Source organism: Streptomyces sp. NPDC001822 (genome assembly GCF_042892135.1).
Classification (GTDB): domain Bacteria; phylum Actinomycetota; class Actinomycetes; order Streptomycetales; family Streptomycetaceae; genus Streptomyces.
In genome coordinates this window covers 156,357-271,699 of sequence record NZ_JBIATW010000001.1, presented here as the reverse complement: position 1 = coordinate 271,699, position 115,343 = coordinate 156,357, and the positions used below count along the sequence as shown (strand labels likewise).

The window sequence follows — 115,343 nt, the reverse complement described above, 5'->3', positions numbered from 1 at the left end:
CGGGCTCGCCCTCACTGCGGATCACCGGCTGCGGCGTACGCACGGTCTCGCCGGGGCCTGCGGCGGTGCCGGACGCGCCGTCCTCCTTCATGGCACGGGCCTCACTCTTGAGAATCCGCAGCGACTGCCCCATCGCTCGCGCCGTGTCCGGCAGCCTCTTCGAGGCGAACAGCGCGATGACGACGATCGCCACGATCAGCAGGTGCCAGGGCTCCAGTCCGTTACGCAACACGTCCAGCCCGCCTTTCCGTCTTATCAAATGGGGCAGTGCACGCCGGAGGCATACAAACCAAACATTACTGCATCATGCACGTATGCAGTCGGCCGGTATCGCACGGATGCATAACCTCGCCACCGCCGCTCAGCACGTCCTACGGCACGGCAGCGTCCTTGACGGCGAGCGGGCGGTCCCTGGATCACCAGCGGCTCAGACCTATGTCCGCCCCCTCGTGTCAGTTCGGTACAAGCACGATCCAGACCTGACCGGTCGCGAACGTCATCGGCTCGCCGTCCTTGGTGGTGAAGCCTGTCGCCGACTCTGCGGTGCTCCGTTGCCATGCCGCGGCGTACGACTTGCCGTCACGCAGGACCACAGCCGAGCCGGACCCCACGGTCGAGCTGAACGGCGAAGTGTTCCCTCCTCGGTCCCGGAAGCGGGAAGGCTGCACGTCCACGTCCTGCAGGACCACTGTGGCGGCTCCGAGCCGGTCCCCTGAGGCCGTACGGGCGGGGGTTCCGTCCATGCTCACCAGCCACTTGCCCGGGTCCGTGGCCCAGGTGAAGGTGAACCGTGCCGACGGGTACGACACGGTGCGCTCGCCGACAGGGGTGCCACCCGGAGGCGGCGCGGCGAAGCGGAGCCCGATGTCCTGGGCCGCGTTCACCCCCTTGGAGGCGTACGGGATCTTGCCCGGGCGCAGGTACAGGTTGTGCGGTGCGGCGCGGTCCCCGCTGCGGAAGTAGGCGTCCGGTGCCTTCGACGGCGGTAGCGCGTCGAGGGGAGCAGCTTCGATCAGCGGCCGGAGGGCGGACTGGGCACCTGAGTACGCGAGCGTGGGCTCGTCGAACTGACGGAGCAGTTCCAGATCCGTCTCGCGAGCGCTGCGTACGGGGCCGATGACGGGCGGCAGGCCGGAGGAGTAGACGGCGAGTATGCGGCTGAGGCCTGCCTCCACCTGCTCCACATAGACGATATCGGCCTTCTCGAGTCCGGTCGGGGGCCGGGCTGCGGCTACGTTGTCGATCTTTACGGCGAGAACCTCGACGCGTGGTGGGGCTGTTGCCTTCTCGCCGCCCGAGCTGCCGCAGGCCGCGGTGATGACGAGCGTGAGCACGGCGAGCACGGCGGCGGCCGATCGCTCCGTTCTGGAGGTAGGCATGACTGCCGTCCCCTTTCGAGCCGGCGGTGGGGGGTCGGCTCATGTCTGCTGCGGCGATGACTCTGGTCGCAATCATCACGCAGAAGACCGGCCTGAGCGCTTCAGGCGCGACGCCTGAATGCCTCGGATTGCCCGACTCTCCGCCACAGGTCCCCCACGAGGCCCAGGACAGACACTCGGACGCACCGTCAACCGCCTCAATGACTTCCGGGCCGTCGCCACCCCACCACCCGCCACCTCACCCGCCACGAGAAAGACGTCTGCATCCCACTCGGAACCGTCACGCTCGATCGAGGCGGGCAATGCGGCCCGCTCGCGGTGACAATCTTGAAGACCATTCTGGTCCTTGCGTACGTCCATGCAGATGCCCCTACGAGCGACGGCTCATCCCGGGCGGCGCCTCCACGCGACGCGGCCTGCCCTCGCCCGCCCCGGACGCGGCTGCCGTCTGCCGAGCCGTTCGCCGACGTCAGGGCGTCGGGGCAGCGGGGCAGTGGGGCGGGCGAGAGCATGTGTGGTGGCGGTGTGGCCGGCGGGCCGGCATCACCGGGGAGCTCACGGTTCGGGCTCCTCCTCCACCTCGTACATCCCCGCGCCGTCCAGGAAGCGAAGCGTGTTCAGGTCACGCCGCAGGACGGCCTCCACGGGGTGGCTCAAGGTGAGAGTCGCCGGATATTCGAAATCGTAGGTGGTGGGCACGATGCGATCACCGGGTTCGACCAAGAGGCTCATGTCCCGGAAGCTCTCCAGACGCTCGACCTCGTCAAGAGCGCGATAGCGGACCAGACGTCCCGACACCGGGGAGGCGAGTGCCGCCCAGGCGAAGGCGGTTCGGCGCCGGTAGGGAGTCCCGGCGCGCGCCATGAAGCGTTCCGGCCTGAGGTAGGCGTCGGCGGACCACTCGAACTGGCCTTCTCCGATGGCTTCCTCCACGAAATAGGGCAGCCCGGAGGGCCGGGCTGCCGCTTCGACCAGCCGGGGTCCGTCCGGCGTCAGCTTGATCTCCAGGTGCGCCGCGCCGTAACGAATGCCGAGTGCGTCGAGCACCTGGTGGGCGTAGGGCGCCAGCTCGTCCACCGACGGGTCGTCCGAGCGGAGCAGCACCTGGGCGACGACCAGGTCCCGCACCCCGTTGGCGGTAATGCGGTCGGTGCTCCAGACGTCGGTGATGTGGTGGACGCCCTCACAGCTCACCGTGTTGACGATGTATTCGGCCCCGACCAGGTACTCCTGCGCGACCACATGGGTGTTGCGCTCGTTGTGGAACGTCAGACTGCGAAGGAGCGACGAGAGTGCGGCCGCGGACTCGTCCGGCGTACCGCAGAACGTGACCCCGTACCCGCCGGCGCTGCGGAGCGGCTTGACCACTGCCATGCCGCCGAGTGCCTCGTGCCAGGCGCGCAGTTCCGCCTCGTCGGCGGTTCTGATCTGCCGCATGACAGGGACGCCCTGCGCCCTCAGACGCTCGATCTGGACGTACTTGTTGCGACGAGCACTGCTGAGTGCGGTTCCGTTGGACGCCAGGCCAAGCCTCTCGGAGAGCGCGTCCGCGAGTTCCACCCCTGTCTCGCGTGCAGCCATGACGACCTGCGTACCCAGGGCGGCCAGGGTGTCGGTGAGATGGTCGAGATCGCCGTCGTTCACCAGGTACCGGGTGAACTTCGACGGGTCCACCGGTGTCACGGTCGGAGGAAGCCTGGGGGTGCTCTGGATCTGGATGACCCCGGCGCCCAGGGCGGCGCATGCGTCCCCGTAGGCGTATGTCGTCCTGAAGGCGTCCACGACCGCCACCTGCGGTTGGCTCATCTCGGCTCCTCGGGGGTCAGTTCGCGTCAGCATGGATGGACTCGATCTCCTTGCGTGCGGCCAGTAGCCGGTAGACAGCGTTGGTGAGTACATTCCGCACGCTGAATCCGGATGTCCCCGGATTGTCGCCGGTCAGGATGTTGCGCTCCCCGGACTGTGCGGCGATGGTCCTGCGGGTCATACCCCCGGCCCCCTCGAAGGCCTCCGGGATGAGTTTCCTCGTCACTCCGAGATGGACCATACGGAAGTCGGTGAACTTGTCGAGGACGCCGAGCAGCGCGGTGACGGACTCCTGATCCAGCTTGAGGCGGCCGTCGAGGACCGCATCGGTGATGTTGTCGCCCTTGGCGGAACGCCCGCGCCACTCGGCGATGAGGGGCCGGGACCACACAGGGAAGTAGGGCATCGACTGGTCGAGATAGACCTCGTACTCCTCGGTCGGCGGGACGAGAACCAGCTCGAGGAGTTGCACGCCGGGCATGAAGGCACCGCTGGCCCCGCGCGGTCCGTCCTGGTGGCCCATGTGGTACTGCCGGAAGGAGTTGAACGCCTCCTTGGTCAGTTTGCCGTAGCGGGCCATGTCGAGCCGGAAGGTGTCGAGCTTCCGGCTCGCCTCCTCCAGACCGGGCGCGAGGCTGTCCGGAGCCGGCTCCGACACCATCGAGCTCAGCAGGTCGAAGGCTGTCCGCACCGCCGGCTCCGCGAGGTGGTGACCGAGGTAGAAGTCACGTTCGAGAAGGCCGAGTTCTCCTTCGCTGAATACCCGCATGTGTCCGTGAAGTTGCCACTGCTCGCTGTTGACGTCGATCAGGAGCTCGTAACTCATGTGCGGATCCAGCGAGGGATGGCGCGCGCACTGTACGGATATGGCGTCGAGCAGCGGCTGCGGGTACGCCTCCGGGCCGGCGGGCAGATAGCCGTTCAGCATGAAGAGCAGGTCGAGTTGGAGGACGCGCGCCTCGCCGATGTCACCGAGCGGGAGAGCGTCGGCAGCCGTTTCGAGGATCCGGCACTGTTTGCCGGCGAGGTCCGCATAGGTCATCTCCTGCCGTGCCACGGCAGTCAGGTCTGCCGGCAGCTCGGAGAGGACGTATTCGCGAATTCTGAGGGCTTGTGGGAGAGCGTCCGGTCCCGATGTCGCCGGGGTGTCCTTGATGCCGGAGAAGAGATCGTCCTGCTTCATGCAGTGCCTCGATCGAGTGTGCCGGGCGGCTTGCCGCAACCTATTTATTGACCCGACAAGTACACGTGTGAGACTGATGGCCCGTCAAGTTCGATAGGTGTCATACTCGTCACTCGCTCCCCCCGGTGCGCTTCCTTGACGGCGGACTGGCATCCAGGGCGAACCCTGAGTGCCGCCTCCATGTGCCGGGGACCGTTCACGGGGCTCACGCACCCATGGGGGTGATCGCCCCGCTGAGGACGGGGGCGGCCTACGGCTGCCCGTACCACCCTGGGCTCCAGGAGCACGCGGTCGGCGAGTCTCCCCCCGACCCATGCGGCGGGGCCGTACCTGCGCGCTCGACTACACCACCAACGGCAGCGACTCGACCGGCGCGGCTACGTACGATCAGCTCACTTACGCCCAGGAGAGGAGGCGTGGCAACCTCCTGGGCCAGGGCCTGCTGTACACGCTGTACGGAACGGCGGGCACGGTCGCCACCGTGATCGCCACCCGGTCACGGCCGTAGCCCAGGCAGGTGCTGGGCGGCGAAGGCACCCTCGAAGCCGAGCGCGGTCAGGGCCCGCTCGACGCCGGGGTAGGGCATTGCGTCCGGCACGGCGGTCAGGGTCGAAGTCGATCGGCCGGCCTCGGGTTCGAGCCACAGGCGTCTTCGAGGTGGCCATTGACGGGGGGCGACCCGACTGCCGCACGCACCCATCGGTTCATCCGAATCCGCGAGCACAGGGGCGTTCCGATCGTGGCCCACGGACGTCTTCCAGGAACTCGCACGGGGCCCCGGCCTGCGCAGATCAGCAGGACCGGGGCCGCCTTCGGCTCACAGCAGGTACTCACCCTCGGAATAACCCAGCTTCTCGGTGGCAAGCTCGATCCTGAGGCCGTTGGGGTCAGCGACGAACAGGTTCAGCACGCGGCTTCCCTTGATCTCCATGAACTCGATGTCATGTTCGCGGAGACGGCCCACGATCGCGGCGAAGTTCTCCTCCGTGACGGACAGACCGGTCGACAGGGTAATCACCAGATCGACTATAGCGCCGGACGGTCGAACACCGTCGTGACACCCGCCTCGCACACCACGGGTCTGATGAATAGTCAGTGACCCTCCGGCCAGGATGCGACGCAATGCGGAAGGGCCCCCACTGGCGAGCGAAAATGCCCGCGACAGCGCGAATGATGATCATCATCTTGCAATGTATACTTGCCTCATCAAGCACAAAAACTTCGGCCAGCCCCTGCGTGAACGCTGCGCGCAGGGGCTGACGATGTTCTACGGAGACGAACGTGATCGGGAAGATCAAGAGAGCCAGGCTGGCCATCATCGCCGCCGTGGCCGGAGCCGCCATCATGATCGGCATTTCCGCGCCGGCCGCCCTCGCCACACAGCCGTCGGAAAGCAACAACTGGGCGAAGGAAATCGAAGCGAACGTCCCGGTGCGCTCCGCGGACACCATTTCCGAAGGGCATGACCCCAACGGAAATCTGATGCAGGTGTGGCGAGGTTTCGACAACAACTACATCTACGTCAGCTACAACCACCGGACCGCCGAACGGTTCGAGTCCTCGCAGTCGGGAACGATTCCGCAGACCTTTGTCGCACCGTCCGTGATCTGGACCGACTTCGGATGGCGGATATTCCATACCGGAACGGACGGACACGTCTACTACGCCGGAATGGTCCTCAACGCCTCCGGCTCGATCACCGGCTGGGGCAACTGGATCTCGATCCCGAACGCCAGCACTGCCGCTTACGAGACCGTTTCGCCTGTCGCCCTGCCGAACGGTGCCTGGTATGCGACGTGGGGAGGTGCCACAAACACCAACATCTACGGGATCTACTTCAACGGAACCACGTACGGAGCCATCCAGACCATTCCGCACGCTGCCAGCATCTCGCCCCCCACGCTGGCCTACGACCCGAGTTGGGGTGCAATGGTCGTCGTCTGGCGTGATCTCAGCAATGGGGTCGGATATGCAAGGCAGCCCCTCGGTGGTCAGTGGCTGTTCGTGAATTTGCTGCCGGGCATCAGCACCAACGAGCGTCCGACCATCGGCCTTGCGAACAACGGTGCCGGGCTCATTTCCGCACGGAACACCGAGGACAACAACCGTCTTTACACCATCGCGATCAACCGAAGCGGTTGGCACGGGACCTGGCAGGCGGAGAGCACTGGCTGGACAAGCGATCACGCCGTGCTCATCAGTGCCATCGGCTACATCTGCTACATGGTCCTCACCGGATACGACGGCCAGGTGTGGTGGAAGGAAGTCGCGAATCTGCAGGGCTACGGCAGCACCCGGCACGCAGCCTGAGCTTGCACCTGCCGGGCAGCACCCTGAGCCCTGGCCATGGAGACTTCCCGGCCTCAGGGTCCGGGGCGCGAGCCATGGTTGTACGGATCGCCGCCGTGCCGGATCGCCCCCGGCACCCCACACCCTCCGTGAAGTGCAGATGCCACGGCACGAGCTTCCCGGGGTCGCCGCAGCACCCCGTCCGATCCGCTGAGCGCCGGGTCGGACGGGGTGCTGTCGTATCCGCATATCAAATGCCGACACCCCGCTGCGAGGCGTCTGACCTGCGAGCGAATCCGTTGAAGATGATCTCTTCCGGACGCTTCGACTGCACAGCCCGCCGGGACGGCTGTACGCACGCCGTGCGCCACGGATCGCAACGACCGGACCAGGGGAGATCTGGCGGAGCAGCCGGTGTCCGATGCGTCGGGGAGCCAGGGACGACGGCTGCTCCTGACGGTCACTCGAGACCGAAGGCCCGGGTGATGGTCTGGGTGACGCCCCCGCCGTTGCGCTGCTTGGCGGTGGCCCGGATGGACACGTAGTCCGCCTTGGAGGGCGCGACCACGGTCGTGTGCCAGGTGCCCTTGTGTTCCTTCAGGCTCTGCGGCCGCCAGGTCACCCCGTCGTCGTAGGAGACCTCTAGTTCGAGGGAGGAGACCGCGTCCATCGCGTCGTCGCTTCCCGGGACGACTGGCGTGATGGAGAGGGCTGACTTGTGCTCAGCGCGTCCCGCGGGGTTCAGCTCCGTCCCGTAGTCGAGTTGAGCCAGTGGGATGGCCTGGTCGTCGGCGGCGCCGGAGAGGAAGCTCCACTCGGTGCGCGTGGTGGTGGAGTACGGAATGAAGCCGGTGTTGTTCTTCGTGTCGACGACAAGCCGGTACGGGAGCGTCCGCGACTCCAGGTCACCTACTCCGAAATCGGGCCGCGCCCCGTTCTGCGCTATGAGCTTGTCCGCTTGGTAGAGCGAGAAGCTCCGCGCCATCATGGCGGTGTCACCGCTGTGGGCGGATCCCCCGTCCCCGAATCCGGCGATCATTCCCCCCATGGCGTTGCCGACACGGTGTGGGACCTCGAAGCTCACCATGCGCGGCCGGGTGATGGGGCCGAACCAGTGTTCGCTCTGCACGCTTCCCGGACGGTAGCTCACGACGTCGGTGAAGGTGGACCAGCCGTCGATGGACGCGTACTGCTGCCACTTGACGCCGTTGCCCGCGGAGACCCAGTCGGTACGGTGTCCCGCGGCGACGGGCTCCCTCGGGAAGGGCGGAACGCGCGTCATCCCGTACCCCGCGTAGGGATACGCAGCGGGCCAGTACTCGTACGGCGGGCTGTCCTCCCGGCTCTCCCTGACCTGCTTCCCGGCGGGCGGGGCGAAGTCGTTGTCGATGCGGGCGAGACTGCCGGGATCCGTCGCCGCGGAGGGGTCGTCCGGCACGCCTCCATGGTGGTAGTCGACCAGGTCGTACAAGTATCGCGGGGTGGAATGGGCTTCAACGGTGAGTCCGGCCCAGGACTTTCCGGCAGATCTGATCCGCTTGATCAGGTCCTCGCCCTCGTCAAGGGTCAGCGATGCGACCGGGACAGGTCCGGTCGACGCTCCATCGGCGTCGCCGTACCAGTCGCTGCTGCGGCCGTCGCCGTCATTGACCACCAGGAGCATGGCCGCACCCGCGGCGTGTGCCGCGGCCGCCTGGCCTGTCGGGGACAACGCGCCGCCCCTGCGAACGACCACCACCTTGCCGCGGGCGGACAGGCCCGCATAGTCGGTGGGCTCGCCGACTCCGGCGAAGACGGCGTCGACGTGCGCGGTTCCGTCCCGGAGCTGAGCGGACCCCGGTTGCACCAGCAGGGTGTGGTCGAGGCTGTGTCCGCCGTACGTGATCTTCAGCGGGGTCTGCTTGGCACGGATGCGGGTGGTGAAGACGAAGCTGCCGTTCCTCACCTTGTTCTTGGACGGAAGCGCCCAGAGGCTGTCGTACTCGGCGGACGGCAGGAGGATCTGGTGCAGGGCCTGCCCGTCGTTGGGAGTGGGCTCACGGGAGGTGAAGGAGCGGAAGAGGTCGATCCTGCTGGTGGTGACCGTCGTCGGCCTGGGAGTCTCCACTTTGACCTGGCGGATGCGCGAGGCGTCGAGATCCACCTGCCGGTCGGACCTCAGATCGATTTCGGGAACGGTCAGTACCGCGTATCCGAGGGAGTGGGCACCGTGGCGGCCTTCCACGTCCAGCGTGGAGACCACGGTGTAGGAGCCGGGCGCCCATCGGCTGGTGAGCCTGCCGTCAGGGACCCACATGATGGTGGTCTTCCCGTCCGCACCCGTGATCTCGACCTCGCCACTGACGGGCTTGCCGGACCGGTCCTTGAGGCGGACGGTCAGGTCGTACTTCTCGGACTCTACGGAGAGACCCACGGCTGTACGCACGGCACCGGCCGCGGAGCGTGCGGTCACCTGGGCCGCGTACTGGCCCGGCGCAAGGCCTCCGGGGTCCGCCACCAGGTCGACCGTCGAGGCTCCTCGCGCGGGCACCGTGACGCGATCCGATGCCGAGGTGAACACCCCCGCGGGCGAGTGGCCGCGGTCCACCGAGAGCTGCAACGTAACGGGACGGTCCGTGGTGTTGGTGTAGGTGATCTTCCGTTTGACGGGCTTCCGCTTCTGATCGGCCGACCATCGCACGAGTCCCGCGTCCACCGAACCGCTCGCGATGACCTGGCCTCCCGAGTAGGCGGCGGCGACGTCCAGTCGACCGGTGCCGGCCTCGTAGGGGGTATAGGAGGGCGTCGCCGCGCTGGTGCTCATCAGCGTGTCCTTGATCTGCTGCCCGCTCCACTTCGGATGCTTCTGAGCCAGCAGGGCCGCCGCCCCGGCGACATGGGGAGCAGCCATGGAGGTGCCGCTCTCCGGGCGGTAGTACCCCTCACCCCCTCCGTACATGTACTGCGAACGCGCCGCCAGCACGTCCACACCGGGGGCTGTCAGATCCGGCTTGAGGCCGTCGTCCATCATGCGGGGCCCGGTACTGGAGAAGCCTGCGAGCTGGTCGGAAGAGTCGACCGCGCCGACGGTGAGTGCGGCGTCCGCGGTTCCCGGCGCACTCACACTGTGAGGGCTGTTGCCGGAGTTGCCCGCGGCGATGACGAAGAGCGCACCCGTCTCGGCGCTCAGCTGGTTGACCGCCTGGCTCAGGGGATCGTCCTGTGTGTGCCACGCCGGAGTGCCCAGACTCATGTTGATCACTTTGGCGTGCTCGGTCCGCACCGCCCACTCCATGCCGGCGATGATGCCGGAGACGGGGCCCGATCCGTTGTCGCCGAGGACCTTGCCCACCAGCAGATCCGCGTCGGGAGCCACCCCCCGCTCCGTACCGTGGGAGGCAGCGCCGGTGCCGGCGACGGTGGAGGCGGTGTGCGTTCCATGGCCGTTCCGGTCGATGACGTCCTCGCCGTCGACGAAACTGCGGGTTGCCACGATGCGCTCGGCAAGGTCCGGGTGGGTGGTGTCCGCGCCTGAGTCCAGCACTGCGACCCGCACCCCGGCGCCCGTGCCCCCGGCCTTCCATGCCTGCGGGGCACCGACCTGCGCCGTGGTTTCCGCCAGTGCGGCCTCCGCCTTGCCGTCGAGCCACACTTCGTCTACACCGCCGGTGAAGGACGGGGCGGCCGCGTCGCCGTCCGGGCTGAGACCGGAACTCACCGTTGCACGCGAGGCGTTCCGTCCGCTGAGGGCTGACCAGAAGGCAGCGGCCTTCGACCGTTTGGCCTCGACTGCCGCTCCGCGGACGGACGGAAGGCCCAGGGTGGTCTTCATTCCCGGCAGTGCGGCGGTGGAGAGCGAGTCCTCGTCGGACGCGCCCGTCCTGCGAGCGGACGCACCCTCGGAGCGGGTGATGATCAGAGGGAGCACTCCGGTGTGGGCGTCATCGTAGCCCTGGGCCACCAGCTGTGTGATGTTGAAGAGTTGCCTGTCGAGTCGGCCTGAGGCGATGTAGGGCATGGCCTCATCGGGGTACACGAAGGTGTCACCCCCTTCGGTGGCGACGCGCACCGCTCCCCTGGCTCCCGGTGCGCGCTCCACGTCCACCGAGGAACTGTTCCCGTCGGCCCGGGACAACGTCACCTTGTCACCGGTAATCAGGGTCACCGTGATCGGCGCACTCCTGGGGCCGCCGTCTCCCTCAGAAACCGCGACGGCACGGGGGGCAGGGGCTGCGTAGGCGGTCGCAGGGGGGATCAGGGCGGCGACAAGCACAGCGGCAACAGAAGCTGCGTATCTCTGAGTTGTAGGACGTCGCACCTTGCCTCCAGAGTTGACGATTGGACGAATCCGACCACCTCCGAAGGAGAAAAGTAAGATCTTGAACCAGCAGCCACTCTGGGCGTAACGTACGACCCACGTCGCTGAACGGGCCGCCCCAAGGGAGAGGCCATCACCTCGACGGCAGTGTCTGCCGGAGGGGACAACTCACCGCCACAGGTGTCAATCCGGCCGAGTTGCCCGTCGTCGCCCTCTGCCTGCGCGATACCCACGAGATACGTCAGGCGCGTCACGACGGAGAGAAGCCGGGGCGTACCTCGAACGTCGTGCCGGGTTGACGGGCATCCCCGCAGGCCGCTGACCACCGGGTCTTGTCGATCGCTCCGTAGTGAGGTCTTGGATCATCCCAAGCGAGCGTATCTGTCGGAGAGTTGGCGCGGCACAAGGGAGGAGTCGGCACACATCTCGCTGCGGATGCGGAGTCGTTCGAACCGGTGGAGGCCGATCGCGGCGACGCCCCTCTCCCGCAGCCCGTCTCCACGAAGGCTGCCCGACAAGGCTTCGTCCAGGCGGGGCCATGCTCCGACCTCGGTCCAGCCACGCAGACGACGCCGGTCCTCCACCCCACTGCACCCGACGAGTTGCGGGTACGCGCCGCCAGTTCGCGTTCATGCGGAGCATGTGAACGATGCCCGGCGGAGCAGCACGACCATCGGTCGGCAACCGCCCCGGGAGTGTGCGCACGCGGCGTCCGGGCCGACCACAGCGGAGCGTCACGTTCCGGCAAGCCATCGGACACAAGGCGGTCGGACAACCGAACACCCAACAGATCCCGCCGAGACATCGCCCAACTGCCTGCCCGGGTTCAGAGCAACCTTCATTCGATCCCACGAGTGCCCGGCATTGCGTCGGACGGGCGGTGGATGTATCTCGCATCAGCGTCCATGACGGCACCTCCAGGGACAGGCGGCACCCCCAGCTCATCGAATGCACCAGGGGTCACCGCCATGCCGGGACCCGAGGTCGGCATTCCCGTTACAGGGCCAGGAGCAGGCCAAAGAGGAGGGAGGAGGAATTGCGGAGCCGCAGGTTGACATCCAGACCAAAACACATATTCTTGCGTCCGCAACAACATATACTTGTGCAGTCAATGGATAGAATGGAAGTCTGGTGCAGGTTCTGACTGGTCGTAAGTCCGGGAAGCGTCGTGGGCGCCTTGTCGGAACGGGAGCAGCCATCGCTCTCTCGCTCGGCGCTCTGACCACGGCCGTGGCCTCTCCTGCAAGCGCCGCGTCTCAGGGTGCCGCGATCTGTGGTGGCAAGTACTACTTCAACAACAACACCGCCGCCGTACAGGTCGACAACTGCCCGGGCAGCGGGGCCAGCTGGGGCTGGGTCTGGGCCAACGACGACTGGAGCTGGGCCGACCTCAACGTGAGGCTGACGGACGGCACTCAGACCACCGTGTCGACTGATGGCGGTACCGCCAAGTCCAAGACCTTCAACGCCGACATTGCCTCATGGCAGATCTGCGGGCACTACTGGTCGTGGGTCGGGTGGCCGCACTACACGGACACCTGCTCGGCGTGGTTCAGCTAGAAGGCTGATGAAGATGTCGAGGTCTGGCCCCGCCATGTAAGTGGCGGGGCCAGACCTGTCTGATATCGATGCGGATTGAACCCGGTCCGGATATCGCTCAACAGTGGTCGTTCGACCGGGAACGCACGCCCGAGGTGATCGGGAAGCTGGGTCATGGCTGATGGCCTGTCACCAATCTGTGAAGTGGCGCTCGCACTCCTCCACTTCTGGCCCAGCCGGCACGGCGCGGCAGCCGCCCGACACCGAGTGGTATCGGGCGCGGACCCGTGCTCACCGAGTCCGGCTCTTTCTCAAATGCCTTGTCACACCGCCCGTTCGGGTATCGTCGGCAGGACCGTCTCAGCGATGTCGAGTAGCGCGCTGTCATCCGGGAAGGCTCCGGACTCGCTCCACACGGTGATCTCGTAGTAGCCGCCGCTGTCCTTGCCGTCGAAGGCCACGGACAGCGTTCTGGCCGAGGGGCCCTGCTCGACGGGCCCGCCGGATCCACTGCTCCCGAGGTTGATCTCGATCTTCATGGTGTGATCCGAGAAGAGGACCGCGGGCCGGCCGACGACCGAGAGCGTCTTGACGTCCGTCTCCTCCCCGAACTTCATCAGCTTCACGTACTGGGCGATCGACAGCTTGTTGTACGTGGCCGAGACGTTCACGGTGAAGGTGTCGAACTGGACCTCGGCCTCCGGTTGGGCGACCTTCCCCCCGGTCAGGAGAGCGGTGTTGCTGGTGCCCGACGCAACGGTCGCGATCTCTGCGGGCGTTCCCAGGAGCCGGGCCAGGTCGGGCCTGTTGAGCGCCTTGCACAGCTCGTCGCCGGTGACGGCCCGGGGTGTCTTCGTGTAGGCACTCGGCAACTTCTCGCTTTCCCCGCTCGCGCACGAGGCGGCCTGCTGCGTGCTGCCGTCGTCGGTGGGCACCAGGCTCGGGCCCAGCCACAGCACGACTCCGAGGACCGCGAACAGGGCCACGGCCGCGACGGCCTGGCCCCATGCGTTGGGTTCCTTCGCCGGAGCAGTCGGAACAACCGGGGCAGGAAGCTGGCCGGCCTGAGTCTGCGGCTGGGCAGCGGTGTCGGGCACCGGCCCGTGTGCGAAGGCCGCCGGACTCGGGCTCCGGCGAGCGCGCAGGGCCCGGACCACCGTGTGTACGCGCACCGCGGTGGCCACCAGGAACGCCGTGCCGATTGCGGCCGGGATCCATTCACCGTCGTGGAGGGCGAGGTACATGATGCGTACGCCGAAGACGGAGCCGACGAGGATGAAAAGGGGCTCACGGATCCAGAAGGGAAGGAGCCTGACGAGGAAACCGAGCATCCGGTGATCTCACCAGGACAAGATCGCATCGGCCGTGATGGAAGCCACAGTTCCGGCACACGACTCAACCGTGATGCATCGGGAGCCGGCTGCGCCCTCGGACCTCGCGGGCCAGGCCTCGATCAGGAGTGCACTCCGGCGAAGGCCAGGTCCAGGACCTCCCCGAAGCCGCCCGAGCCGTTCTCGGCGACCCAGCCCGCGAAAGCGACGTCGAGACACGTGAACGCGGCGGCGACGACGGCCTGCGCGAGCACGTCGCCTCGGGGCGGATCACCGAGGCGGGCCACCATGAGGGGGGTGATCATGTCCGCCCACACGATGTGCTTCTCGAGGTTGCGGGCGCGCAGCGACGCGGTGCTGACGATCACCCGCATCGCACGGAGGGTACGAAGCGGGTCCTCGTCCGCCAGTTCCACGATCGGCTGCAGGGCCGCCCGCATGGCGGGCCACGGAGCTTCGTCCGCAGGGCGGTCGGCGAGGGCGTCACGCACGAGCAGGCCCGGAGCGGCCGGGTCCGGGATGACGGCGTCTTCCTTCGTGGCGAAATAGCGGAAGAAGCTACGGCTGGAGATACCGGCCGCGACGGCGATGTCCTCGACGGTCGTCGCGTCGAAGCCCTTCTCGTCGAAGAGCACCAGCGCGTGCTCAGCGATGGCACCGCGCACGGCGCTGCGCGTCTGCTCCCTCAGCCCCATATATGCAGCATACATTGCCGACCTTGGCAGCCTCTGACAGCTTTGACGTACAGTGACAGTATTCGTCGATGAGCACGAGTCGATGAGTACGAAAAGCGCCACGAGAGCCAAGAGCGCGCCATGAGCGCGAAAAGCAGTCGATCAGCAGGAGGAACACCATGCGCGAGCGCACCCTCGGCCGGCAGGGCCTGACCGTCTCCGCGATGGGATACGGATCCATGGGCATCAACCTGGCCTACGGTCCGGCCGACGAGGAGGAAGGCGTCGCCGCCATCCGGCACGCCCACGAGCTGGGGGTGACCTTCTTCGACACCGCCGAGCTCTACGGCTGGGGCGCGAACGAGAGGGTCGTCGGCCGCGCGGTCAGGCCGTTCCGTGACGACGTCGTCATCGCGACGAAGTTCGGCTTCACCCGCGACTACGGGTACGACAGCCGCCCCGACCACATCCGTGAGGTCGTGGACAACAGCCTCCGTCACCTGGGTGTAGACCACATCGACGTCCTCTACCAGCACCGGGTCGACCCGGCGGTCCCGATCGAGGACGTCGTGGGCACCATGAGCGAGTTCGTCGACGCGGGCAAGGTCAAGTACCTCGGCCTCAGCGAGGCGGGACCCGAGACGCTGCGCCTGGCTCACACCGTCCACCCCATCTCCGTACTGCAGACCGAGTACTCCCTTTTCGCGCGGGAGGTGGAGCAGTTGTTCCCGACGCTGGACGAGCTCGGCATCGGGCTGGTCGCCTACTCGCCGCTCGCCCGGGGGTTCCTGACGGGCGCGGTCAAGCCGGCCGGCCAGTACGACGTCACCGATGCCCGTCATTCCGGATCGGGCGCCTTCCCCTGGTGGGAGGAGGGCAACTTCGAGAAGAACGTGGAGGCGGTCGCCCGGCTGACCGAATTCGCCGTCTCCAAGGGCGTCACCATGTCCGAGCTGGCTCTGGCGTGGGTCCTGGCACAGGGACAGCACGTCGTCCCCATCCCGGGCAGCCGCAACCCCGGCCGAGTGGCGCAGAACATTGCCGCCGTCGGCATCGAACTGACCCAGGACGATCTCGCCCGCATCAAGGAGATCCTTCCGCACGGTGGTCACGGCGCCCGTGCCGCCGACACACCTGCCTGGATCTGAAGTCGGCCCGGGCAGGGCCGGGCGCGCCCTGACGCCCATGCGTCTGGCGCACCCCTTCCGGGCCCGGGCGGCGTACCTCGCAGAGTGCCGCCGACGGTCGACCGTGGCACCGCCCCGGCACAGGGCGGCCAGTTCGCCCTCGGACCTCGGACGCTCCCCTCTGCTCCGTGTGGGAGATGTGCGCCAGAGCGTGCGATACCTTGCCCGGCATGACTGCACCGGGATCCGTCGCCTGGCCGCCCGCCGCGAGGCGCACCGAGCGGCTCGTGCTGCGCGCGTCCGAAGCCCGGGACCGTGCGGCGTTCATCGAACTGTTCGCCTCGCCCGAGGTGGGCACGTACATCGGTGGCCCACGACGGCGTGACGACCTCGACGGTGCGGTGCCCGCGGTACCCGGCCGGCGCCCCGGTTTCTTCGTGGTCGATCTGGACGGAGTGATGATCGGCATGATCACGTTCGATCGGCGCGACGCGCAACGTCGGGGCCACGTCCGTCCGGAGGCCCAGGAGGCCGAGCTCGGCTTCCTGTTCCTCCCGGAGGCGTGGGGACGCGGCTACGCCTCCGAGGCGTGCGCTTCCGCACTCGAATGGTTCGCCGCATCCCTTCCGGGCGAACCGTTGGTGCTCTCCACACGAACAGCCAACGACCGCGCGATGCGCCTCGCGGCGAAGCTGGGGTTCACCGAGGTGGAGCGGTTCGAGGAGTACGGCGCCGAGCAGTGGTTCGGTGTGTGGTCACGGGACAGCCCTTCAGCGCTTTGAGGCGGGCCGCAGCACCACCGGACGCAGCCTGCTGTACCCACGCACCGACACGGGGCGGAGGCCCTTGAGCGCGTACGCCGTCATTCCGGCGAGTTCACCGGCGAACGCGGTGTCCACCAGGACGGTGCCGGGTCGGGCCACGGCGGTGAGGCGCGCCGCGATGTTCACCGCCGCCCCGTACACGTCGCCGTAGCGGCCGAGGACGGCACCGTGCGCCAGTCCGGTCCGCATCTGCGGCAGGCCGTTCTCGGCTTCGGCGCGCGCGGTGAGTTCCAGGGCGATGTCCGCGGCGGCGGAGGCGGACTCGCAGACGAACAGCACTTCGTCGCCGATGGTCTTCACCACCCGCCCGTGCCCTTCGGCGACGACATCACCCGTCAGGCTCTCGAAGCGGTCGAGCACCCGGACGAGTGCGCCGCTGTCCAGTCCACGGGTCATGCGCGTGTAGCCGACCATGTCCGTGAAGCCCACCGCCCGGTCGCGCACGTCGGCGTCCTCCCTGGACGGCGCGACCCCGGCCTCCCCCGGGTCTCCCGGCCCGGCCCCCCGGCCGGCCGGCTCGTCCTCCTCCGCCGCCGCGAGCACCTGTCCGGCGTACGCCGCGAGGTGCCGGCGCCATACATGCCGTTGGAGCAGTTCGAGCTCCGGAAGCAACTCTCCCGCGCGGGCCGGCCACGCGTTCGCGTCGGCGGGGTCGCCTGCCTCGCGGTTCACCCAGGACCGGAGGGCGAGTACCTGCCATTCGGCGAGCCGGGACAGATGGTGTCCCAGGGCCCGGGCCATCATCGTCTCGCTCTCCTCGGTCATGAGTCCGGCCTCGATCAGCCGCTCCCCAGCACGCAGGGCGTCGACGTCGGCGTCGGTGAACACCTTCGCGTCGTCGTCGACCACCGGGAAGCCGAGCGCACGCCAGATCTGCACGGTGCGTCCGGGCCCGACCCCGGACCGCTCGACGACGTCCCGCCTCGTCCAGACGCGCGCACCGCCGAGCAGGACCTTCTCTACGGTCAGGTGCGGTTCGCCGGGCGAGGCGGGTACGTCCTCCGGCGCACTCACGTGGTGTGCACGATCAGCACGTCGAGGCCCGCTTTCCTGGCGATGCCGGCGGGTACGGAGCCGAGGATGCGCCCCGCGAGCGAGCGCAGTCCGCGGTTGCCGACGACCAGGAGATCGGCCGAGGTCTCCCGGGCGATCCGTGTGAGGGCGGCGACCGGTTCGTCCTGCACGGCGACCGATCGCACGGTCACCGCGCCCTGGCCGCGAGCCCGGTCCCTGGCGACGCGCAGGGTGTCCTCAGCGGGCGCCGAGCCCACCACCTGGTACGCCTCGGCGCCCAGTTGGTCCTGCGCCAGCGCTAGTTCGGGCCCACGCATGGGCATGTACGCGCAGGCGATGACGAGTTCGGCCTCGCACACGGCGGCCAGCCGGGCAGCGCCCTCGACCGCCGCCAACGACGACTCCGATCCGTCCGTGCCGACCATGACAGTCCGATAGGCCACCGGAACAACCCCCTTACCCTGAAGTAAACTTACTTCGGAGTAAGGTAGAGCGCCGCCGGCCCGCCGGGCAAGAGGGGCCGGATCTGCGGCGAGCACGCGGAACGGGACGCCACCGAACCGGCGACGGGCGCCGCACCAGCGCCCATGGGGCGGGAGCGGCGCCGGGCGGCCGGGCATGGGAACGGCGCGTCGTGCGCGACGGCCGGTGGCGTCAGATCGAGCCCACCACCTTGCGCGGGGTGATGCGGACGACGACCCGCTCGGCGTCCTCGCTCGAATTCGGGTTGAAGTCGGCGTAGGCCTTGCCCGTGTACTTCCGCGAGAGCACGTCGATCAGCTCCTGTCCGCCCTCCGTGCTCAGGACGGCAGAGCCCCGCACCTCGGCATAGGTGTAGGGCGCGTTCGGCGGGTTGATCATCACGCTGACACGGGCATCCGCGCGCAGGTTCCTCTCCTTCCGGCGGCCGGCCGTCGTGGAGACCAGGAGGTCGTCCCCGTCCCGGCCGAGCCAGGTGACCGACAGCTGGGGACTGCCGTCCGGCTGGATCGTGGCCAGGGTGGCGAAGACGGGGGTGTCGTCGATGAGCTTCTTGAGGTCGTCTGAGAGTCCGGTGGACACGGGGCGGGTTCCTTCCCTCGGCTGACTGCTGCTGTCCCCCTACCGACTGCCCGTCAGGAGGGATCAGGAACGGACAGCCTGCGAGGTGGCGGCCCTCCACGGCAAATCTCCGCCCGCGCCGCCACGACGCCGGGCCATGGGTCCGAACGCCTCGGCACCGGGGCGGGGCCCCGGTCCCTCGCGCCACCGCCGCCGGACCGGGGCAGCGGGCCCGTTGGAGCCGGCCTCCTACTCGAAGAACTTGAGGCTCCATCCGGTGTCCGTGTTCGGACCCGGGACATTGGATCGGCTGTAGGTGGTGTTGCCCCACCAGGCGAAGGTGCCCGTGTACCAGTAGCGGTTCTCCCAGGCGTACGGGGTCCCCTTCGGCACCGCGTGGAACATCGACGGGAACTTCGGGCCGGCGGGCGGGCTCGTGTTGACGTCACCGTTGAGCAGGACGAAGGTGTGGTGACCCGGGCCGTTGACGTGCAGGGTGGGGTCCCAGCCCGCCATCATCGTCGCGCGGTTGGAGCCGAACAGGCATCCGTTGGACTTGTACCAGTCCCAGACGTACGCCGGGTCCCCTCCCGCCCGCAGCCGCAGATCGGCCAGACAGTACTGGTCGCTCCAGCTGCCGTTGGCGGAGTAGACGATGTGCAGTTGGCCGTTGGGGTCCTTGATGGGCTCGGGCCCCTCGTTGATGAACGGGTTGCCGACGACCCGCTCCCAGCCCTCCCGCGGCTGCGAGATGACGGAGCGGCCACCCGTCGGCGTGGTCGGGCTGCTCATCCGCGCGACGTAGAGGTTCTGCTCGACGTTCGTGTCGCCGGCCCATCCGGACCAGACGAACCAGCGCTGACCGTTGAAGGTGAACAGACTGCCGTCGATGGCCCACTTGTCGTCCGGCAGAGCGGGCTTCGACTCGGTGCCGTAGCCGCTGTCCGGGGCGCCGGAGCTGATCACGTACATCCGGTGGGCGGAGCCCCGGCCGGCCGAGAAGTAGATGTAGTACCGGCCGCCGTCCACCACGATCTCCGGGGCCCAGACCTCGCCGAGGTTGCGCGCGTCCGACCACACCTGCCGCGGGGACGCCGAAGCGAGCCCTCCGGTGGAGGACGCCTGCCGTACCGCGATCCCGCCGCCGGTCGACTGCACCGATAGGTAGGTGCCGCCCACTCTGAGCGCACTCGGATCCGCGGCCCGCAGACCGGTCTGCTCGGCCCGGGCCGGGCCGGCGGACGATACGGACATCACTGTGGCGGCGACGGCGGACAGCGCGAGTGCCGCGACGCCGGAAAGACAGCGAGAGAGTTTCATGGCCTCGTTCCCTGGTTGACCGCCGCCTCCTGGGCGCCGGGCGGACTCCTGCCCCCGGGATCCGGGAGTGGTATCCGGGCAGGACGCGCCGGAGTCGGGACAGGGCCGCCGTCAGGCGTGGCTCTGTCCCGACCCCGACGTTTACATCGATGGAAGGGCACGCGGTAACAGCATCGAGACTAGCCCTGAGCATGTCAACATCTGCGGCGCACTCGCTGCCCCCACCTGCTCGCAGGGCCCTCCGGTTCCACGGCTCCGGTGGTATGACATAACGTCAGGTCAGCCTCAGAGAAGCCCAGTCGAGCTCCGCGTAACCCTGCCCTCCTGTCAGTCGGACGTGGTTCGTACCCTCGCGCAGCGTGACCCGCACCGAGGCGACCCTTTCCACCGCGTCCTGCTTGTCGGTGCCGAGCCACGCCCCGGTGGACGGGTAGCTGATGCGGCCGGCCTCGGTGCCGTCCACGGTGACGACGTGGTCGGCCACGCCCGCCAGGCCGTTGGCATAACCGACGTCCAGCAGATACGCCCCGGCTCTGGGCGCGTCCACCGCGAACTCCACGGCGCTGGTGGGGCGGTCGATCCCTCCGACGTAGTCGGGGAACTCGTTCCACTGGAAGTGCCGCAGGGCGGCGTCCGTGACCGCGGCGTTCTCGGCTTCGTAGCGGTGGGTGTCGGGGCGTACCTCGATGAAGTCCAGTTCCGCGTAACCGGCGCCCTTGGCGAGGGTGACGGTGTTGGCGCCCGCCTTCAGCACGACGTGTGCGGTCGTGGTGCGCATCGTGCTGTTCGCCCAGCCCCCGGTGGGCGCGTACTCCACGTCGCCCTGGCGCTCACCACCGACGGTGACGCTGTGACTCGCCTGCCCGGTGGTCCCGTTGGCGTAGCGCACGGTCATCACGTGGATGCCCGTCTCGGCCACGTCGACGGTGAAGCTGACGGCGCTGTCCGCACGGTCGATGCCCCCGACGTAGCCCCGCCCCGAGGCCGGCGCCGTGTCACTTCCCAGGTGCGGCACGATGCTGGTGCCCCTCGCGTCCTCGGCCTCGTACTTGCCGGGATGGACGGACGGCGCGGAGACCGGCTGGACCGTGATCCGGTAGCCGTTGAGGCGTTCCATCCGGCGGACGGGGACGGTCAGATGACCGCCTCCGTCCAGGGTGAGCACCTTGTCGTAGACGTTGTACGGGGCGCTCTGCGGATCGCCCGCGCGGTCCGGCCTCCGGTCGGCGGCGAGCGGGTCGGTGGTCCACAAGGCGTAGTCGACGCGCACCCTGACCTGCGGTCCGAGACCCCGGGCCGCCAGTCCGAGCAGCCTCACGTCGACGTCCCCGTCGTCGCCGCCCGCCAGGACCGTCACGGTGCGCGAGGCCGGGTCCCACGAGGCGACCCCGTCGGACGCCTGGTAGTGGCGGGTGTCCCAGCGGCTGACGGCGAGCTGAGTCCCCCGCATCTCGCGGAACCAGTTCATCGTGAACCAGCCGCCGTTGGGCCGCAGTCCGTCCGAGGTCCGCCGCAGAGTGTTTTCGAGCAGCCCGGGATTGGTGTAGATGCCCATGGCCGCCGAGTCGACCCCGTAGCGGGCGAACTCGGCCCAGTGCTTGATCATCGTGCCCGGCACACCCTCGAACTCGCCGTTACCCGGGCCGTACTCCTCGATCATCACCGGGCGCGGCGAGATGCCGAGCTCCTTCTCCAGCGGCCTGTAGTAGCGGGTCAGTGACTCCGGTACGTCCCCGGGGCTGGGGCCGAGGCTGTGCCAGCCGATGATGTCCGGCAGTGTCCCCGTGTTCTTCGCGTTGACGAGGAAGTCACGCATCCGGGGCTGCCGGTCCGCGGCCTCCCAGGGGTTGTAGTGCTCGTAGTTGGGGCCCATGACCTTCACCGAGGAGTCGAGGGCACGGATCCGGCGGACGGTCTCGGTCCACAGCCAGTTGACCTTGGCGTCGTACGTTCCGCCGGGTACCCGGGGGTCGGTCATGAACGGACTGCCGGCCTGCGGACCGAGCTTGTTGTCGGGTTCGTTGAGCGGCGCCACGGAGTGCAGTACGTCCTTGTACTTCTGGATGGAACGGGTGGCGCTGTCGACCTTGCCCATCCAGTCGTCGAGGCCCTTCCAGACGTACGGCCATCCGCCCATGAGGTCGTTGTAGCGGGCGACCATCTTCACGCCCGTGCCACGCAGCTTCGCGGCGACGGCCTCGGTCGAGCTCGGATAGGAGGTGTCACCGTCACGGCTCTGGTGCTGGGAGAGCAGCACCTGCGACCCGTCGGCGAGCGCGGCGGGGGTGTCGGGGGTCGTCGCGACTCCGAAGAGCGTGCCCAGCCCCGCCTTCTTCAGCGGGCCCGACTGCTGCCCGGTGTCGACCGTGATCACCTCGGTCTCCGCCGCCGCGTTGCGGGCGTCGAGGTGCCGGCCGCCCGCGGGGCCGGAAAGGGTCACTGCGAGCACGGCGGCGGCTGTCAGCGCGGTGAGCCGCATTCCGCTGCGCGGGGTCACCTGACGTCCCACTTCATGTTCTCGCCGCCCCAGCAGTCCCAGATCTGGATCCGGGTGCCGTTTCCGGTGCCCTGCCCCGCGGCCTCCAGACACCGGCCGGAGTTGGGGTTGCGCAGCGTGCCGTCGCCACCCATGGTCCACTTCTGGTTGGCACCGCCCCAGCAGTCCCACAGGCCGACGCCGCTGCCGTTGGCCGTGGCGCCCGCTCCGCCCGCCACCTCCAGGCACTTGCCGAAGGCTGGAACGCCTCCAGTGACGACGCAGGCGGAAGCGGAGTCGCCGGCTACACCGTGCTGCGCAACGGCGTGGCCGTCGGGACCACGACCGGAACGGCGTACACGGACACCGGACTTGCGGCCGCGACGGCGTACAGCTACACCGTCAGGGCACGGGACGTCGCCGGGAACGCGTCGGCGGCCTCGGCGGCCCTCGCTGTGAGCACCACGGCCGGCAGCGGTGACGGCACGCTGCTGTCCCAGGGCCGGAGCGCGTGGGCCTCCTCGTCCGAGAACGGCGCCAACTCGCCCGGCCAGGCGGTGGACGGCGACCGCTCGACCCGCTGGAGCAGCGCCTTCCAGGACAACCAGTGGATCAACGTCGATCTGGGGGCCCGGAGGACACTCACCCGGGTCGTGCTCGACTGGGAGGCCGCGTACGCCCGGGGCTACCGCGTCCAGGTGTCGGACGACCCGGCCTTCGGAACGTGGACGGACCTGTACTCCACGACGACCGGCGACGGAGGCACGGACACTCTCGACGTGTCCGGCAGCGGCCGCTACGTGCGGGTGCTGGGGCAGACCCGCGCGACACCGTACGGCGTCTCGCTGTACGAGTTCCAGGTGTACGGGCGGTGATTCAGGCCGCGTGAGACGTGGGGCCGGCCGGTCCCGGCCCCACGTCCCGGGCCCTCATACGGACGGCGCGGCGCTCCCCGGCGGGGGTGCCGTGCTGCCGCGTACCACCAGCTGTGTGGCGAGTTCCAGCCGGAACTGGTCCGCCGGTTCGCCGTCGATCACCCGGAGCAGCGTGTTCGCGGCCACCGAGGCCATCTCGAAGAGGGGCTGCCGGACGGTCGTGAGGGGCGGGTGTGTCCAGCGGGCGACCGGGAGGTCGTCGAAGCCGACGATGCTGATGTCCGACGGGATGGCACGGCCGCGGTCCCGCAGTACCTCGAACGCGCCGAGCGCCTGGAGGTCGCTGGCAGCGAACACGGCGGTGGGCGGCGCCTCGCCCGATGCCTCCAGGCCGTCGAGCAGCCGGGCCGTCTCGGCGCGGCCCGAGGCGTCGTTGAACTCCCCGTGCGGCACCCAGCCCGCGGGCATGGGCAGTCCCGCCTGCTCCATCGTGGCCCGGAAGCCGTCCGCGCGGGCCCGGCTGCACAGCACCTGGCGCGGTCCCGCGAGGTGCGCGATGCGGGTGTGGCCGAGCCCGATGAGATGCTCGGTGGCGCTGACGGCCCCGGCCCAGTTCGTCGCCCCGACCGTCGGGACGAGCGCGTCGACGCTGCCCACGGGATCGAGCAGGACGAAGGGCACGTCCAGCGCGGTGAGCCGCTTGCGCTGCTGCTGGGTGAGGTCGGAGACGACCAGGATCGCCCCGTTGCTGCGGCGGGCGGCCAGTTGGTCGATCCATTCGCGGGTGTCGGAGCTCCGCCCGTGGACGGCGGAGAGCACCATGCTCGCGCCCGCCTCGTGGAGCACCTCGTCGACTCCGCGGATGATCTCCACGGACCAGAGGCTGTCGAGTTCGTTGAGGACGAGGTCGATGACGGCCCCGCGTCTGCGGGCGGGACGGCGCTGGTACCCGAGGTGGTCCATGACCGACTCGACGCGCTCCTTGGTGTCCGCGGACACGTCGGAACGGCCGTTGAGCACTTTGGAGACGGTGGAGACGGAGACCCCGGCCTCGGACGCGATCATGTTCAGGGTGACCCTGCCCGGGCTGTGGGCCGTGTCCGAGGTCATCCGAGGTGTCCGTTCCGCTGAGAAGTCCGCACTGAACCCTTCCGGGGCAGTGACCGCCGAGTCTGCCACGATCCCTGCACCGCTCTCACCCCTCCACCTGGTGGCCGGAGTCCGTCTCCCGGTATTCAGCCCAGGCGAAGTCGGCGGGCAGCGCGGCACCGGTGAGGTCCTGGACGCACAGTCCGGCGAAGGCGCCGGTGAAGCCCCACGAGGTGAAGTGCCCGGTGACCGGGTCGCCCTGGGTGGCGCTCTCGTCGGAGAGGCGGGTGACGTCGAGGTCGGGTCCGATGCCGCGCCAGGCGGACGCGTCGGCGGCCCGCCACGCGAAGTGCGCCTGCGCCGTGCGGACCGCGAGGCGCAGATCGACCGGGCCGTCGGGCACGACGACAGCCGGCACGGGCTCGGTGTACCTGCCGTGGTCGCACAGTCCCACGCGGAGCACCCGGCCCAGCCGCTCGTCCCGGGTGAGGTGCAGGTAGTGCCAGAGAGTCGAGTTGTAGTAGTGGACGATGCCCGCCATCTGGAGCGGCGACCGGGGCTCGGCGTCCAGTCGCGCGGTGAAGTCGAAGGACATCGCCTGCTGCCTGCGTGCCACCAGGCTCTGGCCGTGGGTGGAACCGAGGGACTGGCCGCCGCGCAGCCGCAGGTGTCCCGGGCGTTCCGCGAGGCTCAGCCAGGTCGGGTCGGGGTGGCGGCGCAGCGTGGACCAGGGGGTGGCCAGGTCCGGGCCGTCGAAGTGGTCGAGTGCGGGCGTGGGGTCGACGGGTGCCGGTGGCAGGCCGGGCCCGGGCACGACGGTTCGGGGCAGGCTCCCGGCGTCGGCCGCGGTGCCGGAGGCGGCGAGCCGGGGCCAGCCGTCGGGGTTCCACTCGATGCGCTGGAGTGCGGTCTCACGGCCGAGCACGCAGGGGCCCATGGGCGTGAGCGGGCGGGCCGTGAGATGCGCGAGGTACCACTGGCCGTCGGGCGTCTCGACGAGGCTGCCGTGGCCGGCCTTCTGCAGGGGCCATGTCTCGTGGCCCGCGGAGGTGAGCAGCGGTCCGTCGGGGTCGGCCTCGTAGGGCCCTGTGGGTGTCCGTGAACGCGCGACGGTGACGGCGTGGTCCCAGGACGTGCCCCCCTCGGCGGTTATCAGGTAGTACCAGCCGCCTCTGCGGTAGAGGTGCGGGCCTTCCGTGTGTGCCAGGGATGTGCCGTCGAAGATGCGGTGGAGTGGGCCGGTGACCTGCCGTTCCACTCGGTCCCACTCCTGGAGGAGGATGCCGGCGAAGGGGTGGTGTCCGGTGCGGTGGTCCCATTCCATCCACAGCGCCCAGCTGCGGCCGTCTCCCTCCGGCCCGTCGTCGTGGAAGAGGGAGGGGTCGAAGCCGTGCGAGGGGAAGGGCGCGGGGTCCGACCACGGCCCGTCGATCGTGGGGGCGGTGATGACGCGGTTGCGTACGTCCTTGAAGGCTCCGGAGAGGTTCGTGACGTCGCTGTGCACGAGGTGGAACAGGCCGTCGGCGTAGGAGAGGCACGGGGCCCAGACTCCTCCGGAGTCCGGCCGGCCCGTGAGGTCGAGTGTGCGTTCCTCACGCAGGATGCCTCCGAGCGGCCGCCAGTTCACGAGGTCGCGGGAGTGGTGCACGGCCACTCCCGGCAGCCACTCGAAGGTGGAGGTGGCGATGTAGTAGTCGTCTCCGACGCGCAGGATCGAGGGGTCCGGGTGGAAGCCGGGGAGCACCGGGTTCGCGATGGTCGCGGGTAGCTCGTCCGCGGGCTTTCGGCGGCGGGGCCGGTCCTGGTCGGAGGCGGTGGGCACGGCGGTCATCGGTTTCTCCAGGGAGTAGAAGGCTCGCTCAGCCCTTGACGGCACCGGCCATGACGCCGGAGACGATCCGGCGTGCGAGGACGGTGAAGACGACGAGAACGGGCAGCACGGAGACGACGACGCCGGCCAGCATGAGCGTGTAGTCCGTGTAGTAGCCCGCGGCCAGCTGGTTGAGGGCGATCTGTACGGTGCCGTTCTCGGGAGGCAGCGCGATGAGGGGCCAGAAGTAGTCGTTCCAGGCGAACATGAAGGTGAACATGCCGAGCACGGTGGCCGTGGTGCGGACACCGGGCACCACGACGTACCAGTAGGTCCGCAGCAGTCCGGCACCGTCCATGCGGGCCGCCTCGATGAGTTCGTCCGGGATGTTCTCCTCCACCGCCTGGCGCATCCAGAACACGCCGACGGCGGAGACGAGAGCGGGCACGATCAGGGCCGAGAGCTTGCCGTAGAGACCCATGTCGGTGACGAGCATGTAGAGCGGGATGATGCCGAGCTGCGTGGGCACCATGACGGTGACGACCACACAGACGAGCAGGACGTTGCGTCCGGGGAAGCTGAGTTTGGCGAAGGCGAAGCCGGCCAGGGAGCCGAGCAGGACGTTGCTGACGGCCGTCGTCCCGGCGACGACGAGGGAGTTGCCGAGCGCCTGCCAGAAGGCGGACAGCTCGAAGACCCGCTGGATGTTCTCGATGAGATGGCCGCCGGGGACGAGTGGCGGGGTGGTGCCCGCGAGTACGGAGTTGTCGTCGTGGGAGGCGACGACGAAGCTCCAGTAGAGCGGGAACACGGACGCGGCGGTGACGGCGGCCAGGATCGCGTAGGCGAACGGCCCCGCTCTGTCCAGCCGCCCCGGACCGTGGGCCGGGGCGGGACGGCCTTCGCGACGGGTACGGGTCCGGGGGCGCGGGGCGGGCGCCCGGGTGGGGGTGGTGACGGCCATGTGATTCTCCTGGTTGCCCGGGTCAGCCGCGGTCGGAGCGACGTGCGAGCAGGAAGTTGACCGCGGCGATGACCGCGATGACGAGGAAGAGCACCCATGAGACGGCCGAGGCGTAGCCGGCGTCGTTGTTGATGAATCCGTATTTGTAGAGCATCAGCGTCAGCGTCTGGAACTGGTGCTCGGCGCCTCCCTCCGCGTTGCCCTGCTGGTCGAACAGGAAGGGTTCCGCGAAGAGCTGCAGTCCACCGATGGTGGAGATCACCACGGTGAAAACGATGGTGGGGCGGATGGAGGGCAGGGTGACCTTACGGAGGGTCAGGAGGCGTCCGGCGCCGTCGATCTGGGCGGATTCGTAGAGGTCCCTGGGCACCGCCTGCATGGCGGCGAGGAAGATCAGCGCGTTGTAGCCGGTCCAGCGCCACATGACCATGAAGCTGATCGCGAGGTGCGAACTCCACGTGTCGGCGGTCCAGTCGACCGGATCGCTGATGATTCCCAGGCCCTCCAGGGCCCAGTTGACGATGCCGAAGTCCCGTCCGAAGAGCTGGGAGAAGACGAGGGCGACGGCCACCACGGACACGTACTGCGGCACGAGCACCAGCGCACGCCACACGCTGGTGGCCCGCAGATGCCGGTCGAGCAGCCACGCCAGTCCGAGGGCGGCGACGAGCTGCGGTGCCGTGGAGAGCAGGAAGATGCTGAGTGTGTTGTACGTGGCCGTGTAGAAGTCCGAGTCCGACAGCAGCCGGCTGAAGTTGTCGAACCCGACCCACTCCCCCGGGCCGGCGAGCCGGTCCCAGTCGTGGAGCGACACCCAGAAGGTCTGGAGCAGCGGGTAGAGCCCGAAGACCCCGAAGACGACGAAGAACGGGGCGATGAAGAGGTAGGGCAGCAGGTGCCGCTCCATGCGCAGCCTGGGCGGGCGGCCGGGTGTCGCGAGGGTGCGTGAGGTGCTGGGGTCGGTGGCCTGGAGCGCCATGCCGGTTCTCCGAGTGGTGTGGAAGGTCGGTGCGCGGGCCCGGCCGGGAGGGCGGCCGGGCCGTGCGCGGGACGGTGTCCGGGGTGGGACTGGGGGCTCTCAGCGGAGGTTCTTGGCCGCTTCCTCGATCGCCTTGTCCCAGGCCTTGCCGGGGTCGGCCTTGCCCTGTTCGACCAGCTGCAGCGCGTTGCCGAACGGGATGCGGGCCTGCTGGTCCTTCGTTCCGCGGTAGTTGGGCTTCAGGCTCTTGGCGGACGCGGCGAAGAGCTCACCGGTCGGCGCGCCGTTGAAGTACTCCTGCGTGGCGCCCTTCACCTCGGCGTCGTCCAGGACGGTCACGAGCGAGGGCAGCGCGCCCACGGGGCCGGTGAAGATCTTCTTCTGCGAGTCGGCCGACGTCAGGAAGTCGGCCAGCTCGGCGGCCTCCTCGACGTGCTTGCTCTGCTTGGGCACGGTCAGGAAGGACCCGCCCCAGTTGCCGCCGCCGCCCGGGACTGGGGCGATGTCCCACTTGCCGGCGTTCGCCTCTCCCGCAGCCGTCTTGATCTGTCCGGTCATCCAGGCGGGACAGGTCATGGTCGCCATGCGGCCGAGCTTGATGCCCGCGTTCCACTGCTGACTGAAGGGCTGGAGGTTCGCCGACTGCTTGTCCGCCGTGGCCCTGGCCGTGGCCGTGAAGAACTCCCGCACCTTCGGGTTGCTGTTCCCGATGTACTCGTCCTGCGCGTCGAAGAAGCCGAACTCGGTCTGGTTCATCATCGCCGTGAAGATGTTGCCCGAACTGTCGAACCATGCCTTGTCCTTCACCTTCGCCTGGAACCGCTCGCCGGTGGCGAAGTAGTCGTCCCAGGTGGGCCAGAGCTTCGCGACCTCGGTCCGGTCGGTCGGCAGGCCGGCTTCGGCGAACAGGTCCTTGCGGTAGCAGATGGCGAGGCTTCCGACGTCCGTTCCGTAGCCCATGACGAAGTCGGATGTGCCGAGCGTCCCCTGCTCCCACTTCCAGCCCAGGTACTCGTCCTTGCGGTCCATCGCACCGTGGTCGGCGAGATTGGTGAACTTGTCCTTCACCGAACGGAACTTGGGGAGGTAGCCCTCCTCGATGGCGACCACGTCGGCCGCGCCGCTGCCGGAGGAGATCTGGGTCGACAGCTGGTTGTGGTGCTGGTCGAACTGGGAGATGCGCTCCTTGACCACGATGTCGGGGTGGGTGCGCTCGTATTCCTTGATGAGCGGCTTGTAGCCGAAGTCGCTGAAGGTCGCGACGGTGAGGGTGGTCTTCCCGCCCGCCTCGTCGGAGTCGGAGCCGCAGGCGGACAGGGAGACGAGAGCGGTGGCGGCGGCGAGCGCGGCGACGGTTCTGCGGGCACGCGTACGGCCCATGGTGGTCCTCCGGACAGGGGAGCTGGATGAGTGCGACCACGGTGCGGTCCACCCGAAACCCCTGTCAATAGTTTCGCGAAACTTATCGTTGGATCACGATCCGATTTCCGGGAATCTTCCGATGTGGCTCTCCTGTCGGACACGGACACCACTGACCTGCACCGATGAACTCTTAACGACTGAAGCCACTTTGATGTTTCGTAACGTCGACGCGCTGAGCTGCGACGGACTACGAAACTTTCGCGCGGTGTTGACCGCGCCCCTCACACGCCCCCACCATGCGAACGCCCCGCGGCGACCGCCGGTGGGCCCCTCCCCGTAGAGACCGGAGACACCCATGAGGTACACGGGACACCGCCACGTCCGAAGAACGGCGGGGGCGGCCGTCGCCGCCACCGCTCTGATCGCCCTCGCCGGACTGAGCTCGTCGGCGGAGGCGGGTACCACGGCAGCCTCCGTCACCGGACGGGGTGTCCCCGCCGACGGCAAGGTCATGCTCGTCATGGGCCAGGACAGCGACACCCTCTCCGACTACCGCACCGACGTGCTGGCCAAGTCCTCCCTGGGCGCACCGGCTCCGGGCGGCGTGACCCTGTACACCAACCTGGTCCTCGGGGGTACGCCGGAGCCGCTGGCGGGCATGAACGGTCCGGCCGACTGGGGCGCGGGAACCGTCGACTTCGCGCGGACGATGCGGGAGTACCCCGGAGCGGCCGTCGCCGTCGGGCTCTACCTCTCCGACGCCACCTCGGGCTGCAACAACCAGCCGCTGCGCGCCATCATCGGACGCGACGACGCCGACGTGACCGCGGGGAACCCCAGCCTGATCACGCGCTACCGCGCCAAGGTCGACGAAATGATCACGCGGTTCAAGAGCTACGACCGCGACATCCTGCTCCGTATCGGCTACGAGTTCGACGGCCCCTGGAACTGTTACAGCTCAGAGTTCTACAAGGACGCATTCCGCTACATCAAGGGCCGCATCGACGCACTCGGGGCCACCAGGGTCGCCACCGTCTGGCAGAGCGCCGCATGGCCGGTCAACACCAGCACCGACCACCCCGAGTGGAACTACATCGTCACCGATCCCGGCCACCTGAACGCCTGGTACCCCGGTGACCAGTACGTCGACTGGGTCGGCCTCTCGTCCTTCTACAACTCCCGCTCCGTACAGACCCAGTGGGGCTGCGGCTCGCACGACACCGACCCGGTCGGGCTGCAGAACAGGGTCCTGGACTTCGCCCGCGGTCACGGCAAGCCGGCCATGGTCTCCGAGGCCGCACCCCAGGGCGCGAGGACGGGGGCCAAGACGTCGAGCTGCATCTTCCGCAACAGCCCTGCGCCGTCCAGCGGCCAGGCCATCTGGGACGGCTGGCACGCGGGCTACTTCGACTGGGTCGACCGCAACAAGGACGTCATCCGCTCCGCCGCCTACATCAACACCAACTGGGACGCCCAGACGCAGTGGCAGTGCGCGGCCGGAGCCCAGGCGGGCGGGCCCGGGTGCGCCAACGGCAACTGGGGTGACTCGCGCGTCCAGGCGGACCCCACCGTGCTGGCCGCTTTCGTGAGCGAGATCAAGAAGCCGATCTGGACCAACGGCGCCTCGGGCCCCGGCCCCACCCCGACCCCGACTGCTACCCCGACGCCGACCCCCACTCCGACGCCCACCCCCACCGACCCCGGAGAGAACGGCTTCACCCAGGGGGTGTCCGGCACATCCGTCTGGTTCGCCCCCAGGGGTTTCAAGGCCACCTTCGTCACCGTGCAGTACCGCATCGATCAAGGCGCCCAGCAGAACTACTTCCTGACTTTTGATCAGGCGGACAACCGATGGGAACTGCCTGTGTCGGTGCCCTCCGGGAAGACGCTGTCGTACTCCTTCAACTACCAGCCCACCACGCAGACCAGCCAGCTGACCACACCCACCTACCGCTGGACGGCCCCCTGAGCCGACGGTGCTCACCGCCGGGTGCCGTACGCCTCCCCGCGTACGGCACCCGGGATCACATGACCCCCACCACGGAGAGCTGTCACATGCTGATCGGACGACCACTCCGGGCCGCGCTGCGGTCCGCCGCCACCGCCGCCCTCGCCGGGCTGCTCGTCTGGCCGGGCGCCACAGCCGCCCACGCCACCCCCCACGCCTCCCCCTCGACGGCGGCCGCCGCCGCAGCCCCCGAGCTCCTGCTCGGGCAGTCGACCCGGGGCGCCCTGGACGACTTCAACAGCTTCGGGCAGAACGCCGACGGCGGTTCCGTCTACTACGAACTCCGCAGCGGCGACTGGGTCAACAACGCCCATCGCGACTTCGCGACGCTGCTCGCCAACCAGGGGAAGACCGTCCAGGTCGGCATCAGCTGGAAGGACAACCCGCCCGGCTTCAACGGCGGGGACGAGAACGCCAAGGCGGCACGGTCGCGCGCGGTCACCGCGGAGATCGCCGCCGGTGGGCACACCGCTTCTCTCGACAGGCTCCTCGCTTTCACCAACAGTCACCCGGCCGCTCGGTTCAAGCTGCGGCTCGACTACGAGGTGAGCAGTTTCTACCACTGCACGGATGCGAGCTGCTCGTCCTACAAAGGCGCCTTCAACCGCCTGGCGTCATATCTGGACGGTCGCTCCACGGCGCACAACCTGGACTACGTGTTCCACCCCGTCCGCGGGGAGTTCGAGGCCATGTACCCCGGTGACTCGACGGTCGACTGGATGGGCGTCTCCGTCTTCGCCCACGAGCTCTGCCTGCCGGTGTACGACCGGGGCTACCTCTACAACGGCACACCGCCGCAGAACTACGACGTCGGAGCGAGCCAGTGCCGTAACGCCTACGTGGGGACCGACCAGCACGGCAACCCGGCCGCCGTGTGGCGGAACTTCGACCACGACGCCAACGTGCTGAAGCTCGTCAAGTTCGCCAAGGACCACGGCAAGCCGGTCGTGCTCTCCGAGGCAGGAATGATGAACTTCACGGCCGACGGCGGCGCCACCGACGGCCTCGAACAGCAGCGCGGCGACCTGTGGGTGAAGCGCCTGTTCTCGCTCATGAACTACCAGGGACCGATCCCCAACCTCTCCGGGCAGTACGACCTCAGAGGCGTGATCCGCTCCGTGGTCTACATCAACCTGGACTTCCGCTACGGATGGGACGGCATCGACGACGGCAGCTTCGACTTCGCCCCGGACACCACCTGGTTCGTCGACGGACGGCTCTCCCGATACACGGCGGCCAAGGCGTCCTTCTGCCAGGGTCTCGCGGCGAACGGCTTCACCGCACGCTGCCGCTGAGTCCCACCGGCCGGGTTCCCGCACCGGGTCCTGGTTCCGCACCGGTGTCGAGGGGTCCGTGACCGGACGGACGCGGACCCCTCGACGCGTTGCCGGCCTGCCGTCGGCCGGTCAGGCCTTCACATAGGCCGACAGGTGCTCGCCGGTCAGGGTGGAGCGGTCGGCGACCAGGTCGGCCGGGGTTCCCTCGAAGACGATCCGCCCACCGTCGTGTCCTGCCCCGGGGCCGAGGTCGATGATCCAGTCGGCGTGGGCCATCACCGCCTGGTGGTGCTCGACCACGATGACCGACTTCCCCGAGTCCACGAGCCGGTCGAGGAGGCCGAGCAACTGCTCGACATCGGCGAGGTGCAGGCCGGTGGTCGGCTCGTCGAGGACGTACACGCCGCCCTTGTCGCCCATGTGCGTCGCCAGCTTGAGCCGCTGCCGCTCGCCGCCGGACAGCGTGGTGAGCGGCTGGCCGAGGCGGAGGTATCCGAGCCCGACGTCTGCGAGCCTGCCGAGGATGCGGTGCGCGGCCGGCGTGTGGGCCTCCCCCGCACCGAAGAAGTCGGCCGCCTCCGCGACCGACATCGCGAGCACCTCGCTGATGTCGCGTCCGCCGAGGTGGTAGTCGAGCACCGACGCCTGGAACCGCTTGCCCTCGCACTCCTCGCACACGGTCGCCACGCCGGCCATCATCCCGAGGTCGGTGTAGGTGACGCCGGCCCCGTTGCAGGTGGGACAGGCACCCTCCGAGTTGGCGCTGAACAGCGCCGGCTTGACACTGTTGACCTTGGCGAACGCCTTGCGGATCGGGTCGAGGAGTCCGGTGTACGTCGCCGGGTTGCTCCGTCTCGATCCCTTGATCGGGCTCTGGTCGACGGACACGACGTCCTCGCCGGCCGGGATCGACCCGTGCACGAGGGAGCTCTTGCCGGAACCCGCGACACCGGTGACGACGACGAGCACCCCCAGCGGGATGTCGACGTCGACGTCCTGGAGGTTGTGGGCCGTCGCGCCGCGGATCTCCAGCGCGCCGTTGGGCTTGCGCACCGTCTCCTTGAGGGCCGACCGGTCGTCGAAGTGACGGCCGGTGACGGTGTCCCCGGCGCGCAGCTCCTCGACGGTGCCCTCGAAACAGATGGTGCCACCGTCCGACCCGGCGCCGGGCCCGAGGTCGACGACGTGGTCGGCGATCGAGATCGTCTCCGGCTTGTGCTCCACGACCAGGACCGTGTTGCCCTTGTCCCTCAGCCGCAGGAGCAGGCCGTTCATCTGCTGGATGTCATGGGGGTGAAGTCCGATGGTGGGTTCGTCGAAGACGTAGGTGACGTCGGTGAGGGAGGATCCGAGGTGGCGGATCATCTTGACTCGCTGTGCCTCACCGCCGGACAGCGTGCCTGCCGGCCGGTCGAGCGAGAGGTAACCGAGTCCGATCTCCACGAAGGAGTCGAGGCTCCGGCTCAGCGCGGTGAGCAGGGGCGCCACCGACGGGTCGTCCAGCCCGCGCACCCACTCCGCCAGGTCGCTGATCTGCATCGCGCATGCGTCGGCGATGCTGATCCGCCCGATCCTGGACGACCGGGCTCCCTCACTGAGCCGTGTCCCGTCGCACTCCGGACAGGTGGTGAAGGTGACCGCCCTCTCCACGAACGCCCGGATGTGCGGCTGCATCGCTTCCTTGTCCTTGGACAGGAACGACTTCTGGATCTTGGGAATGAGACCTTCGTAGGTGAGGTTGACCCCCTCGACCTTCACCTTGACGGGCTCGTGGTGGAGGAAGTCGTGCATCTCCTTCTTCGTGAACTTGCGGATCGGCTTGTCGGGGTCGAGGAGACCGGACTCGGCGTAGACCCGGACGGTCCAGAAGCTGTCCGACTTCCAGCCGGGAATGGTGAAAGCGCCGTCGGAGAGGGACTTCGAGTCGTCGTAGAGCTGACTGAGGTCGATGTCGGAGACCGAGCCGCGGCCCTCGCAGCGCGTGCACATGCCGCCGGTTCGGTTGAAGGTGGCCTTCACGGCCTTCTTCGCACCGCGTTCGACGGTGATCGCACCGCTCGCCCGGACGGAGGGGACGTTGAAGGCGTAGGCGCTGGGCGGTCCGATGTGCGGCTTGCCGAGACGGCTGAAGAGAATGCGCAGCATCGCGTTGGCGTCCGTCGCGGTGCCGACCGTGGAGCGGGGGTCGGCGCCCATCCGCTGCTGGTCGACGGTGATCGCGGTCGTCAGGCCGTCCAGCACATCGACCTCGGGACGTCCGAGCGTCGGCATGAAACCCTGCACGAAGGCGCTGTAGGTCTCGTTGATCAGCCGCTGCGACTCGGCGGCGATGGTGCCGAACACCAGGGAGCTCTTGCCCGATCCGGAAACCCCGGTGAACACGGTCAGCCGTCGTTTCGGGATGTCGACGCTGACGTCCTGGAGGTTGTTCACCCGCGCGCCGTGCACACGGATCAGATCGTGACTGTCGGCGGCGTCCAGCTCGGGCGTGGGCTTGCCCGTCCTCGTGGCCATGCTCTTCCTGTCTCCATCCGTCGCGCGGGGCCGTGGAAACGGTCCCCGCCGGTGTTTCCCCGCCCCACGGGTGCGGGACCCGCGCCGGGGACGGTACTTCGGTTCCGTCCGCCCTTCCCGGGACGGAGGGAGTGTGCGCGGGGCGCCGCCCGGGGCGTTCAGGCCCGGCAGCGTAGCGCCCGCCCCGCCGCGGGGCCAGGGATCACCGCTCGCGGGGCTGGTTGAAGCGCAGCATGTTGCCCGCGGGGTCGCGGAAGGCGCAGTCGCGGACGCCGTAGGGCTGGTCGATCGGCTCCTGGAGTACGTCGGCGCCGGCGGCGCGGATCCGCTCGAAGGTGGCGTCGCAGTCGTCGGTGGTGAAGATGACGCCGCGCAGCAGGCCCTTGGCCAGCAGTTCCGCCATGACCTCCTTGTCGGCGGCCGACGCGTTGGGGTCCGCGAGCGGCGGCTCGAGGACGATCTCGACGCCGGGCTGCGTCGGCGGGCCGACGGTCACCCAGCGCATTCCCTCGAATGCGACGTCATTGCGCACCTCCAGGCCGAGAACGTCCCGGTAGAAGGCGAGTGCCTTGTCGTGGTCGTCGACGGCGATGAAACACTGCGAGAGCTTGATGTCCATGCCCGTCACGCTACGGGCGGGGGTCGGGTTTTGCTTCTCCATTCCTGACCGGTCGCGTGTGGATCTTGGCGACGCAGGCGGGGATGGCGGCACCGTCGACGTGGTCGCGGGCCCGGTAGGCGCTGGGGCTCTCGCCGACGAGCTCGGTGAACCGGGAGCTGAACGATCCCAGCGACGTACATCCGACCGCGAAGCAGACGTCCGTCACCGACAGGTCGCCCCTCCGCAGCAGCGCCTTGGCCCGCTCGATCCTGCGCGTCATCAGGTAGCTGTACGGCGTCTCTCCGTAAGCGGCGCGGAAGCTGCGGGAGAAGTGACCGGGCGACATCAGGGCCGTGCGCGCGAGGGCGGGCACGTCCAGCGGTTCCGCGTAGTCACGGTCCATCCGGTCACGTGCCCGGCGGAGCCGGACGAGGTCCTCCAGGTTCACACGCCCAGCATCCCACAGGGCCGGTGCCCGCCCGGTGCTGTGGCAGCGGGCCACCGCCAGGTGCGCCTCGGCTCCGGCCACTGAGCACCCGGCAGCGGGCAGCGGGCAGCGGGCAGCGGGCAGCGGGCAGCGGGCAGCGGGCAGCGGGGCGTACTCGACGCGAACCTTTCACCGACACGCATTTCCGGCCATTAACAACCCCGCCTGCGGCCGATATTCGACACCCAATTCAGTATCCGGCCTCCCGGCCACCGGCTCCCCATTCCGTTTCCGCCATTTCACGCCAGCCGCCCACCACGCGCCGCCGAACCGATGTACGAATATCGCGCATTTCGCACACTTCTACGGATTCAGCGACCACGCACATCGCCGCGGGCCTCACGCTCATCACGGACCGACGGCGCGACGGTGGTGCTTACGCAGGCCATGGGCACCCCGGCGCACATGCCAACTCGTTCGCGCGTCGACTTCCGGACTCTTCACAAAGGGTTAACTCCATAAGCGCTTCCGCCTGTTAGCGTCACGAAGAAGGCATGGAGTGCGCGGAGTACGGAGGGAGGAGAAAGGTGCGATCAGCGGCAGTCCGTTTCGTACTCGCTCTCGTTATGAGCCTCCTCCTCGCACCGCACCTCCCGCTCTCCGGTTCATCCGGACCGCATACCCACGCCTCCACTCCCGGAATTACCGCGGACCGGCCCCCGGAAACGGCGTCCGAGAAGCCGAACCGGGAATACGGCACGTGCGGCGCACCCGATCGACGGGGCGAGCCGAACGGCCTTCTGCGCCACCGGGACCGCCATCGGTCCACCACCGCCCCCGCCGTCGACACCCCGGCGCGGTCCGCCGTCGCGGACGACTCGGCCGGCCTGCTCGCCCCCGCCGCCGTCGCGGCGATGGGCAACGCGCAGCACACCTCCAGATCCTCGACCGCGCACTCCTCGCACGTACTCCAAGTGTTCCGCTGCTGAGCTGACCCGAGGCGCTCGAAGACCCGCTCCTGTCGGCGTCCCCATGTGACGCGTCGGCGCGGAGCCGTGTCCTCCGGCCCTCCCGAGCCCCAGTTCGTACGTATACCGACGTGCCGTCCTCCGGCACGCCAGGAGGAACCACTGCTATGCAACGTCTTGTCGATCCCGCGACGTCAGAGGTCCTACGCTTCAGCGACACCGCGGCCTGGGCGCTCCCGCCCGGCGGCATCCGTCCCACGCCCCTCCGGACGGGGTGAGGGCCGCCATGGACCGTGGAACGAAATTCCCCTATCTGCGGCAGGACTTCGCCGCGTCCGTCGTCGTCTTCCTCGTCGCGCTGCCCCTGTGCGTGGGCGTGGCCGTGGCATCCGGGGTTCCCGCGGAGCTGGGGCTGATCACCGGCATCGTGGGCGGACTCGTCACCGGGGCCATGCGCGGCAGCAGCCTGCAGGTCTCAGGTCCCGCCGCCGGTCTGACCGTGCTCGTCTTCGAGGCGGTGCAGTCGTTCGGGGCGGCCGCACTCGGTGTCATCGTGCTGGCGACGGGGCTGCTCCAGCTCGCCTTGGGCGCGATGCGGCTCGGCCGCTGGTTTCGGGCCATCTCGGTCTCCGTCGTGGAGGGCATGCTGGCGGGCATCGGTCTCGTCCTCATCGCCGGCCAGCTCTACGCCGCCGCCGGTATCGCGGCACCGCGCACCGGGACCGGCAAGATCGCCGGACTTCCGCACATGCTCGCAGAGGCGGCGTCCAGCACGACCGCGCTCACGTCCTTGGCGATGGGTGCCGGGACGATCGTCCTGGTCGTGGCGTGGAACAGGACGCCGAAGCGGGTACGCGCCGTTCCGGGCGCCCTCGCCGCCGTCGCCCTGGCCACGGTGATCACCCTGGTGTTCGGCCTGCCCGTCGCCACCGTGCGGGTGCAGGGCGTGCTCGACGCCGTCCGTCTCCCCGACTTCGACGAGCTCGGCGGAGCGGCGGTGTTCGGGCTCCTGGGAACCATCGTCGCCTTCACCCTGATCGCCTCGGCCGAGAGCCTCTTCAGCGCGGCCGCGGTGGACCGACTGCACGACGGACCCCGCACCCGGTACGACCAGGAGCTGATGGCCCAGGGTGCCGGAAACACGGTGTGCGGGCTGCTCGGCGCCCTCCCGATGACCGCCGTGATCGTCCGTAGCTCCGCCAACGTGCGGGCAGGCGCCCGGACCAAGGCATCACGCGTGCTGCACGGTGTCTGGCTGCTCCTTTTCGCGGCCCTGCTCCCCTCCGCGCTGGAGCTCATCCCCCTGCCGGCCCTCGCCGGTGTGCTCATCCACGCCGGATGGAAGCTGATCCCGCTGCGCGCGATCGTGACGCTGTGGCGCGAGCACCGGGGTGAAGCGCTGATCCTCGTCGTCACCGCCGTGGCGATCGTGACGGTCAACATGTTCGAGGGGGTTCTGACCGGGCTGGCGCTCTCGGTGGCCAAGGCCGCCTGGGACGCCTCGCACATCAAGCTGGATGTGGTCGACCGCAGCGACGGCTGCATCCGGGCACGGCTGTCCGGCAACGCCACATTCCTTCGGCTGCCGAAAATACTGGACAGCTTGGAGGCCCTCCCCGACGACCGGCCCATCTCGCTGGACCTCTCCGGCCTGAACCACCTGGACCACGCCTGCCGTACCGCTCTGGAGAACTGGGCCGAACGTCACAGCTCGTCCGGAACCGACCCGGTACGCCTGACCCGAGCCGACGCGGTGACCACAGCCCCCTGAGCCGACGGGCGGAATGACAGCAGTCCCCTCACCGTACGGCCCGGTGACAGCAGCCCGCCTGGCCGTACGGACGGGGTGGCAGCAACCCACCTGTGCGTACGGGCCGGGTCGCAGCAACCCAACTGTGCGTACGGGCCGGGTGACAGCGGTCCGCTGTGCCTACAGGCGACGGACGGCCCGCCGGGAGGCCCTGAAGGGAAGCCCGGCGGGTATCCGGTCCGAGGATGGGAGCGTGCCGTCGGGACGGGGCCGGCGGTGCCGTCGGTCCCCCATGAGCCGGGTGGCCGTGAGCAGGCGCCCGACGGGCCGTCGCGTCCGCGATCAGCCGTTGGGCAGGATCACCGCGCGACCGTTGATCTTGCCCGCGTGCAGCCGCTCGTATGCGAGCGGGGCCTCGTCGATGGAGTACGTCTCGACGTGTACGTCGACGGAGCCGGCGTGGGCGAGCTCGATGACCTCGGCGAGCTCCCTGCGCGACCCCCAGTACGGCGCGGTGACCGATGTGGAGAAGGGCAGGACGCCGAATCCGACGGGCAGCAGCCCGCCACCGATCCCGACGATGGTGACGTCGCTGTCGACGGAGGCGACCGCACCGGCGGTCTTCACCGTCGGCTCGGCCCCCACGAAATCGAGGACCACTTCCGCACCGGTGCCGCCCGTGAGCTCACGGACCGCGGCGGCGGCGTTCTCGTCGGAGAGCACGGTCTCGTGGGCGCCGACGGCGCGCGCGAGAGCAAGCTTCTCCTCGGTGACGTCGAGGGCGATGACCCGTACAGCCGTCATGGCCCGCAGCAGCTGGATGGCGACGTGGCCGAGGCCGCCGGTGCCGATGACCACCGCGCTGGCACCCGGCCGCAGCTTCGGCAGCGAGCGCTTGATGGCGTGGTAGGGCGTGAGTCCCGCGTCGGTCAGGGAGACCGTCCTGGCCGGGTCGAGACCACCGATCGGCGCCAGATGACGGACGTCGTCGACGATCATGTACTCGGCCATGGCGCCCGGACTGCCCAGCCCGGGCGGATGAATGCCGAGGTCCGCGGCGCGCAGGCAGTAGTTCTCGCGGCCCTCCGCGCAGTTCACGCAGGTGCCGCAGCCCCACGGGCCGTAGACGGCGACGGCGTCGCCGACCGACACTCCGACGGCACCCTCACCGAGCGCGGCGACCGTGCCGACGCCTTCGTGACCGAGCGTGAGCGGCAGCTCGTAGGGAAAACCCTCGGCGGGCCAGCTCATCACGGCGATGTCGGAGTGACAGACACCCGCGGCGCTGACCTTGAGCAGTATCTGCCCGGGGCCCGCTACGGGTTCCGGTATGTCGACGACCTCGGGGGCTGCGCCGACAGTGCGGTACTGGACGGCCTTCATGACTCTCCTTCGTTCTCCGTTGTTCCTTTGTGACTCCCATGGCGGTGGCGTGCCACTCGGGGCTCAAGAGGCGGAGTAGCCGCCGTCGGCGAGGTGGTAACTGCCGTGGATGAAGGACGCCCGGTCGGAGAGCAGGAACGCGGCGAGCTCGGCGACCTCCTCCGAGGTGCCGAGGCGGCCCGCGGGATGCAGGGATATCAGGTGCTCGCGGGCCGGGCCGTCGGTGTCACGCAGCAGGGGCGTGTCGATGAAGCCGGGCCCCACCGCGTTGATACGGATGTTCTGCGCGGCGTACTCGAGTGCGGCGGTCTTGGTGAGGCCGACGACACCGTGCTTGGCGGCGACGTACGCCGGGGAGTTCGCGAAGCCGTTGGTGCCGAGGATCGAGGACATGTTGACGACGGCGCCACCGCCGGCGGCCAGGATGGCGGGGATCTCGTAACGCATGGAGTAGAAGACGCCGCTGAGATTGGTGGCGACGACCCTGTTCCAGTCCTCGATCCCGTACACGCCGGTGGGCCGGGCGGGACCGCCGATGCCCGCGTTGTTCACGGCGAGGTGCAGGGCACCGAAGGTGTCGACGGCGAACCGCACACCGGCCTCAACGGATGCGGGGTCGGTGACGTCGAGGACGACGGCGGCTGCGCGGGCACCCGTGGCCCGCAGTTCGTCGGCCGCCTCGCGGGCGCTCTCCTCTTGGTGATCGGCGACGACGACGGTCGCGCCGCTCGCGGCGAGCCGCCTGGAGAGTGCCAGACCTATTCCGGAGGCGCCGCCTGTGACGAGGGCGATCCTGCCGTCGAACTCTGCTTCGTAGGCGGTGGGGAGGTTGGTGGTCATCAGGTACTTCCTTGCTTGGTGCTGTGTGGCTCCGGCCCGGCCTGCGGCAGTTCCCGCAGGTTCGTGGAGAGGGCGTCGAAGGCTTGTACGACGAATTCGGGAAGTGCGGCAGGACGGCCGCCCCGAATCCACGCCGTCTGCGCGGCGAGCAGTGCTCCCGCCCCCGCCGCGACGGCTACCGCGGGGCGGAGATCCACCCGGGGGTCGACATCGAGGCGGTGCGCGAGAATCGCGACCGATTCCTCCTGGGCGTCCACACGGATGTGGTGGTACGCGGCGTAGAGGGTGGGCTCCTCCTCGGCCATCGCCAGCAGGTCGAAGACGCGGGGGCGCAGATGCCAGGGTTCCGCCGCGGGGTCGTCCAGCCAGTCGAGGACGGCCAGGCGGTAGGCGGTGAGGGGCGGCTCGGCCGGCGGACGGGCACGCAGCGCCCGGTTGATGCGATCGCCGTCGCCCCTTACGACGTCGAGGACCGCGGCCTCCTTGCTGGAGAAGTACCGGCTGAACGTGCGCCGGTCGACATCTGCCGCCTGCGCGATCTCTTCGACCGTGACGCCCCGCAGGCCGCGCTCGATCACCAGATCGAGCGCGCACCGCGCGAGCGCCTCCCGGGTCCTGCGCGCCTTGCGGCCACGCCGTTCCGGACCGTTCCCTGTCGCATTCATAGTTGCACCGTACACCTTAAAATGTCCCAGTGGGACTATTGTCCCGGCGCGACAAAACGAGGGATGAGACCACAAGTCGGGGCTGTGCGCGTCACGTCCCGCCACCCGGGCCTGCGAGGTCAGGGCCCGCCTCCTACGCGAAGGGGTTCCTCCATGCGCCTGCCGCCTGCCGCCCGCCTTCCCGGTCGTCGCCTTCCTGACGTTCCTGCTCCCCGGGACGTCCGGCGGGAATGCTGGGACCATCAGGAACATGGATCCCGTCAGCACACCCGAGATTCTCGCGAGGACCGCAGGCGAGCTCAGCGACTGGCGCAAGCTCGCCCAACCCATCGCCGCCCGCTTCCGCGCCGAGGACGACGTGGCCGGTGCCGCCTTCGTGGCGGCGATCGCACAGGCCGCAGCGGCAGCCGGCCACGCCGTTCCGGAAATCCGGCTGGGGCGCGGACTCGTCGACGTGGCACTGTTCAGCGTGGACGGGTCCGGCGGCCGGTGGGTCACCGCCAAGGACCTCGAACTCGCCGCAGTCATCAGCGGGATCGCCCAGTCGTTCGAACTCGCTCCGGTCCCCGGTGAGGTCGCGTGCGTGGAACTCGCTCTCGATACCGTCCACCTGGCGGAGACAGAGCCGTTCTGGGCAGCGTTGCTGACCGGCGGAACGGGCCGTCTGGCCGGCGACACGATCTTCGACCCGTCGGACCGTATCCCGGCCGTGTGGTTCCAGCCCAGCGACGCACACCCGGTGCCGCACCAGCGCTGGCACCTGGACCTCTGGCTCGCTCCCGAAGTGGCCGACTCCCGCGTAGCGGCGGCCGTCGCTGCAGGGGGCACCCTGATCGACGACTCGCAGGCCCCGGCGTTCACGGTGCTCGCCGACCCCGAGGGCAACAAGGTCTGCGTCTGCACCGCGGTAGGACGCGAATAGGCCGCGGTTGGTGCGCGACAGAGGCGCCCAAGGACAGGAACTCTGGGACGTCTTCCTCCGGCGACCGCTCGCGGATCGCGAGGCATGACGGAGGTCAGCACGAAACCCTGCCGAACCGAGCCAATTACCATTGCAGGTCACAGCCTTTCGTTGTTCGCGACACAAAAACGGTGGTCTCGAAGCGGATCGCGTGAGAACAAAGCGGCAGGCAGGCAACCACGAAGTTCCGCTCGGCAGTTGACTCGGTGGGCTGCGCACTGGACACACTGGAACTTCTTCGGTTTGCCGGCGGACCGCGGGCGCCCGTGGCTGTCGGGACAACGCTCCGGCTGCCTCACGGCGCTTGGAGCAACCGTCCAACCGTCCGAGGGCACACATAGAAGTACCGGCACGAGCACCTGCATCCGCAGCGAATCTCGTGGTCAATGCTCCCGGCTACCCGCCGCCGGGACATCCCCCGCCGGAGGGAGACGCCTTCCACGCGCGGGGGAGGTATGTCGCACACGCCGCTGCCACGGTTGACTCATGAGCGACGACGAACGTGACCGCAGGTTCCTGCCGAGCTCCGCACCTCATCCGGGCCGCGCCCCGGCCACGCCCTTCCTCGGCGCCCCAGATCCCTTGCGCGCGGAAGTACGGTCAGGCCCCGTATCTCCCTCGCCGGAGCCTCATGCGGGTGCGGTCGTCGCACAACGCCCCGGCAATGCCGGCCGCACAGGCGTCCTCGGCGGTCACTCCCAACCGCGCCGCCAGTTCGTACTCACGGCCGAGATCGGTGCCGAACATGGCAGGGTCGTCCGTGTTGACCGAGCAGTGCACTCCGGCCGCGCGCAGCAAAGGCAGCGGATGCCCGGAGAGGTCGGCGACCACACCCGTGCGGAGGTTGGACGTCGGACAGACGTCGAGGACGACACCGCGCTCGGCTATCTCGGCAAGCAGATGCGGATCCTCGGCCGCCCGGAATCCGTGCCGCACCCTGGCGGCGCCCAGTGCGAGGGCCTCCCGCACGGATGCCGGGCCGTCCGTCTCCCCCGCGTGCGGGACGAACGGGAGGCCGCCGTCCCGCGCGATGCGGACAGCGGTGGCGTAAGGGGCCAGCGCGCTTCGCCGTTCGTCGCCGCCGATGCCGAACCCGACGACTCCCCGGTCCCGGTAGCGCGCGGACACCACGGCGCATTCCTCTGCCAGTTCCACCGGGCAGCCTCGGTAGAGATCCGGGGTGAACGTCACGGTCACCCCGAACCTCTCCCGCGCCTCGACCGCGCCCTCGGCGTAGCCCGTGTACATCTCGTCCCACGCGATGCCGTGGGACTCCACCCGCTCGGCCGGCGAGAAGATGGCCTCGATGTACACGGCGCCGTGGCCGCTCGCCTCCCGTGCGTAATCCACCACCACCTGACGGAAGTCGTCCGCCGTGCGCAGGCAGTTGGTGGTCATCCTCCACACGTCGAGAAAGTGCCGGAAATCGGTGAACGTGTACAGCGCGGCAAGGCCCTCGGCCGAGTCGGCCGGCAGGGTTTCGCCGTTGCGCCGGGCGATCTCCAGCAACGTGGCCGGACGTATCGAACCCTCGAGATGGACGTGGAGTTCGATCTTCCCGGTCTGCATCGCTACAGGCTATGCCAGAGGTTTCACACCGTCAGGTGCCTGCGTCCCCCTGTCGGTCCGGCTGAGCGCGCCGGGCCACCATGCGGTGGGCCCGATGTCCCTGACCAGAGCGGGCACCAGAAGGGACCGTACGACGAGGGTGTCCAGGAGGACACCGAAGGCGACGATGAACGCGATCTGGACCAGGAAGGCGAGCGGAATGACGCCCAGGGCGGCGAAGGTCGCGGCCAGGACGACACCGGCGGACGTGATGACTCCGCCGGTGGTGGTGAGTCCCCTCAGCACACCTTGCCTGGTGCCGTGGAGCAGGGACTCCTCTCGCACCCTGGACATCAGGAAGATGTTGTAGTCGACGCCGAGTGCGACCAGGAAGACGAATCCGTACAGCGGTACCGACGAGTCGGTGCCGCTGAACCCGAAGACGTGACGGAACACCAGCGACGAGATGCCAAGGGTGGCGAGGAAGTTGAGAGCCACGGTCGCCACCAGGAGCACCGGCATCAGCAACGACCGCAGCAGACCGATCAGGATGACGAGGATGATGACGAGCACGACAGGCACGATGATGTTGCGGTCGTGTTCGGCGGTCTTCTGCGTGTCGTACTGCTGCGCCGTGTAGCCACCGACGAGCGCCTCGGCCCCGGACACGGCGTGTACCGCATCGCGCAGGCGTGTGACCGTCGCCTTGGCCGCGTCGCTGTCCGCCGCGGCGGACAGCGTGGCATCGATGCGCACCCGGCCGTCCACGACGAGCGGTTCCCCGCCACCGGGACGGCCCGAGGTCGTCAGCACGGAAGCACTCGCGACACCGGTCACCTTCTCGGCAGCCTGCACGACCTGCTCCGACCGGTCCGCGTCGGCGATGACGACGGCAGGGTTGCCCGAACCGCCGGGGAAGTGCCGGCTCAAGGTCTCCTGCGCGGCGACGGACGGTGCGTCGTTGACGAAGATCTCCTCCAGGGGCACACCCTTGGAGTTCAGGGTCGGCATGAACGCCGCACAGGCCAGCAGGCCGACCAGCGTGACGGCCCACACCTTGCGCGGTGCGCGGTCGACCAGCGCCGCGATCCGCGACCAGATGCCCGTCGAACCGGAATCGGGTTCGCTCTCCCCCTTCTTCGGGCCGGAGGGCCAGTACGCCGCCCGGCCGAGCAGGACCAGCACGGCAGGAAGGAAGGTGAGGGCGGTCAGGACGGAGCACACGATGCCGATCGCACCCACAGGCCCCAGGGCACGGTTGTTCGTCAGGTCGCTGAGCAGGAGGGCGAGCAGTCCCAGTGCCACGGTCGCGGCGCTGGCCACGATCGGGCCGGCGGACTCGCGGAGCGCGGCGCGCATCGCGGTCCACCGGTCAGGCATGCGTCCGAGCTCCTCACGGAACCGGGCGGTGAGCAGCAGGGCGTAGTCGGTCGCCGCACCGATGACGAGGATCGACAGGATGCCCTGGACCTGCCCGTCGACCCGGACGACATCGTGATCCGCCAGCACATAGACGATCGCGCAAGCGACGCCGAGCGCGAAGACCGCACCGATGATGATGATCAGGGGGAGCAGGACGCTTCGGTAGACCAGGAGCAGGATGACGAGCACGGTCACCAGGGCGACTCCGAGCAGCAGTCCGTCGATGCCCGCGAAGGCGTCGGACAGGTCGGCCTGCGAGGCGGCGGGACCTGCCAGTTGGACCACCGTCCCCGGGACGCGGTCGGCCGCGGCCCGGATGTCCTCGAGTGCGTCGGGAAGTTCGTCACCGAGGTCGGGACGCAGTTGGACGACGCCCTCCAGCGCCTTGCCGTCCTTGGAAGGCAGCGCTGGGCTGACCTTTCCGGCCACTCCCGGCCCGCCCTCGACCGAGGCGAGCGCGGCCGTCGCCGCCTGCCGCTGCGCCGCGCCCAGCGGCTCGCCTTCTCCCTCCGATGTCCAGACGACGATCGCGGGTACGGTCTCCTGCTTACTGAACGCCTTCTGGGCTTCGATGACACGGGTGGATTCGGCACTCTGCGGCAGGAAGGCGGCCTGGTCGTTGGTGGCGACCTCGCCGAGCTTCCCGGCGTACGAGCCGAACGCTCCCCCGACGACCAGCCATGCGAGGACGAAGAAGACAGGCAGAAGAATCAGCCGGCGGACCGGCTTCGATGCGGTGGACATGGCACTCCAGGGTCGGCCGCGATCTCTCAATCATGATGTATCTCAATGATTGAGATTACATGCAGAACAGTGTGGCGTTGCACCGCCTACCCGAATGGCACGGCCTCAGCGCCGCGGAACCTGCATCCCGGAGAGTTCCTCGTTCATGCGCCCGAGAAAGCGCAGCGCCGCCGCGAGCTCCTGAGGCTCGGATGCGGAGCGCGCACCCGCCGCCGCTTGGGCTAGGGGCATGAAGAAGGAGCGCGCGGCCGCCTTGGCCCCGGACTCGTAGTGGAGATGCACGACCCGCCGGTCCGCGCTCTCGCGCGCGCGCCGGATGTGACCGGCGCGTTCGAGCCGGTCCAGGCACGCCGTGACCGCACCGGAGGTCAGACCGAGGTGTTCGCGCAGCCGGCCCGGGGTCAGGGGCTCCTCGGAGTCGAGGATCGCGCCCAGCGCCTGCACGTCGGTGGCATGGAGGCCCTGGGCGTGCGCGAAGGCGTGGACCAGACGATTGATCTCGCTGTTCATCCGCCGCAACTCCACGGCGAGGGCCTGGAGGTCCGACACCCCCGTCACTTCCGGGCGCGATCCGTCGCGGGGGTCGTCTGCACTGTCCACCGCCCCATCCTAGGCCGGGCGACGACTTCCGGACTTCCTCGGCCGACGCACGCGGAGACCGCTTGCGCAGCTCATCCGGCCTTTACACTTCTACAGTTGCGTAGAAGCGCGACCGAACGCGTTCCCGTGTACGGAAGAAGGAGTGAACGCCACGATGGTGTTCAAGAAGCTGCTCGGCTCGCTCGGCGTGGGCGGCCCGACCGTGGACACGGTCCTGCACCCCGGCGCTTCCACCCCCGGCGGCAGCCTCGGCGGCGAGGTCCGCCTGAAGGGAGGCGACGCCGACTTCGCGATCGAGCACATCACGCTGGAGCTCGTCGCACGCGTCGAGGTGGAGCACGACGACGGCGAGCCGGAGGGCGGGCTCACCTTCGACCGCTTCACCGTCGCGGGGAGCTTCACCCTGTCCCGGGGCGAGGAGCGTGTCATCCCCTTCGACGTGGCGCTGCCCTGGGAGACGCCCGTCACCGAGCTCTACGGCCAGGACCTCGGCATCGTGCTCGGCGTACGCACGGAGCTTTCCGTATCCGGCGCCCGGGACAAGGGGGACCTCGACCGGCTCACGGTGGGCCCCTTGCCCGCCCAGGAAGCCGTGCTCGAGGCACTCGGGCAGCTCGGCTTCGGTTTCAGGTCGGCGGACCTGGAGCTCGGGCGCATCCAGGGCACGGGCCAGCAGTTGCCCTTCTACCAGGAGATCGAGCTCTCACCGGCACCTCGGTACGCCGACCGGGTCAACGAGATCGAGGTGACCTTCCTCGCCGGACCCGGCGGGCTCGAAGTCGTGCTGGAGGCTGACAAGCGAGGAGGCTTCCTCTCCGAGGGCGGCGACACCCTCTGCCGGTTCGTCATCGGCCATCACGAGGTTCACGGTCGCGACTGGGCCGCGGAGATGGACAGCCGGATCGAAGCCCTGATCGTCTCCCGCACGCCCCACGGCCATTCGGCGTACGGCCATGCCGCCGGACAGGAGCACCACCGTACGGGCCCGGGTATGGGAACCGTGGTCGCGGCCGGGGCGGCAGGCGTCGCGGTCGGCGTGGTGGGCGGCCTGGTGGCGGCCGAAGTCATCGACGAGGTCGGTGACTTCTTCGAGGGCGACGAGGGCGACGGGGACGACGGGGAGCAGGAGGAAGGCGAGGAGGGATGAGATTCCGGACGGGGTGCGCGGTGCCCCTCCGGCTTCGCTCTCCCTCTCCAGTGCAGTAGCTTCATCCGCGCGCCGAGCGGTTCCGACAGGCCGGAACCGCTCGGCCGCCCCTCGGAACCGCTCGGCCACCCCTCAGAACCGCTCGCGGGTCCCTCAGAACCGCTCGCCAGTCACTCAGAACCGCTCGACAGGTCCCTGAGAACTGCCCGGCACACCCTTGAACGCCCGCCCTTCCCCGACCTTCCCAGACATTCCCCTGCCTTCCCCGACCTTCCCCGGAACTTCCCGGAGCCCTGCTGCACCCCTCCGCAGCCGGCCGTCCTGGAACCCGGCCACCGACCGGTGCGCAACCCCACTTCGATCTGGGAGTAGACAGTCGTCATGTTCGGAATAAGCGAGATCGCGATCTTCCTCGTCATCGTCGTCCTGATCTTCGGCGCCAGGAAACTGCCTGAACTCGCCCGCTCCCTGGGCAAGTCGGCACGGATCCTCAAGAGCGAGGCGCGCGCCCTGAAGTCCGACGGCACCTCGTCCGTCACACCGGTGGACGGGCAGGCCGGCGACGCCGGGAATCCGCGCGTCATCCGGGGCACCGCGACCGAGAAGCCCGGCCCGAACTGACGGCCGCGGCCCCGGGCCCCCGCGTCCGCACCGGAAGTTCCGCGCAGCCACACCCACCCCCGCTCACACGCGCCCGCACTCACACTCGCACCCCGCCCCACCCGCACTGATGTCCACTCCGCCATCCCTGGGGTGGGCTTCGGCGTGTTGAAGCGCCGCCGACAAGCGGAATACTCCGTACCGGGACACGGTGGACGTAGGACACACGAGCCGGAGCGAGGGGTCATGGAGAGCAACGACGACAGCGGCGGACTGCGGTGTCTGGTGACGGGCGCGTCAGGATACATCGGGGGCCGGCTCGTGCCCGAGCTCCTGGAGGCCGGCCACCGGGTGCGCTGCCTGGCCCGCAGCCCGGAGAAGTTGCGCGACTACCCGTGGACCGGCGACGTGGAGGTCACCAAGGGGGATGTCACCGACGCGGACTCGGTCGCCGCGGCGATGCGCGACATCGACGTCGCCTACTACCTGGTGCACGCGCTGGCCGGTGGGCCGGGCTTCGAGAAGACCGACCGCGAGGCCGCCCGCGTCTTCGGTGAGCAGGCGCGCGCCGCCGGCGTCGGACGCATCGTGTACCTCGGCGGGCTCACCCCCGACGACGTACCCGCACGGGAGCTGTCACCCCATCTGCGTTCGCGCGCGGAGGTCGGGCGCATCCTGCTCGACTCGGGCGTGCCGACGACCGTACTGCGCGCGGCGGTCATCATCGGGTCGGGCTCGGCGTCCTTCGAGATGCTGCGCTACCTCACCGAACGGCTCCCGGTGATGGTGACCCCCAGCTGGGTCTCCACCCGGATCCAGCCGATCTCGGTACGGGACGTCCTGCGGTACCTCGTGGGCAGCGCCCACATGCCGGCCGACGTGAACCGCGCCTTCGACATCGGCGGGCCCGATGTCCTCACGTACCGCCACATGATGGAGCAGTACGCACGGGTGGCGGGCCTCCGCCGGGTGATCCTCCCCGTACCGATGCTGAGTCCGGGCTTGTCCAGCATCTGGATCGGCGCGGTCACCCCCGTCCCCCGCCAGCTCGCCCGTCCGCTCGCCGAGTCGCTGAGGTACGAGGTGGTGTGCGGCGAACACGACATCACCCAGTACGTCCCGGACGGCCCCGGGCAGCCGTTCTCCTTCGACAAAGCCCTGACCCTGGCTCTGAAGCGGGTGCGTGAGGCCAACGTGACGACGCGGTGGTCCTCCGCCTCGACCCCGGGCATTCCCAGCGATCCGCTGCCCACCGACCCGGACTGGGCCGGCGGCAGTCTCTACACGGACGTCCGCGAACTCGACGTGGACGCTTCGCCCGAGGCCCTTTGGCGGGTCGTCGAGGGCATCGGCGGGGTCAACGGCTGGTATTCGTTCCCCCTGGCCTGGGCCCTCAGGGGATGGCTGGACCGGCTGGTGGGCGGGGTGGGCCTGCGCCGGGGAAGGCGCGACGCGCAGCGGCTGCGGGTCGGGGACTCGCTGGACTTCTGGCGCGTCGAGGAGATCGAGCCCGGCCGCCTGCTCCGGCTGCGCGCCGAGATGCGGCTGCCCGGGCTGGCCTGGCTGGAGATGTACGCGGAGAGGGGCGAGAACGGCCGGTCGCACTACCGGCAGCGCGCCATCTTCCATCCCCTCGGGCTCCTCGGTCACGCCTACTGGTGGAGCGTGTCGCCGTTCCATGCGGTGGTCTTCGGCGGGATGGCCCGAAACATCGCCCGGGCGGCGAATCAGGGAAGGACGGGTGGTCCGGCATGACCACCGCCGTCGTCCTGTTCACCTCCGATCTTCGACTCCACGATCATCCGCCGCTGCACGCCGCACTGACGGCCGCCGACGAGGTGGTGCCGCTGTTCGTCCTCGACGAGGCCGTGGAAGCCGCGGGATTCGACGCGCCCAACCGGCGTGCGTTCCTCGCCGACTGTCTCAGGGACCTGGACGCGGGGCTCCGCGAGCGCGGTGGCCGGCTGATCGTCCGGCAGGGCGACGTGGCCGAGGAGGTGGGCCGCGTCGTCACCGAGACCGGCGCGGCGTCGGTCCACATGGCGGCAGGGGTGAGCGCCTACGCCCACCGCCGCGAGGAGCGGCTCCGCGAGGCGCTGGGTTCCACGAGATGCGAGCTGCGGGTTCACGATGCCGTGGTCACTGCGGTCGCGCCCGGAGCCCTGGTTCCGTCCGGCTCCGGGAAGGACCACTTCGGTGTGTTCACGCCCTACTTCCGCAAGTGGTCCGCGGAAGGTCTGCGCGAGCCCTTCCGGGCCCCTCGCACCGTGCGCGTTCCGGAGGGCCCCGGGTCCGCCGCGCTGCCGTCGCGGACGGGAGTCAAGGGGCTCTCCCCCGGCCTCGCCGAGGGCGGCGAGGCGGCGGGCCGCAAGCGCGTCGCGGCATGGCGCCGCAGCGGAATCGCCTCGTACGAGGATCTGCACGACGACCTCGCGGGGGACGCGACCTCACGGCTCTCCCCCCACCTGCACTTCGGCACCCTGTCGTCCGTCGAGCTGGTGCACCGCGCACGCTCCGCGGGGGGTCCCGGCGCGGAGGCCTTCGTCCGGCAACTGTGCTGGCGGGACTTCCACCACCAGGTCCTCTCCGCCCGCCCCGCCGCGTCGCACACGGACTACCGGCCGCGGCAGGACCGTTGGCGCACCGGCAAGGCGGTGGCGGACGACACGGACGCCTGGAAGGAGGGCCGCACGGGCTATCCGCTGGTGGACGCGGCGATGCGGCAGCTGCGCCATGAGGGGTGGATGCACAACCGTGGACGCCTGCTCGCGGCAAGTTTTCTCGCCAAGACGCTGTACGTGGACTGGCGGACCGGGGCGCGGCACTTCCTGGACCTGCTGGTCGACGGGGACGTCGCCAACAACCAGCTCAACTGGCAGTGGGTGGCGGGCACCGGGACGGACAGCCGGCCCAACCGGGTGCTGAATCCCGTGACGCAGGCCAGGCGGTACGACCCGGACGGCACCTATGTACGGCGCTGGGTGCCCGAGTTGGCCGGGGTCTCCGGCTCCGCGGTGTTCGAGCCCTGGAAACTGCCGGCGGGCGAGCGGTCCGGCTCCGGCTATCCGGAGCCGGTCGTCGGGCTGTCGGAGGGGCTGGCTCGCTTCAAGAAGGCCAGGGGCCTCGACTGACGGGCCGGCGCCGCCGTCCGCTCAAATCTTGCGCCAGCGGGCGTTGGCCCAGGAGAACAGGCCGAAGGCGGCCAGCCCGAGCGCGATGAGGACGAGCAGCCAGGGGCCGGCGGGCGTTTCGGTGAAGGAACGCAGGGTGTCGTCCATGCCCTTGGCCCGGCCCGGTTCGTGCTGGATCGCCGCGGCGATGGCGAATCCGCCCGCCGTGGCGAAGACGGCACCCCGGACGGTGCCGCCGAAGACGCCCACGACATCGACCGCCTGACGGGTCCTCTTCGACATCTCGGCCATCTTCAGATGCTTGTGGTACTTGCGTGCGAGAGCGCGGAAGGCGATCCAGAGGCCCGCGCCCGTCACCACGGCGCCGGCGATCCCCACGATCCACTGACCGCCTGTCCATTCGAGGGCACGTGCGGTGACGTCGTCGGTCTGGCGGTCGCTCGACCCGCTGCCGCTCGACGTGTCGCCGGCCGCGTAGGAGAGGACGGAGTAGGAGACGAAGGCGTAGAAGACGAAACGTGCTGCCGCCATGGCGCGCTTGCCGGGCTTGTCGCCGTCGGCGCCGGCCTGGCCGAACAGCGCTTCGGAGAGGCGCCACAGCGCCATCCCCGCCAACGCCAGCCCGAGCGCCCAGAGGAGCACGCTCCCGAAGGGTTTCTCGGCTATCTCCGCGATGGCGCCGCCCCGGTCGGCCTGCTTGCCGCCCCCGTCGGAGAAGGCGATGCGCAGGGCCAGGATCCCCACCAGGAGGTAGATCACGCCGCGCGCGACGAAGCCCGCGCGGGCCCCGATGTCCATGGCCCGGCTCCGCGCGGCTCTTCTCGCCTGACCGCTTGCGTTCGTCGACAGTGCGTTCGCATTCATGCACTGCCTGGTGCCCCTGAAACGGCGATCAATGCAGGGGAGCCACCGCGCGGCAACGCCGTGCGCCCGCTTCGGGGTCAGGCGTCTTCGTCGGCGGCCTGGCCCTGCGCGGCCTGCCCCTTGGCACGGCGGCCGACCACGGCGGCAGCGGCGAGAGCGCTGCTCGCGAAGGCGAGGGCCACGAACCACGACTGGTCGAACACGTGCCGGGTGGCATGGTCCAGCGAGTAGCGTCCGGCGCCCGTCAGCCCGATGGCGGCGGCCGTGAAGCCGAGGAAGGCCGGGTACTCGTATCCGCCGCCGGTCGAGAAGAAGCCCGCGGGCGCGTGTACGGCGACGGCACCCGCCATCGTGCCGGCCGCCGCGGCACCGGCCGCGGGAGTGGCGAGGCCGAGGGCCAGCAGGACTCCTCCGCCCGCCTCGCCCAGCCCGGCCGCCAGGGCGCTGTGCTTCGGCGGGTGGAAGCCCATGGCCTCCATGGCCGCGGTGGTCCCTTCGAGCCCTCCACCACCGAACAGATGGCTCAGCTTCTGGGCGCCGTGGATGGCCAGGACGGCGCCCGTACCGGCCCTGAGCACGAGCAGTCCGAGGTCACGCCGGTTGATGCAGCTGCAACTCATGAGTTTCTCCTGTCGACGAGGAGGAGGTACGGCGCGGAGCCGTACGCGATCCACTGTCCTCGGCCCGGGCGCGGGAGTCCGAAGGTGTTACGCCATTCGTGGACCGCCCTTGCGAGGACTGGGACGTAGCCCTACGCGGATGGGGACGCGGTCCCGCGGGGACTGGAGACGCGACCCCCGCGGCGCCTCGGCACGGGGCATGGGGAACTGCGACGCACGTCATTGTGCAACTTGTTGCATAACCCCGTTCGGGTGGTCTACAACTGGCTCGACGACACGTGCGAGGAGACCCGGATGAGCCCGTACCCCACCCTGCTGAGCCCGCTCGACCTCGGATTCACCACACTCCCCAACCGGGTGCTGATGGGGTCGATGCACATCGGCCTCGAGGAGGCCGAGCGCGGTTTCGAGCGCATGGCCGCCTTCTACGCGGCCCGCGCAGCGGGTGGGGTGGGCCTCATCGTCACCGGGGGGATCGCGCCCAGCGACCGGGGGTGCTCCTTCCCCGGCGGGGCCAGGATGACCACGGAGGCGGAAGCGGAACAGCACTCCCGGGTCACCGCGGCCGTCCACGCGGCGGGCGGCCGGATCGCGATGCAGATCCTGCACTTCGGACGCTACGCCCACCACCCGGATCTGGTGGCGCCGAGCGCACTCAAGGCTCCGATCAGCGGCTTCACCCCGCACGCGCTGACGGACGACGAGGTCGAGGAGACCATCGAGGACTTCGTCCGCGCCGCGGAACTCGCGCGGCACGCGGGTTACGACGGTGTCGAGATCATGGGCTCCGAGGGCTACCTGATCAACGAGTTCATCGTCGCCGCGACCAACCACCGCGAGGACCGCTGGGGCGGCGCGTACGAGAACCGCATCCGTTTCCCCGTCGAGATCGTGCGGCGGGTCCGTGAGCGCGTCGGCCCGGACTTCATCCTGATCTACCGGCTGTCCATGCTCGATCTGGTGCCCGGCGGTTCCACGCTGGACGAGGTCGTCCACCTCGCCCGCGAGATCGAGGCAGCCGGCGCGACCATCATCAACACCGGCATCGGCTGGCACGAGGCCCGCATCCCCACCATCGCCACCTCCGTCCCCCGCGGTGCCTTCACCTGGGTGACCGAGAAGGTACGCGGCGCGGTCTCCGTGCCACTGGTGACCAGCAACCGCATCAACACCCCCGAACTCGCGGAGGAGATCCTGGCCTCCGGCCGCGCGGACATGGTGTCGATGGCGCGGCCCTTCCTCGCCGACCCGGACTTCGTGAGCAAGGCGTCCGAGGGCCGGGCCGACGCCATCAACACCTGCATCGGCTGCAACCAGGCATGCCTGGACCACATCTTCAGTTTGCAGATCACCTCGTGCCTGGTGAACCCGCGTGCCTGCCACGAGACGGAACTCGTCCTCTCGCCCACCCGGGTCCGCAAGCGCGTCGCAGTGGTGGGGGCCGGCCCCGCGGGGCTGGCCTGCGCGGTCACCGCGGCGGAGCGCGGGCACACGGTGACGCTGTTCGACGCGGCCGACGAGATCGGCGGCCAGCTCAACGTCGCGCGGCGGGTCCCCGGCAAGGAGGAGTTCGACGAGACCCTGCGCTACTTCCGCACCCGGCTCGCCGAGGAGGACGTCGAACTCCGGCTCGGCACCCGCGCCACGTCCGCCGCGCTCGATGACTTCGACGAGATCGTCCTCGCCACCGGTGTCGAGCCGCGCTCCCCCGCGATCCCGGGCGTCGCTCACCCCAGTGTCGTCAGCTACCTCGACGTCCTGCGCGACGGAGCCCGCGTCGGTGACCGGGTGGCGATCATCGGTGCGGGCGGCATCGGGTTCGACGTCGCGGAGTTCCTCACCGACGGGGGCGACGAGGCGAGCCTGGACCCGGAGGTCTTCTTCCGGCGGTGGGGCGTGGACACCGACTACGCGGACCGGGGCGGGCTGCGGGCCCCGGAGCGTCCGAAGCCGGGACGCACGGTGCACCTGGTCCAGCGCAAGGCCACCAAGGTAGGGGCGGGACTCGGCAAGACCACCGGGTGGATCCACCGCACCGAGCTGCGTCACCGCGGGGTGACCATGATCGCGGGCGCGTCGTACGACCTGATCGACGACGAGGGGCTGCATCTCACCGTGGACGGCGAGCAGCACCTCCTGCCGGTGGACACCGTGGTGCTCTGCGCCGGGCAGGAACCGCGCCGCGACCTGTACGAGGAACTGCGCGCCGCCGGGCGGCCGGTTCATCTGATCGGGGGCGCGGACGTGGCCGCCGAGCTGGACGCCAAGCGTGCGATCCGCCAGGGCACGGAGGTCGCCGCGGAGCTGTGACGCCACCCCCGGCCGCGTCTCTAGGATGCAGCCATGTCACTCCCGCACGCGATCCTCACCGCTCTGCTCGAGAAGCCCTCCTCCGGGCTGGAGCTGACGCGGAGGTTCGACAGGTCGATCGGCTACTTCTGGCCGTCCACGCACCAGCAGATCTACCGCGAGCTGGGAAGGCTGGAGCAGGCCGGGCACATCCGGGAGCTTCCGGCGGCGCAGCCGGCCCGCGGCCGGAAGAAGGAGTACGAGGTGCTGCCCGCGGGTCGCGACGAGCTGTCGTCCTGGGTCCGGCTCGCCGAGGACCCGCGGCCGGTCCGCGATCCGCTGCTGCTGCGGATGCGGGCGGCGGCCGTGGTCGGTGCCCAGGGGCTGGCCGGGGAACTGCGCAGGCACCTCGCGCTGCACCGGGCGCAGCTGGCGGAGTACCAGGGGATCGAGGAGAGGGACTTCCCTCCCGGACGGACCTCGGACGAGGACCGGCTGCGCCACCTGGTGCTGCGGGCCGGGATCGATCTGGAGACCTTCTGGACGGGCTGGCTGGGCCGGGCGATCGAGGACCTGGACGGTTCAGGCCCGCCGGTCGCGGCCGGCCCCTCGCCCGGCGGTCTCTAGCGTGCGCCTCCTGAGCACCCTGGCCGGCCTCGGCCTCGCGGCGAACGATCCCGCCGTTCGTACGGGAACCTGCTCCGCGGCTCGCGGAGCGACGGGGGTGGGGTTCGAGATGACGATCCTCGACGGGGTGGGCGGAACGGGCAGTGCAGAGGCCTGCTCGGCCGGGCTCGCCGCCTGTGCCCGGCTGAGGAGGACCACACCCCGCACGGCGGCGAGGCCGCCGATGAGCGCGGGGGCCAGTCCGGCGACCCCGCCCTGGAGCCGTTCGCCCAGGAGGACGAGCCCGATCGCGGCGGCCGCCACCGGGTTGGCCAGCGTGACCACCGCGAGCGGCGCTCCGAGACCGCCGCGGTAGGCGGTCTGGGCGAGCAGCAGGCCACCCACGGCGAAGAGGGAGACGAGGAGGGCCACGCTCACCAGCCGCCAGCTGAGCAGCGGACCGGAGTGGTCGGTGGCCGCGACGGTGAGGGTCTGGGTGAGGGCGGATGCCACTCCCGAGGTGATGCCCGACGCCGCCGCGTGCCGGAGGCCGGGCCGGGCGCCCGGGCGGCTGAGGGTGGCCACGAGCGCCATGGTCACCGCACCGACGCCCAGAGCCTCGGGGAGGCTGAGGGTCTCGTGGGGCGCCGCGCCGCCCGCGGCCAGCAGCAGCACGCCGAGGCCGAGGAGGGTGAGGAGTGTGCCGCGCCATTCCGTGCGGCTGACCCGGCGGCCGGCGGAGTGCGCGCCGAGCGGCACCGCGGCGACGAGGGTGAGCGCGCCGAGCGGCTGGACGAGCGTGAGCGGACCGTACTTCAGGGCGGCGACGTGCAGCAGTGCCCCGCCCGCGTTCAGGCCGACCGAGGACCACCAGGCGCCCCGGCCCAGCAGGCGCAGCGTCCCCGTGGAGGAGTCGGTCCTCGCGGCGAGACGAGCCTGGGCCACCGCGGCGGTGGCGTAGGCGGCGGCGGACACCAGGGAGAGCGCGACGGCGATCAGGGTGGCGTTCACCGGCGCACCCCCGGGCGGGCGAAGGCCGGCGAGGCGTAGGCCTGGGCAGGCACGGCGCCGGGCCACGACAGGTGGGCGGGGCCTCCGGTGCGCGGCAGGTGGAGTGCGGCGTAGGCCAGGGAGAGCAGGGCCGAGACCACGAGTGAGTCGAGCCAGTAGTGGTTCGCCGTGCCCACTATGACGACCAGGGTGATCAGGGGGTGGAGCAGCCAGAGCAGGCGCCACCGGGAGCGGGTGGCGACGATCAGGCCGACGGCGACGACGAGCGCCCAGCCGAAGTGCAGGGACGGCATCGCGGCGTACTGGTTGGCCAGGGAGTCGCCCGCGGGGCCGTCCCCGTACACCGAGGGGCCGTAGACGCGACCGGTGTCGACGAGGCCGGCGGCGTGCAGCATGCGCGGCGGTGCGAGCGGGAAGATCAGGTGCAGCACGAGTCCCGCGCCGGTGAGCGCGGTGAGGACGCGGCGCGACCAGATGTAGTGGCGCGGTCGGCGCAGGTAGAGCCAGACCAGGAAGGCCAGGGTCGCGGGGAAGTGCACCGTCGCGTAGTAGGTGTTCGCCGCTTCGACGAGGTGGCGGCCGTGCATGAGCACGCCCTGCACGGTTCCCTCGTCGGGCAGGCCGGCCGCCCGCTCGAAGTTCCACACGTGTCCGGCGTTGCGGAAGGCCTCCTCGACGTGTCCGTTCGCGGCCTGGCGGCCGAGTTTGTAGACGAGGAAGAGTCCTGCGACCAGAAGGAGCTCGCGGACGAGGGGCGGTCGGGCTGAGGTGTCCGGCTCCCGTTCCGCAGGCTCGCTGCGGGTGTACATCACCCGTGCCCCTTTGCTGACGGTGCGCTGCCATCGCGTCGTGGCGGCATGGCCACTCCGTGCCGCATCGATACGCCAGTGTACCGATACGTCGGCGTATCGGTACACATGCGTTTCGGTACACTGGCGTACCGAGGGGTCCCGCCGCAGCCGCAGAGAGGGAATCAGATGCCGTCGCCCGGTTCCGCACAGGAGACATCGCTCACGTCACGCCGGTCGAAGATCACACCGGAACGTGCACAGGAGCTGTACGCCGCGGTGCTGGACCTGCTCCGGGAGAGCGGGTACGACTCACTCACGATGGAGGCCGTGGCGTCGCGCACACGGTGCGGGAAGTCCACGCTCTACCGGCAGTGGGGATCCAAGCCGGAGCTGGTCGTCGCCGCCCTGCGCTGCGCCAGGAGGACACTGCTGTCGGACATCGACACGGGCAGCCTGAGCGGAGATCTGCACGAGGCAGCCCGGGCGGTGGACGCGGCGTCCGGCCAGGACACCGCCCTGATGCACGCGCTCGGCCACGCCGCGCTCCAGAATCCCGACCTGCTGATCGCGCTCCGCTCCACGCTGATCGCGCCGTCGATCGCCGCGATCGACACGATGGTCGAGCGCGCCGTGCGGCGCGGGGAGATCGCGGCCGACAACCCCGCCGCGGACTTCGTGGCCGCTCAGGTGATCGGGGCGATGCGCAGCAGGCCGCTGCTGGAGGGGCGCTATCCGGACGCGGCGTTCCTCACCCGCTTCATCGAGTGCGCCGTACTCCCCTCCCTCGGGCTCCCCAACTGCCCGACCGACCCCCCGGAGGGCGGGGCACGATGAACGTGGGCCGTCGCTCCAGCGGATGACGACGGTCCACCTGCGCGCCGCACCGTGGGGACGGGGTCGGCGCACGAACGGCAGGCCGGCGGTTTCCACGGAGACCGCCGGCCTGCCGCGTTTTCACACCTCCCTTTTCGTCCTCTTGACGATATTGCGCACCACCCCTTATCGTCTTCATGACGAGAAAAGAGGGGGTACCGAGATGGCCGACATCACCCGGCGCTTCGGCTGGCGGCATGTCCGCTCCGCGCCCACCGCCCACATCCGCCACCACAAGCGCGGCCGGCTCGCCCACGACGGTCCCGGTGCGAGTTTCTGGTTCCGCCCTCTGACCGCGGCGATCTCCGAGGTTCCGGTGGACGACCGCGAACTGGCGATGGCGTTCCACGCCCGCACCGCCGACTTCCAGGACGTCGCCGTGCAGGCCACGGTGACCTACCGGATCAGCGATCCCGCGGAGGCCGCCGCCCGGCTCGACTTCTCCGTGCACCCCGACACCGGAGTCTGGCGCGGCACACCCCTGGAGCAGATCGCGACCCTGCTGACCGAGACCGCGCAGCAGCACACCCTGGACGTCCTGGCCCGGACACCGCTCGCCACGGCGCTCGTGGACGGCGTTGCCGCCGTACGGGAACGGGTCGCCGCCGGCCTGGCGGCGGAGCCACGGCTGCCCGCCACCGGCATCGACCTGGTGGCCGTGCGCGTCGTCGCCATCCGCCCCGAGGCAGAGGTCGAACGGGCCCTGCGCACCCCGGCCAGGGAACAGATCCAGCAGGAGGCGGACCGCTCCGTGTACGAACGGCGGGCCGTCGCGGTCGAACGCGAACGCGCGATCGCCGAGAACGAACTGGCCAGCAGGATCGAGCTCGCGCGGCGCGAGGAACAACTGGTGGACCAGCGCGGCACCAACGCGCGCCGGGAGGCCGAGGAGAAGTCGGCGGCGGACGGGGTGCGTACGGAGGCGGAGGCGTCCCGCACCGTCCGCCTGGCGGCCGCCGAGGCGGAGGCCGCCCGAGGAACCGGCGCGGCCCGCGCCGAGGCGCAGGCCGCATGGCTCCGGGCACACGCGGACGTGGACCCCCGCACCCTGCACGCCCTGGCGGCCACCAGGCTGGCCGAGAACCTGCCCCGCATCGACAGCCTCACCCTCTCCCCCGACGTGCTCACCGGAATGCTCGCCAGGCTCGGAAGGCCGGAGGCCGGGCCGGAGGCGGGAGCGTGAGCCTCGCCCCGCGCGCGGTGCTCGTGCACCGCACGACCGAGTACGAGGAGCTGCTGGCGCGTCATGGGACACACGGTCAGGCCGCCTTCGTGCTGGCCGGGCGCGGCCGGTCCCTCGACGAGGTCGCGGAGCGCCACCGGCGCAACGCCCGGGCGCTCGGCGACGTCGCCGCGGCGCTGCCGCTGCGGTGGCGCCGGACCCGCGTGGAGCGGGCGGACCTGGACCGCTTCCTCTTCGGCCCGGAGGACGTGGTCGTCGTGGTCGGGCAGGACGGTCTGGTCGCCAACGTCGCGAAGTACCTGTCCGGCCAGCCGGTGGTGGGGATCGACACCGACCCGGGACGCAATCCGGGAATCCTGGTGCGCCACCGGGCGAAGGACACGGCGGCGCTCTGCCGGGCCGCCGTCGGTCCGGGCGCCCGGACCGACGCGCTCACGATGACCGAGGCCGTCGCGGACGACACCCAGCGGCTCCTCGCGCTCAACGAGATCTACCTGGGCCCGCCCGGGCACCAGACCGCCCGCTACCGCATCGGACCGGACGCCGGCCCCGAGGCCGGCGAGACCCAGGCCTCGTCGGGGGTCCTGGTCGGCACGGGCACGGGGTCGACCGGCTGGCTGCGCTCCCTCTGGCTCGAACGCGGAAGCCGGATCCGGCTGCCGGCCCCCTGCGAACCCCGGCTGGTCTGGTTCGTTCGCGAGGCGTGGCCCTCACCGGTCACCGGCACCTCGGTGGTCGCGGGTGAGCTGGGCCGGGAGGACGGCCTGCGGCTCACCGTCGAGTCGGACCGGATGGTGGTGTTCGGCGACGGCATGGAGTCCGACGCACTGGAACTGACGTGGGGCCAGTCCGTCCGCCTCGGGGTCTCGGACACCTCGCTCCATCTCGTCGCGTAGCGGCGCGTGTGAGGATGGCGGAGCCCTTCGACCCGCATCCGACCGACCGGGAGCAGTGCAGCGCATGGCCAGTGATGTCACGGACGTCCCGACCCGCAACACCCGTCCGCCGATGGCCCAGGCGGCGTTCGGTGTGGGGGTCGTCGTCGAGGACGAGCAGGGCAGGATCCTCCTCGGCAGGCACCGCGACGGAACGTGGGAGCTGCCGGGCGGAAAGATCGACCCGACGCACGAATCGGTGGCGGCGGCCGCCGTCCGCGAACTGCGCGAGGAGACGGGCCTTCGGGTACCCGAGGAGGCGGTGACCGTCTTCGCGATGCTCCACGACGTGGTGGGCGGCATCAACAGGATCAGCATGGGGGCTCTGGTGCGGGCGGGCTCGGAGACCGCCCGGGTCACGGAACCCCATCTGATCAGCGTGTGGCGGTGGACCGCCGTCGACGAGCTGCCCGGTCCGCTGTTCCACCCCTCGGCCCAGATCCTGGCCGCCTGGCGCCCCGAGCTGGGCATCCGGCACCCGGCCGCCCATCATCTGCCGATCGGGCCCACTCCGCCGCGCGCCGCGGTCCCGGCCACGACCCGCGACCTATAGGCATTAAGCATTTGCCTAGGCCTCATAGGCAGAGTTAGTTTCGCCGCATGAGAGCCGTCAGCGAGCAGGACATCCGTGCGTCGTTCGTCAACTGTTCGAAGGGCGAGGCGAAGCGTCTGCCGATGCCCCGCGACCTGGAGGAGCGCCCCTGGGAGGATCTGGACTTCCTGGGGTGGCGCGACCTCTCCGCACCCGACCGGAGCTACATCGTCACCGAACTGCGCGGCGAACTGACGGGGATCACTCTCCGCTTCCCGTCGCAGCAGAGAGGCTTCCTGCACCGCAGCATGTGCTCGGTCTGCCTGACCACACACCCGGGCAGCGGTGTCTCCCTGATGACCGCCCGCAAGCGCGGCCAGGCGGGCAGGGACGGCAACTCGGTGGGGATCTACGTCTGCACGGACCTCGACTGTTCGCTGTACGTGCGCGGCAGGAAGTCACCCGCGCCAGGAGGACGCTTCGAGGAGTCGCTGACCGTGGAACAGCAGATCGACCGGACACGGACCAAGCTGTCGGCCTTCCTGGACCTGCTCGCAGCCTGACCGGCAGGAAATGCGGGCGAACGTGAGCGGATGTACCAATAAGGGACCATCCGCACGATCGGAGTAGGCCCGTGGACGACTATCCGCTCCTGAACCTCTTCCTGACCATGATGTTCCTGTTCCTGTGGGTGCTGTGGTTCTTCCTGCTGTTCAAGGTCGTCACGGACATCTTCCGCGACCACTCGCTGAACGGCTAGGCCAAGGCGGTATGGGTGATCTTCGTGATCGTGCTGCCCTACCTGGGCGTGCTGATCTACCTGATCGTGCGCGGCAAGGGCATGGGGCGCCGCGAGGCCAAGGAGGCGGAGGCACGCGAGGAGTCCTTCCGCCAGTACGTGAAGCAGGCCGCCGGCTCCGGCGGTGAGCCGTCGGGCGGCGGTGGCCACGTGTCCGAGCTCGCCAAGCTCGCGGAGCTCAAGGACAAGGGCCACCTCAACCAGGATGAGTACGAGAAGGCGAAGCAGAAACTCCTCGCGTGACGGACGTGCCGGTGGGCCGCGTGCGGCTCGCGTGCCCTGTGGCCGCCGCGCCGATGCGTACGCACTCCTCCCGGGTGCCTCCGCCGACGTGCCGCCCGCGGCCCTCCCGGCCGGACCGCCTCAGCGCACTCCGCGCACTCCGCGCGTGCGGTACTGCACACTGATCCGCGGACCCTTGGCGTGCGCGGTCTTGGGAACGGCGTGCTGCCAGGTGCGCTGGCAGGACCCGCCCATGACGATCAGGTCGCCGTGGCCCAGCGGCCGGCGCACGACGTCGCCGCCCCCGACCGGGCGCAGGAGCAGGTCGCGCGGGGCACCGAGGGAGAGGATCGCCACCATCGTGTCCTCGTGCCTGCCTCGCCCGCTCAGGTCGCCGTGCCAGGCGACGCTGTCGCGGCCGTCCCGGTAGTAGCACAGCCCCGCCGTGGTGAAGGGCTCCCCGAGCTCCTCGGCGTAGTGGGAGGACAGCGCCTCCCTGGCGTCGGCGAGTACCGGGCTGGGCAGCGCGTCGCCCTCCCGGTAGTGGGCGAGCAGTCGCGGCACGTCGACCATACGGTCGTACATCTGCCGGCGCTCGGCCTGCCAGGGGACGTCGGTCACGAGCTTGGCGAAGAGGTCGTCGGCACCGCTCAGCCAGCCCGGCAGCAGATCGATCCAGGCCCCGTCGCCCAGGACCGTGCGGTGCATTCCGGCGAGCGGGCCGAGGCCCGGACCGCCGGCCTGGTCGAACAGCGAACCCTGGAGAGGAAGGGGCATGGGAACCAGTCTAGCCGCGAATTAGAACAAGCGTTCCCTTATCGTGGACGGCCCACCGTGAGACCGGACGTGCCCGGCGCCCGCCTACCGTGGGCCTGCCGGATCAGGGCCGGGCGACTCCGGACCGGGTATCCCGGGGTCCCGCGACCCGGGCTCCTGCGACTCGGGGTCGTCGCCGCTCAGCTCCGGCTCCAGTCCCTCGGCGACCTCGGTCCTGCCCATCCCCGCGTCCGCGCGCCACGCCTCGAAGGACCAGCCGGTCAGTGCGACCACCGCCAGCCCGAGCGTCCAGCCGCCGACCACGTCGCTGAACCAGTGGACACCCAGCGCGACACGGGTGAAACCCACCCCGAGCACCGAGACCGCCGCCACGGCCCAGCACAGAGGGCGCAGGCCCTTGCGCACCATGGGCAGCAGCACGAGCAGCAGGATCGCGAAGGAGGTCGTGGCCGTCATCGCGTGGCCGGAGGGGAACGAGAAGCCCGGCGCCTGCGCCACCGGATCCGGGAGGGCCGGCCGCGCCCGTTCGACCACGGTCTTCACCAGCAGCCCCGTCAGTCCTCCGGCGATCGCCGTGACGGCCGACCACGCGGCGAGCCGCCACGCGCGGCGGTACACCAGCCACAGGACGATCACCGCGACCGCCGCGCGCAGGGTCACCGGATCCCAGACCACGTCCGAGAAGAAGCGCAGGGTGCCGGTCCAGGCCGGATGGTCCAGGGCGGTCCGGTTCAGCCACCGGGCAGCTCCCGCGTCGAGGCGCCGCAGCGGGAGCCATCCGCTCTCCACGAGGACCAGCAGGAGGCCGAAGAGGACCGCCGCGACGGCTCCGACGGCGACGGAGCCGAACAGCCGGATGCCGAACCTCCGGTCGGCGTCCTGGCGCGTACGTCGTGGGGCGGCAGGGGCGGCGGGACGGACAGACATTCAGGCTCCTGGATCGGGGTCTGCGGGGCCGGGGCGCCTGGCCCGCACCGCTTCGAGCTGGGCGGCGAAGGAGAGGCCGAGGAAGAGGGCGATGGAGGTGAGGTAGGCCCACAGCAGCAGCGACATGAACGCCGTCAGCGGGCCGTACACGGTGTCGAAGGAACCGCTGACCGAGAGGTAGAGGCTCAGGAGCCACGTCAGCGTGGTCCAAAGGACCAGGTAGACGGCCGCGCCGAAGGCGAGCCAGGTGTAGCCGGGCTGCCGGCGCCTGGGTGAGCGACGGAAGATCGCGCTCGCCGAGAGGATGACGAGCAGCACACCGCCGGGCCAGCGCAGCAGGTCCCAGGCGGACCGCGATCCGTCTCCGAGGTCGTAGACGTCGACGACGGCGGCCACCAGGTCGCCGCCCGCCACCATGGCGACGAAGCCGATGCCGAGGGGGATCCCGGCGGTCAGGGACATCACCAGGCCCCGGAGGTACTTCCGGTGGAAGACCCGGTCCCGCTCGACCCCGTAGATCCGGTTGGCACCGCGCTCGATCTGGCACATCGCGGTCGTCGTGTTGGTGAGGGAGAAGACCAGTCCGAACCAGAGGGCCAGCTGGGCCCCGTCGTCGGCGTGACGCCGGCTGCGGTCGAGCGCGTCGTCCACCACCTGCGCGCTGGGCCCCGCCGTGATCCGCTGGATCGTCAGTTCTGCCACCCTGCCCAGGTCTTCCGTGTGCAGGGCGGTGGACAGCCCGACGAAGGCGATGACGAGCGGGACCACGGCCAGCACGGTCTGCAGGGCGAGCGCCCGGGAGTGGCTGAAGCCGTCCGCGTACCGGAAACGGACGAAGGAGTCGCGGAGCAGCGGCCAGCGGCCGTAGCGCCTGAGGGTGGCCAGCGCCTCGTCACCCGAGAGTTCGCTGCCGATCATGTCGCGGGTCTGCGGGACCCTGGTGGCGGTACCCATGTCACTCCCCCCGGGCGGGCATCAGCACGGTCAGCGCGCCGGGCCGGACGCGGGCGGTGAGGTGCCGGCCGGAACCGATCGGGTCGCCGTCCAGCTCACGGGGCTGTGGAACGTCGAAGCGGATCTCGGCGCGGCGGAAGGTGAAGTACTCGACGGACCGGTGCGGCCCGGGAGCCCGTGTGCCGTCCGTGCGCGAGTTCGGGTCCGGTCGTGATGCCGCGTCCGGGCCCGATGTGACGGCCTTGTCCGACGCCACGGCCGGCCGGGGGTTCACGGCCGGACGGGACTTCGCGTGCGCGCGGGGGCGCAGGAGGGACGCGGCGGCCCCCAGCCATCCCGCCGGTCCACGCGGGTCGAGGATCAGCAGGTCGAGCACGCCGTCGTCGGGCCGGGCGTCCGGCACCAGGGCCGCCCCGCCCTGCACCTTGCCGGTGTTGGCGATGAGCACCATCCGGGCGCTGCGCCGCAGCGGCCTGGCCCCGTCGACGGAGACCGTGAGACGCATCCGGGGCGCGCGCAGTTCGCGCAGACCCGCCATCACATAGGCGGGCCATCCGATGACGGCCTTGGCACGGTCGCTGGTGCCCTCCAGCATCGCCGCGTCGAGGCCCGCCCCGGCCATGACGGTGAAGTGCGTGGGTGCCAGCCCGTCGCCCTCGATCAGACCGAGGTCGATCCGGCGCGGGGCGCCGCCGAGCGCGACGGCCAGTGCCTCCGCCGGTCTGACGGGCAGGCCCAGATTGCGCGCCAGGAGGTTGCCCGTCCCGCACGGCACCACGACGAGCGGTACGTCGGTGCCCGCGAGCGCCTCGGCCGCCGCCCGGATCGTGCCGTCGCCTCCGCAGACAACGACGAGCGTGGCGCCGTCCCGGATCGCGTCCGCCGTCTGCCCCTCACCGGGGTCGTCGGCGGTGGTCGGCACGAACGCGGCCCCGTGGTGGCCGTGGTCCTCGAGAACCTGCCGCAGCGCGCTGCGGGCGTCGTCGTCGGTGACCGTGGGGTTGAACACGACCGTAGTACGGGCGGGCCGCTGCTCCGGCCGGGCCGTGCGGGGGGCCGGCACCGCTTCGACGGCGGGTGCCGGCGCGGGGACGTGCGGGCCGGTCAGCAGGGCGCGGCCGACGATCAGGAGGGACAGACCACCGTTGAGGAGGCCGCCGGCGACGTCGGTGGGGTGGTGCATTCCCCGGTACATCCGGGCGAGGCCGACCAGCAGGGGCACGAGCAGCAGCACGGCTGCGAGGATCTTGCGCCAGGGTCCCTTCACGCGGTGCAGGACGAGCACGGCGAGACCGGCGTAGAGCGCCGTCGCGGCCCCCGTGTGGCCCGAGGTGTAGCTCGACGTCGGGGGTGAGGCGTCGAGGCGTTCGACGTCCGGCCTGTCGCGGTCGACCGCTTCGGTGATGGCCAGGAAGACCAGGGACTGCAGCGAGACTCCCACGGCCAGGAAGATCGCGTCGCGCCACCGGGGCAGCCTGGGCACGAGCAGGAGGACCAGGCAGCTGATGAGGGTGCCGATGACGACCGTGGCCGTGTTCCCGGCCTCGGACACGACGAGGGACACGGTGTCGAGCGTCCCGGTGCGGACGCGTTCCAGCCCGTTGGTCACCCCGTCCTCGGCCGTCATCGGCCAGACGCCGGCGGCCGGACCGGTGATCAGCAGCCCGAGGCCCACCATCAGTGCGGCCTGGCAGACGGCCGTCGAGGCGATGATCCCCACGGCCCGGCCGCTTCCCCCCGCGCTCTCCGGAGCCCGTCGCGCGCTCACGTCACCGGCCCGGCCGCCGGTCCGGGACGGCAGGGGCACGGCGTTGTCAGCGGGATACGAGGACCGGGCGGCGTGGGCGTCCGCGAGCGCTGCGGGTCTCTCCGGTATGTCGGTCGGCATGTCGTTCCCGTCGTTCGGTGCCCCGTGGGCGAGTGGGTGCGGGGCTGGATCCCGGCGTCTCGCCGTCTGCCCGCTCCCGGCCGATTGAGACCTGCCGTGCCGCGACGGTCCGCCCCCGCGCCCGGCGGGACCGGCGATCCGGCCCCCGGTCGCACCGTCCTGGGATCGGCCATAAGCTGCCGGGGCCGAGGGGTAGCGGCCTCGATGGGGCTGACCAGGCCTTCTGTTCCCACGGCTGTCGTGAGGGGCCGCCCGGGAGGGCGGACGGCCGTCCGTGCGAGGACGGATCAATGACCCGCCCTCGCGTGGGCAGGAGAGCGACGCCGCACGACCCGGCTACGGGCTACGGCGGACACGGCATACCTCAACGGAAGGAGCGACCGGATGTCGGACGAAGGACGCGGTGACGACGTCTATCAGCCGGACGGGTCCGATGCGGACAACCGGCCGACGGACGAGCTCGATCCGGAGAACGTGCTCGGCGAGCCCGACCTCGACGACGTGCTGGACTCGGGCTACTCCCCGCCCGAGAAGCCCCTGGGCGTGACGAAGTACGGCACGACCGACGAGGAGCAGCGGGAGGGCGAGTCCCTCGACCTGCGCCTGTCGCAGGAGGAACCGGAGCAGGACCCGCTCTTGGAGGACGGGCCCGAGGACAACGGCCCGGAAGAGGACGACGCGGGGAACGAGCGCGCGGGTCGCGTCGCCGATGCGGACGAGGCGGACCAGTTGCGCAACAACAGGGTGATGGGCCGCGACGTGGGCATCGACGGGGGCGCCGCCTCCGCCGAGGAGGCGGCACTGCACATCCAGGAGGACGACCGCGGCGCCTGAGGCCCGGAGCGGGTGGGAGGCGGTACCGGACCTGTCCGGTACCGCCTCCCTTCCGTGCGGGCGCTCGACCGCACGGCGAACGCTCCACACCGCGGCAGACGCCTCACGCCGTGGCCCGCACTTCAGTGCGTGGTCGGCACGTCACACCACGGCAGACGCCTCACGCCGTGACAGGCGCCTCACGCCGCGACCGGCGCTTCAGGGCGCGGTCGGCGGCCCGGGCGCCCCGCGCAGCCCCCCGGACCTCCTATGCGCCTCGCCCGCCGCCTATGCGTCCTGCCTCCCGGGGCATGGCACGGCCGGCCCGGAGACGGTTCAACTGATCCCCGAGAGCCCGGAACCGGTCGATTGCACATCACCCACACGGGAGGCGTCCGATGACAACACCTCTGGCCGACTACGCGCGGTTCGCCGGGAAGCGGATCGCGATCGTCGAGCACATGCAGAACCACCCCTTCGTCCTGGGGCTGAGGCAGGCCCAGGAACACGGCCTCGAAGTGTGGCTGCTGACGGGCGACCGGTCCTGGTACACCCACGGACACGACTGGGACACCCACCCGCTGGCGATCGTGGACCGGGTGATCGACGTCGACACCACGGACCTCGACGCGGTGCTCGCCGTCGTCACCGGCGAGGACGGGGTGCCCATGGTGGACGGCATCACGTCGTTCTCCGACTACCACACGGAACTCGCGGCCCAGGCCGCCCGCCGCCTCGGGCTGCCCGGCCCCGACCCGGCCGCCGTGCGCACCGCCAACATCAAGGACCACCTGCGGATCGCTCTCGGCGACCAGCCCTTCAACATCCCGCACGTGCTGGTCGGCCACCGGAGCCAGCTCGACGAGGCGGCCCGCCGTCTCGGCTTCCCGATGATCGCCAAACCCCCTGCGGAGGCGATCAGTTACGGGGTCCGCAGGGTCGACGACATGGCGGGCCTGGTCGAGGCGTGGGAGGAGCTCTCCACCGTCCGGCACAGCCTGCGCGGCCAGCCCCGCAGCGGTGACGTGCTGCTGGAGCAGTACGTCGAGGGCGTGGAGGTCAGCGTGGAGACGATGACCGTGGACGGGCACACCCATGTCTTCGGCGTGACGTCCAAGGACCTCTTCGGCGACCCCGCCTACATCGAGTGCGGGCACACCTTCCCCGTGCCGCTGTCCGACGACGAGCGCGACGAGCTGTACCACGTGGTCCGCACGACCCTGGAAATGATCGGCTACCGGCACGGCCCCTGCCACACCGAGGTGCGGCGCACCGAGTCGGGCTGGCGGATCATCGAGGCCAACCCCCGCACCCCGTCGAGCTGCATGACGATGCTGGTCACCGACGTCACCGGCCGCAGCCCCATCCTGGACGCCTGGCTGCTCACCATCGGGGTCACCCCGCCGATCGAGCCGGTCGTCCACAACGGTGGCGCGGCCGTGCGCATGATCTACCCGGCCCGGCGCGGGACGCTGGCCCGCATCGACGGGCTGGAGGCGGCGGAGGCCGTGGAGAACGTGCAGGTGCTGCTGCACGTCGAGAAGGGTGACCACCTGCTCCAGCGCATGGACAACTCCTCCTGCGTGGGCTTCACCTACTGCAACGGCCCCGACCGGGTGGCCGCCCAGGAGTTGGCGGACAAGGCCGCCGCCCTGCTGGACTTCGTCGTCGAGGAAGACCTCCGGTGAGCCCGTACACCGAGGGCCGGGACGGTGTGCGGGCGGTCGCGGGTGCGGCCGGGCTGGAGGCGGCGGGCTGGGACTTGCTGCTGGGGGCGGAGGACTTCTTCCAGACCCCCCGCTGGCTCACCGTGCAGGAGCACAACTCCGGTACGGCGATGGACTTCCTGGTGCGCGAACGGAAGGGCACCCCGGTCGCCGGGCTGGTGACCGCCTGGGCCGACACGTCCGTGGCCTGGCTGCTCGCACGGCCGGACGCGATGCTGAGGCGCGCCCTGGAGCAGGACGTCCCCGAGGCCGCCGACGTGCTGCGCGACGTCGCCGGGGGCGATCCGGACAGCCTGCTGCCCTCCCTGGTCTGCGGTGGGCGGCACCTGGGCCGCACCCGGACGCTCGCGTCCGCCGACGCCACCGGGGAGGACCTCGCCGCGCTGCTGGACAGGGCCGAGGCGATGGCGGCGGACCGCGGAGCGGCCACCGTCTGCTTCCCGCACGTGGACGTGCGGGACACCTCGCTCGTCGCGCTGCTGGAGAGCCGCGGCTACCGCCACCATCCCTCGGACCACTACGCCTGGCTGGACATCCCGGAGGGCGGCTTCGAACAGTTCGTGGAGGAGATGAGCGCCCACCGGCGCCGCCGGGTGCGTCTGGAACGCCGGGCGCTGGCCGAGGCGGGCGTCGAGGTGAACGTCGAACCGCTGACCCAGGAGCTCTGCCCGCGCCTCGGGCAGCTCGACGCCAACCTCCTGCGCAAGTACGGGAATCCGGCGAGCGACGAGGGCTCGGCGCGGATGATCGGCCGGATCGCCGAGATCATGGGCGACGACGTCCTGGTGTCCGTGGCCCGGCAGCACGGCACCGTGATCGGCTTCGGGATGGTGCTCCGGTCGCGGGCCCGCGGGGAGGAGCAGTGGTACGGCCACCGCGCCGGGTTCGACTACGAGGCCCAGGGCAAGCTGCCCCTCTACTACGACGTCCTGTACTACGAGGTGCTGGACGCCGCCGCGAAGGAGGGCGCCACCGTCCTGCACGCCGGGATCGGCAGCGTCAAGGCCAAGCTGGCCCGGGGCTGCCGGGTCAGTGAGCAGCGTTCGTACCTGCTGCCGCTGCCCCGCACCGAGGACACCACCGGCACAGCCGCCGAGGACCGGGAGACGACCACACGATGAGTTCCGCCACCGGCTCCCAGGAGGGCGGCGGCTGGAACGCCGCCGTCGGAGCGCGTGTCAACCCCTCGGACCGGCGCGGGGGCACCCTGCGGCTGGTCTCCTCCGCCGACGTCGACTCCCTCGACCCCGCGCGGACCTACTACGTCTGGGTGTGGCTCCTGCAACGGCTGCTGAACCGCACCCTGATGGCCTATCCCACGGATCCGGGACCGGCCGGCCTGGTGCCCGTCCCCGACCTGGCCGAGGCCCCGGGCGTGGCGAGCGACGGCAACCGGACCTGGACCTACCGGCTCCGCGAGGGCGTCCGCTTCGACGACGGCACCCCGGTGACGTCGGCGGACGTGCGGTACGCGGTACAGCGGATCTTCGCGCAGGACGTGCTCCCCGGCGGGCCGACGTATCTGGTGCCCTTGCTGGACGCCCCGGACCGGCCCTACGCCGGGCCCTACCGGGACGCCGGTGAGGACGGCCTGCCCGCCGTGCTCACCCCCGACGCGCGCACGATCGTGTTCCGGCTGCGCACCCCGTTCTCCGACTTCGACCACCTGATGGCGCAGCCGTGCGTCTCCCCCGTGCCGCGGAAGGCGGACACCGGTGCACGCTACGGCGACGACCCGCGCTGCTCCGGCCCCTACCGGGTCGCCGAGCACGCGCCGGGCAGCAGGCTCCTGCTGGAACGCAACCCGTACTGGGACCGGGCGACCGATCCGGTGCGGCCGGCGCTCCCGGACCTGGTGGACGTCACGATCGGGCTCGGCCTCGACGAGATGGACGAGCGCCTGACGGCCGGGGAGTTCGACATCAACCTGGAGGGGCGCGGCCTCCAGCACGCGGCGCAGGCCCGCCTGGCGGACGATCCGGTGCTGCGCTCGCGCACGGACAACCCGAAGACGAGCTTCCTGCACTTCGTCTCGCTCCAGCCGCACATCCCGCCGTTCGACAACGTGCACGTGCGGCGGGCCGTGCACTACGCGGCCGACAAGATCCTGCTCCAGGAGGCCCGCGGCGGCCCGGTCACCGGCGGCGACCTGACGACCGCGCTGTTCCCGCCGAAGCTCCCCGCCCATCAGGCGCTCGACCGGTATCCGACCGGTCCCGGTCTGCGCGGCGACCTCGACGCGGCCCGCGCGGAGCTGGCCGCCGCCGGCCTGCCCGACGGCTTCGACGCCGTCATCGGCACCCAGCGCGGCAAGTTCAGACTGGTCGCCGACGCGGTCGTCGAGTCCCTCGCCCGGGTCGGCATCCGGCTCACCGTCAAGGAACTCGACGTGGCGACCTACTTCAGCCGGGGTGCGGGCTCGCCGGAGACGATCCGCAAGCACGGGCTCGGCCTGATCGTCACCGACTGGGGCGCCGACTTCCCCACCGAGTACGGCTTCCTGGCCCCTCTGGTGGACGGCCGGCTGATCCGCCCAGGCGGCGGCAACTGGAACATCGCCGAGCTCGACGACCCGAAGGTCAACGAGCTGATCGACACGGGGCTGCACACCGCCGACCCCGCCGCCCGTGCCGAGTTGTGGCGCGAGGTGGAGCGGCGGGTCATGGACCACGCGGTGATCCTGCCGCTGGTCCACGACAAGACCCTTCACTACAGGGGCCCCCGCACCACCAATGTGTTTGTCCACCCCGCCTTCGGCCTGTACGACGTCCAGGCCATAGGCGTGACCGATACCCGCACCGACCGGGAGAACGACACCGTATGAACTACGCAGCAGCGGACCTCCGCTTCGTCCCGCTGGACGCCGGCGACCCGGCCACGTCGGACGCCTGGCTCCGGCTGACCACGGACAGCGCCGAGGACGTCCCGCTGTCCGCCGCCCCGCCCTGCGCGGCGGACCTGACCGGCTCGGTGCGCTTCGCGCCGCCGGACACCGCGCTGGCCGGCGAGGTCGCCTTCCTGGACGGGCAGGCGGTCGGCGCGCTCCGGCTCGTGCTTCCCGACGGGGCGCCGGTCGCCGTCGTCGACCAGTTGCTGACCGCGCCGAAGGAGCGCCGCCAGGGAATCGGGACCGCCCTGTTCCGTCGGGCCCGCGCGCTGGCCGGGCAGCACGGCCGCACCCTGCTCGTGGGCGATGTGGTCGAGGCGCTGCCGGGAGGTCCCGTACGCCACGAGGGTCCCGCCGCGTTCGCCGCCTCTCTGGGCGCCACCCGGTCCGACGGCCCCGAGGGCGTCCACCAGTGGCTCGACCTGGACCGGCACGACCCGTTGTCCGGCGGCGTCCCCGACGTCCCGGCCGGTTACCGGCTCCAGCGGTGGGGGACCGTCACACCGGACGGGTTCGCGATCGCCGTGTCCGAACTCGGCCAGTCGCTGGGCGAGAGCCTCCCGGAGACCTGGGGCGAGGGGCCCGAGGCGGTCCGCACGAGCCATGTGCGGCGATACGAGCGGATGCGGGTGGGCCGTGGACGGCGCGCCTACCACGTGGGCGCCGTCCACGAGGAGACCGGTGAACTCGCCGGTTTCACCAGTGCCTCGAAGACGACCGGCAACCCGGGACACCTGCTCCAGGGCATGACGGTGGTGGCCAGGGGCCACCGCGGCCACGGCCTCGGGCTGCTGCTGAAGCTCGCGAACCTCGCCCACATACGCGAGTACGAGCCCCGGGTACGGCTGGTCGAGACGGCCAACGCCGACGACAACCACCCGATGATCGCCCTGAACCGGGCGATGGGCTTCGTCCCTCAGGAACGCCTGGTCTCCTGGGAGGCGCCGGTCGCACCGGCCGGCTGACCGCCCGGCGGCCGCCCTCCGCCCTCCGACGGGCGGGGGGCTGCCGCCGTGTCGTCGCGTTCGCGCAGGAAGCGCGGCAGCCAGCCCGTGCCGAGCAGGACACCCGCGACCACGGCCGCCCCGCCCGTCACGGCCCATCCCGTGGGCCGCTCGTGCAGCGCGAGCCACGCGCCGGCCATGCCGACCACCGGCACGAGCATCGAGAACGGCGCGACCACACCCGCCGGATAGCGCTTGAGCAGCGCCGTCCAGATCCCGGAGCCCACGACGCTGCCCAGCACAGCGATGTAGACGAGTGCGACCAGCCCCGGCCAGCCCTGCGGGCCGAAGGATGCCCCCAGGGCGCGCCAGCCCGTCGCGGGCCCCTCCATCACCGCGGACAGCGCGAGCAGGGGCAGCGGGGGGATCACCGCCATCCACAGGGCGAACCGCAGGGGGTACTCCGGTTTCGCCTGCCGGCTGGCCAGGTTGCCGACCGCCCAGCCGAGCGCCGCGAGCACGGTCAGCACCAGGGGCAGCAGCGGCGCGGTACGCGCCCGGTCCACCGCGATCACGGCCATGCCGAGCACCGCCAGCCCGATGCCGGCCAACTGCCGTACGGTGACGCGCTCGCGCAGCAGCAGGGCCCCCAGCAGCACGGTGAACGGCGCCGAGGCCTGCACCACGACGGACGCCAGCCCCGAGGGCATGCCCTGCTCGATGGCGAGGAAGAGCAGCCCGAACTGGGCGACGCCGAAGCCGAGTCCGTATCCGAGGAGCCAGCGCAGCCGCACCGCGGGGCGGGGCACGAAGAGGACCACCGGGACCGCGAGGACCAGGTAGCGCAGTGCTGCCAGGAAGAACGGCGGGAAGTGGTCGAGGCCGACCCGCACCGCGAGGAAGTTCAGCCCCCAGAGCACGGCCACCAGGACGGCCAGCGAACGGTCCCGGGCGGTCACCGGGAGGTACCGCCGAGCAGGCCGGACTCGATGACGCGGGCGCCCATGCCCCTCAGGAACTGTCCGTCGCCGATGAGCTTCTGGTCGTCGGCGCACTGCTGGAGCACCAGTGTGTGGCGCACGCCCGCGGGGTCCTCCAGCAGCCAGCAGAACATCATGACGCCCGGGCACGAACCGCCCTTGAACACGACGCGCGGCCAGCGGGCGGAGTCGACGGGAACCCCGGGATAGGCCGTGAGGATGCCGTCGACGACGCCACTCGCGTCCCGTACCGCGTCGTCGGCCAGGGCACTGAGCACCCGTGTCACGTCCCAGGCGCTCATGTGCCAGTCCAGGCCCTGCTGGTGCACGGTGGGGCCGAGGTCGGACCCGCGCACGGTCATCGGGCCCTCGATCCGCTCCAGCAGCCGCCGGCGGCCGTCCTCGTCCGCGGAGGCCCACTCGGCCCGCGTTCCGGGGTCGCCCCAGCCGATCTCGAAGACCTCATGACTCGTCAGGAACGGCCGCAGCAGCGACGGATCGCTGTGCCCGCCCTCCACCACGGCCCGCTCCACGGCGTCCCGCCCCAGCAGGTCCTGGATCAGGTCGGCCGCCGTGTTGTCGCTCATCGCGATCATCTTGTAGGCGGTCTCGCGGACCCCGACCCGGGTGCCGTCCGGGAGCTCCTGCATGTCCCCGGTGGGCAGGCTCCGCAGGGCCGGGGTGACCGTCACCCGGTCGTCCCACCGCACGGAGCCCGCGGCGACCGCCTGTGCCAGCGCGCGCATGAGGTAGAGCTTGTACGACGAGCCGTTGGGCATCGGCCGGTCTGCGTCCTTGGCGTAGAGCGTCCTGGTGACGCCGTCCTGCTCGCGGGTCACCAGTGCCGACCAGGTCACTCCGGGCTGCTCCAGCGCCCGATCCAGGTCCTCCCAGGCGCGGACCTCGGGTGTGACGACCTCGGGCCCGAGGTGGAGTACGCGTATCAGCCCGGTGGAGTCGAGGGTCAGTGACAGGTTCGAGCGGACTCCCGCCGGGCCCTCCAGGGTGACCCACGACTTGTGGGCCACCGGCTGGTAGTCGGTGACGGTGAACGGGCCGAGGCCCCGCCACTGTCCGACCGTCGCGGCGAAGCCCTGCGGATGCCGGGCGAGGAAGACGGGGACGAAGGCCCCGGACAGGTCCTCCTCCCGGGGAGCCGCGGGGGCGGTGAGCAGCTCCACCGCCCAGTGGGTGCGGCGACCGAGCGGGGTGAGGTCCCCGTCGAGCGCGGCCTGCGCGTCCGGGTGGACGGAGGCGTCGGAACCGGGCAGATCGATCATCATCGCTCCTCGACGGCCGTTGGCGACCGGTGGTGTCAGTCCTCGGTGACAGTGATGGCCGTGCAGGGGCAGAGCTCGGCGCACAGCCGGACCGTCTCGTGCAGTTCGGGCGGTGGTTCCGCCATGAGCAGGACGACGGTGCCGCTGTCCGGGTCCTGCTCGAAGACCTGGGGCTCGGTCGCCGCGCACCGGCCCATCGCGCAGCAGGCTTCCGTGTCCACGGCCACGGTCAGCCGGCCGGCGCTCACCAGGTCACCGGCAGGGCGGCGAGCCCGTAGCTGGACACCTCGTGCCGGAAGTCCAGTTCGCCGAAGGGCACGGCCAGCCGGGCGCCGGGCATCCAGCGCAGTACACCGGCGAGCATCTCCTCCAGTTCGACCTTGGCCAGCCACTGGCCGAGGCACTGGTGGATACCGTGGCCGAAGGCCAGGTGGCGGCGGGCGTCCCGGCCGGGGTCCAGGGCGTCGGGGTCGGGGAAGACCGACTCGTCGCGGTTCCCGGCCGACAGCGACACGACGACGCCCTCGCCGGCCCGGATCGTCACGTCACCGAGTTCCACGTCCTCCAGCGCGGCGCGGGCGAGCCCGTTCTGCACGATGGAGTGGTAGCGCAGCAGTTCCTCGACGGCCTTCGGCAGGAGTTCCGGGTCCTTGGCGAGGGCGTCGGCCAGGCCCCGGTCGGTAACCAGGCTCAGCAGGCTGAGGCTCGCCTGGCTGGTCGTCGTGCCGTGGCCGGCCACCAGCAGCAGCCGGCACATCGGGACCATCTCCTCGACGGTCAGTGTGCCCTTGCGCACCTGGTCGACGACCAGCCGGCTCAGCAGGTCGTCGCCGGGCTCGGGGGTCCGCATGCGCTCCTCGACCACCTCGCGCAGCAGGCCGTCCAGTTCGTCGCGCGCGGCGGCGACCTGCTCGGGCCGGTAGCCGCGGTCGATGAGGATGCCGGCGCGGTTCTCGATCAGTTCGCGCTGCTCGTCGGAGACCCCGAAGAGCAGGGCGATCACCCGGGAGGGGACGGGGATGGTCAGCCCGCGCACGAGGTCGACCGGGCGTTCGCCCTCGACCAGGGCGCCGAGCATCTCGTCCAGGTGCTCCCGCAGGACGGGCCGCATCGCCTCCGCCCTGCCGTGCAGGAAGTCGCGGGTGAGCATGGAGCGCAGACGTGAGTGGTCGGGATCGTCCATGCGGATGAAGGAGGCGGTGTGGGGCTTGTCCCGTACGAGGACGGACGTGGTCGTCATCATCGGGAAGCCGGGGGCGCTGGTCACCGCGGTGAACCTGCGGTCGGCGAGCACCGCGCGGACGTGGGGGTGGGCCGTCACCAGCCACACCTGGCTGCCGTCCCACATCGTGATGCGGCTCGCGGCCGGGCCGGACCTCAGCAGGGCGAGCGGTGGCGGCGGATCGATCGGGGAGACGCGCTCCATCGGGTAGGACGGTGCGGCCGTCACCTTCGGGGATGCTGCGTCCTGCGTCATGGGTCCCACCTATCGCTGCACGGGCATGCCGACGTGAAGTAGCGGCCCCATCCTCACCGCCCGCCGCCCGGCCTCCCCTCCGGGGGCCCCGACCCGCATAACAAGCCACGAACGCACATAACAACGGCCGCCGAAGGCCGTTCACCGTGCGTACACCCGGCTGGTACGGTCGGCGCGCCGTACCGTCGGACGCTTTTCGGCCGGATTCCCGGTCCGGCCCAACACCCCGAGAACGAGGACCACATGAGTTCATCGCTACAGGGACACGTCGCGCTCGTCACAGGAGCGGGATCAGGAATCGGCCGTGCCACCGCTCGCGCCCTCGCGGGGGCCGGGGCCTCGGTCGCCGTCGCCGGACGGCGCCTCGACCGCCTCGAGGAACTGCGCACCGAGCTGGAGGCGAAGGGCGCCACCGTCCTGGTCCTCGGACTGGACGTCACCGACGAACAGGCCGTGGCCGCGGCCGTGCGCACCACCGTCGACACGCTCGGCCGGCTCGACATCCTGGTGAACAACGCCGGGCTGATGCTGCTCGGGCCGGTGGAGGACGCCGACACCACCGACTGGACCCGGATGATGGACACCAACGTGATGGGCCTGATGTACACGACCCACGCCGCCCTCCCGGAACTGATCCGGAACCAGGGGACGATCGTCCAGATCTCGTCCATCGCCGCCCGGGTCGTCGGACGGGGCAGCGCCGTCTACAACGCCACCAAGTTCGCCGTGAACGGCTTCAGCGAGGGCCTGCGGCAGGAGGTGACCGAGCGCGGGGTGCGGGTGGTGGTCATCGAGCCGGGCACGGTGGAGACCGAGCTGCGCGAGCACATCACGCACGCGCCTTCCAAGGCGGCGATCACGGAACGCGTCGCGAAGATCAGGCAGTTGCAGAGTGAGGACATCGCCGAGGCGGTGCTGTACGCCGTCACCGCTCCCCCGCACGCCACGGTCAACGAGATCTTCATCCGCCCCACCGATCAGGCCTGAGGCACGTCTTCACGGCGGGCACCGCGTCGCGCGGTGCCCGCCTTCGTGCTGCCCGGGGCCGTCCGCGCCGCTCGAGGACCGCTCGGGGGCGAGAGGAGCGAGCGAAGAGAACGCCTGCCTAACGTGAGCCGCATCAGGCCGTCACAGGTGAAGAAGAGGCGTCATCCATAACCGTAAGGAAGCCGTCCGTGCCTTCTGCGATACACGTGCCCTCCGTCCCCGACCGGCTGACGCGCCTGCCCCTGTCGCGTCCGGATCTGCGGCTGCTGGACGCGATCGGGCAGTGCGGTGACCTGGCCGAAGCCGCCCGCAGAGCGGGGCTGAGACCTCCGGCCGCCCAGCGCCGGCTGGACCGGCTGGACCACGCCACCGGGCTGACGCTGACGCTGCGGGACGCGCGTACCGCCCGGCTGAGTCCTGACGGCGCGCGGGTGCTCGTCGCCGGGCGGCGGTTCTTCCGCCAGGTCGACCAGGCCGTGCAGACGGACATCTACGGGCGTGGCGCGGAGGCGCTGAACGCCCCCCGCATCCTGAACATCGCGACCGCCGAACCGCTGATGGAGGATCTGGTCGAGGACGCGGCCGACTCCCTCGGCATCCTCCTCTCGGTCAGCCACGACACACCCGGGCAGGTGCTCCGGCAGCTCGACGGTTACCGGGTGGACGCGGCGCACACCTGGGGGCTCAGCGCCCTCTCGCACGGCGTGGAGCGGACCGTGCGGACGTACGAGGTCCTGGACGACCCCCTGTGGGTGACGCTGCCCCTGGGCCATCCGCTGGCCGGCCGCGACGCGCTCTCCCTCGCCGATCTGCGCGACGAGAACTGGGTGTCGGAGGCCGGGCCGGAGGCGGAGGTCCTCGTGAGCGGGGTCTACCGGTCGGCCGGCCTCACTCCGCCCGCCCGCATCCAGGTCACCGGCGCATCGGTCGCGCGGGGGATGCTGCGGCGCGGCGACGCGGTCGGCCTGGGCTCCCCGGCCTGCCCCGCGGTGTTCGCTCCCTCGCTGGTGCGCCGCTCGCTGGTGGAGCGGCCCCGGCGGGCCGCGGGCCTGCTCGTCGATCCCGCCGTCGTCCCCGGCTCCCTGGCCCAGCAGTTGGCGGCGCTGCTCACGGCCCGCTGCCTCAGCAGGTTCACCGCGCAGCACGGGGACATGCTGCGCGATCCGTGGTGGGCCGACTGGCTGCGCGGGCAGCGTGCGGGGCTGGAGCGGCGCACCGACGCCGCCGCCCGCGGGCCGCAGGCCCCGCCGGCCCTGCCCGACGAGTCGGTCCAGGTCGACGTGGAGGACCTTCATCTGCTGCGCGCGGTGGCCGACCACGGCAGCATCAACCGTGCCGCGGCCGTGCTCTCGATCAGCCAGTCGGCCCTCACCCGGCGCATCCACCGCCTCGAACTCAGGCTCGGTGCGCGGTTGTTGCTGCGAAGCTCACGCGGTACCGACCTGACGGCGCCGACGCGTCAGTTCCTGGCCGGGCTGGCCGGCTTCGAGGCCGAACTCAGGGCGGTGGGCGCGGCGCCGGGGGACGCTCCGCCGGCCGGGCCGTCCGGCGGTACGCAGCGCCGGGCGCACCGGACTCCCCGGGGTGGCGCGGTGCGCCCGGGCCGGGCCGCGCCCGACCGTGCGGCGGTGCGGCCGGCGGTCGCCGGCCGGAGTTGAGGCGGCGGTGCGGGGTGCGGCCGGCGTGTCCGCCACCGGCCGCACCCCGCCTTCTCAGCGTGCGCCCAGCGCCACGTAGTCGTACATCCCGAAGGATCCCGTGACGAACACGTTGCGGGCGTCAGGGTGGCGGTAGAGCAGGGAGCGCGGGTAGAGGTAGGGCACGATCACGGCGTGGTCCATGGTCAGCCGGTCGATGCGGTGCCAGATGGCCGCGCGTTCCTCCGGGTCGGCGCTGACGGCCCCCTGGTCGAGGAGGGCGTTGATCTCCGGGTCGTCCAGCTCGCCCATGTTCTGGTTGCCGCGCTCCTTGATGGCGCGTCCGTCGACGATCTGCTGGAAGAAGCCGTAGCCGTCGGGGAAGTCGGCCCCCCAGCCGAACATGATGATCCCGATGCCGTGCTCGCGCAGGTACTCGGGGCTGCCGCCGTAGCGGTCGAAGTAGTCGCCGGACGGGAAGTCCAGCACTTCGGCCTCGATGCCGACGCGGGCCAGTCCGGCCGAGAGCGCCTGGGCCGCCCGGTACTCCTTGAGGCGGTCCTTGCGGGCGGCGATCTTCGTGCGGAACCCGTCCGGCATGCCGGCGAGGGCCAGTTCGGCCCGGGCCGCGTCGAGGTCCCCGGTGCCGTCGTCGCCGACCGGGTAGCGGTCGAAGGGCCGGTAGCCGTCGATGGTCGGCGGCAGGATCGTGGTGGCGATGTCCCCGCCCACGGTCCCGCCGTAGGCCGCCTGCATGGCCGCCTTGTCCGTGGCGAACTGCACCGCGCGGCGGCAGTGCACGTTGTCGAACGGCGTGATGCGGCTGGACAGGCAGTAGATCCAGGTGAAGCCGGTCAGCGGATTGTCCGCGTTGGCCCGGAGCGCGGGGTCGGCCAGGATGCGTTCCTGGGCAGCGGGCTGCACCCCGAAGCCCGCGAGGTCGACGTGCGCGTCGCCGGAGAGCAGCATCAGGTCCACCTCGTGCGGGTCCTTGCCGAGGTGGACCTCGATCCGCTCGGCCCGCTGCCGTCGCACGGGGTCGGTCCCGGGGTCCCAGTGCGGGTTGCGCTCCAGGACCACGAGCTTTCCGCGCTCGTAGGACTCGACGCGGTAGGGGCCGGTCGCGACGGGCCCGAGCCGGTAGCCGATGCCGGTGTCGCGGTTCCTCGGGACGGGTGTGGTGCTCGGCATCGTGGCGAGCAGGTCCATGCCGGCGAACGGCTCGTTCAGCCTCAGGACCAGGGTGCGGTCGTCGGGTGTCTCCACGGTGACCGGGCCGTCCACCTCGGGCTCGCGCCAGGGGCCGCCGTAGTCGGTGCCCAGCAGGTGGCGGAAGTAGGTGGGGCCGACGCCCAGCACGTCCGTGCCGTAGTTGCTCCTGGCGATCGCGTACTTGACGTCCGCCGCGACGACGGGGGTGCCGTCCTCGTAGAGGAGGCCGGCTCGGAGCCGGTACGTCCAGGTCCGGCCGCCGTCCGAGCTCTCGCCCAGCGACTCCGCCAGGTCGGGGACCAGCCGCTGGCCCTCCTTGCCGGGCGCGGTGTCGAAGGTGACCAGGGTCCGGCCTATCAGGCGGAGGAAGTTCCAGGTGTAGGCGTAGTACGTGTTGCCGGGATCGAGCGAGTCGAAGTCGTCGGTGCGCACCAGGCGGAGGGTCCCGCCCAGCTTGTCGGTGGGGGCGAACACGCCGTCGACGGCGGCGTCGAAGCCGGTGCTGCCCGACTGTTCGGTCTCCATGTCCCAGCCCTTCTCGCGGTGATTTCCGCGCCATTCTGCGGTGGTGCGGGTCCGCGGTGCGCCGTGACGGGGTACGGGCGCATAGCCGACCGCGGGTCGGTATAGCGGGAGAGACGGGTGAGAGGCGGTGAAGAGGTCCGGCTGATGTGCTCGCGTCCCCCACGCGCGAAGCGGACGCCCGCTTCCCCCCACGCGCGCCGCGGGTGTACGCAGGAAAGGCGAGACGAACGTGCCCCGAAGAAAAAGATGGCATGCACCTGTCATAGCTGTCGCCGCGACGGCACTGCTGGCGGGCTACCCGTCGGTGTCGATGGCGAAGACCCCCACCCCTCCCCCGGGCGCCGCCCAGGGATGGAGCCAGAAGGACCGGGCGGACGCCCCGAAGCCCGGCCCTGCCGAGCTCCCCGAGGCCGTCCCCGCCGACGACCGGACAGCGCTGCTCGGCTCCGGTTACCGCGCCTCGGACGACCTGGCCTGGACCACGTCGGGGGACGCCACCGGCTTCCACGTCATGGTCGCCGCCGCCGAGGACGGCTACCGCTGGCGGACCGCCGCGACCCTGGCCGAGCCGGGCTTCGACACCGACACCTGGATCGGCAACGCCTGCCTCACCGCCTCCGGCAAGCGCGCCGCCGTCACGTACGCGCCCCGCACCTTCACCAACAAACCGGCGCTGATGACCCGCGGAGCCTTCACGGCGGTCGTGGACCTGACCACCGGCGCGGTCACCAAGCTCCCCGTCCAGTCCAGCCTGAGCTACTTCTCGCCGGGCTGCGGCACGACGGAGAAGGCCGTCTTCTCGCAGTTCTCCGACGACGCGTCGAAGCGCAACGAGACCCGTCTCGTGGGAGTGGACACGGCGAGCGGAAAGGCGGCGAAGCCGCTGGACCTGCCCGGCCAGGTCACGTCCGCCGTCCCCGTCGCCGACGGCTACGCCGCCGCGCAGGGATCCCGCCTGGTCCGGGTCGCGCCCTCCGGCGACGTGCGCGTCGCCGCGCGCGCCGGCACCGCCCCCTTCCAGCTCACGGCGGCCGCCGACGGCTCGGTCGTCTACATCGACCGCACCGCCCCTGCCGCGGGGTCCGGCACCGAGCGGGCCGAGGTCCGGCGCGCCCCGGCGGCGCTGTTCGGCTCCGCCAAGGCCGCCGGCGGCACCCAGCGCCTCGCCACCGGCGCGCTCACCGACTTCGACCTGGCCCGCTCGGCCCGCACCGGCACGGTGTACGTCACGGGCGAGGCCGAGGCAGCGGGCACCCTGCCGTCGTCCGTGCGCATGCCCGCGGGAGTGGCCAAGGGTGCCGCCCTCTCCACCCGGGGGGAGGCCGCCGTCACCACCGCCTGGGCCGACGGCAAGGACTCCCGGATCTCTCCCCAGGAGGCCGCGTCCGCACGCACCGCGCGGACCTCGATGAAGCTCCTGGAGACCGGCCGCAACGTCACCCTTCACGCCCGGCCCGGCACGGCCGTGGGCTCCACCGCCAGGACGGCCGCGGGTCTCGCGACGTCCCCGGCGCTGACCCGCGGGACCGGGACGACAGCGGCTTCCGCGAAGCTCGCCGCCGCCTCGCCCACCAACCCCGTCGAGGACGAGCGCTACTGCTCGGTGCCACGCGGCGACGTCCGCAAGCAGGCCTTCCAGCCCACCCCGCGCCAGGTGGAGTGGGCGGTGGACCAGGCCGTGGTCGGCAAGCTGAACTCGCACGTCTCGCGCGCCGCCAACTGGAAGAACACCGGGATGTCGGCCTACCAGCCGCAGTCCCTCTTCCCCCTCAAGACCATGGCGGGCGACCCCAACGGCACCCCCGACGCGGCGGACGAATACCACATCCCCGCGCAGGTGATGCTGGGCGTCACCGCCCAGGAATCCAACATGTGGCAGGCCACCCGCTTCGCGGTGCCGGGCGTCACGGCGAACACCCTGATCGGCAACTTCTACGGCATCAGCCACGGATCCGACGGTCAGGCCCCGGACCCGTGGGCGATCAACTGGGCCAACGCCGACTGCGGTTACGGCATCGTCCAGGTGACCGACGGCATGCGCAAGGCCGGGCACGAGAAGCCCGGCGAGACCGCGCTGTCCGTGCAGAAGCAGGAGGCCGTCGCCCTCGACTACACCGCCAACATCGCCGCGGGGGTCAACATCCTCGTGGACAAGTGGAACCAGACGTACAGCGCCGGAATGACCGTCAACGACGGCGGCCCCTCGTACATCGAGAACTGGTTCTTCGCGCTCTGGGCGTACAACTCCGGCTTCTACCCGCAGTCCAGCGCCGGTTCGCACGGCGGCCACTGGGGCGTCGGCTACACCAACAACCCGGCCAACGCGCTGTGGAAGGCCAACCGCACCCCGTTCCTGGAGAACTCGGGCGGCGGCGACGACTACTCGCACGCCGCCCACCCCCAGGACTGGCCCTACCAGGAGAAGGTGATCGGCTGGGCCGCTCGCCCGATCTCCGCGATGTTCGCCCCGGGCGACTTCCAGCCCGGCTACCGGGCCGCCTGGTGGACCGCCACGGACCAGCGCACGCGGGCCAAGCCGCCCGTCGGACAGTTCTGCGACACATCCAACAACTGCGACCCGACCAAGATCAAGGACGGTGACACCGACACCAACGGCGCGTGCCAGCTCAACAACCCGGCCGACGAGTTCTTCCTGCACTGCTGGTGGAACAAGAAGAGCAGCTGGAAGAGCTGCGCGGGCGGTGCCTGCGGCTACGCCCTGCACCGCTTCGACGCCACCTACCCGGAACAGCCGGACGGCAATGCCTACCCGCCCCGGTGCTCCAGCGGCCTGCCCTCGGGGACGTACGTGATCGACGACGTGGCCTCGGGCGTCACACCCGCGGGCTCGTCGGGACGAAGTTGCGGGGCGACGACCTCACCGGGCTCCTTCGGCTTCACCTTCACGGCCGACGGCGCCAACTACCCGGGCAAGATCGACACCCATCAGATCGGGGCCGGTTACGGCAACCACTTCTGGTTCTCGCACACGAGGAACCAGGCGACCACCGAGGGCGCCCGGATGCGCACCACCGGCACCTGGACCCTGACCAACGGCATGACCGGCTGGGCCCGGGTCTGGGTGCACCTGCCCGACCACGGCGCCCACACCCGGCAGGCCTCGTACACCGTCTCCGGGACGAACAGCACGAGTCCGGTACGCGTGCATCCGCAGCGCGTCGGAGAGAACAAGTGGGTCTCCCTCGGGGTGTTCCAGTTCACCTCCACCCCGAAGATCTCCCTCTCCACGCACGCGGCCGACGGCAGCGGGTCGGAGGACGTCGCATGGGACGCGGCGGGCTTCCAGCCGCTGTCGGCCAAGCCCAAGGACATGGTCGTCGCGATGGGCGACTCCTACTCCTCGGGTGAGGGCGCCTCGGCCGCGGGCGGCGTCGACTACTACAAGGAGACGAACTACCGGGACGCGAGCAACCCCTCGACGCGGGACGCCTGCCACCGTTCGACCAAGGCGTGGTCGCGCCAGGCCACGATCCCCGGGCGTACCGCGTCCGTGGGCGCGATGGACGACAGCAGGTCGGCGGCGATGGACTACCACCTGATCGCCTGTTCCGGGGCCCGGACGTACAACATCGCGAGCGTCGGGGAGAACGGGGAGCTGCCCCAGCTGTCCAAGGGCTACCTCGACCAGAACACCACGCTGGTGACCATCTCGATCGGCGGTAACGACGCCCGGTTCGCCTACATCATCCAGAAGTGCATCTTCGGTGGTGTGGGCTGGCCGACGCTGTGCCAGAACCAGAAGTTCGACGACGACGACTCCCGGGTGGACGACGCCGCGTACCAGGGGCTGGACATCGGTGTGGCGGCCGAACGCCTCGCCAAGGAGCGGGTGCGGCCGGCGATCACCGACGCGCTGAAGAAGATCCAGGCGAAGGCGCCCAACGCCAAGATCGTGCTGATGGGCTACCCGCCGCTGCTCGAACGGTCGGGGTCGTGCATCCCGGGCATCGGTACCGAGGAGGCTCCCTGGCTGAACGGCATGGCGGGCACCCTCGCCACCGAGATGCAGGGCGCCGTGGACGACGCCAAGGCCGCCGGCACCAAGGCCTGGTACTCCAACCCCGCGCAGAACTTCGCGGGCAAGGCCGTGTGCGGTGACCCCGAGCAGGTCCACGGGATCGTCCTGGACCTGGTGGAGAGCGACGAGCCCGCGATCGACTGGCCGATCCTGCAACTCGGCGCTTCCGCGCAGTCGTTCCACCCGAAGGTCGGAGGCGCGCGACTGTACGCGGACTCCCTGGAACGGACGATGCAGGGCATGGGTCTCTGACCCGCGGCTCCCGGTGGTCCCTCCCCGCGCGGTGCGGGGAGGGACCACGCGTCCCCGGGCGCACGAAACACGGCTGCGTCCCCCGGGCCGGGGGACGCAGCCGTGCGCCGTCCTGACGCCTGTCAGCGGCTGGCCATACCGGGTACCGCCGAGAGCATGTCGGCGTCCTGACGGAGGATCGCCCGCTCCAGGGTGGTCAGCCGGGGTCCGGGGTAGATTCCCAGCTCGTCGGTCAGGGTGTTGCGGGCCCTGCGGAACACGGCGAGCGCGTCGGCCTGCCGCCCGGAGAGATAGAGGGCCTGCATCAAATGCGCGTAGGGCTCCTCGCGCAAAGGGTGGAGGGCGATCAGATCCGTGAGTTCTCCGATGGCCTCCTCGTATTGCCCCAGATTTATTTCCAGGCAAATACGCTGCTGAAGTGCTGCGACGCGCTCCTCCTCCAGCCTCGCCGCGCGGGTCTGCAGCGCACTGCTCGAAATCGTGGCCAGAGCCGGTCCCCGCCAGAGGGCCAGCGCCTCCTTGAGCAGGTCGAGCGCCTCCTCCTTGAGATCGGCCCTCACCATTTTCTTCGCCGTGGCGACGTTGCGCCGGAAGATATCGCTGTCGATCTCGCAGAGAGCCGAGTCCAGCTGGTATCCGGAAGCGGTCGACAGGACGGTGTCCTGCGGCGCGCCGACCGCGGCCAGCGAGCGGCGGATCATCCAGACGCTCGTCTGGAGCTGGCCAGGGGCCGTCCGCGGCGGACGCTCACCCCAGAGATGGGTGATGAGTTCGGGCGTGCCGACCGCCCTCCCCGACACAAGTGCGAGAGCGGTGAGCACCCGAAGCTGCCGCTGTCCGGCGAGCGGGACCGGCACGTTCCGGGAAAGCATGGAGATCGGACCCAGTATGCGAATCTGCACGCCGGCCATAGGGGGGTCTCCCGTTCTGCCTGTCCATGACTCAATTCCCCTGCCATGAACTGCTGGATTTCACACGCAATGTCATTGGCTGCGCTGATCGATGGAGCGAATGCAGTGGTCGTGGCTGCGGTCACTACGCGCGTAGCAGCCCCCTGCCTCATCGAGTCGGGACAGTAATAAGCCATCCGGACTGCGTCAACGACGCCCGGACGGGCACGGCTGAAAACTGTCGTACCGATGCGAGACAAAATGAGGGCGCGGGAAAAACGCGGATAACGCACGCCGGACCGGGTGGCCGAGGGTTCATGATCACGTATGGCAGGGAGTAGTCGCCGGCCCGCACGGCAGTCCGGACACGGCGTCCGGCAACCCCCGGAACGTCACGCTTCTGCGGAAGATGTGCGTCCGGTGTGAAGGACATGAGGGCCCGGCATGGAGGGTGTGGTTACCCAGCGCATCGATCCGGACGCGGAGAGATCACCCCAGTGGTCTATACCTCTGATGGCAAAAACCGTACGCGGCTTCGAAGGCACGGACGAACCGGCGTACCGGAATCCGGTGTGCGGCGTCCGGTGAGCGGGATCGGGCGCCTCTGCGGCCGAAATAGGCCCCACAGCGGCGTCCCGATCCCGCACAACGGGCCCTCCCGCGGCAGGGTCACGCGGCCCCGGTCACATCGAGAAGCTCCAGGTGACGAGGCGTCAGCACTCGGGTGCCACCGCCCGGCGCCCTCCGCTCGGCCGCACGCGCGAGCGCCGCCACCGCGTCGGGGGACGATGTGCGCGAGATCCCCGCATCGCCGAGCGGGGTCACCATGTCGTCGTGATGGCAGGGCAGGAGCACCGGCGGCGATCCCAGCGCGGCCAGCAGCCGGTCCGGGTAACCGTGCACGGCCGCGTGCCCGCTCATCCCGATCACCGCGATGTCCGGCCGCGCGCCGGCGACTTCACGCTCCGCGACGTTGCTGGTGCCCGTCAGCAGCACGGAAGGGCCCCCGTCGACCGACACCTGGAAGGCCAGCGTCCGGCCCTCCACCAGGTCGCCGAGGGTCCGGGGCCGCGGAGGGACGGCGTCCCGCCGTCCCGGGGCGAAGGACGTGTAGTCGTCCTGCCTGCTGTGCAGGCTGCGGAACACCTCCACGCTGTAGCCGTCGAACTGGAGGTGGTCGCCGCCCTCGACCGCCACCACGTCCGCCATGCGGTGCGCGGGGGTGCCCATCGCGCCCAGCAGGTGACGCGACGTGGTGTCGCACAGCGTCCGGATACGCCGGCCGGTCCACCCCGGCCGGGACAGCAGGTGCGGGACGTCGGCGAGATGGTCGAAGTGGCCGTGGCTGACGAGGATCAGCTCCGGCGCCCCGGTCAGCTCCTTCTCCGCCACGTGCTCCACCGCGTCGGGGTCGAGGCGCAGTGGCAGTGCCGGGTCGAGCGCGCCGCCCTCCCCGGCGTAGGGCATCCGGCTCAGGTACGGGTCGAAGAGCACGCTGCGGCCCGCGAAGGACAACTCCCACCCGGCGACACCCAGCCAGCGCAGCCCGAGATCGGCACCCTTGGACATCCGGCGCCGCTGTGCGGCCGGCAGGGGGGCGGCGCCGCCGACCAGCAGCCCCGCCGCCCCGGCGCCGAACGCGCCCTGCAGAACCGACCTTCGCGACTGACCCATGCGCCACCTCGTTCACGTTGTGCTGATCACGCGTCACACTACGGAGCGATGCGGACGAGGCGGCGCATTTGAGTCAGGGGCCCGAGGCGTGGCGGACGGCCGCCACCCCCTGGTTACGGCCGCGGATCAGGTCGTGTACTCGGAGTTCAGCCGCACGTACCCCTCCGTCAGATCGCAGCCGTAGACGGTGAACTCCCCGTCCCCGATGCCCAGTCCGATGCCGATCACCACCTCGTCGCCGCGCATGTGCTCGGCGACGGCGGCGCGCAGTTCGGCGTCACCGGGGCCGTCGGCGCGCTGCGGGTAGACCAGGGTCCCGCCGAACTCGACGGTGACGTCCTCCTGGAGGATGTCGGTGTCGTCGGTGCACTTGCCGATCGCCATCGTCACCCGGCCCCAGTTGGGGTCGCTGCCGTGCACCGCGGTCTTGACCAGCGGTGAGTTGACGACGGTCTTGCCGACCCGCTTGGCCTGCGCGGTGTCGCGCGCCCCGGTGACCCGCACCTCGATGAGCTTGCTCGCCCCCTCGCCGTCCGACGCGATGTTCTTCACCAGGGCGAGCGCCACCTCGTGCAGGGCCTCCTCGAACTCCACCGGATCCACGTCGCCGGCGAGCCCGTTGGCGAACAGCACCGCGGTGTCACTGGTCGAGGTGTCGGTGTCGATCGAGACGGCGTTGAACGTGCGGTCCATGACGCCGCGGAAGACCCGGTCCTGGACGTCCCGGGGCAGCCGTGCGTCCGTGGCGAAGAAGGTCAGGAGGGTCGCCATGTCCGGCTCCAGCATGCCCACACCCTTGGCGATGCCGACCAGCGTCGCGTCACCGCACCGCACCCTGACCTCCTTGGGCCGGGTGTCGGTGGTCATGATGGCGCGCGCGGCCCGGTCGAACCCGCCTTCCGGAAAGGGCCAGGAGAGCGTCTTGATGTGATCGCGGATCTGGCCCATGGGGTACTGGAGGCCGATGACGCCGGTGGAGGCGATCAGCAGTTCGTCCTCCGGCAGCCCGGTGGCGGCGGCCACGGAGTCACGCACCTCGCGGGCGTTGCTTTCCCCCTCCGGTCCGGTGGCGACGTTGGCGTTGCGGGCGATGACGACCACCCCGCGCGCCTGTCCGTCGGCCGCCGCGGCGCGGCTGAGCACCACGCTCGGGCCGGAGAAGCGCGACTTGGTGAACACCGCGCTGACCTGCGTCGGCACGGTCGACGCCAGCACGGTGAAGTCGTCCCGCCCGTCACCCGCGAGTCCCACCGGAGCCGTGTGCACCACGAACCCCGCGGGGTCCCGGGTCGTCGTAGAGGTCATGATCGCCTTCTTCCCTCAGTGGCTTCTTTATACGCTCGACTGTATGTCTATTCATCTATCACAGGACACGGCACCGGAGGGCCGGAACCGGCCGCGGGCCGCCTCGAAGCGCACTACAGCGCGGTCGGATAGGCGCTGGAGAGGCGGTGGAGAGAGGCCACCGGCACGGTGACGGCATTCCGCATCCCGTCGACATCCTGGAGACGACGCCGCATGTCCCGTGTATCGACCAAGCCCAGCAACAACCCGACGGCCGCACACGCGCTGCTCAAGCGTCTCCACGAGCACGGTGTGGAGACGGTGTTCGGTGTCGTCGGCCGTGAGGCCGCCTCCATCCTCTTCGACGAGGCGCCGGGCATCGACTTCGTCCTCACCCGGCACGAGTTCACCGCCGGCGTCGCCGCTGACGTCCTGGCCCGCATCACCGGCCGGCCGCAGGCCTGCTGGGCCACGCTCGGCCCCGGCATGACGAACCTCGCCACCGGCGTGGCCACCTCGATCCTGGACCGCTCGCCCGTCATCGCGCTGGCCGCCCAGTCCGAGTCGCACGACATCTTCCCGAACGACACGCACCAGTGCCTCGACTCGGTCTCCGTCATGCGCCCCATGACGAAGTACGCCGTCGAGCTCCAGCGCCCCGACGAGATCACCGACCTGGTGGACTCGGCCGTCGCCGCGGCGATGACGGAGCCCGTGGGACCCAGCTTCATCTCGGTGCCCGTCGACCTGCTCGGCGCCGACATCGACACCTCCGTCGTCCACCCCGCCGCGCACACCCCGGCCAAGCCCGTCGGCGCCGTCCAGGCCGGCTGGGAGGCCACCGCCGACGAGGCGGCCGCGCTGGTCTCAGGCGCGGAGCACCCGGTCTTCGTCGTCGGCGCGGCGGCCATCCGCTCCGGCGCGGTGCCCGCCATCCGGGCCCTGGCCGAGCGTCTGGACGTCCCGGTCATCACGACGTACATCGCCAAGGGCGTCCTTCCGCACGGTCACCACCTCAACTACGGGGCCGTCACCGGCTACATGGACGGCATCCTGTCCTTCCCGGCCCTGGAGACCCTCTTCGGCCCGGCGGACGTCGTCGTGACCCTGGGTTACGACTACGCCGAGGACCTGCGCCCCTCCATGTGGGCCCGCGGCGGCGAGAAGAAGACCGTGCGCGTCTCCCCGACCGTCAACCCGATCCCGCGCGTCTACCGCCCGGACGTCGACGTCGTCACCGACGTGCTGGCCTTCGTGGAGCACCTGGACGCCGCCACGGCCGACCTCGCGAAGAAGACCCCGCACGACATCACCCCGCTGCGCGAGCGCATCGCGGAGTTCCTCGCCGACCCCACCGAGTACGAGGACGGCATGCGGGTCCACCAGGTGATGGACTCCATGAACACGGTGATGGAGGAGACCGCCGCCGCCGGTGAGGGCACGATCGTCTCCGACATCGGCTTCTTCCGGCACTACGGAGTGCTCTTCGCCCGCGCCGACCAGCCCTTCGGCTTCCTCACCTCGGCCGGCTGCTCCAGCTTCGGCTACGGCATCCCCGCGGCCATCGGCGCCCAGATGGCCCGCCCCGGCCAGCCGACCTTCCTCATCGCGGGCGACGGCGGCTTCCACTCCAACAGCGCCGACCTGGAGACGATCGCCCGGCTCAACCTGCCCATCGTGACGGTCGTCGTCAACAACGACACCAACGGGCTGATCGAGCTGTACCAGAACCTCGGCCACCAGCGCTCCCACGACCCGGCCGTCAAGTTCACCGGCGTCGACTTCACCGAACTCGCCCGCGCCAACGGCGTGGAGGCCGTCCGGGCCAACTCCCGCGAGGACCTGCTCGCCGCGCTGCGCAAGGGGGCCGGACTCGGCCGCCCGTTCCTGATCGAGGTCCCGGTGAACTACGACTTCACCTCCGGCGGCTTCGGTGCCCTGAGCATCTGATCATGGCGCACACATTCCCCGCCGCCACGGGGTTCCTGGTCTCCGCCCATCAGGGCGGGGACCGGGGCCCCCGGCCCGTCTTCGCCACCCGGGGCGCCCACGAGACCGTGGCCGAGGCCCTCCGTACCCAGACCCTGAACGCCGTGCTCGTGCACTCGGGTTCGGCCGGGGAGGCCGTGGCCCGCTCCGGCGACACGGCCCTCGTCCTGGCCGGCGAGCTCTACAACCGGGAGGAACTGCTCACCCTCCTCCCGTCCGGCGCCGACGCCCGCACGGACGCGGCACTGGTGCTCGCCCTGCTGGACGTCTACGACCTGCACGCCTTCCGGCTGCTCAACGGGCGGTTCGCCGCCGCCGCGGCCCTGGGCGACCGGGTGCTCCTGGCCACCGACCACGCGGGCTCCGTCCCGCTCTACACCCTCCCGGCGCCCGGCCGCGTGCTGGCCGCCACCGAGATCAAGGCCCTCGTCCCGGCGGCGGCCCGGGCCCCGCTGTCGGGGCGGCCCGTCGCCGACGCGCGCCGGATCCGCCGCGTACCGGGGGTTCACCAGGTCCCGGCCGGGACGGTCCTGGACCTCGACGTCCGCACCGGCACCGCCGCGCCCTCGCGGACCTGGACCCCGCCGGTGTCCCGGCGGATCCTCCCCGAGGCCGACGCCACCGCCGCCGTGCGCGAGACGCTCGGACGGGCCGTCCGGGCCCGCACCGGTGGCACCACTCCCCTGGTGGTGCTCTCCGGAGGAATCGATTCTTCGGGCGTCGCCGCACTGGCCGCCGCCCACACCGAGGGCCCCCTGGACACCCTGTCCATGGGCACCGACACCTCGGACGAGTTCGCCGAGGCACGGGTGGTCGCCACCCACCTCGGCTCCGCGCACCGGGAGATCACCGTTCCCACGGCCGACCTGCTCGGCCAGCTCCCGTACGCGATATGGGCCTCCGAGTCCGTCGACCCGGACATCATCGAGTACCTGCTGCCGCTCACCGCCCTGTACCGGGCGCTCGACGGGCCCGCCCGCCGCATCCTCACCGGATACGGCGCGGACATCCCGCTCGCCGGCATGCACCGCGAGGACCGGCTGCCACAGCTGGACACGGCGGTGGCGTTCGACATGGCCACCTTCGACGGACTCAACGAGATGACCCCGGTGCTCTCCGGCATCCAGGGCCACTGGTCGACCCACCCCTACTGGGACCGCGACGTCCTGGACCTGCTCGTGTCGCTGGAGGCCGGGCTCAAGCGGCGCCACGGCCGCGACAAGTGGGTCCTGCGCGAGGCGATGAGCCCGCTGCTCCCGCAGGAGACGGTCAACCGGCCGAAGCTCGGCGTGCACGAGGGCTCCGGGACGACGTCCTCCTTCAGCCTCCTGCTGATCGACGCCGGGGTGCCCGAGGCGGACGTCCACCGGGCCAAGTCACTCGTGGTCCGGGAGATCTTCGACCGGGTGGTCGTCGAGGGGCTGCCGCCCGCCGAGGTGAGCACCGCCGACGCCGTGCACCGGGTGGCCGCACGGCTGAAGGAGACCGAGTGACCCGCCCCCTACTCCGTACCGGCCGCCCGCGGCCCATCCGACAGGAGGGATGACGTCGTGGAACGTGTCGACACCGCGATCTCGCCCCGTTACGCGCAGATCCCCACCTTCATGCGTCTGCCGCACGACCCCCAGCCCACCGGGCGCGACGTCGTCGTGATCGGTGCGCCCTACGACGGGGGCACCAGCTACCGGCCGGGCGCCCGCTTCGGCCCGCGCGCCATCCGCAACGAGTCGGGCCTCATCCACGGGGTCGGGATCGACCGGGGGCCGGGCACCTTCGAACTCATCGACTGTGTGGACGGCGGGGACATCGACCTGACCCCGTTCAACATGCACATCGCGATGGAGACGGCCCACCGCCATCTGCGCGGCCTCCTCCAGGACAACGCCGCCTTCCTGATGCTCGGCGGCGACCACTCGCTCACGCTCGCGGCCCTGCGCGCCGTGGCCGAGCAGCACGGCCCCGTCGCCGTGGTCCACCTGGACGCGCACTCGGACACCAACCCCGCCTTCTACGGCGGCGAGTTCCACCACGGGACCCCGTTCCGGCACGGCATCGACGAGGGCGTCATCGACCCCGCGCGCACGGTGCAGATCGGCATCCGGGGCCACAACCCCCGCCCCGACTCGCTGGACTACGCCCGCGGCAAGGGGGTGCGGGTCGTCACCACCGACGAGTTCGTGGAGACCGGTGTCGCCGGGACCCACGCCCTCATCAAGGAGCTCATCGGCGACCGCCCCGTCTACGTGTCCGTCGACGTCGACGTCGCCGACCCGGCCTTCGCCCCCGGCACCGGGACCCCGGCGCCCGGCGGCCTCTCCTCCCGCGAGGTCCTCGCCCTGCTGCGCTGCGTGGGCGAGCTGCGGCCGGTCGGCTTCGACGTCATGGAGGTCTCGCCGCTCTACGACCACGCCGGGATCACCTCCGTCCTCGCGACCGAGATAGGCGCGGAGCTGCTCTACCAGTACGCCCGTGCTCACATCAAAGAAAGGAACGACGCGTGACCGTCATCGACTGCTCCGAACTCCGCGACGAACTCCTGGAACTGGCCTCGCGCCTGCCGGCGGTGCCGCGCGCGGACCTCCCCGCCTTCCTGGAGGCCGCCAAGGCGGCGTCCGCCGACCTCCCTGCCCGCCTCGCCGAAGCCCTCGACGCATTCAACGTCTCCGGCAACGAGGACGGCTACCTCCTGCTGCGCGGTCTCCCCGTGGAGCCCGAGGACCAGCTCCCCCGCACCCCCGAGTCCACCCCCGCGCCGCTGGAGCGCCCGCTCCTCACGATGGAGGCGATGCTCGGCATCGTCGGCTGCCGGCTCGGCCTGCACACGGGGTACCAGGAGCTGCGCAGCGGCACCGTCTACCACGACGTGTACCCCTCCCCCGGCGCGCACCACCTGTCCTCGGAGACCTCCGAGACCCTGCTGGAGTTCCACACGGAGATGGCGTACCACCGGCTCCAGCCCAACTACGTGATGCTGGCCTGCTCCCGCGCCGACCACGAGCGCAGGGCCGCGACGCTGGTGGGCTCGGTCCGCAAGGCGCTGCGCCTGGTCCCGGAGGGCTTCCGCAGCCACCTCTTCGACCGCAGAGTGCCCTGCTGTGTGGACGTCGCGTTCCGCGGCGGCGTCGAGGACCCGGGCGCGATAGCCCGGGTGAAGCCGCTCTACGGCGACGCCTCCGACCCGCTCCTGGGCTACGACCGGGAGTTGCTGGCCCCCGAGGACCCCCGGGACGTCGAAGCCGTGGAGTCGCTGTCCAAGGCGCTGGACGAGGTCACCGAGGCCGTGCACCTGGTCCCCGGTGACGTCCTGATCGTCGACAACTTCCGTACGACACACGCCCGTACGCCCTTCACGCCGCGCTGGGACGGGGCGGACCGGTGGCTGCACCGCGTCTACATCCGCACCGACCGGTTCGGGCAGCTCTCCGGGGGCGAGCAGGCGGGCGACGTGGTCGCCTTCACCCCCCGCGCCTGACCGGACACCCTTCAAGGCCCGGCGGGCCGGCGGCACTCCGCGACCGTGCGGAGCGCCGCCGGCCCGCTCGTCGTGCTGCCCCGCTCCCGGGCCGCTCTCGGCTCACTCTCCCGCCGCTCTCCGGGGTGGCCCGGCGCCCGGGGGCAGCGGTTAGCGTGTCGGACAGGTGATCGGGAGCGGTCCGGTCGCGGGAGAGGTATCCGCAGCAGACGAGGAGAGAACGCCAAGTGTCGGACCCCACCTTGCAGCAGATGGCACGTCACGACCGCGCGAGCCGTCGCCGACCACGCAGAGCACCGGTGCTGGGTGTGGCGGTGGCCGTCGTCCTGGCGGCGGGCGCGGGCTGGTGGGGATACCGGGCGTGGTCCGGGGACGGGGCGGGGCAGGACCCCGAGGTGGCCGCCGCCACCGAGCGGCTGCAGTCGTTCCTCGACGCGTGGGGAGCCGGCGAGGCGGCGAAGGCGGCGGCCCTGTCGGACTCCCCGTCGAACGCGGAGTCGCTGCTGACCTCGGTGATGACCAACCTGAAACCGACGAAGTCGGAGCTGACGGCCGGGGACGGCGACAAGAACGACAAGGGCGGCGTGACCGTCCCGTTCACCGCGCGCTTCACCATCCCGGCCGTCGGCACGTTCGCCTACGAATCCGAGGCGACGGTCGTCGTGAAGGCCACTGAGTGGACCGTGGAGTTCGCCTCCCCGATGATCCACCCCCGGCTGAAGCCCGGTCAGACGCTCGCGCTGAAGACGGTGGCCGAGCGGGCCGCCGTGCTCGACACCAACGGCGACGACCTTCAGGCGGCCTCGCTGCGCGGCTCGGTGGACGAGCAGGGCAAGGGCGTGTTCGGTCTCGAGGCCCGCTACGACAAGCAGCTGCGGGGCGGCGGGGGCGCGGCCACCAGTGAGGTCGTCATCGCCGACCGGCAGTCGGGTCAGGCGGAGGCCTCCCTGACCAAGAGCTCGGCCGAGCCGGGCAAGCCGGTGAGGACGACGATCGACCCGAAGGTCCAGGGAGCGGCGGCGGCCGCCATGGAGGGGCTGAAGGTGAACGCGGCGCTGATCGCCGTGGAGCCCTCGACGGGAAACATCCTGGCCGTCTCGAACCGTCCCGCGGGCGGGCTGAACCGCGCGCTGGCCGGGCAGTACCCGCCCGGTTCGACGTTCAAGGTGGTCACGGCGGCTGCGATGCTGAAGGCGGGGATGAAGCCCTCGGACGTCGTGGAGTGCCCCAAGTTCGCCCACGTCGACGGGCAGAAGTTCGAGAACCAGAACCAGTTCACCCTGCCCGCCGGCTCGACCTTCAAGGACTCGTTCGCGAAGTCCTGCAACACCATGTTCGTGGGGCACCGGGCGAAGGTGGGCGGTTCCGCACTGCACGACGCGGCGGCGGCCTTCGGGATCGGCGGAGTCTGGGACGTCGGTGACACGACGTACGACGGCTCGGTGCCGGTGAGCACGTCGGACAACGACCTCGCGGCGTCGACCATCGGCCAGGCCCGGGTGCAGGCCTCGCCCCTGGTCATGGCCTCGATCGCGGCGACGGTCAAGGAGGGCACCTTCAAGCAGCCGGTGCTGGTGCCCGAGGCGGTCAAGAAGAAGCACGAGGCGACGGCGAAGCTCGACCCGGCAGTGACGGACTCACTGCGGGACATGATGCGGGCGACGGTGACGTACGGGGCGGGCAGCGCGCTGACGGGCATCCCCGGCGAGCCGCACGCCAAGACGGGGACGGCCGAGTTCGGCGAGGAGAAGCCGCCGCGCACCCACGCCTGGATGATCGGCTACCAGGGCGGGAGCGACCTGGCCTGGTGCGTGATGCTGGAGGACGGTGGCTCCGGCGGCGCCGACGCGGGCCCGGTGGCAGCCAGGTTCCTGAAGGCCGTGCAGGACGCGGGCTGACCGGCGTACGACGGCCATCGGTCACGATGCCCCCGCTCCCGGTGCGCCGGGAGCGGGGGCATCGTGGCGCGCGTACGGCTCAGGGCGTCATCGGCTCACGCGGGGTCGATGCGCGAGACGCTGCCGCCGATGGCGAGGACGTACAGCTCGCCGTCGCCGCCCTCCACGAAGGAGATGACCTCGCCGCCCTGGACGCCGAGGTCCCCCTCGGCGGTCACTTCGCCGTCCTCGATCCGCAGGGTGCGGATCGTGCCGTCGCAGTAGTCGCTGAACACGTACTGCCCGACGAGGTCCTCGATGGCCGCGCCCCGGTAGACGAAGCCGCCGGTGACCGAGCAGCCGAGGCCGGTGCGGTCGTACTCGTGGACCGGCGGCACGTGGTTCGCCGGCTCGGTGCCGCCCCGGAAGGGATGGGTGCCCTCCATGGAGGACCAGCCGTAGTTCTCACCGCCCTTGCCGGACGCGGCAGCCCAGTCGATCTCCTCCCAGTCGCTCTGGCCCACGTCGCCGATCAGCAGGTCGCCGGTGCCGGCGTCGAACGAGAACCGCCACGGGTTGCGGAGCCCGTACGCCCAGATCTCGTCCCTCGCCGCCGGGTCGTCCACGAACGGGTTGTCCGCGGGGACGGCGTACGGCTCGGCGCCGCCCGGGTCGATGCGCAGCAGCTTGCCGAGGAGCGTGTCGAGGTTCTGACCGTTGCCGTGCGGGTCGCCGCCCGACCCGCCGTCGCCGAACGCGATGTAGAGGTATCCGTCGGGCCCGAACTTGATGTCGCCGCCGTTGTGGTTCGAGTACGGCTGGGTCTGGGTGAGCACGGTGCGCCGGGTGTCCGGCAGGATCGCACCGTCGCGCACGCCGAACTCGTCCACGGTGCTGGTGCCTTCGAGGTCCGTGAACGAGATGTAGAAGTGCGCGAACGCGGGGTCGAACGCGATGCCCAGCAGCCCGCGTTCACCGTCGGTGGTGGTCTCGTCGGTGATGTCGAGGACCGGTTCGCCCAGACCTTGGCCGTCCAGAACCCGGACGGTTCCGGCGCGTTCGGCGATCCAGACCGTGTCGCCGGGTCCGGCGGCGCCGGCGGACGGCGTCTGCGCCCGGGCCACTTCGGTGAGGACGACGGCCGGCGGCGGCTCCGTGCCGGCGGACGCCGTCGCGAGACTCAGGGATGCGAGGAAACAGGCGGTTCCGATGAGCGCCGTGATTCTGGTGCGTACTTTCACCATGGCCTCCTGGAGGCGGTGAGTGGGGGGAGGTCACCCGGCTGCTGGGGACAGAGCTGAGTGGGCATCGCTCGCCCGCGTCGGCACGCAACCGGGGTGGGGGGATGGTGTGCCGCCGACACGCATGAGGATACGGGGACGGGAGGGGCTTGGACTAGACCACAGCAGCCACTTCTCCCGACCGTTCCGGGGGGGGCACGCCCGGGACGCGGCGCACCGGCGTCCGCCGCGGCTTCCCTCGGATGCCCGGGGCGCCCGGCCAGAGCCGGGGAGGGGTTCGATCCGGTCGGCGGCGGGCCAGGGGCACTCGACGATCGGCGACGGACGGCCAGCGGCCGGTGGCGAACGGCAGCTGACGGGCGAAGAGTCAGGGGCTGTGATCATCGTCACCCGGTGCGCCGGAGTGGGCGTGCGACGTGCCCCGGCGACGGAGTGCCGCGTGAGCACCGGATCGGTCCCGTCGACAGGGTTGACAAGAATCTTCCGACGTCCGAGCCTTTGGCAACGTTGTCATCGCCTCCCGCGCATCACGTCGGGTCCGGCCGCGCCGCTGTTTCCTGAGGAGCACTCACTCTCATGACAGATCTGTCGAGTTCGCCGCGCCGCGTGTCGCGGCGATCCGTCGTCACGACGGGTTCCACCCTGCTGGCCGGCTTCGGTCTCGGCGCGCTGGCGCCCGCGACGACCGCCGCCGCGGCGGTCACGAGTTCGCGGAGCGCCTCCGCGCCCCGTGAACTCGCCGTACACCGTCCCGTCACCGTCTCCTCCACGGCCTACGCGCCCACCCCGGGCTCCTTCGTCACCGACCGGCTCACCGCGCAGGGCGTCCGGGGCAGCGGGTGGCGCGCGGGCGCGGGCGACCCGCAGTGGATCTCGATCGATCTGCAGGCCGCGTGCGAGGTCACGTCGATACGGCTGACCTTCGAAGGCGACGCGAGCGACCCGGTGTTCACGCCTCCGACCACGGGCAATCCGGCCGGCGGCACCACGGGCCAGGAGATCCAGTCGAGCTACGCGGTCGACTTCGTGGTCGAGACGTCGACCGACCGCACGTCCTGGACGAGCGTGCACCGCACTACGGCCGGCACCGGTGGTGTGGTGGACATCGAACTCGCTCGCCCCGTCCGCGCCCGCTGGGTGCGTATGACCTCGCGCAAGCGTTCCGGCTCCCACCCCCTGGGCCTGAACGGCTTCGAGGTGTACGGCACCACCGAGGGGAGCCGCCCGGCCGCCACCGGCTGGACCGACTGGGGCACCCACCCGGGTCCCGCCCCCGAACTGCTGGTGGCCGACGACGGCACCGTACCGCTGGAGTCCGGCTGGCGGCTCACCCTCGACGACTGGGCGGGCGCGGACGGCGCGAAGCTGTCGGGGTCCGGCGTGGACACCAGCGGCTGGCTGCCGGCCACCGTGCCCGGCACGGTTCTGGGCTCCCTCGTCGACCAGGACAAGCTGCCCGACCCGGTGGCCGGACTCAACAACCTCCAGATCCCCGAGGCCCTGTCCCGCCACTCGTGGTGGTACAAGCGGGACTTCGAGGTGCCACGGGGTCTGCCCACCGGGGCCGGCCGCCGGATCTGGCTGGAGTTCGACGGCATCAACCACACGGCCGACATCTGGCTGAACGGCCGGCGCGTGGGCGACCTGACCTTCCCCTTCGCCCGCTCGGCGCACGATGTGACGGCGCTGCTCACCACACGCGCCGCCAACTCCCTCGCGGTGAAGATCGCGCCCATGCCGGTGCCCGGCAGTCCCGGTGACAAGGGACCCGCGGGTGAGGCCTGGGTGGACGCGGGTGCCCAGCAGATGAACCTGAACTCCCCGACCTATCTCGCCGCATCGGGCTGGGACTGGATGCCGGCGGTGCGCGACCGGGCGGCCGGCATCTGGAACCACGTCCGGCTGAGATCCACCGGCCACGTCGTGATCGGCGATCCCCGGGTCGACACCGTCCTGCCCGAGCTGCCGGATGTGTCGGTGGCCGAGCTGACCGTCGTCGTCCCGGTCCGCAACGCGGACACCAGTGCCCACCGGACGACAGTCTCGGCGTCCTTCGACGGCATACACGTCGCGAAGACCGTCACCGTGCCCGCGGGCGGGAGCACCGATGTCGTCTTCACCCCCGACGCCTACGGCCGGCTGCGGGTGCGCGACCCGAAGCTGTGGTGGCCCAACGGGCTCGGCGAGCCGGCCCTGCATGATCTGACCCTCGTCGCGTCGGTCGGCGGCACCGAGAGTGACCGCCGCACCACCCGGTTCGGTATCCGCCGGTTCGACTACGAGTACGAGATCCCGCTGCCGTTCTCCGCCACCGGCGACTCCTGCACCCAGTCCGTCACCTTCGGCCGCCGTGAGGCGCGCTACGTACGTGTCAAGTGCCTGACCAGGGCCACCGACTGGGGCAGCTCGCTGTGGACCCTGTCCGTCTTCGACAGCGACCGGCCGACGGCCGACCTCGCCCTGCACGCACCGGCCGGGGCTTCGAGCCAGGACGGCGACGGGCGCGGCCCGGCCAACGCGACCGACGGCGACCCGGGCACCCGTTGGTCGTCGTCGTACGAGGACGACCAGTGGATCCGGATCGACCTGGGCTCACAGCAGACCTTCGACCGGATCGACCTGGTCTGGGAGCAGGCATACGCCAAGACGTTCGTCGTGCAGGTCTCCTCCGACGACGCCACCTGGACCGATGTCGCGTCGGTGGACAACGGCGCGGTCCCGCTGCCCTTCAGCAACGGAAACGCAAGTCTGCAGGTGGAGGACTTCGCCGCGCGCACCGCCCGGTACGTACGGATCGCCTGCGGGGTGCGCAACACCAGCTGGGGCAACTCCCTGTGGTCCCTCGGTGTCATCGACAGCGCCGAGCCGGGCACCGATCTGGCGCTCGGGCGGGACGCCAGCGCCTCCACCGCGGAGTCCGACCACCCCGCCGGGAACGCCACGGACGGGAAACCCGGCACCCGCTGGTCGTCGGCGTACGAGGACCACCAGTGGATCCAGGTCGACCTGGGCTCCGCTCGGAGGTTCGACAGGGTGGCGATCGTGTGGGAGCCCGCCTATCCGAAGACCTATGTCGTCCAGGTGTCCGACGACGGGGACGCCTGGACCGACGTGAAGACCGTGTCCAACACCCCCGACCCGCTGAAAATCAGCGTGAACGGCGTACGGGTGATGGCCCGCGGCGGCAACTGGGGCTGGGACGAGCTGTTGCGCCGGATGCCGCCGGAGCGGATGGACGCGGCGGTGCGGATGCACCGCGACATGAACTTCACGATGATCCGCAACTGGGTCGGCACCAGCGACCGGGAGGAGTTCTTCGCGGCCTGCGACGCGCACGGCATCCTGGTGTGGAACGACTTCCCCAACGCCTGGGCCATGGACCCGCCGGACCACGGCGCCTTCAACTCGATCGCCCGGGACACCGTGCTGCGCTACCGGATCCACCCGAGCGTGGTCATCTGGTGCGGGGCCAACGAGGGCAATCCGCCGGCCGCCATCGACCGGGGCATGCGCGCGGCCGTCGAGGAGCAGGCGCCCGGAATCCTCTACCAGAACAACTCGGCGGGTGGGATCGCCACCGGCGGCGGCCCCTACGGTTGGGTCGAGCCGGACCGCTACTTCGACCCGTCGACCTACGGCAGCAAGGACTTCGGCTTCCACACCGAGATCGGTATGCCGGTGGTCTCCACCGCCGCCAGCATGCGGAACATGACGGGTGACGAACCGGAGTGGCCGATCGGCGGTGCGTGGTACTACCACGACTGGAGCGAGCGCGGGAACCAGGCGCCGCAGAACTACAAGGCCGCCATCGAGTCCCGGCTCGGGACGGCCGAGGACCTGGACGACTTCGCCCGCAAGGCCCAGTTCGTCAACTACGAGAACGGCCGCGCCATGTTCGAGGCGTGGAACGCGAACCTGTGGGACAACGCCAGCGGTCTCATGCTGTGGATGTCGCACCCTGCCTGGCACAGCACCGTGTGGCAGACCTACGACTACGACTTCGACGTCAACGGCATGTACTACGGCGTCCGCTCCGCCTGTGAACCGCTGCACGTCCAGGCCGACCCCGAGGGGCAGGTCATCGCGGTCAACCACACGCGCAAGCATCTGAAGGGCGCTGTCGTGACCGCACGCCTCCTCGACCTGTCGGGCCGCCAGGTGGGCAGGACCAGGACCACCCGGCTGGATGTGGCGCCCGCCGCCACGGCAGAGGCGTTCACGCTCGGCTGGACCGACGATCTGCCCGACCTGCACCTCTTTCGCCTCACCCTGGAGGACGGCGACGGCCGGGTGCTGTCACGCAACACCTACTGGCGCTACCGCACCGCGGCGGCCATGCGGGCGCTGACCCGGATGCCGCGGACGAAGGTGTCCGTCAAGGCCGGGCGCGCCTCCCGGTCCGGTTCCCGGCACGAGCTGACCGCCACCGTACGCAACCCGGGATCGACCGTCGCCGCCATGGTGCGGCTGTCGCTGCTCGACGGCAGGACCGGCCGGCGGGTGCTGCCGGCCCTGTACGGCGACAACTACCTGTGGCTGCTTCCCGGCGAGTCCCGGACGCTGACCGTGTCCTGGCCCGCCGAGGCCCTCACTTCGGACAAGCCGCTCCTGAAGGCGGAGGCGTTCAACTCGTAGAAGTCGGCCACGGCCCGCTCCGGACACGCGTCTCCCTCGTCAGCCCACCGGGCCGAGGGGGGCGCGTGTCCGAAACACCGAGCGACCACAGCCCCGGGTGAGCCGTCCGTACAGCCGACATGCTCGCAGGAGACCGACGCGTACCAGCGCCTGGGGCATCAGCACCGCACCAGGTCAACGCTCAGCGGGTGGCCGAGCCCGAAGGCGTGGTCTCCGGGAGTCAGTGGCCGCCGAGGCCCCACGCGTCGAGTCCGCCGTAGATATGGGCCTGCAGGCACTGGGGGGCGGCGAAGCCGACGGCTTCGCCGCGGTAGATGGCGATGAGCGAGTCCTTGCCCCGCCACCAGGTGTCGGCGAGTCCCTGGACTTCGGGCACCGGCTCGAATCCGTCGAGGTCCACCTGTTCGACGGCGCCGCCCTTGATCTTCGTGACGGTCCTGGCCCAGTAGCCCGCGTGGTGGGCCAGTGCCAGGGCTTCCACCCATCCCTCCACGCCGGCGTGCAGAGGCGTCCAACGGTCGGCGTCGATCCCGAACTCGCCTTCGGGCCCGATCATGAATCCGTGGGCCATGGACACGCGGCAGTCGCCGACCGGGAAGCGCCATCCGTCCGCGGCCGGGCCCTCGGGGACGTCGGCTTCGAGAACGCGCGGGCCGCCCTCGTACGCGGGGGCCGGGGGCAGGGCAATGCCGCCCCAGGTCTCCTGGAAGGCCATGGCGCGGTCGATCTCCACGGCGGGTATCCCGTGCTCGAGCCATACGTCCCGATACGGCCTGATGTCTCGGCGGGGAACACGCAGCCCGTGCGCTTCGACGAAGTACCGGGCCCGGCGGCTCAGGCCTTCTGGCGCCCGAGGGGTCAGCGGCACGTCTGTGTCGGCCCTCATGGCTGCTTTTTGTCGCGGGAGGGGTGAAGCATCGCGGCGGCGATCTCTCGTACCCGGTCCCGGGTCATTCCCCTGCGCTGTTCGATGGCGAGGGGGTGGTCGGTGGGTTCGAGTTCGATGAAGGGGCGCTCGCCGACCGGCCGGGTGTGGACGTGGGTCTTCAGGTTGAGAGTCGTGGGCGAGTAGGCCGAAAGGTCAGTGGTGAGCCAGCCGAAGTACGGCTCCTCCGCCTCTCGGCCGGTGGTGTCCCACAAGTCCGCCGCGCGGGAGAAGTTCTCGCGGCTCAGCGAGACCCAGGCAGCCCAGGAAAACACCTCATCACTGCCGATGACGGGTATCTCGATCAGCCCCTTGACGAAGTAGTGCTGCGCCCGGATCACACACTGGTCGGACGAAAGCAGGCAGTCGTCCGCGTCGGCGAAGGCCGGATCCCACACGGCCGGGGCCTCGGCCGTGTAGTTCATGGGCAGCTCAGGGTGGTGCGCCCCACAGCACGAGCAGAGGAATCCGAGATCACTGATCATGACGTGGAGCATAGTGACCGGCTCGGCCCCCTGAAGCGCTCAGGAGGTGGTCGTGCACCGGCAGCGGCCCTTGGACGTCGGAATCCATCGGCCGTTCGACCGCGGTCAGGGCAGGATGTCTTCCTGTGAACCACGTACTGTCCGGCCTCGCGGCCAACGAGGCCCTTCCGCTCACACTGGTCGGGCGTCTGATCGCCGTCGCGGACGCGGACATAGCCGACGGCCTCGCCGGCCGCGCGGACCTCAGCCGCAAGCAAGCGGTCGACCTGGCCACGCGAGTCGAAGAATGCACTGTGCGACTCGCGTACGAGGGCCGGTTGACCACTGCCGACATCAACCCCCTCACACAGCCGCGGGCGGCGCTCGCCCTGCTCGACGAGCGTGCCGGCGACCCGGAGTGGGCGCGGCTCTTCGCCCAGGACCCAGACGCCGAGCGCCGGGAGAAGCTGGCCTCCTGTCCCGGACTTCCGGCCGATGTGAGGGAGACGCTCGCCGCCGACAGGGACGTACGGGTCGTCGCGGAACTCGCGTTGTGGACGACGGCGGACCTGGCGGCCCGTCTGGCGCGCCACCCGCACGCGGGGGTCCGCCGCACGGTGGCGGCCAACGAGGCGACGCCACCGCAGGTCCTGGCCGCGCTGATCACCGGCGAGGGGCTGCCACCGGCAGAGCGGTGCTCGGTCTGCGACGGCAAGGAAGTGCCCTGCACGCACGATCCCAACGGCGCGCAACTGGACTGTGACCTGCCGTCGTGTGCCTCCTGCTCCGGCGCGCACGAGTCCACCCTCTACGAGTTGGCGGAGCAGGCAGTGCGAAACCCCGCCACTCCGGTCGAGGTCCTCCTCGGGTTCGCCGACCACCCTTCGTCGCTGCTGCGCCGTCAGCTCGCCGCCCGCCCCGACCTGCCGCTGTCGACGGCGACGCGACTCACCGGTGACCCCGATCCCGGTGTGCGGGCCGAACTCGCGGAGAATGCTGCGCTCGACGACGTCCTGATCCGCCTGCTGGCCGCCGACCGCAGCGACGACGTGCGGCGCGGACTGGCCCACAACCCCCGCGTGCCACTCGACGTACTGTCCGACTTGGCCGCCACCACCAAGATCCGCCCATCTCTGCTGCCGCGGATCGCCTCCGCTTCTCCGTCCGAGACCGAGAGACTGTCCAGGTCATCGAATCCGGTGGTACGCATGCTCCTGGCCGAACGACGCGATCTGCCGGCCACGATCCGCGACATGCTGGCCGACGACCCGGACGCGAAGGTGGTCAAGTCCATCGCGCGCCACCCCGGCCTCTCGGAGACTCAGCTGCGGTCCATGGTCGAACGCCACGGAGCCCGGGTCGCCGCCAAGGTAGCGGCCAACCCCGAGACCCCGCCAGCCCTGCTGGAGGACCTGACCAGACACATATCGCCTGTTCAGAGGGCGCTGCGCGAGATCGCCCGGCACCCCCACGCGACCGGCCCGGCGCTGCTCGTCTGCTTGGCGGACAGGCAGGCACGGCGGATGGCCGCCGGGCATCCGGCCCTGCCGCCAGAGGTCATCGCCGAACTGCTTGCCGACCACGACTGGCAAGTGGTGGAAGCCGCTGCCGCCAACCCGTCTCTGCCAACCGCCGTAATGGCGCAGCTGGTACCTGACCCCGACGGGGCATAGATCCGGCGCAGCGCCGGCGCCCACCGAGCCGGTCACCCCACGGCACCAGCGGGGCAAAGCCGGAGGGACCCGGCGGTCTCCGCATGGGCCGGTCTCTCGGACCCCGGGTTACGAAGCAGACCTGCGTGCGCCCCGATCCGCCGTCGTTGAAGGCGGGTTCGGAGAAGCCGGCCAAGCCGCTCGGCTGACCTTGATCAACAGCATTCGCGAGAATGTGTGAGACGGCACCTCCGAAAACAATCAAGAGGGGCCCCGAAGGACCCCTCTGAATTGCGACTGTCTCCAGTCGGGACGACAGGATTTGAACCTGCGACCCCTTGACCCCCAGTCAAGTGCGCTACCAAGCTGCGCCACGTCCCGATGCGATTCCGCCCGTTTTTCCCGGGTGGCCGCGCAGGAGAAACACTACCTCACTCCGAGGACCGCATCGACGTCCGTACCTGCTGGGCGCGGGTCGCCAGTCCCTCCGCGCCGCAGGCCACCGCGAGCTTCTGGGCGCGGGCGACCTCCCGCTGGGAGCGGATGGCGACGCCGTACTCGAAACGCGCCATGGCGTGCTCGTACGCCGAGGAGGACGCCTCGAGGTGGCGCACCGACTCGGCCAGCAGCGCGGTGGCCTCCTCCGGTGGCGCGAAGAGGGCCACGCAGCGCAGGGCCTCGCCCATCGCCGTGTCCGTGCCGAAACGCTCCGCGTGCACGCGGGCACTGGTCGCCAGCTGGGCCGCGCGGACCGGGTCGGTGTCGGCGAGCGCGCGGGCCAGGTCACCGGCCCAGGGCGCCCAGACACCGTTGTACCGGCCCCGGGGTTCCAGTGCCGCTCCCGCCGCCTCCAGCTCGGCCACGGCCTCCTTGGTCCGGCCCTCGGCGAGCAGCAGGCGCCCCCGCACGCAGGGGGCGTCCGGCAGGACCATGGCGCTGGGATAGGGCGGGCCGAAGTCGTAGCGGTCCGCCACCAGCCGCGCCTCCGCCGTCCGGCCGCGGGCGACCAGGGTGTCGACGAGCAGGCAGGCCGCGTCCCAGTGGACGGGCAGCCCGCTGCCCGCGCGGTCGGCGAGCCGCAGCCCCTCGCGCAGGAAGCCCTCCGCCTCCGCGAGCCGTCCGCGGCGGCGGTGCACGAGGCCGAGGAGGGTGTGGGCGAAGGCGAGATGGGCGCCGCTCCAGCCGGAGATCTCGAAGGCGCGCACCGCCTCGCCGAAGAGTTCCTCGGCCCGGTCGAGCTGGTCGGTGAAGGCGTAGGTGATGCCGGCCATCGCGGGGAGTTCGAAGCCCCATTCCGAGTCGGTCCAGCCGAGCCCGCGGGCGGGGCGGCCGTCGACCAGCGCGCGTTCGCAGAAGTCGACGACGACCTGGGCGTTCTCGCCGCGGAGCATGGCGTCGAAGGCCCGCAGGGTGAGCAGGGCCCGTTCCGCGTTGTCGCGCCCCTTGAGGTGGTCGGCGTTGCGGGCGAGCCGGGCCGAGCGGGCGGGGCCGTCGTCCTCGGTGGCCTGCATGCCCTCCCAGAGGAAGTGCGCGGCCTGCAGGCGCATCAAGCCGGGACCGGGAGCGGTGCGGGAGGCCTCGGCGGCCAGCGAGAGAGCCGCTTCCTTGAGCTGGTTGTTGTGGGAGAGCGCCGACGCCAGCCGGAAGGTCGCGTCGATCCGGAGTGCCCCGTCGAGTCCCGGCGTGTCAAGTGCGGCACGCAGGTACTGGACCGTGGTGGCGGGCGAGGACAGCAGTGTGGCGCAGCCCAGTTCGTAGAGCAGCGCCGCCCGGTCGTGGGGGCGCGGGGGTTCCTCCAGCGCGCGCTCGAGGCAGCGCCGGGCGGCTTCCGGGGCGCCCACCGCGAGGTGCTGGCGGGCCGCGTCACGGAGCTGGGCGACGAGTTCCTGGTCGTCGTCCGGGTGGACTTCGAGCAGATGGCGGGAGGCCGCCGCGGCGCCGAGTCCGGCCTGGGTGATCGCCCAGGCGGCGCGTCCGTGCATGGCGGTGCGCGTCGCGGGCGGGATGGAGCGGTACACGGCGCTGGCGATGAGCGGGTGGACGAATTCCAGCGGGTCGAATCCGCTGACGATACGGGCGTCGCGCAGCCGGGCCGTGCAGTCGGCGGCCTCCGCAGAGCTCATTCCCGCCAGGGTGGCGGCGAGCTCCTGGGAGATCTCGGTGCCGAGCACGGCCGCCGCCCAGGCGAAGCGGTTGGCGTTGGTGCCCAGACGCTCGAGCCGGGCGACGAGGCCGCTGCCGCGTGCGGACGCGCCGAGTTCGCGCAGCATCCCGGCGGACTCCTCGACCGGCGGGAGCTCGGTGTCCTGTGCCTTGGCGACGAGTTCGACCGCCTCGTAGGGGTTGCCCCCGGTGACGGCCCAGACCTCGCGGCAGAAGGGGTCGTCGGCGTGGTCGCCCAGTCCGGCCCGCACCAGTTCGGCCGTGGCGTCGGGAGTGAGGGCGCGCAGGGCGACCCTGATCAGCGCGGGGTGGCCCTGGGTGCCCCCGTTCTCCGGGGTCCGGCCGATGGCCCAGTCGGCGTTGCGGTCCTCGAGTTCCTGGGGCCGGTGGGCCTGGATGACCAGCACGGGCAGTTCGGAGAGCCGGGCGGTGAAGCCGGCCAGCCAGGCGAGGGATTCGCCGTCCGCCCAGTGCGCGTCATCCACTATGAGGAGCAGCGGCCGGTGGCTGAGGCGCGACGCGAGCCGGGACACCACGAAGTCGAGGCCGTCCCTGACGCCCTGCGGGTCGGGCTGGGGGCCGCTCGGCTCGGCCAGGCCGAGTGCCGGCGCGGTGATCTCGAACCAGTCGCCGAAGAGGGCGCGGGTCTCGTCGGCGGGAAACCGGTCCAGGGCGGGCTGCAGGAGCTGGCGTACGACGTGGAACGGCACGGATGTCACCGTCTCGCCGCCGCGCGCCGACCAGATGGTGCAGCGGTCGGCGGCCATCCTCTGGATCTCGGTGAGCAGCGCGGTCTTGCCGATGCCGGCCTCACCGCTGAACACCAGTAGCCCGCCTGCCGCTTGACCCCCGCAGAGGGCGTCCACCGCCTGTGCGGCTGCGGCGAGTTCCGGTTCGCGCTCGTACAACGGCCGGGACGGCTTCATGCCTCCCCTTCCCAGGGTGATTGCGGAGGCCTCCGAGCCTAGTCGCGCGCGGGTGTCCACGGACAGGGTTCAGCCGGTTCTCCGCAGGTACGGGGCACAATCGGACGGTGGAAGAATCGCGCAGGGACCGTGACGAGGAAGGACGGGCGCGCAACGCGCGCCCCCGGGACGGGCTGGGGCGCCCCCTCCCGTACGGCACCGAGGGCGTGGAGCGGCAGCCGGAGGGTGTGCTCCGCTCCCCCGGCGGGACCGTGCGTGAGGCGCAGCGACTGCTGGACGCGGGGATGCCCTTCCATGCCCACGAGGTCTTCGAGGACGCGTGGAAGTCGGGGCCCGACGCGGAGCGCGAGCTGTGGCGGGGCCTGGCCCAGATGGCGGTGGGTCTCACGCACTCCGCTCGGGGCAACGCGGCCGGCGGGGCACGGCTGTTGAGGCGGGGGGCGGGAGCCGTCGAGGCGTTCCGGGGGGTCGATCCGCACGGGATCGGGGTGGACGGGCTGATCCGCTGGGCCCTGGACCTGGCGGGCCGGGTGGACCCCGGGGCGGACGGCTCGGGCGTCCCGGAGAACAGCGGCGTGCCCGTCGTGGACGCGGCCGCGGAAGCTCCTTGGCTGCTGCGGGGAGACCGGCCCGGGAAGTGAGCATCCGAGTGCGATAGGTTTTGGGCTTTCCTGACGGCGTGTTGATCACGCCTGTCACTCTCAAGTTCCATTCCTCGACCACTCGCTCAGGAGACGGACGCCCCGATGACCGACATCATCAACGGCCTCGGCCGTGCCACCGCATACGGGGCCCTCGGCGTCGTACTGCTCGTTCTCGGAATCCTTCTGATCGACGCCCTCACCCCGGGCAGGCTCGGCCGCCAGATATGGGAGGAGCGCAACCGCAACGCCTCGGTGCTCCTGAGCTCGGCGCTCCTGGGGATCGGCGGCATCGTGTTCACGTCGATCTGGACGACGTACGAGGACTTCGGCAAGGGGCTCGTCTCGACCGCCGCCTTCGGGCTGCTCGGGCTGGTCATGATGGCCGTCGCCTTCCTCGTCGTGGACCTCGTGACGCCCGGGAAACTGGGTGCCACGCTGGTGGAGCGGGAGCCGCACCCGGCGGTGTGGGTCACCGCGGCCTGCAACCTGGCGGTGTCCGCCATCGTGTCGGCGTCGATCGCCTGAACACGCCCGGCGATCCGGCCGTCCGGCGAACATCCACGTGCGCAGCCATTACGATCCGGCCTCATGAGCACTTCTGACCAGGAACAGGACCAGGCCGCCCCGGAACAGGACGAGGGCCCGGAGCAGGACGAGGCCCCGGACGCCACGGCCGCGGTGATAGCCGAGCCCGCCGAGCGGGAGCGCAGACTCACGCCGCGTCAGGCACGGCGGCTGCGGATCGTCCTTTCCTCGGCGGGCATGGCGGTGATGGCGGTCGTCTTGGCGCTGCGCATCGCCAGCCGTTCCTCCGTCCTGGTCGTCGGGGTGTACGGCCTCGCCCTCATCCTCTGCGGTGTGGTCATCGAGCTCAGCAGGAACGGCCGGACGCGCCTCGGCAGCTGGCTGCTCGCGATCGGCCTGGTGGCGGCGGTCGGCGCGGACTGGCTGCTCATTCCCTGACGGCCGGGCGGCCGGGGGCCCCGCTCGGAGTCCCCCTCCCACGGGGCTGCCTTCGGCCGGAGTCCCCCTCCCGGACCGCCCGCGTCCTCACCGCGCCGAGATCCGCACCGCCGGTCCGTGCGGATCGACCCGGTCGAGCCAGCTCGCCGCCAGGTGCAGGGAGCGGCCGGGCCCGGTCACCGACAGCGTCCGCTGCCGGTGGAGTTCGTGTCCGTCCTGCGCCACGACGAGCACGGGCCGGACCAACGGTCGGGCGGCTCGGATCAGGAACCGGTCCTCCGGCGGGCGTGTCCCGCCCGGCCCTGCCGTGTTCGGCGCGATCCACCGCAGCGGTGCGTCCACGACGAGCGACGGCCCCCGTCCGGCGGGTTCCCCCGTGCCGAGCAGGCAGTGGAGCACGGGCACGGCGACGGCCCGGCCCTCCCGGGCGGCGAACCCGGCGCGCTCGACGGCGTGGAGCAGGTTGCCGGCCGCGAAGACACCCGGCCGCGAGGTGCGGAACGCGGCGTCGTACGCGGGCCCGCGAGTGCCGGGGTCCAGGGCCAGGCCGCCCCGCCGGGCCAGTTCGTGGTCGGGGACGAAGTCGCCGGTGAGGACCACGGTGTCGCAGCTCAGGGTGGTGGTGCGGCCGTCCTCGTGGCGCAGTTCCACCCCGGACAGCCGGGCCCTGCCCCGCAGACCGGTGACGGTCGTGCCGGTGAGCAGCGGGACACGCCCGCGGGGGCGGAGCCGTGACTCCCGCTGGCCGGTGACGACGGCGACGACCTGGACGCCGGCGGCACGCAGCGTGCCGGCCGCCGCGTGTGCGACGGGTTCGTCGCCGACGACGACGGCGCGGCTGCCGATGCGCTGCCCGTGGAGGTGGACGGCCTGCTGGAGTTCGCCGGTGGTGTAGACGCCGGCCGGCCGGGTGCCGGGGATCAGCCGGGCGCTGCGCGGGCGTTCGCGGGCGCCGGTGGCGAGCACGACGGCCCGTGCGGTGATCCGCTCCAGGCCGGCGGGTCCGGTGGTCTCGACGGTGCGGGAGCCGGCCCACCCGGTGACGGTGACGCCTGTGCGCAGTGCGGCACCCGCCGACACGGCCTCCATGACGCACTGCCGTGCGTAGGCGGGCCCGTCCGTTCCCCCACCGCCGCCGTCGGATCGGCCGGCCAGGGCCCTGGCGCGGGCGAGGAGGCCGGTGTGTACGCCGAATCCGCCGTGGTGGCAGTGGCGGGGGATGCCCCCCGCCTGCTGCTCGCGTTCCAGGATCTCCACCCGCTCCACCCCCGCCGCGGCGAGTTCGGCGCCTGCCGCGAGACCGGCGGGGCCGGCGCCGACGATCAGTACGTCGACGTCGCGTGCGGTCCGCCCGTTCCCTTCGCTTCCGGTCACCCTCGCGCCTCCTCGTCGTCGCCGGTCCCGGCTGTGCCCTCCTCGAACAGGGCCCGCACGGCGGCGCCGCAGTAGAAGCCCTGGCACCGGCCGCCGCGGGCCCGGGTGCGCCGCCGCAGGCCGTCCAGGGAGCGCGGCGGGATCGTCGACACGAGTGCGTCCCGGATCTCCCCGAGGGTGACCTGTTCGCAGTGGCAGACGAGGCTGCCGTACGCCGGGTCCTCGGCGATCAGGGCGGCGCTCCGGTAGGGCCGCGGGGAGGCTTCGCCGAGGGCGGGCATCGTCAGCGGCGGCAGGTCGTGGGGGCCGGTGAGTTCCAGCCCGGTGGCCCCGAGCAGTTCCACGACGTGACGGGCGATCGCCATGGACGCGGTGAGGCCAGTGGAGCGGATTCCGCCCACGGCGACGTAGCGCAGCGCGGGATACTCCTGGATGCGGTAGTCCTCCTGGCCGGTGGCGGCGCGCAGGCCGGCGTACACGGCCGTGACCTCCTCCTCGACGAGGCCGGGCACGATGCGGCTCCCCTTCTCGCGCAGCAGGCGCAGGCCTTCGGCGGTGGACGCGGTGTCCGTCCTGTCGTCCAGTTCCTCGGCGGTCGGGCCGAGGAGGACGTTGCCGAACACGGTGGGTGCGACGAGGACGCCCTTACCGCCGGGCCCGGGGACCGGCAGGAGGATGTGGCCGACGAGGTCCCGGGCGAGCTTGTCGTAGACGATGAGCTGCCCTCGTCGCGGGGTGACGGTGAAGACGTCGTTGCCGAGCATCCGGTCGATCTCGTCGGCGTACAGCCCGGCCGCGTTGACCACGTAGCGGGTGCGCAGGGGGCCGCGCGAGGTGGTGAGGACGTGGCCGTCCGTGCCCTGGGCCACCGCTCTCACCCGGCAGTTCAGATGGAGGTGGACGCCCGCCCGGACGGCCTGGGTCGCGAAGGCGAGCGGCGTGCTCCAGGGGCAGATGATGCTCTCGTCCGGGACGTCGAGCGCGCCGAGCGCCCCGGGGCCCAGCAGGGGTTCGCGGGCCCGCAGCTCGTCGCCGCCGATCAGGCGGGCGGCGCGGTATCCGTTGCGCACGGCCTTGTCGAGCAGCCCGGGCAGCGCGGCGAGCTGCTCCTCGTCCCAGGCAATGAGGAGGGCGCCGACCCGCTCCAGCGGAATTCCGGTCTGTGCCGCGTAGACGGCTAGCAGGTCGTACCCCTCGCGCACGAGGCGCGCTTCGAGCGATCCCGGGACGGCGTCGAAACCGGTGTGCAGGATCGCGGTGTTGGCCTTCGACGTGCCGCTGCCGACGTCGTCGGCCGCGTCGACGAGAGCGGTCCGCAGGGGATGCCGGGCCAGTTCACGGGCGATGGCAGCCCCGACCACGCCCGCGCCGACGACCGTGACGTCGTAGCCGCCGTCCGCGTCCTGTGCGGGCAGCGGCCCTGCCGTGGTGAGGGTGTGCGTCATGCGCGCTCCAGCAGGGAGTCCACCGCGGCCCGGAAGCGCGCGAGGCGCTCGGCGGCCTCGTCGGGACCGATCCCGGGTTCGTACACGGCCGAGGGTTCCGACCGGGGCGTCGCCAGCCGCGGCGAGAGCCGCGGGTCGAGTCCGAGCCTGGCCACGACGCCCGCGCCGAGTGCGGTCGCGTCCGGCAACGCCGATACCTCGACGGGCCGTTGGAGGAGGTCGGCCTGGGTCTGCATGAGCAGCGAGGAGCGGGTCAGGCCGCCGTCGACGCGCAGTGCCGTCAGTGGCGAGCCGAGGTCGGTCTCGACGGCGTCGGCCAGGGCGACGACCTGCGCGGCGATGCCCTCGCACAGGGCGCGGACGAGGTGGCCCGCGGTGGTGTCCAGGCCGAGTCCCGTCACGGAGCCCCGCACGTCACCGCGCCACCAGGGAGCCGCGAGACCGGCGAGCGCCGGCACGAAGGTGACTCCCCCGGTGCCCGGGACGGAGGCGCCCACGGGGTCCAGGTCGGCGGCCCCGGAGATCACCCCGAGATCGGTGAGCCAGCGCACGGCGGAGGCGGCCGTGTAGACCTGCCCGTCGAGGCAGTAGTCCGTCCTTCCGCCGAGCCGCCACGCGACGCAGCTGACCAGCCCCGCGGAGCCGGCGCTCGGCCGCCCACCGGTCTGGGCGAGCAGGAACGCCCCCGTGCCGTAGGTGCATTTGGCGTTTCCCGGCTCCAGGGCGTTCTGCGCGAGCAGCGCTGCCTGCTGGTCGACCAGGAGGCCCGTCAGGGGGATCTCGCCGCCGAACGCGGTGGTGGTGCCCACCGGGCCGGCGCAGTCCACGACGGCGGGCAGCCGTTCGCCGGACAGGCCGAAGACCTCCAGGGCCGCGGGCGACCACGCGACATCGTGGAGGCCGAGGAGCTGGGTGCGCCCGGCCGTGGCGGCGTCGGTGACGAACGCACCGGTCAGCTCGTGGACGAGCCAGGAGTCGCTGGTGGTCACGACTCCCTCCCGGGTCCACTCCCGGCGTATCCAGGCCATCTTGGGCGCGGCGAAGTACGGGTCGAGGGGCAGCCCGGTGATCTGCTTCAACTCCTCCGCATGCGAGGCGAGTTCCGCGCAGAGCCCTGCGGACCGCCGGTCCTGCCAGACGACCGCGGGCGCGAGCGGGCGCCCCGTCGCGGGGTCCCAGGCCAGCACGGTCTCGCCCTGGTTCGCGAGACCGACCGCCGCCACCGGCTCGCCCGCCCGCGCCATCGCCTCCCGTCCCGCGTCCAGCACCGAGCCGAGCAGCTGGGCGGGATCGGCCTCCACCAGGCCCGATGCGCCGTAGCGGGGGCGTACGGGCGCGGAACCCGAACCGATCACGCCCCGCTCGGGGCAGATCACCAGCGCCTTCGTGCCGGACGTTCCCTGGTCGATGGCGAGTACCGGTCGGGTCAATCGACGCTCCAGCCGTGCGGGCCGCCCCGTCCCGGGCGGAATCGTGATCATCCGGTGCCCCGCCCACAGTCGTGCAGACCGGGGTCGACGTCAAGCCGGGCGAGGACCTCTCGCACGGCACCGTCGCGGAAGTTCAATGTCCTGTCCACGGACCGTACTTGAGTAAGATCCGCAAAGTCCTCCGCCGGTGGTCGCGCGGCGCTCTAAACTCACCGCCGTGCGGTCGACCGGACGATGACCGAGCACGGTCGACCACCGACAGGACCCGACCCCCCACGTCCTAGAGGATTCATGACCAG

At 70.8% G+C, this 115,343-nt stretch carries 91 protein-coding genes, 1 tRNA gene and 1 pseudogene (1 of these 93 only partly in view); 41 read left to right on the top strand and 52 right to left on the bottom strand.

Annotated features, from left to right (window positions below; translation table 11 throughout):
- From tatA to ACFYY2_RS01205, 4 genes are all read right to left on the bottom strand, one after another.
- Window positions 1-232, bottom strand: partial view of a Sec-independent protein translocase subunit TatA gene (gene tatA / locus ACFYY2_RS01220; RefSeq protein WP_388735366.1) — the 5' portion only. Its footprint begins 44 nt before the window's first position; only the first 232 of its 276 coding nucleotides appear in the window; its start codon is at window positions 230-232; its stop codon lies beyond the left edge, outside the window.
- Window positions 233-452: 220 nt separating this feature from the next.
- Window positions 453-1,379, bottom strand: coding sequence for a DUF3048 domain-containing protein (locus tag ACFYY2_RS01215; RefSeq protein ID WP_388735364.1), 927 nt, complete (start codon window positions 1,377-1,379; stop codon window positions 453-455).
- Between the two features lie 555 nt (window positions 1,380-1,934).
- Complete coding sequence (locus ACFYY2_RS01210; protein WP_388735361.1) at window positions 1,935-3,185, bottom strand: ATP-grasp domain-containing protein; 1,251 nt, start codon at window positions 3,183-3,185, stop codon at window positions 1,935-1,937.
- Window positions 3,186-3,201: 16 nt separating this feature from the next.
- Window positions 3,202-4,368 (bottom strand): hypothetical protein, encoded by a 1,167-nt coding sequence (locus tag ACFYY2_RS01205; RefSeq protein WP_388735358.1) that lies wholly within the window; start codon window positions 4,366-4,368, stop codon window positions 3,202-3,204.
- Window positions 4,369-4,681: 313 nt separating this feature from the next.
- On the opposite strand from ACFYY2_RS01205, the gene ACFYY2_RS01200 reads away from it, so the two are divergent.
- A complete protein-coding gene (locus tag ACFYY2_RS01200; RefSeq protein ID WP_388735356.1) occupies window positions 4,682-4,876 on the top strand; it encodes a hypothetical protein in 195 nt (64 codons plus the stop codon).
- Between the two features lie 309 nt (window positions 4,877-5,185).
- Here the strand turns inward: ACFYY2_RS01200 and ACFYY2_RS01195 are convergent, their stop codons facing one another.
- Complete coding sequence (locus tag ACFYY2_RS01195; RefSeq protein WP_388735354.1) at window positions 5,186-5,386, bottom strand: VOC family protein; 201 nt, start codon at window positions 5,384-5,386, stop codon at window positions 5,186-5,188.
- 263 nt (window positions 5,387-5,649) lie between these two features.
- Here ACFYY2_RS01195 and ACFYY2_RS01190 point away from each other — a divergent pair, with 263 nt between their 5' ends.
- Window positions 5,650-6,678 (top strand): hypothetical protein, encoded by a 1,029-nt coding sequence (locus ACFYY2_RS01190; RefSeq protein ID WP_388735351.1) that lies wholly within the window; start codon window positions 5,650-5,652, stop codon window positions 6,676-6,678.
- A gap of 439 nt (window positions 6,679-7,117) precedes the next feature.
- Here the strand turns inward: ACFYY2_RS01190 and ACFYY2_RS01185 are convergent, their stop codons facing one another.
- A complete protein-coding gene (locus ACFYY2_RS01185) occupies window positions 7,118-10,801 on the bottom strand; it encodes a S8 family serine peptidase (protein WP_388735349.1) in 3,684 nt (1,227 codons plus the stop codon).
- A 1,383-nt stretch (window positions 10,802-12,184) separates the two neighbouring features.
- On the opposite strand from ACFYY2_RS01185, the gene ACFYY2_RS01180 reads away from it, so the two are divergent.
- Window positions 12,185-12,514 (top strand): hypothetical protein, encoded by a 330-nt coding sequence (locus ACFYY2_RS01180; protein ID WP_388735347.1) that lies wholly within the window; start codon window positions 12,185-12,187, stop codon window positions 12,512-12,514.
- Between the two features lie 302 nt (window positions 12,515-12,816).
- On the opposite strand, the gene ACFYY2_RS01175 is transcribed toward ACFYY2_RS01180, so the two are convergent.
- Together ACFYY2_RS01175 and ACFYY2_RS01170 are read right to left on the bottom strand one after the other, a co-directional pair.
- The gene (locus ACFYY2_RS01175) at window positions 12,817-13,824 is read right to left on the bottom strand and encodes a DUF6215 domain-containing protein (protein ID WP_388735343.1); all 1,008 of its coding nucleotides are present in this window, start codon (window positions 13,822-13,824) and stop codon (window positions 12,817-12,819) included.
- Between the two features lie 122 nt (window positions 13,825-13,946).
- Window positions 13,947-14,519 carry a TetR family transcriptional regulator gene (locus tag ACFYY2_RS01170; protein WP_388735340.1) on the bottom strand — a complete coding sequence of 191 codons (573 nt, stop codon included), beginning with the start codon at window positions 14,517-14,519 and terminating at the stop codon, window positions 13,947-13,949.
- A 158-nt stretch (window positions 14,520-14,677) separates the two neighbouring features.
- Here ACFYY2_RS01170 and ACFYY2_RS01165 point away from each other — a divergent pair, with 158 nt between their 5' ends.
- Window positions 14,678-15,646 carry an aldo/keto reductase gene (locus ACFYY2_RS01165; RefSeq protein WP_388735338.1) on the top strand — a complete coding sequence of 323 codons (969 nt, stop codon included), beginning with the start codon at window positions 14,678-14,680 and terminating at the stop codon, window positions 15,644-15,646.
- A 209-nt stretch (window positions 15,647-15,855) separates the two neighbouring features.
- Window positions 15,856-16,407, top strand: coding sequence for a GNAT family N-acetyltransferase (locus ACFYY2_RS01160; RefSeq protein ID WP_388735336.1), 552 nt, complete (start codon window positions 15,856-15,858; stop codon window positions 16,405-16,407).
- Here the strand turns inward: ACFYY2_RS01160 and ACFYY2_RS01155 are convergent.
- The 6 genes from ACFYY2_RS01155 to ACFYY2_RS01130 all read right to left on the bottom strand — a co-directional run bounded on the left by ACFYY2_RS01155 (window position 16,396) and on the right by ACFYY2_RS01130 (window position 22,545).
- A complete protein-coding gene (locus ACFYY2_RS01155) occupies window positions 16,396-17,463 on the bottom strand; it encodes an adenylate/guanylate cyclase domain-containing protein (RefSeq protein WP_388735333.1) in 1,068 nt (355 codons plus the stop codon). The two genes, ACFYY2_RS01160 and ACFYY2_RS01155, sit on opposite strands and share 12 nt — an antisense overlap.
- Window positions 17,460-17,888 (bottom strand): universal stress protein, encoded by a 429-nt coding sequence (locus ACFYY2_RS01150; protein WP_388736772.1) that lies wholly within the window; start codon window positions 17,886-17,888, stop codon window positions 17,460-17,462. Before ACFYY2_RS01150 ends, ACFYY2_RS01155 begins: the two co-directional genes overlap by 4 nt.
- A 229-nt stretch (window positions 17,889-18,117) precedes the next feature.
- Window positions 18,118-18,525: a PPOX class F420-dependent oxidoreductase gene (locus ACFYY2_RS01145; protein ID WP_388735330.1), complete on the bottom strand. Its 408-nt coding sequence runs from the start codon at window positions 18,523-18,525 to the stop codon at window positions 18,118-18,120.
- 228 nt (window positions 18,526-18,753) lie between these two features.
- Entirely contained in the window at window positions 18,754-19,824 is a 1,071-nt protein-coding gene (locus ACFYY2_RS01140) for a glycoside hydrolase family 43 protein (RefSeq protein WP_388735327.1), read from the bottom strand.
- A 274-nt stretch (window positions 19,825-20,098) separates the two neighbouring features.
- Window positions 20,099-22,333, bottom strand: a complete 2,235-nt coding sequence (locus tag ACFYY2_RS01135) for a CBM35 domain-containing protein (protein ID WP_388735325.1) — start codon at window positions 22,331-22,333, stop codon at window positions 20,099-20,101.
- Entirely contained in the window at window positions 22,318-22,545 is a 228-nt protein-coding gene (locus tag ACFYY2_RS01130; RefSeq protein ID WP_388736769.1) for an RICIN domain-containing protein, read from the bottom strand. The genes ACFYY2_RS01135 and ACFYY2_RS01130 overlap by 16 nt, the downstream gene beginning before the upstream one ends.
- 66 nt (window positions 22,546-22,611) lie before the next feature.
- Here ACFYY2_RS01130 and ACFYY2_RS01125 point away from each other — a divergent pair, with 66 nt between their 5' ends.
- Window positions 22,612-23,175 carry a discoidin domain-containing protein gene (locus tag ACFYY2_RS01125; RefSeq protein WP_388735323.1) on the top strand — a complete coding sequence of 188 codons (564 nt, stop codon included), beginning with the start codon at window positions 22,612-22,614 and terminating at the stop codon, window positions 23,173-23,175.
- 54 nt (window positions 23,176-23,229) lie between these two features.
- Here the strand turns inward: ACFYY2_RS01125 and ACFYY2_RS01120 are convergent, their stop codons facing one another.
- From ACFYY2_RS01120 to ACFYY2_RS01100, 5 genes are all read right to left on the bottom strand, one after another.
- The gene (locus ACFYY2_RS01120; RefSeq protein ID WP_388735321.1) at window positions 23,230-24,285 is read right to left on the bottom strand and encodes a LacI family DNA-binding transcriptional regulator; all 1,056 of its coding nucleotides are present in this window, start codon (window positions 24,283-24,285) and stop codon (window positions 23,230-23,232) included.
- An 85-nt stretch (window positions 24,286-24,370) separates the two neighbouring features.
- On the bottom strand, window positions 24,371-26,095 hold the full coding sequence (locus ACFYY2_RS01115; RefSeq protein ID WP_388735318.1) for a glycoside hydrolase family 43 protein: 1,725 nt from the start codon (window positions 26,093-26,095) through the stop codon (window positions 24,371-24,373).
- Between the two features lie 28 nt (window positions 26,096-26,123).
- Entirely contained in the window at window positions 26,124-27,038 is a 915-nt protein-coding gene (locus tag ACFYY2_RS01110; RefSeq protein ID WP_388735316.1) for a carbohydrate ABC transporter permease, read from the bottom strand.
- A 22-nt stretch (window positions 27,039-27,060) separates the two neighbouring features.
- A complete protein-coding gene (locus tag ACFYY2_RS01105) occupies window positions 27,061-28,017 on the bottom strand; it encodes a carbohydrate ABC transporter permease (protein ID WP_388735313.1) in 957 nt (318 codons plus the stop codon).
- A gap of 99 nt (window positions 28,018-28,116) precedes the next feature.
- Window positions 28,117-29,397: an extracellular solute-binding protein gene (locus ACFYY2_RS01100; RefSeq protein WP_388735310.1), complete on the bottom strand. Its 1,281-nt coding sequence runs from the start codon at window positions 29,395-29,397 to the stop codon at window positions 28,117-28,119.
- A 337-nt stretch (window positions 29,398-29,734) separates the two neighbouring features.
- Between ACFYY2_RS01100 and ACFYY2_RS01095 the strand changes: the two genes are divergently transcribed.
- The gene (locus ACFYY2_RS01095; RefSeq protein ID WP_388735308.1) at window positions 29,735-31,348 is read left to right on the top strand and encodes an endo-1,3-beta-xylanase; all 1,614 of its coding nucleotides are present in this window, start codon (window positions 29,735-29,737) and stop codon (window positions 31,346-31,348) included.
- A gap of 59 nt (window positions 31,349-31,407) precedes the next feature.
- Window positions 31,408-32,682 (top strand): hypothetical protein, encoded by a 1,275-nt coding sequence (locus tag ACFYY2_RS01090; protein WP_388735306.1) that lies wholly within the window; start codon window positions 31,408-31,410, stop codon window positions 32,680-32,682.
- Window positions 32,683-32,793: 111 nt separating this feature from the next.
- Here the strand turns inward: ACFYY2_RS01090 and ACFYY2_RS01085 are convergent, their stop codons facing one another.
- The 3 genes from ACFYY2_RS01085 to ACFYY2_RS01075 form a co-directional block, all read right to left on the bottom strand.
- Entirely contained in the window at window positions 32,794-35,178 is a 2,385-nt protein-coding gene (locus ACFYY2_RS01085) for an ATP-binding cassette domain-containing protein (protein WP_388735303.1), read from the bottom strand.
- 202 nt (window positions 35,179-35,380) lie between these two features.
- Window positions 35,381-35,797 (bottom strand): VOC family protein, encoded by a 417-nt coding sequence (locus ACFYY2_RS01080; RefSeq protein WP_388735301.1) that lies wholly within the window; start codon window positions 35,795-35,797, stop codon window positions 35,381-35,383.
- 10 nt (window positions 35,798-35,807) lie between these two features.
- A complete protein-coding gene (locus tag ACFYY2_RS01075; protein ID WP_388735299.1) occupies window positions 35,808-36,227 on the bottom strand; it encodes a helix-turn-helix transcriptional regulator in 420 nt (139 codons plus the stop codon).
- A gap of 605 nt (window positions 36,228-36,832) precedes the next feature.
- Between ACFYY2_RS01075 and ACFYY2_RS01070 the strand changes: the two genes are divergently transcribed.
- Both ACFYY2_RS01070 and ACFYY2_RS01065 read left to right on the top strand, forming a co-directional pair.
- Complete coding sequence (locus ACFYY2_RS01070; RefSeq protein WP_388735297.1) at window positions 36,833-37,195, top strand: hypothetical protein; 363 nt, start codon at window positions 36,833-36,835, stop codon at window positions 37,193-37,195.
- Window positions 37,196-37,460: 265 nt separating this feature from the next.
- A complete protein-coding gene (locus ACFYY2_RS01065) occupies window positions 37,461-38,945 on the top strand; it encodes a SulP family inorganic anion transporter (protein ID WP_388735295.1) in 1,485 nt (494 codons plus the stop codon).
- Window positions 38,946-39,266: 321 nt separating this feature from the next.
- Here ACFYY2_RS01065 and ACFYY2_RS01060 read toward each other — a convergent pair whose 3' ends face one another.
- The 3 genes from ACFYY2_RS01060 to ACFYY2_RS01050 form a co-directional block, all read right to left on the bottom strand.
- Complete coding sequence (locus ACFYY2_RS01060) at window positions 39,267-40,307, bottom strand: NAD(P)-dependent alcohol dehydrogenase (RefSeq protein WP_388735293.1); 1,041 nt, start codon at window positions 40,305-40,307, stop codon at window positions 39,267-39,269.
- Between the two features lie 63 nt (window positions 40,308-40,370).
- Window positions 40,371-41,147, bottom strand: a complete 777-nt coding sequence (locus ACFYY2_RS01055; RefSeq protein WP_388735291.1) for an SDR family NAD(P)-dependent oxidoreductase — start codon at window positions 41,145-41,147, stop codon at window positions 40,371-40,373.
- A complete protein-coding gene (locus ACFYY2_RS01050; protein ID WP_388735289.1) occupies window positions 41,147-41,812 on the bottom strand; it encodes a TetR family transcriptional regulator in 666 nt (221 codons plus the stop codon). Before ACFYY2_RS01050 ends, ACFYY2_RS01055 begins: the two co-directional genes overlap by 1 nt.
- A gap of 250 nt (window positions 41,813-42,062) precedes the next feature.
- Between ACFYY2_RS01050 and ACFYY2_RS01045 the strand changes: the two genes are divergently transcribed.
- Window positions 42,063-42,734 carry a VOC family protein gene (locus ACFYY2_RS01045; protein WP_388735287.1) on the top strand — a complete coding sequence of 224 codons (672 nt, stop codon included), beginning with the start codon at window positions 42,063-42,065 and terminating at the stop codon, window positions 42,732-42,734.
- A 639-nt stretch (window positions 42,735-43,373) separates the two neighbouring features.
- On the opposite strand, the gene add is transcribed toward ACFYY2_RS01045, so the two are convergent.
- The 3 genes from add to ACFYY2_RS01030 form a co-directional block, all read right to left on the bottom strand.
- Complete coding sequence (add, locus tag ACFYY2_RS01040; protein ID WP_388735285.1) at window positions 43,374-44,342, bottom strand: adenosine deaminase; 969 nt, start codon at window positions 44,340-44,342, stop codon at window positions 43,374-43,376.
- Window positions 44,343-44,351: 9 nt separating this feature from the next.
- Entirely contained in the window at window positions 44,352-46,487 is a 2,136-nt protein-coding gene (locus ACFYY2_RS01035) for an MMPL family transporter (protein WP_388735283.1), read from the bottom strand.
- A gap of 105 nt (window positions 46,488-46,592) precedes the next feature.
- Window positions 46,593-47,087 (bottom strand): MarR family winged helix-turn-helix transcriptional regulator, encoded by a 495-nt coding sequence (locus ACFYY2_RS01030; protein WP_388735281.1) that lies wholly within the window; start codon window positions 47,085-47,087, stop codon window positions 46,593-46,595.
- Between the two features lie 154 nt (window positions 47,088-47,241).
- Between ACFYY2_RS01030 and ACFYY2_RS01025 the strand changes: the two genes are divergently transcribed.
- The 4 genes from ACFYY2_RS01025 (at window position 47,242) to ACFYY2_RS01010 (ending at window position 51,965) form a co-directional block, all read left to right on the top strand.
- Window positions 47,242-48,234 carry a sporulation protein gene (locus ACFYY2_RS01025; RefSeq protein ID WP_388736766.1) on the top strand — a complete coding sequence of 331 codons (993 nt, stop codon included), beginning with the start codon at window positions 47,242-47,244 and terminating at the stop codon, window positions 48,232-48,234.
- A 381-nt stretch (window positions 48,235-48,615) separates the two neighbouring features.
- On the top strand, window positions 48,616-48,855 hold the full coding sequence (locus ACFYY2_RS01020; RefSeq protein WP_388735279.1) for a Sec-independent protein translocase subunit TatA: 240 nt from the start codon (window positions 48,616-48,618) through the stop codon (window positions 48,853-48,855).
- Window positions 48,856-49,080: 225 nt separating this feature from the next.
- Window positions 49,081-50,589: an SDR family oxidoreductase gene (locus tag ACFYY2_RS01015; protein ID WP_388735277.1), complete on the top strand. Its 1,509-nt coding sequence runs from the start codon at window positions 49,081-49,083 to the stop codon at window positions 50,587-50,589.
- Window positions 50,586-51,965, top strand: a complete 1,380-nt coding sequence (locus ACFYY2_RS01010) for a cryptochrome/photolyase family protein (RefSeq protein WP_388735275.1) — start codon at window positions 50,586-50,588, stop codon at window positions 51,963-51,965. Before ACFYY2_RS01015 ends, ACFYY2_RS01010 begins: the two co-directional genes overlap by 4 nt.
- Before the next feature lie 21 nt (window positions 51,966-51,986).
- Here the strand turns inward: ACFYY2_RS01010 and ACFYY2_RS01005 are convergent, their stop codons facing one another.
- Together ACFYY2_RS01005 and ACFYY2_RS01000 are read right to left on the bottom strand one after the other, a co-directional pair.
- Window positions 51,987-52,829, bottom strand: coding sequence for a DUF1206 domain-containing protein (locus ACFYY2_RS01005; RefSeq protein WP_388735273.1), 843 nt, complete (start codon window positions 52,827-52,829; stop codon window positions 51,987-51,989).
- A 77-nt stretch (window positions 52,830-52,906) separates the two neighbouring features.
- The gene (locus tag ACFYY2_RS01000) at window positions 52,907-53,449 is read right to left on the bottom strand and encodes a DoxX family protein (protein WP_388735271.1); all 543 of its coding nucleotides are present in this window, start codon (window positions 53,447-53,449) and stop codon (window positions 52,907-52,909) included.
- A 294-nt stretch (window positions 53,450-53,743) separates the two neighbouring features.
- Here ACFYY2_RS01000 and ACFYY2_RS00995 point away from each other — a divergent pair, with 294 nt between their 5' ends.
- Window positions 53,744-55,759: an FAD-dependent oxidoreductase gene (locus ACFYY2_RS00995; protein ID WP_388735269.1), complete on the top strand. Its 2,016-nt coding sequence runs from the start codon at window positions 53,744-53,746 to the stop codon at window positions 55,757-55,759.
- Between the two features lie 33 nt (window positions 55,760-55,792).
- Window positions 55,793-56,365: a PadR family transcriptional regulator gene (locus ACFYY2_RS00990; RefSeq protein WP_388735267.1), complete on the top strand. Its 573-nt coding sequence runs from the start codon at window positions 55,793-55,795 to the stop codon at window positions 56,363-56,365.
- On the opposite strand, the gene ACFYY2_RS00985 is transcribed toward ACFYY2_RS00990, so the two are convergent.
- Complete coding sequence (locus ACFYY2_RS00985; protein WP_388735265.1) at window positions 56,321-57,355, bottom strand: DMT family transporter; 1,035 nt, start codon at window positions 57,353-57,355, stop codon at window positions 56,321-56,323. The genes ACFYY2_RS00990 and ACFYY2_RS00985 overlap by 45 nt on opposite strands.
- Window positions 57,352-58,167 (bottom strand): phosphatase PAP2 family protein, encoded by an 816-nt coding sequence (locus ACFYY2_RS00980; RefSeq protein ID WP_388735263.1) that lies wholly within the window; start codon window positions 58,165-58,167, stop codon window positions 57,352-57,354. Before ACFYY2_RS00980 ends, ACFYY2_RS00985 begins: the two co-directional genes overlap by 4 nt.
- Window positions 58,168-58,332: 165 nt before the next feature.
- Between ACFYY2_RS00980 and ACFYY2_RS00975 the strand changes: the two genes are divergently transcribed.
- The 6 genes and pseudogenes from ACFYY2_RS00975 to ACFYY2_RS00950 all read left to right on the top strand — a co-directional run bounded on the left by ACFYY2_RS00975 (window position 58,333) and on the right by ACFYY2_RS00950 (window position 62,711).
- Entirely contained in the window at window positions 58,333-58,980 is a 648-nt protein-coding gene (locus ACFYY2_RS00975) for a TetR/AcrR family transcriptional regulator (RefSeq protein ID WP_388735261.1), read from the top strand.
- Window positions 58,981-59,182: 202 nt separating this feature from the next.
- A complete protein-coding gene (locus ACFYY2_RS00970) occupies window positions 59,183-60,202 on the top strand; it encodes an SPFH domain-containing protein (protein WP_388735259.1) in 1,020 nt (339 codons plus the stop codon).
- Entirely contained in the window at window positions 60,199-61,098 is a 900-nt protein-coding gene (locus ACFYY2_RS00965; protein ID WP_388735257.1) for a hypothetical protein, read from the top strand. The genes ACFYY2_RS00970 and ACFYY2_RS00965 overlap by 4 nt, the downstream gene beginning before the upstream one ends.
- Before the next feature lie 64 nt (window positions 61,099-61,162).
- On the top strand, window positions 61,163-61,690 hold the full coding sequence (locus ACFYY2_RS00960; RefSeq protein ID WP_388735255.1) for an NUDIX hydrolase: 528 nt from the start codon (window positions 61,163-61,165) through the stop codon (window positions 61,688-61,690).
- A 47-nt stretch (window positions 61,691-61,737) separates the two neighbouring features.
- Window positions 61,738-62,232 (top strand): FBP domain-containing protein, encoded by a 495-nt coding sequence (locus ACFYY2_RS00955; protein ID WP_388735253.1) that lies wholly within the window; start codon window positions 61,738-61,740, stop codon window positions 62,230-62,232.
- A gap of 71 nt (window positions 62,233-62,303) precedes the next feature.
- Window positions 62,304-62,711 (top strand): annotated as a pseudogene (locus ACFYY2_RS00950) (SHOCT domain-containing protein).
- A 120-nt stretch (window positions 62,712-62,831) separates the two neighbouring features.
- Here ACFYY2_RS00950 and ACFYY2_RS00945 read toward each other — a convergent pair.
- From ACFYY2_RS00945 to ACFYY2_RS00930, 4 genes are all read right to left on the bottom strand, one after another.
- Window positions 62,832-63,467, bottom strand: a complete 636-nt coding sequence (locus ACFYY2_RS00945; RefSeq protein ID WP_388735251.1) for an alpha-ketoglutarate-dependent dioxygenase AlkB — start codon at window positions 63,465-63,467, stop codon at window positions 62,832-62,834.
- Window positions 63,468-63,551: 84 nt separating this feature from the next.
- Window positions 63,552-64,394: a phosphatase PAP2 family protein gene (locus ACFYY2_RS00940; protein WP_388735249.1), complete on the bottom strand. Its 843-nt coding sequence runs from the start codon at window positions 64,392-64,394 to the stop codon at window positions 63,552-63,554.
- The gene (locus ACFYY2_RS00935) at window positions 64,395-65,348 is read right to left on the bottom strand and encodes a YihY/virulence factor BrkB family protein (RefSeq protein ID WP_388735247.1); all 954 of its coding nucleotides are present in this window, start codon (window positions 65,346-65,348) and stop codon (window positions 64,395-64,397) included. It abuts the gene before it with no gap.
- Between the two features lies 1 nt (window position 65,349).
- Entirely contained in the window at window positions 65,350-67,236 is a 1,887-nt protein-coding gene (locus ACFYY2_RS00930; protein WP_388735245.1) for a diacylglycerol kinase family protein, read from the bottom strand.
- A 384-nt stretch (window positions 67,237-67,620) separates the two neighbouring features.
- On the opposite strand from ACFYY2_RS00930, the gene ACFYY2_RS00925 reads away from it, so the two are divergent.
- The 5 genes from ACFYY2_RS00925 to ACFYY2_RS00905 all read left to right on the top strand — a co-directional run bounded on the left by ACFYY2_RS00925 (window position 67,621) and on the right by ACFYY2_RS00905 (window position 73,628).
- Window positions 67,621-68,070 carry a DUF5709 domain-containing protein gene (locus tag ACFYY2_RS00925; protein ID WP_388735243.1) on the top strand — a complete coding sequence of 150 codons (450 nt, stop codon included), beginning with the start codon at window positions 67,621-67,623 and terminating at the stop codon, window positions 68,068-68,070.
- Between the two features lie 377 nt (window positions 68,071-68,447).
- Window positions 68,448-69,737 carry an ATP-grasp domain-containing protein gene (locus tag ACFYY2_RS00920; RefSeq protein WP_388735241.1) on the top strand — a complete coding sequence of 430 codons (1,290 nt, stop codon included), beginning with the start codon at window positions 68,448-68,450 and terminating at the stop codon, window positions 69,735-69,737.
- A complete protein-coding gene (locus ACFYY2_RS00915; protein WP_388735239.1) occupies window positions 69,734-70,897 on the top strand; it encodes a GNAT family N-acetyltransferase in 1,164 nt (387 codons plus the stop codon). The genes ACFYY2_RS00920 and ACFYY2_RS00915 overlap by 4 nt, the downstream gene beginning before the upstream one ends.
- A complete protein-coding gene (locus ACFYY2_RS00910; protein WP_388735237.1) occupies window positions 70,894-72,600 on the top strand; it encodes an ABC transporter substrate-binding protein in 1,707 nt (568 codons plus the stop codon). The genes ACFYY2_RS00915 and ACFYY2_RS00910 overlap by 4 nt, the downstream gene beginning before the upstream one ends.
- Window positions 72,597-73,628 carry a GNAT family N-acetyltransferase gene (locus ACFYY2_RS00905; protein ID WP_388735235.1) on the top strand — a complete coding sequence of 344 codons (1,032 nt, stop codon included), beginning with the start codon at window positions 72,597-72,599 and terminating at the stop codon, window positions 73,626-73,628. Before ACFYY2_RS00910 ends, ACFYY2_RS00905 begins: the two co-directional genes overlap by 4 nt.
- Here ACFYY2_RS00905 and ACFYY2_RS00900 read toward each other — a convergent pair.
- The 4 genes from ACFYY2_RS00900 to ACFYY2_RS00885 are packed head-to-tail and all read right to left on the bottom strand — an operon-like array spanning window position 73,580 to window position 77,344.
- Window positions 73,580-74,566, bottom strand: a complete 987-nt coding sequence (locus tag ACFYY2_RS00900; RefSeq protein WP_388735233.1) for an EamA family transporter — start codon at window positions 74,564-74,566, stop codon at window positions 73,580-73,582. The two genes, ACFYY2_RS00905 and ACFYY2_RS00900, sit on opposite strands and share 49 nt — an antisense overlap.
- A complete protein-coding gene (locus ACFYY2_RS00895; RefSeq protein WP_388735231.1) occupies window positions 74,563-75,870 on the bottom strand; it encodes a serine hydrolase in 1,308 nt (435 codons plus the stop codon). The genes ACFYY2_RS00900 and ACFYY2_RS00895 overlap by 4 nt, the downstream gene beginning before the upstream one ends.
- A gap of 32 nt (window positions 75,871-75,902) precedes the next feature.
- A complete protein-coding gene (locus tag ACFYY2_RS00890; protein WP_388735229.1) occupies window positions 75,903-76,115 on the bottom strand; it encodes a ferredoxin in 213 nt (70 codons plus the stop codon).
- The gene (locus ACFYY2_RS00885; protein ID WP_388735227.1) at window positions 76,112-77,344 is read right to left on the bottom strand and encodes a cytochrome P450; all 1,233 of its coding nucleotides are present in this window, start codon (window positions 77,342-77,344) and stop codon (window positions 76,112-76,114) included. Before ACFYY2_RS00885 ends, ACFYY2_RS00890 begins: the two co-directional genes overlap by 4 nt.
- Window positions 77,345-77,587: 243 nt before the next feature.
- Between ACFYY2_RS00885 and ACFYY2_RS00880 the strand changes: the two genes are divergently transcribed.
- The gene (locus ACFYY2_RS00880) at window positions 77,588-78,331 is read left to right on the top strand and encodes an SDR family oxidoreductase (protein ID WP_329042118.1); all 744 of its coding nucleotides are present in this window, start codon (window positions 77,588-77,590) and stop codon (window positions 78,329-78,331) included.
- A 188-nt stretch (window positions 78,332-78,519) separates the two neighbouring features.
- Window positions 78,520-79,989, top strand: a complete 1,470-nt coding sequence (locus tag ACFYY2_RS00875; RefSeq protein WP_388735225.1) for a LysR family transcriptional regulator — start codon at window positions 78,520-78,522, stop codon at window positions 79,987-79,989.
- A 54-nt stretch (window positions 79,990-80,043) separates the two neighbouring features.
- On the opposite strand, the gene ACFYY2_RS00870 is transcribed toward ACFYY2_RS00875, so the two are convergent.
- A complete protein-coding gene (locus tag ACFYY2_RS00870; protein ID WP_388735223.1) occupies window positions 80,044-81,705 on the bottom strand; it encodes an ABC transporter substrate-binding protein in 1,662 nt (553 codons plus the stop codon).
- Between the two features lie 310 nt (window positions 81,706-82,015).
- On the opposite strand from ACFYY2_RS00870, the gene ACFYY2_RS00865 reads away from it, so the two are divergent.
- The gene (locus ACFYY2_RS00865; protein ID WP_388736763.1) at window positions 82,016-85,996 is read left to right on the top strand and encodes a NocE; all 3,981 of its coding nucleotides are present in this window, start codon (window positions 82,016-82,018) and stop codon (window positions 85,994-85,996) included.
- Between the two features lie 122 nt (window positions 85,997-86,118).
- Here ACFYY2_RS00865 and ACFYY2_RS00860 read toward each other — a convergent pair whose 3' ends face one another.
- From ACFYY2_RS00860 to argJ, 3 genes are all read right to left on the bottom strand, one after another.
- A complete protein-coding gene (locus ACFYY2_RS00860) occupies window positions 86,119-86,907 on the bottom strand; it encodes a BTAD domain-containing putative transcriptional regulator (RefSeq protein ID WP_388735221.1) in 789 nt (262 codons plus the stop codon).
- A 648-nt stretch (window positions 86,908-87,555) separates the two neighbouring features.
- Window positions 87,556-88,560, bottom strand: coding sequence for an MBL fold metallo-hydrolase (locus ACFYY2_RS00855; RefSeq protein ID WP_388735220.1), 1,005 nt, complete (start codon window positions 88,558-88,560; stop codon window positions 87,556-87,558).
- 126 nt (window positions 88,561-88,686) lie between these two features.
- The gene (gene argJ, locus ACFYY2_RS00850) at window positions 88,687-89,865 is read right to left on the bottom strand and encodes a bifunctional glutamate N-acetyltransferase/amino-acid acetyltransferase ArgJ (protein WP_388735219.1); all 1,179 of its coding nucleotides are present in this window, start codon (window positions 89,863-89,865) and stop codon (window positions 88,687-88,689) included.
- A 213-nt stretch (window positions 89,866-90,078) separates the two neighbouring features.
- On the opposite strand from argJ, the gene ACFYY2_RS00845 reads away from it, so the two are divergent.
- The 5 genes from ACFYY2_RS00845 (at window position 90,079) to ACFYY2_RS00825 (ending at window position 97,203) form a co-directional block, all read left to right on the top strand.
- Window positions 90,079-91,794 carry a thiamine pyrophosphate-binding protein gene (locus ACFYY2_RS00845; protein WP_388735218.1) on the top strand — a complete coding sequence of 572 codons (1,716 nt, stop codon included), beginning with the start codon at window positions 90,079-90,081 and terminating at the stop codon, window positions 91,792-91,794.
- The gene (locus ACFYY2_RS00840) at window positions 91,794-93,326 is read left to right on the top strand and encodes an asparagine synthase-related protein (RefSeq protein ID WP_388736760.1); all 1,533 of its coding nucleotides are present in this window, start codon (window positions 91,794-91,796) and stop codon (window positions 93,324-93,326) included. Before ACFYY2_RS00845 ends, ACFYY2_RS00840 begins: the two co-directional genes overlap by 1 nt.
- Before the next feature lie 57 nt (window positions 93,327-93,383).
- A complete protein-coding gene (gene speB / locus ACFYY2_RS00835; RefSeq protein WP_327112211.1) occupies window positions 93,384-94,334 on the top strand; it encodes an agmatinase in 951 nt (316 codons plus the stop codon).
- A complete protein-coding gene (gene cs1, locus ACFYY2_RS00830; RefSeq protein ID WP_388735216.1) occupies window positions 94,331-95,305 on the top strand; it encodes a clavaminate synthase Cs1 in 975 nt (324 codons plus the stop codon). The genes speB and cs1 overlap by 4 nt, the downstream gene beginning before the upstream one ends.
- Before the next feature lie 227 nt (window positions 95,306-95,532).
- Entirely contained in the window at window positions 95,533-97,203 is a 1,671-nt protein-coding gene (locus ACFYY2_RS00825; protein ID WP_388735214.1) for a penicillin-binding transpeptidase domain-containing protein, read from the top strand.
- Between the two features lie 95 nt (window positions 97,204-97,298).
- Here the strand turns inward: ACFYY2_RS00825 and ACFYY2_RS00820 are convergent, their stop codons facing one another.
- On the bottom strand, window positions 97,299-98,423 hold the full coding sequence (locus ACFYY2_RS00820) for a PQQ-dependent sugar dehydrogenase (protein ID WP_388736757.1): 1,125 nt from the start codon (window positions 98,421-98,423) through the stop codon (window positions 97,299-97,301).
- Window positions 98,424-98,999: 576 nt separating this feature from the next.
- Here ACFYY2_RS00820 and ACFYY2_RS00815 point away from each other — a divergent pair.
- Window positions 99,000-103,058 carry a discoidin domain-containing protein gene (locus ACFYY2_RS00815; protein WP_388735212.1) on the top strand — a complete coding sequence of 1,353 codons (4,059 nt, stop codon included), beginning with the start codon at window positions 99,000-99,002 and terminating at the stop codon, window positions 103,056-103,058.
- 220 nt (window positions 103,059-103,278) lie between these two features.
- Here ACFYY2_RS00815 and ACFYY2_RS00810 read toward each other — a convergent pair whose 3' ends face one another.
- The gene (locus tag ACFYY2_RS00810) at window positions 103,279-103,944 is read right to left on the bottom strand and encodes a hypothetical protein (protein ID WP_388735210.1); all 666 of its coding nucleotides are present in this window, start codon (window positions 103,942-103,944) and stop codon (window positions 103,279-103,281) included.
- Complete coding sequence (locus ACFYY2_RS00805; protein WP_388736754.1) at window positions 103,941-104,408, bottom strand: DUF2199 domain-containing protein; 468 nt, start codon at window positions 104,406-104,408, stop codon at window positions 103,941-103,943. The genes ACFYY2_RS00810 and ACFYY2_RS00805 overlap by 4 nt, the downstream gene beginning before the upstream one ends.
- 185 nt (window positions 104,409-104,593) lie before the next feature.
- Between ACFYY2_RS00805 and ACFYY2_RS00800 the strand changes: the two genes are divergently transcribed.
- On the top strand, window positions 104,594-106,120 hold the full coding sequence (locus ACFYY2_RS00800; protein ID WP_388735208.1) for a hypothetical protein: 1,527 nt from the start codon (window positions 104,594-104,596) through the stop codon (window positions 106,118-106,120).
- Between the two features lie 286 nt (window positions 106,121-106,406).
- Here the strand turns inward: ACFYY2_RS00800 and ACFYY2_RS00795 are convergent.
- Both ACFYY2_RS00795 and ACFYY2_RS00790 read right to left on the bottom strand, forming a co-directional pair.
- A tRNA-Pro gene (locus ACFYY2_RS00795) sits at window positions 106,407-106,480 on the bottom strand.
- Between the two features lie 50 nt (window positions 106,481-106,530).
- Window positions 106,531-109,188: an ATP-binding protein gene (locus ACFYY2_RS00790; protein WP_388735206.1), complete on the bottom strand. Its 2,658-nt coding sequence runs from the start codon at window positions 109,186-109,188 to the stop codon at window positions 106,531-106,533.
- A gap of 107 nt (window positions 109,189-109,295) precedes the next feature.
- Here ACFYY2_RS00790 and ACFYY2_RS00785 point away from each other — a divergent pair, with 107 nt between their 5' ends.
- From ACFYY2_RS00785 to ACFYY2_RS00775, 3 genes are all read left to right on the top strand, one after another.
- The gene (locus ACFYY2_RS00785; RefSeq protein WP_388735204.1) at window positions 109,296-109,829 is read left to right on the top strand and encodes a DUF309 domain-containing protein; all 534 of its coding nucleotides are present in this window, start codon (window positions 109,296-109,298) and stop codon (window positions 109,827-109,829) included.
- Window positions 109,830-109,934: 105 nt separating this feature from the next.
- Complete coding sequence (locus ACFYY2_RS00780; RefSeq protein WP_388735202.1) at window positions 109,935-110,357, top strand: DUF350 domain-containing protein; 423 nt, start codon at window positions 109,935-109,937, stop codon at window positions 110,355-110,357.
- Window positions 110,358-110,420: 63 nt separating this feature from the next.
- Entirely contained in the window at window positions 110,421-110,795 is a 375-nt protein-coding gene (locus tag ACFYY2_RS00775) for a hypothetical protein (protein ID WP_388735200.1), read from the top strand.
- Between the two features lie 87 nt (window positions 110,796-110,882).
- Here ACFYY2_RS00775 and ACFYY2_RS00770 read toward each other — a convergent pair whose 3' ends face one another.
- Genes ACFYY2_RS00770 through ACFYY2_RS00760 form a run of 3 tightly spaced genes read right to left on the bottom strand, consistent with a single transcriptional unit; the run spans window position 110,883 to window position 115,044 of the window.
- On the bottom strand, window positions 110,883-112,169 hold the full coding sequence (locus tag ACFYY2_RS00770) for an FAD-dependent oxidoreductase (protein WP_388735198.1): 1,287 nt from the start codon (window positions 112,167-112,169) through the stop codon (window positions 110,883-110,885).
- Window positions 112,166-113,614, bottom strand: coding sequence for an FAD-dependent oxidoreductase (locus ACFYY2_RS00765; protein WP_388735196.1), 1,449 nt, complete (start codon window positions 113,612-113,614; stop codon window positions 112,166-112,168). The genes ACFYY2_RS00770 and ACFYY2_RS00765 overlap by 4 nt, the downstream gene beginning before the upstream one ends.
- Window positions 113,611-115,044, bottom strand: coding sequence for an FGGY family carbohydrate kinase (locus ACFYY2_RS00760; RefSeq protein ID WP_388735194.1), 1,434 nt, complete (start codon window positions 115,042-115,044; stop codon window positions 113,611-113,613). Before ACFYY2_RS00760 ends, ACFYY2_RS00765 begins: the two co-directional genes overlap by 4 nt.
- Window positions 115,045-115,343 lie beyond the last annotated feature (299 nt).

Excerpts from the sequence above, each read along its gene's own strand:
- ACFYY2_RS00765 (WP_388735196.1), bottom strand. The coding sequence starts at position 113,614 with ATGACGCACACCCTCACCACGGCAGGGCCGCTGCCCGCACAGGACGCG.
- ACFYY2_RS01200 (WP_388735356.1), top strand. The coding sequence starts at position 4,682 with ATGCGGCGGGGCCGTACCTGCGCGCTCGACTACACCACCAACGGCAGC.
- ACFYY2_RS01015 (WP_388735277.1), top strand. The coding sequence starts at position 49,081 with ATGGAGAGCAACGACGACAGCGGCGGACTGCGGTGTCTGGTGACGGGC.
- ACFYY2_RS00895 (WP_388735231.1), bottom strand. The coding sequence starts at position 75,870 with ATGATGATCGATCTGCCCGGTTCCGACGCCTCCGTCCACCCGGACGCG.
- ACFYY2_RS01100 (WP_388735310.1), bottom strand. The coding sequence starts at position 29,397 with ATGGGCCGTACGCGTGCCCGCAGAACCGTCGCCGCGCTCGCCGCCGCC.
- ACFYY2_RS01215 (WP_388735364.1), bottom strand. The coding sequence starts at position 1,379 with ATGCCTACCTCCAGAACGGAGCGATCGGCCGCCGCCGTGCTCGCCGTG.
- ACFYY2_RS01105 (WP_388735313.1), bottom strand. The coding sequence starts at position 28,017 with ATGGCGCTCCAGGCCACCGACCCCAGCACCTCACGCACCCTCGCGACA.
- ACFYY2_RS00885 (WP_388735227.1), bottom strand. The coding sequence starts at position 77,344 with ATGACGCAGGACGCAGCATCCCCGAAGGTGACGGCCGCACCGTCCTAC.
- ACFYY2_RS00870 (WP_388735223.1), bottom strand. The coding sequence starts at position 81,705 with ATGGAGACCGAACAGTCGGGCAGCACCGGCTTCGACGCCGCCGTCGAC.
- ACFYY2_RS01160 (WP_388735336.1), top strand. The coding sequence starts at position 15,856 with ATGACTGCACCGGGATCCGTCGCCTGGCCGCCCGCCGCGAGGCGCACC.
- ACFYY2_RS00815 (WP_388735212.1), top strand. The coding sequence starts at position 99,000 with ATGACAGATCTGTCGAGTTCGCCGCGCCGCGTGTCGCGGCGATCCGTC.
- ACFYY2_RS00910 (WP_388735237.1), top strand. The coding sequence starts at position 70,894 with ATGAGTTCCGCCACCGGCTCCCAGGAGGGCGGCGGCTGGAACGCCGCC.
- ACFYY2_RS01205 (WP_388735358.1), bottom strand. The coding sequence starts at position 4,368 with ATGAAGCAGGACGATCTCTTCTCCGGCATCAAGGACACCCCGGCGACA.
- ACFYY2_RS00790 (WP_388735206.1), bottom strand. The coding sequence starts at position 109,188 with ATGAAGCCGTCCCGGCCGTTGTACGAGCGCGAACCGGAACTCGCCGCA.
- ACFYY2_RS01000 (WP_388735271.1), bottom strand. The coding sequence starts at position 53,449 with ATGAGTTGCAGCTGCATCAACCGGCGTGACCTCGGACTGCTCGTGCTC.
- ACFYY2_RS00810 (WP_388735210.1), bottom strand. The coding sequence starts at position 103,944 with ATGAGGGCCGACACAGACGTGCCGCTGACCCCTCGGGCGCCAGAAGGC.
- ACFYY2_RS01050 (WP_388735289.1), bottom strand. The coding sequence starts at position 41,812 with ATGAATGCGACAGGGAACGGTCCGGAACGGCGTGGCCGCAAGGCGCGC.
- ACFYY2_RS01175 (WP_388735343.1), bottom strand. The coding sequence starts at position 13,824 with ATGCTCGGTTTCCTCGTCAGGCTCCTTCCCTTCTGGATCCGTGAGCCC.
- ACFYY2_RS01085 (WP_388735303.1), bottom strand. The coding sequence starts at position 35,178 with ATGGCCACGAGGACGGGCAAGCCCACGCCCGAGCTGGACGCCGCCGAC.
- ACFYY2_RS01070 (WP_388735297.1), top strand. The coding sequence starts at position 36,833 with ATGAGCCTCCTCCTCGCACCGCACCTCCCGCTCTCCGGTTCATCCGGA.
- add (WP_388735285.1), bottom strand. The coding sequence starts at position 44,342 with ATGCAGACCGGGAAGATCGAACTCCACGTCCATCTCGAGGGTTCGATA.
- ACFYY2_RS00805 (WP_388736754.1), bottom strand. The coding sequence starts at position 104,408 with ATGAACTACACGGCCGAGGCCCCGGCCGTGTGGGATCCGGCCTTCGCC.
- ACFYY2_RS01095 (WP_388735308.1), top strand. The coding sequence starts at position 29,735 with ATGAGGTACACGGGACACCGCCACGTCCGAAGAACGGCGGGGGCGGCC.
- ACFYY2_RS01065 (WP_388735295.1), top strand. The coding sequence starts at position 37,461 with ATGGACCGTGGAACGAAATTCCCCTATCTGCGGCAGGACTTCGCCGCG.
- ACFYY2_RS00925 (WP_388735243.1), top strand. The coding sequence starts at position 67,621 with ATGTCGGACGAAGGACGCGGTGACGACGTCTATCAGCCGGACGGGTCC.
- ACFYY2_RS01165 (WP_388735338.1), top strand. The coding sequence starts at position 14,678 with ATGCGCGAGCGCACCCTCGGCCGGCAGGGCCTGACCGTCTCCGCGATG.
- ACFYY2_RS01045 (WP_388735287.1), top strand. The coding sequence starts at position 42,063 with ATGGATCCCGTCAGCACACCCGAGATTCTCGCGAGGACCGCAGGCGAG.
- ACFYY2_RS01120 (WP_388735321.1), bottom strand. The coding sequence starts at position 24,285 with ATGACCTCGGACACGGCCCACAGCCCGGGCAGGGTCACCCTGAACATG.
- ACFYY2_RS00860 (WP_388735221.1), bottom strand. The coding sequence starts at position 86,907 with ATGGCCGGCGTGCAGATTCGCATACTGGGTCCGATCTCCATGCTTTCC.
- ACFYY2_RS00945 (WP_388735251.1), bottom strand. The coding sequence starts at position 63,467 with ATGCCCCTTCCTCTCCAGGGTTCGCTGTTCGACCAGGCCGGCGGTCCG.
- argJ (WP_388735219.1), bottom strand. The coding sequence starts at position 89,865 with ATGACCTCTACGACGACCCGGGACCCCGCGGGGTTCGTGGTGCACACG.
- ACFYY2_RS00845 (WP_388735218.1), top strand. The coding sequence starts at position 90,079 with ATGTCCCGTGTATCGACCAAGCCCAGCAACAACCCGACGGCCGCACAC.
- ACFYY2_RS01150 (WP_388736772.1), bottom strand. The coding sequence starts at position 17,888 with ATGGTCGGCACGGACGGATCGGAGTCGTCGTTGGCGGCGGTCGAGGGC.
- ACFYY2_RS01110 (WP_388735316.1), bottom strand. The coding sequence starts at position 27,038 with ATGGCCGTCACCACCCCCACCCGGGCGCCCGCCCCGCGCCCCCGGACC.
- ACFYY2_RS00920 (WP_388735241.1), top strand. The coding sequence starts at position 68,448 with ATGACAACACCTCTGGCCGACTACGCGCGGTTCGCCGGGAAGCGGATC.
- ACFYY2_RS01060 (WP_388735293.1), bottom strand. The coding sequence starts at position 40,307 with ATGAAGGCCGTCCAGTACCGCACTGTCGGCGCAGCCCCCGAGGTCGTC.
- ACFYY2_RS01005 (WP_388735273.1), bottom strand. The coding sequence starts at position 52,829 with ATGAATGCGAACGCACTGTCGACGAACGCAAGCGGTCAGGCGAGAAGA.
- ACFYY2_RS01115 (WP_388735318.1), bottom strand. The coding sequence starts at position 26,095 with ATGACCGCCGTGCCCACCGCCTCCGACCAGGACCGGCCCCGCCGCCGA.
- ACFYY2_RS00970 (WP_388735259.1), top strand. The coding sequence starts at position 59,183 with ATGGCCGACATCACCCGGCGCTTCGGCTGGCGGCATGTCCGCTCCGCG.
- ACFYY2_RS00930 (WP_388735245.1), bottom strand. The coding sequence starts at position 67,236 with ATGCCGACCGACATACCGGAGAGACCCGCAGCGCTCGCGGACGCCCAC.
- ACFYY2_RS01090 (WP_388735306.1), top strand. The coding sequence starts at position 31,408 with ATGACCCCCACCACGGAGAGCTGTCACATGCTGATCGGACGACCACTC.
- ACFYY2_RS00780 (WP_388735202.1), top strand. The coding sequence starts at position 109,935 with ATGACCGACATCATCAACGGCCTCGGCCGTGCCACCGCATACGGGGCC.
- ACFYY2_RS01025 (WP_388736766.1), top strand. The coding sequence starts at position 47,242 with ATGGTGTTCAAGAAGCTGCTCGGCTCGCTCGGCGTGGGCGGCCCGACC.
- ACFYY2_RS01020 (WP_388735279.1), top strand. The coding sequence starts at position 48,616 with ATGTTCGGAATAAGCGAGATCGCGATCTTCCTCGTCATCGTCGTCCTG.
- ACFYY2_RS00960 (WP_388735255.1), top strand. The coding sequence starts at position 61,163 with ATGGCCAGTGATGTCACGGACGTCCCGACCCGCAACACCCGTCCGCCG.
- ACFYY2_RS01055 (WP_388735291.1), bottom strand. The coding sequence starts at position 41,147 with ATGACCACCAACCTCCCCACCGCCTACGAAGCAGAGTTCGACGGCAGG.
- ACFYY2_RS00995 (WP_388735269.1), top strand. The coding sequence starts at position 53,744 with ATGAGCCCGTACCCCACCCTGCTGAGCCCGCTCGACCTCGGATTCACC.
- ACFYY2_RS00975 (WP_388735261.1), top strand. The coding sequence starts at position 58,333 with ATGCCGTCGCCCGGTTCCGCACAGGAGACATCGCTCACGTCACGCCGG.
- ACFYY2_RS01140 (WP_388735327.1), bottom strand. The coding sequence starts at position 19,824 with ATGAAACTCTCTCGCTGTCTTTCCGGCGTCGCGGCACTCGCGCTGTCC.
- ACFYY2_RS00990 (WP_388735267.1), top strand. The coding sequence starts at position 55,793 with ATGTCACTCCCGCACGCGATCCTCACCGCTCTGCTCGAGAAGCCCTCC.
- ACFYY2_RS00935 (WP_388735247.1), bottom strand. The coding sequence starts at position 65,348 with ATGGGTACCGCCACCAGGGTCCCGCAGACCCGCGACATGATCGGCAGC.
- ACFYY2_RS00880 (WP_329042118.1), top strand. The coding sequence starts at position 77,588 with ATGAGTTCATCGCTACAGGGACACGTCGCGCTCGTCACAGGAGCGGGA.
- ACFYY2_RS01170 (WP_388735340.1), bottom strand. The coding sequence starts at position 14,519 with ATGGGGCTGAGGGAGCAGACGCGCAGCGCCGTGCGCGGTGCCATCGCT.
- ACFYY2_RS00955 (WP_388735253.1), top strand. The coding sequence starts at position 61,738 with ATGAGAGCCGTCAGCGAGCAGGACATCCGTGCGTCGTTCGTCAACTGT.
- ACFYY2_RS00775 (WP_388735200.1), top strand. The coding sequence starts at position 110,421 with ATGAGCACTTCTGACCAGGAACAGGACCAGGCCGCCCCGGAACAGGAC.
- ACFYY2_RS01010 (WP_388735275.1), top strand. The coding sequence starts at position 50,586 with ATGACCACCGCCGTCGTCCTGTTCACCTCCGATCTTCGACTCCACGAT.
- ACFYY2_RS00940 (WP_388735249.1), bottom strand. The coding sequence starts at position 64,394 with ATGTCTGTCCGTCCCGCCGCCCCTGCCGCCCCACGACGTACGCGCCAG.
- ACFYY2_RS01080 (WP_388735301.1), bottom strand. The coding sequence starts at position 35,797 with ATGGACATCAAGCTCTCGCAGTGTTTCATCGCCGTCGACGACCACGAC.
- ACFYY2_RS01035 (WP_388735283.1), bottom strand. The coding sequence starts at position 46,487 with ATGTCCACCGCATCGAAGCCGGTCCGCCGGCTGATTCTTCTGCCTGTC.
- ACFYY2_RS00905 (WP_388735235.1), top strand. The coding sequence starts at position 72,597 with ATGAACTACGCAGCAGCGGACCTCCGCTTCGTCCCGCTGGACGCCGGC.
- ACFYY2_RS00865 (WP_388736763.1), top strand. The coding sequence starts at position 82,016 with ATGGCGAAGACCCCCACCCCTCCCCCGGGCGCCGCCCAGGGATGGAGC.
- ACFYY2_RS01210 (WP_388735361.1), bottom strand. The coding sequence starts at position 3,185 with ATGAGCCAACCGCAGGTGGCGGTCGTGGACGCCTTCAGGACGACATAC.
- ACFYY2_RS00855 (WP_388735220.1), bottom strand. The coding sequence starts at position 88,560 with ATGGGTCAGTCGCGAAGGTCGGTTCTGCAGGGCGCGTTCGGCGCCGGG.